The organism is Enterovirga sp. CN4-39, from assembly GCF_049446235.1.
In the GTDB taxonomy this organism is placed as follows: Bacteria; Pseudomonadota; Alphaproteobacteria; order Rhizobiales; family Beijerinckiaceae; genus Enterovirga.
The window spans coordinates 55,023-168,173 of record NZ_JBMSEF010000003.1 but is presented as its reverse complement, the minus strand read 5'-3'; the positions used below and the strand labels follow the sequence as shown (position 1 = coordinate 168,173).

At 67.0% G+C, this 113,151-nt stretch carries 103 protein-coding genes, 1 tRNA gene and 2 pseudogenes (2 of these 106 running past the window's edge); 47 read left to right on the top strand and 59 right to left on the bottom strand.

All coding sequences use genetic code 11. The features are described from left to right. The 14 genes from fusA to ACO2SS_RS07310 form a co-directional block, all read right to left on the bottom strand. A protein-coding gene (gene fusA, locus ACO2SS_RS07375) for an elongation factor G (RefSeq protein ID WP_423276964.1) crosses the window boundary here: on the bottom strand, window positions 1–786 show its 5' portion. The gene continues 1,290 nt to the left of window position 1, outside the view; 786 of the gene's 2,076 nt are visible here — the first part of the coding sequence; the start codon lies at window positions 784–786; its stop codon lies off the left edge, out of view. A gap of 25 nt (window positions 787–811) precedes the next feature. Next, window positions 812–1,282, bottom strand: coding sequence for a 30S ribosomal protein S7 (rpsG, locus tag ACO2SS_RS07370; RefSeq protein WP_423276963.1), 471 nt, complete (start codon window positions 1,280–1,282; stop codon window positions 812–814). A gap of 121 nt (window positions 1,283–1,403) precedes the next feature. Next, window positions 1,404–1,775, bottom strand: a complete 372-nt coding sequence (gene rpsL / locus ACO2SS_RS07365; protein WP_423276962.1) for a 30S ribosomal protein S12 — start codon at window positions 1,773–1,775, stop codon at window positions 1,404–1,406. A 413-nt stretch (window positions 1,776–2,188) separates the two neighbouring features. Beyond that, a complete protein-coding gene (gene rpoC / locus ACO2SS_RS07360) occupies window positions 2,189–6,385 on the bottom strand; it encodes a DNA-directed RNA polymerase subunit beta' (RefSeq protein WP_423276961.1) in 4,197 nt (1,398 codons plus the stop codon). A 182-nt stretch (window positions 6,386–6,567) separates the two neighbouring features. Continuing rightward, entirely contained in the window at window positions 6,568–10,692 is a 4,125-nt protein-coding gene (gene rpoB / locus ACO2SS_RS07355) for a DNA-directed RNA polymerase subunit beta (protein WP_423277174.1), read from the bottom strand. 290 nt (window positions 10,693–10,982) lie between these two features. Beyond that, entirely contained in the window at window positions 10,983–11,363 is a 381-nt protein-coding gene (rplL, locus tag ACO2SS_RS07350; RefSeq protein WP_423276960.1) for a 50S ribosomal protein L7/L12, read from the bottom strand. A gap of 51 nt (window positions 11,364–11,414) precedes the next feature. After that, window positions 11,415–11,933, bottom strand: a complete 519-nt coding sequence (gene rplJ, locus ACO2SS_RS07345) for a 50S ribosomal protein L10 (protein ID WP_423276959.1) — start codon at window positions 11,931–11,933, stop codon at window positions 11,415–11,417. A 496-nt stretch (window positions 11,934–12,429) separates the two neighbouring features. Next, complete coding sequence (rplA, locus tag ACO2SS_RS07340; RefSeq protein WP_423276958.1) at window positions 12,430–13,131, bottom strand: 50S ribosomal protein L1; 702 nt, start codon at window positions 13,129–13,131, stop codon at window positions 12,430–12,432. A 10-nt stretch (window positions 13,132–13,141) separates the two neighbouring features. Continuing rightward, window positions 13,142–13,591, bottom strand: a complete 450-nt coding sequence (rplK, locus tag ACO2SS_RS07335; RefSeq protein WP_423276957.1) for a 50S ribosomal protein L11 — start codon at window positions 13,589–13,591, stop codon at window positions 13,142–13,144. Between the two features lie 280 nt (window positions 13,592–13,871). Continuing rightward, window positions 13,872–14,405: a transcription termination/antitermination protein NusG gene (nusG, locus tag ACO2SS_RS07330; protein WP_423276956.1), complete on the bottom strand. Its 534-nt coding sequence runs from the start codon at window positions 14,403–14,405 to the stop codon at window positions 13,872–13,874. A gap of 11 nt (window positions 14,406–14,416) precedes the next feature. Continuing rightward, entirely contained in the window at window positions 14,417–14,659 is a 243-nt protein-coding gene (gene secE / locus ACO2SS_RS07325) for a preprotein translocase subunit SecE (RefSeq protein WP_423276955.1), read from the bottom strand. A 150-nt stretch (window positions 14,660–14,809) separates the two neighbouring features. After that, a tRNA-Trp gene (locus ACO2SS_RS07320) sits at window positions 14,810–14,886 on the bottom strand. Window positions 14,887–14,964: 78 nt separating this feature from the next. Beyond that, window positions 14,965–15,921, bottom strand: a complete 957-nt coding sequence (locus ACO2SS_RS07315) for an alpha/beta fold hydrolase (RefSeq protein ID WP_423276954.1) — start codon at window positions 15,919–15,921, stop codon at window positions 14,965–14,967. Between the two features lie 420 nt (window positions 15,922–16,341). Further along, the gene (locus tag ACO2SS_RS07310) at window positions 16,342–16,632 is read right to left on the bottom strand and encodes a DUF6894 family protein (protein ID WP_423276953.1); all 291 of its coding nucleotides are present in this window, start codon (window positions 16,630–16,632) and stop codon (window positions 16,342–16,344) included. An 811-nt stretch (window positions 16,633–17,443) separates the two neighbouring features. On the opposite strand from ACO2SS_RS07310, the gene ACO2SS_RS07305 reads away from it, so the two are divergent. The 9 genes and pseudogenes from ACO2SS_RS07305 to ACO2SS_RS07265 all read left to right on the top strand — a co-directional run. Then, complete coding sequence (locus ACO2SS_RS07305) at window positions 17,444–19,072, top strand: amidase (protein WP_423276952.1); 1,629 nt, start codon at window positions 17,444–17,446, stop codon at window positions 19,070–19,072. Further along, window positions 19,065–20,639: an ABC transporter substrate-binding protein gene (locus ACO2SS_RS07300; RefSeq protein WP_423276951.1), complete on the top strand. Its 1,575-nt coding sequence runs from the start codon at window positions 19,065–19,067 to the stop codon at window positions 20,637–20,639. Before ACO2SS_RS07305 ends, ACO2SS_RS07300 begins: the two co-directional genes overlap by 8 nt. Further along, a complete protein-coding gene (locus tag ACO2SS_RS07295; RefSeq protein WP_423276950.1) occupies window positions 20,639–21,580 on the top strand; it encodes an ABC transporter permease in 942 nt (313 codons plus the stop codon). Before ACO2SS_RS07300 ends, ACO2SS_RS07295 begins: the two co-directional genes overlap by 1 nt. Continuing rightward, window positions 21,577–22,488 (top strand): ABC transporter permease, encoded by a 912-nt coding sequence (locus tag ACO2SS_RS07290; protein ID WP_423276949.1) that lies wholly within the window; start codon window positions 21,577–21,579, stop codon window positions 22,486–22,488. The genes ACO2SS_RS07295 and ACO2SS_RS07290 overlap by 4 nt, the downstream gene beginning before the upstream one ends. Further along, complete coding sequence (locus tag ACO2SS_RS07285; protein WP_423276948.1) at window positions 22,485–23,540, top strand: ABC transporter ATP-binding protein; 1,056 nt, start codon at window positions 22,485–22,487, stop codon at window positions 23,538–23,540. The genes ACO2SS_RS07290 and ACO2SS_RS07285 overlap by 4 nt, the downstream gene beginning before the upstream one ends. Next, complete coding sequence (locus tag ACO2SS_RS07280; RefSeq protein ID WP_423276947.1) at window positions 23,537–24,637, top strand: ABC transporter ATP-binding protein; 1,101 nt, start codon at window positions 23,537–23,539, stop codon at window positions 24,635–24,637. Before ACO2SS_RS07285 ends, ACO2SS_RS07280 begins: the two co-directional genes overlap by 4 nt. Before the next feature lie 19 nt (window positions 24,638–24,656). Next, window positions 24,657–25,307, top strand: a complete 651-nt coding sequence (locus ACO2SS_RS07275; protein WP_423276946.1) for an isochorismatase family protein — start codon at window positions 24,657–24,659, stop codon at window positions 25,305–25,307. 22 nt (window positions 25,308–25,329) lie between these two features. Continuing rightward, window positions 25,330–26,106, top strand: coding sequence for a DinB family protein (locus ACO2SS_RS07270; protein WP_423276945.1), 777 nt, complete (start codon window positions 25,330–25,332; stop codon window positions 26,104–26,106). A 169-nt stretch (window positions 26,107–26,275) separates the two neighbouring features. Further along, window positions 26,276–26,593 (top strand): annotated as a pseudogene (locus tag ACO2SS_RS07265) (4-hydroxythreonine-4-phosphate dehydrogenase PdxA); the annotation flags it as partial. Window positions 26,594–26,642: 49 nt separating this feature from the next. Here ACO2SS_RS07265 and ACO2SS_RS07260 read toward each other — a convergent pair. From ACO2SS_RS07260 to ACO2SS_RS07230, 7 genes are all read right to left on the bottom strand, one after another. Beyond that, window positions 26,643–27,305, bottom strand: coding sequence for a hypothetical protein (locus ACO2SS_RS07260; RefSeq protein WP_423276944.1), 663 nt, complete (start codon window positions 27,303–27,305; stop codon window positions 26,643–26,645). Between the two features lie 17 nt (window positions 27,306–27,322). Beyond that, window positions 27,323–27,751 (bottom strand): peptidoglycan-binding domain-containing protein, encoded by a 429-nt coding sequence (locus ACO2SS_RS07255; RefSeq protein ID WP_423276943.1) that lies wholly within the window; start codon window positions 27,749–27,751, stop codon window positions 27,323–27,325. 221 nt (window positions 27,752–27,972) lie between these two features. After that, the gene (locus tag ACO2SS_RS07250; RefSeq protein WP_423276942.1) at window positions 27,973–29,154 is read right to left on the bottom strand and encodes a fumarylacetoacetate hydrolase family protein; all 1,182 of its coding nucleotides are present in this window, start codon (window positions 29,152–29,154) and stop codon (window positions 27,973–27,975) included. Window positions 29,155–29,158: 4 nt separating this feature from the next. Further along, entirely contained in the window at window positions 29,159–29,875 is a 717-nt protein-coding gene (locus ACO2SS_RS07245; RefSeq protein ID WP_423276941.1) for a GntR family transcriptional regulator, read from the bottom strand. 31 nt (window positions 29,876–29,906) lie between these two features. Continuing rightward, entirely contained in the window at window positions 29,907–31,181 is a 1,275-nt protein-coding gene (locus tag ACO2SS_RS07240) for a TRAP transporter large permease (RefSeq protein ID WP_423276940.1), read from the bottom strand. 9 nt (window positions 31,182–31,190) lie between these two features. Then, window positions 31,191–31,796 (bottom strand): TRAP transporter small permease, encoded by a 606-nt coding sequence (locus ACO2SS_RS07235; RefSeq protein ID WP_423276939.1) that lies wholly within the window; start codon window positions 31,794–31,796, stop codon window positions 31,191–31,193. 96 nt (window positions 31,797–31,892) lie between these two features. Beyond that, a complete protein-coding gene (locus ACO2SS_RS07230; RefSeq protein WP_423276938.1) occupies window positions 31,893–32,897 on the bottom strand; it encodes a TRAP transporter substrate-binding protein in 1,005 nt (334 codons plus the stop codon). A 171-nt stretch (window positions 32,898–33,068) separates the two neighbouring features. Between ACO2SS_RS07230 and ACO2SS_RS07225 the strand changes: the two genes are divergently transcribed. Both ACO2SS_RS07225 and ACO2SS_RS07220 read left to right on the top strand, forming a co-directional pair. Then, window positions 33,069–33,971, top strand: a complete 903-nt coding sequence (locus ACO2SS_RS07225) for an amidohydrolase family protein (RefSeq protein ID WP_423276937.1) — start codon at window positions 33,069–33,071, stop codon at window positions 33,969–33,971. 12 nt (window positions 33,972–33,983) lie between these two features. Beyond that, a complete protein-coding gene (locus ACO2SS_RS07220) occupies window positions 33,984–34,850 on the top strand; it encodes an NAD(P)-dependent oxidoreductase (protein WP_423276936.1) in 867 nt (288 codons plus the stop codon). Between the two features lie 21 nt (window positions 34,851–34,871). On the opposite strand, the gene ACO2SS_RS07215 is transcribed toward ACO2SS_RS07220, so the two are convergent. Further along, window positions 34,872–35,624, bottom strand: a complete 753-nt coding sequence (locus ACO2SS_RS07215) for an LssY C-terminal domain-containing protein (protein ID WP_423276935.1) — start codon at window positions 35,622–35,624, stop codon at window positions 34,872–34,874. 251 nt (window positions 35,625–35,875) lie between these two features. On the opposite strand from ACO2SS_RS07215, the gene ACO2SS_RS07210 reads away from it, so the two are divergent. Further along, window positions 35,876–37,153 carry a cystathionine gamma-synthase family protein gene (locus tag ACO2SS_RS07210; protein ID WP_423276934.1) on the top strand — a complete coding sequence of 426 codons (1,278 nt, stop codon included), beginning with the start codon at window positions 35,876–35,878 and terminating at the stop codon, window positions 37,151–37,153. A gap of 81 nt (window positions 37,154–37,234) precedes the next feature. On the opposite strand, the gene ACO2SS_RS07205 is transcribed toward ACO2SS_RS07210, so the two are convergent. Further along, on the bottom strand, window positions 37,235–38,035 hold the full coding sequence (locus ACO2SS_RS07205) for a hypothetical protein (protein WP_423276933.1): 801 nt from the start codon (window positions 38,033–38,035) through the stop codon (window positions 37,235–37,237). A gap of 497 nt (window positions 38,036–38,532) precedes the next feature. Between ACO2SS_RS07205 and ACO2SS_RS07200 the strand changes: the two genes are divergently transcribed. From ACO2SS_RS07200 to ACO2SS_RS07185, 4 genes are read left to right on the top strand one after another with little or no spacing between them, the layout of a single operon-like run. Then, a complete protein-coding gene (locus ACO2SS_RS07200) occupies window positions 38,533–39,900 on the top strand; it encodes a polysaccharide biosynthesis/export family protein (protein WP_423276932.1) in 1,368 nt (455 codons plus the stop codon). Further along, the gene (locus ACO2SS_RS07195; RefSeq protein WP_423276931.1) at window positions 39,897–42,107 is read left to right on the top strand and encodes a glycosyltransferase; all 2,211 of its coding nucleotides are present in this window, start codon (window positions 39,897–39,899) and stop codon (window positions 42,105–42,107) included. Before ACO2SS_RS07200 ends, ACO2SS_RS07195 begins: the two co-directional genes overlap by 4 nt. Beyond that, entirely contained in the window at window positions 42,107–43,399 is a 1,293-nt protein-coding gene (locus ACO2SS_RS07190) for a hypothetical protein (protein ID WP_423276930.1), read from the top strand. Before ACO2SS_RS07195 ends, ACO2SS_RS07190 begins: the two co-directional genes overlap by 1 nt. Next, window positions 43,396–44,544, top strand: a complete 1,149-nt coding sequence (locus ACO2SS_RS07185; protein ID WP_423276929.1) for a glycosyltransferase family 4 protein — start codon at window positions 43,396–43,398, stop codon at window positions 44,542–44,544. The genes ACO2SS_RS07190 and ACO2SS_RS07185 overlap by 4 nt, the downstream gene beginning before the upstream one ends. Before the next feature lie 6 nt (window positions 44,545–44,550). On the opposite strand, the gene ACO2SS_RS07180 is transcribed toward ACO2SS_RS07185, so the two are convergent. Next, entirely contained in the window at window positions 44,551–46,017 is a 1,467-nt protein-coding gene (locus ACO2SS_RS07180) for a hypothetical protein (RefSeq protein ID WP_423276928.1), read from the bottom strand. Between the two features lie 153 nt (window positions 46,018–46,170). Then, window positions 46,171–46,398 carry a hypothetical protein gene (locus ACO2SS_RS07175; RefSeq protein ID WP_423276927.1) on the bottom strand — a complete coding sequence of 76 codons (228 nt, stop codon included), beginning with the start codon at window positions 46,396–46,398 and terminating at the stop codon, window positions 46,171–46,173. A gap of 610 nt (window positions 46,399–47,008) precedes the next feature. Here ACO2SS_RS07175 and ACO2SS_RS07170 point away from each other — a divergent pair. The 8 genes from ACO2SS_RS07170 to ACO2SS_RS07135 all read left to right on the top strand — a co-directional run bounded on the left by ACO2SS_RS07170 (window position 47,009) and on the right by ACO2SS_RS07135 (window position 56,759). After that, entirely contained in the window at window positions 47,009–47,761 is a 753-nt protein-coding gene (locus ACO2SS_RS07170) for a sugar transferase (protein ID WP_423276926.1), read from the top strand. A gap of 29 nt (window positions 47,762–47,790) precedes the next feature. Then, entirely contained in the window at window positions 47,791–50,028 is a 2,238-nt protein-coding gene (locus ACO2SS_RS07165; protein WP_423276925.1) for a GumC family protein, read from the top strand. After that, complete coding sequence (locus ACO2SS_RS07160; protein ID WP_423276924.1) at window positions 50,025–51,206, top strand: glycosyltransferase family 4 protein; 1,182 nt, start codon at window positions 50,025–50,027, stop codon at window positions 51,204–51,206. Before ACO2SS_RS07165 ends, ACO2SS_RS07160 begins: the two co-directional genes overlap by 4 nt. Continuing rightward, complete coding sequence (locus tag ACO2SS_RS07155) at window positions 51,203–52,696, top strand: O-antigen ligase family protein (protein WP_423276923.1); 1,494 nt, start codon at window positions 51,203–51,205, stop codon at window positions 52,694–52,696. The genes ACO2SS_RS07160 and ACO2SS_RS07155 overlap by 4 nt, the downstream gene beginning before the upstream one ends. Window positions 52,697–52,788: 92 nt before the next feature. Further along, window positions 52,789–53,982 carry a glycosyltransferase gene (locus ACO2SS_RS07150; protein WP_423276922.1) on the top strand — a complete coding sequence of 398 codons (1,194 nt, stop codon included), beginning with the start codon at window positions 52,789–52,791 and terminating at the stop codon, window positions 53,980–53,982. A gap of 59 nt (window positions 53,983–54,041) precedes the next feature. After that, on the top strand, window positions 54,042–55,112 hold the full coding sequence (locus ACO2SS_RS07145; RefSeq protein ID WP_423276921.1) for a glycosyltransferase family 4 protein: 1,071 nt from the start codon (window positions 54,042–54,044) through the stop codon (window positions 55,110–55,112). 13 nt (window positions 55,113–55,125) lie between these two features. Further along, window positions 55,126–55,905, top strand: a complete 780-nt coding sequence (locus ACO2SS_RS07140; protein WP_423276920.1) for a class I SAM-dependent methyltransferase — start codon at window positions 55,126–55,128, stop codon at window positions 55,903–55,905. Between the two features lie 44 nt (window positions 55,906–55,949). Next, window positions 55,950–56,759, top strand: a complete 810-nt coding sequence (locus ACO2SS_RS07135) for a TylF/MycF/NovP-related O-methyltransferase (protein ID WP_423276919.1) — start codon at window positions 55,950–55,952, stop codon at window positions 56,757–56,759. Window positions 56,760–56,784: 25 nt separating this feature from the next. Here ACO2SS_RS07135 and ACO2SS_RS07130 read toward each other — a convergent pair whose 3' ends face one another. Both ACO2SS_RS07130 and ACO2SS_RS07125 read right to left on the bottom strand, forming a co-directional pair. Beyond that, on the bottom strand, window positions 56,785–58,026 hold the full coding sequence (locus tag ACO2SS_RS07130; protein ID WP_423276918.1) for an amidohydrolase family protein: 1,242 nt from the start codon (window positions 58,024–58,026) through the stop codon (window positions 56,785–56,787). 8 nt (window positions 58,027–58,034) lie between these two features. After that, window positions 58,035–58,460, bottom strand: coding sequence for a nuclear transport factor 2 family protein (locus tag ACO2SS_RS07125; protein WP_423276917.1), 426 nt, complete (start codon window positions 58,458–58,460; stop codon window positions 58,035–58,037). Between the two features lie 222 nt (window positions 58,461–58,682). Between ACO2SS_RS07125 and ACO2SS_RS07120 the strand changes: the two genes are divergently transcribed. The 4 genes from ACO2SS_RS07120 (at window position 58,683) to ACO2SS_RS07105 (ending at window position 62,853) form a co-directional block, all read left to right on the top strand. Further along, window positions 58,683–59,540: an ABC transporter ATP-binding protein gene (locus ACO2SS_RS07120; RefSeq protein ID WP_423277173.1), complete on the top strand. Its 858-nt coding sequence runs from the start codon at window positions 58,683–58,685 to the stop codon at window positions 59,538–59,540. 9 nt (window positions 59,541–59,549) lie between these two features. Further along, window positions 59,550–60,320 carry an ABC transporter permease gene (locus ACO2SS_RS07115; protein WP_423277172.1) on the top strand — a complete coding sequence of 257 codons (771 nt, stop codon included), beginning with the start codon at window positions 59,550–59,552 and terminating at the stop codon, window positions 60,318–60,320. Window positions 60,321–60,397: 77 nt separating this feature from the next. After that, window positions 60,398–61,420, top strand: coding sequence for an ABC transporter substrate-binding protein (locus ACO2SS_RS07110; RefSeq protein ID WP_423276916.1), 1,023 nt, complete (start codon window positions 60,398–60,400; stop codon window positions 61,418–61,420). After that, the gene (locus tag ACO2SS_RS07105) at window positions 61,417–62,853 is read left to right on the top strand and encodes an amidohydrolase family protein (RefSeq protein ID WP_423276915.1); all 1,437 of its coding nucleotides are present in this window, start codon (window positions 61,417–61,419) and stop codon (window positions 62,851–62,853) included. The genes ACO2SS_RS07110 and ACO2SS_RS07105 overlap by 4 nt, the downstream gene beginning before the upstream one ends. A gap of 7 nt (window positions 62,854–62,860) precedes the next feature. Here the strand turns inward: ACO2SS_RS07105 and ACO2SS_RS07100 are convergent, their stop codons facing one another. The 3 genes from ACO2SS_RS07100 to ACO2SS_RS07090 all read right to left on the bottom strand — a co-directional run bounded on the left by ACO2SS_RS07100 (window position 62,861) and on the right by ACO2SS_RS07090 (window position 65,757). After that, entirely contained in the window at window positions 62,861–63,598 is a 738-nt protein-coding gene (locus ACO2SS_RS07100) for a GntR family transcriptional regulator (protein WP_423276914.1), read from the bottom strand. Between the two features lie 122 nt (window positions 63,599–63,720). Next, on the bottom strand, window positions 63,721–64,434 hold the full coding sequence (locus tag ACO2SS_RS07095; RefSeq protein ID WP_423276913.1) for a GDSL-type esterase/lipase family protein: 714 nt from the start codon (window positions 64,432–64,434) through the stop codon (window positions 63,721–63,723). A gap of 147 nt (window positions 64,435–64,581) precedes the next feature. Then, a complete protein-coding gene (locus ACO2SS_RS07090; protein ID WP_423276912.1) occupies window positions 64,582–65,757 on the bottom strand; it encodes a 4-hydroxybenzoate 3-monooxygenase in 1,176 nt (391 codons plus the stop codon). Window positions 65,758–65,854: 97 nt separating this feature from the next. Between ACO2SS_RS07090 and ACO2SS_RS07085 the strand changes: the two genes are divergently transcribed. Both ACO2SS_RS07085 and ACO2SS_RS07080 read left to right on the top strand, forming a co-directional pair. Continuing rightward, a complete protein-coding gene (locus tag ACO2SS_RS07085; RefSeq protein WP_423276911.1) occupies window positions 65,855–66,373 on the top strand; it encodes a MarR family winged helix-turn-helix transcriptional regulator in 519 nt (172 codons plus the stop codon). Between the two features lie 258 nt (window positions 66,374–66,631). Further along, a complete protein-coding gene (locus tag ACO2SS_RS07080) occupies window positions 66,632–67,420 on the top strand; it encodes an SDR family NAD(P)-dependent oxidoreductase (protein ID WP_423276910.1) in 789 nt (262 codons plus the stop codon). Here ACO2SS_RS07080 and aroB read toward each other — a convergent pair. Together aroB and ACO2SS_RS07070 are read right to left on the bottom strand one after the other, a co-directional pair. Continuing rightward, complete coding sequence (aroB, locus tag ACO2SS_RS07075; RefSeq protein WP_423276909.1) at window positions 67,405–68,556, bottom strand: 3-dehydroquinate synthase; 1,152 nt, start codon at window positions 68,554–68,556, stop codon at window positions 67,405–67,407. The two genes, ACO2SS_RS07080 and aroB, sit on opposite strands and share 16 nt — an antisense overlap. Beyond that, a complete protein-coding gene (locus ACO2SS_RS07070; protein WP_423276908.1) occupies window positions 68,553–69,182 on the bottom strand; it encodes a shikimate kinase in 630 nt (209 codons plus the stop codon). Before ACO2SS_RS07070 ends, aroB begins: the two co-directional genes overlap by 4 nt. A gap of 72 nt (window positions 69,183–69,254) precedes the next feature. On the opposite strand from ACO2SS_RS07070, the gene ACO2SS_RS07065 reads away from it, so the two are divergent. Both ACO2SS_RS07065 and ACO2SS_RS07060 read left to right on the top strand, forming a co-directional pair. Then, window positions 69,255–70,193, top strand: coding sequence for a site-specific tyrosine recombinase XerD (locus ACO2SS_RS07065; RefSeq protein WP_423276907.1), 939 nt, complete (start codon window positions 69,255–69,257; stop codon window positions 70,191–70,193). A 122-nt stretch (window positions 70,194–70,315) separates the two neighbouring features. Next, window positions 70,316–72,058, top strand: a complete 1,743-nt coding sequence (locus tag ACO2SS_RS07060; protein WP_423276906.1) for a pilus assembly protein TadG-related protein — start codon at window positions 70,316–70,318, stop codon at window positions 72,056–72,058. Window positions 72,059–72,111: 53 nt separating this feature from the next. Here the strand turns inward: ACO2SS_RS07060 and metW are convergent, their stop codons facing one another. Next, window positions 72,112–72,783, bottom strand: a complete 672-nt coding sequence (gene metW / locus ACO2SS_RS07055; RefSeq protein WP_423276905.1) for a methionine biosynthesis protein MetW — start codon at window positions 72,781–72,783, stop codon at window positions 72,112–72,114. Then, on the bottom strand, window positions 72,780–73,964 hold the full coding sequence (gene metX, locus ACO2SS_RS07050; RefSeq protein ID WP_423276904.1) for a homoserine O-acetyltransferase MetX: 1,185 nt from the start codon (window positions 73,962–73,964) through the stop codon (window positions 72,780–72,782). Before metX ends, metW begins: the two co-directional genes overlap by 4 nt. A gap of 110 nt (window positions 73,965–74,074) precedes the next feature. On the opposite strand from metX, the gene ACO2SS_RS07045 reads away from it, so the two are divergent. Then, entirely contained in the window at window positions 74,075–74,902 is an 828-nt protein-coding gene (locus tag ACO2SS_RS07045) for a chorismate mutase (RefSeq protein ID WP_423276903.1), read from the top strand. A gap of 1 nt (window position 74,903) precedes the next feature. Here ACO2SS_RS07045 and ACO2SS_RS07040 read toward each other — a convergent pair whose 3' ends face one another. Next, on the bottom strand, window positions 74,904–76,151 hold the full coding sequence (locus ACO2SS_RS07040; RefSeq protein ID WP_423276902.1) for an MFS transporter: 1,248 nt from the start codon (window positions 76,149–76,151) through the stop codon (window positions 74,904–74,906). Between the two features lie 172 nt (window positions 76,152–76,323). Here ACO2SS_RS07040 and hisC point away from each other — a divergent pair, with 172 nt between their 5' ends. Together hisC and ACO2SS_RS07030 are read left to right on the top strand one after the other, a co-directional pair. Next, window positions 76,324–77,445, top strand: a complete 1,122-nt coding sequence (gene hisC, locus ACO2SS_RS07035; protein WP_423276901.1) for a histidinol-phosphate transaminase — start codon at window positions 76,324–76,326, stop codon at window positions 77,443–77,445. Then, a complete protein-coding gene (locus tag ACO2SS_RS07030) occupies window positions 77,438–78,382 on the top strand; it encodes a prephenate/arogenate dehydrogenase family protein (RefSeq protein WP_423276900.1) in 945 nt (314 codons plus the stop codon). Before hisC ends, ACO2SS_RS07030 begins: the two co-directional genes overlap by 8 nt. A gap of 10 nt (window positions 78,383–78,392) precedes the next feature. Here the strand turns inward: ACO2SS_RS07030 and ACO2SS_RS07025 are convergent, their stop codons facing one another. Next, window positions 78,393–79,655 (bottom strand): DUF3422 family protein, encoded by a 1,263-nt coding sequence (locus ACO2SS_RS07025; protein ID WP_423276899.1) that lies wholly within the window; start codon window positions 79,653–79,655, stop codon window positions 78,393–78,395. 2 nt (window positions 79,656–79,657) lie between these two features. Beyond that, on the bottom strand, window positions 79,658–80,716 hold the full coding sequence (locus ACO2SS_RS07020) for a DUF2125 domain-containing protein (RefSeq protein ID WP_423276898.1): 1,059 nt from the start codon (window positions 80,714–80,716) through the stop codon (window positions 79,658–79,660). Between the two features lie 75 nt (window positions 80,717–80,791). On the opposite strand from ACO2SS_RS07020, the gene ACO2SS_RS07015 reads away from it, so the two are divergent. Next, a complete protein-coding gene (locus ACO2SS_RS07015) occupies window positions 80,792–81,382 on the top strand; it encodes a gamma-glutamylcyclotransferase (protein ID WP_423276897.1) in 591 nt (196 codons plus the stop codon). Here ACO2SS_RS07015 and ACO2SS_RS07010 read toward each other — a convergent pair. From ACO2SS_RS07010 to ftsE, 5 genes are all read right to left on the bottom strand, one after another. Beyond that, window positions 81,316–81,702, bottom strand: a complete 387-nt coding sequence (locus ACO2SS_RS07010) for a hypothetical protein (protein ID WP_423276896.1) — start codon at window positions 81,700–81,702, stop codon at window positions 81,316–81,318. The genes ACO2SS_RS07015 and ACO2SS_RS07010 overlap by 67 nt on opposite strands. A gap of 93 nt (window positions 81,703–81,795) precedes the next feature. Further along, window positions 81,796–82,542, bottom strand: a complete 747-nt coding sequence (locus ACO2SS_RS07005) for a lysophospholipid acyltransferase family protein (RefSeq protein ID WP_423276895.1) — start codon at window positions 82,540–82,542, stop codon at window positions 81,796–81,798. 93 nt (window positions 82,543–82,635) lie between these two features. Then, complete coding sequence (locus ACO2SS_RS07000) at window positions 82,636–83,307, bottom strand: YdcF family protein (RefSeq protein WP_423276894.1); 672 nt, start codon at window positions 83,305–83,307, stop codon at window positions 82,636–82,638. 109 nt (window positions 83,308–83,416) lie between these two features. Then, the gene (locus ACO2SS_RS06995; RefSeq protein WP_423276893.1) at window positions 83,417–84,349 is read right to left on the bottom strand and encodes a cell division protein FtsX; all 933 of its coding nucleotides are present in this window, start codon (window positions 84,347–84,349) and stop codon (window positions 83,417–83,419) included. Window positions 84,350–84,364: 15 nt separating this feature from the next. After that, window positions 84,365–85,036 carry a cell division ATP-binding protein FtsE gene (ftsE, locus tag ACO2SS_RS06990; RefSeq protein WP_423276892.1) on the bottom strand — a complete coding sequence of 224 codons (672 nt, stop codon included), beginning with the start codon at window positions 85,034–85,036 and terminating at the stop codon, window positions 84,365–84,367. Window positions 85,037–85,123: 87 nt separating this feature from the next. On the opposite strand from ftsE, the pseudogene ACO2SS_RS06985 reads away from it, so the two are divergent. From ACO2SS_RS06985 to ACO2SS_RS06970, 4 genes and pseudogenes are all read left to right on the top strand, one after another. After that, window positions 85,124–85,222 (top strand): annotated as a pseudogene (locus ACO2SS_RS06985) (zinc finger domain-containing protein); the annotation flags it as partial. A gap of 222 nt (window positions 85,223–85,444) precedes the next feature. After that, entirely contained in the window at window positions 85,445–85,834 is a 390-nt protein-coding gene (locus ACO2SS_RS06980; RefSeq protein ID WP_423277184.1) for a hypothetical protein, read from the top strand. A 22-nt stretch (window positions 85,835–85,856) separates the two neighbouring features. Then, a complete protein-coding gene (hpt, locus tag ACO2SS_RS06975) occupies window positions 85,857–86,423 on the top strand; it encodes a hypoxanthine phosphoribosyltransferase (RefSeq protein ID WP_423276891.1) in 567 nt (188 codons plus the stop codon). Window positions 86,424–86,432: 9 nt separating this feature from the next. Next, window positions 86,433–86,813, top strand: a complete 381-nt coding sequence (locus ACO2SS_RS06970; RefSeq protein ID WP_423276890.1) for a response regulator — start codon at window positions 86,433–86,435, stop codon at window positions 86,811–86,813. A gap of 1 nt (window position 86,814) precedes the next feature. On the opposite strand, the gene ACO2SS_RS06965 is transcribed toward ACO2SS_RS06970, so the two are convergent. Further along, the gene (locus ACO2SS_RS06965; RefSeq protein WP_423276889.1) at window positions 86,815–87,321 is read right to left on the bottom strand and encodes a TspO/MBR family protein; all 507 of its coding nucleotides are present in this window, start codon (window positions 87,319–87,321) and stop codon (window positions 86,815–86,817) included. 59 nt (window positions 87,322–87,380) lie between these two features. Here ACO2SS_RS06965 and ACO2SS_RS06960 point away from each other — a divergent pair, with 59 nt between their 5' ends. Next, window positions 87,381–88,538 carry a trans-sulfuration enzyme family protein gene (locus ACO2SS_RS06960; RefSeq protein WP_423276888.1) on the top strand — a complete coding sequence of 386 codons (1,158 nt, stop codon included), beginning with the start codon at window positions 87,381–87,383 and terminating at the stop codon, window positions 88,536–88,538. Here ACO2SS_RS06960 and ACO2SS_RS06955 read toward each other — a convergent pair whose 3' ends face one another. The 10 genes from ACO2SS_RS06955 to ACO2SS_RS06910 form a co-directional block, all read right to left on the bottom strand. Then, window positions 88,539–89,696 (bottom strand): benzoate/H(+) symporter BenE family transporter, encoded by a 1,158-nt coding sequence (locus ACO2SS_RS06955; RefSeq protein ID WP_423277171.1) that lies wholly within the window; start codon window positions 89,694–89,696, stop codon window positions 88,539–88,541. Between the two features lie 170 nt (window positions 89,697–89,866). Then, the gene (locus tag ACO2SS_RS06950) at window positions 89,867–90,709 is read right to left on the bottom strand and encodes a crotonase/enoyl-CoA hydratase family protein (protein ID WP_423276887.1); all 843 of its coding nucleotides are present in this window, start codon (window positions 90,707–90,709) and stop codon (window positions 89,867–89,869) included. Window positions 90,710–90,943: 234 nt separating this feature from the next. Further along, window positions 90,944–93,298: a putative bifunctional diguanylate cyclase/phosphodiesterase gene (locus ACO2SS_RS06945; protein WP_423276886.1), complete on the bottom strand. Its 2,355-nt coding sequence runs from the start codon at window positions 93,296–93,298 to the stop codon at window positions 90,944–90,946. Between the two features lie 175 nt (window positions 93,299–93,473). Beyond that, complete coding sequence (locus ACO2SS_RS06940) at window positions 93,474–94,277, bottom strand: DUF2243 domain-containing protein (protein ID WP_423276885.1); 804 nt, start codon at window positions 94,275–94,277, stop codon at window positions 93,474–93,476. 14 nt (window positions 94,278–94,291) lie between these two features. Continuing rightward, entirely contained in the window at window positions 94,292–94,474 is a 183-nt protein-coding gene (locus ACO2SS_RS06935) for a hypothetical protein (RefSeq protein ID WP_423276884.1), read from the bottom strand. 80 nt (window positions 94,475–94,554) lie between these two features. Beyond that, a complete protein-coding gene (locus ACO2SS_RS06930; RefSeq protein ID WP_423276883.1) occupies window positions 94,555–96,060 on the bottom strand; it encodes a hypothetical protein in 1,506 nt (501 codons plus the stop codon). 125 nt (window positions 96,061–96,185) lie between these two features. Next, entirely contained in the window at window positions 96,186–96,854 is a 669-nt protein-coding gene (locus ACO2SS_RS06925) for a class I SAM-dependent methyltransferase (protein ID WP_423276882.1), read from the bottom strand. A 144-nt stretch (window positions 96,855–96,998) separates the two neighbouring features. Continuing rightward, window positions 96,999–98,519: a tripartite tricarboxylate transporter permease gene (locus tag ACO2SS_RS06920; protein ID WP_423276881.1), complete on the bottom strand. Its 1,521-nt coding sequence runs from the start codon at window positions 98,517–98,519 to the stop codon at window positions 96,999–97,001. Between the two features lie 53 nt (window positions 98,520–98,572). Beyond that, window positions 98,573–99,076 carry a tripartite tricarboxylate transporter TctB family protein gene (locus ACO2SS_RS06915; RefSeq protein ID WP_423276880.1) on the bottom strand — a complete coding sequence of 168 codons (504 nt, stop codon included), beginning with the start codon at window positions 99,074–99,076 and terminating at the stop codon, window positions 98,573–98,575. A gap of 72 nt (window positions 99,077–99,148) precedes the next feature. Next, the gene (locus tag ACO2SS_RS06910) at window positions 99,149–100,162 is read right to left on the bottom strand and encodes a Bug family tripartite tricarboxylate transporter substrate binding protein (RefSeq protein ID WP_423276879.1); all 1,014 of its coding nucleotides are present in this window, start codon (window positions 100,160–100,162) and stop codon (window positions 99,149–99,151) included. A 331-nt stretch (window positions 100,163–100,493) separates the two neighbouring features. Between ACO2SS_RS06910 and ACO2SS_RS06905 the strand changes: the two genes are divergently transcribed. Together ACO2SS_RS06905 and ACO2SS_RS06900 are read left to right on the top strand one after the other, a co-directional pair. Then, a complete protein-coding gene (locus tag ACO2SS_RS06905; RefSeq protein ID WP_423276878.1) occupies window positions 100,494–100,772 on the top strand; it encodes a DUF1127 domain-containing protein in 279 nt (92 codons plus the stop codon). Continuing rightward, window positions 100,772–101,716: a homocysteine S-methyltransferase family protein gene (locus ACO2SS_RS06900; RefSeq protein ID WP_423276877.1), complete on the top strand. Its 945-nt coding sequence runs from the start codon at window positions 100,772–100,774 to the stop codon at window positions 101,714–101,716. The genes ACO2SS_RS06905 and ACO2SS_RS06900 overlap by 1 nt, the downstream gene beginning before the upstream one ends. Here ACO2SS_RS06900 and ACO2SS_RS06895 read toward each other — a convergent pair. The 3 genes from ACO2SS_RS06895 to ACO2SS_RS06885 are packed head-to-tail and all read right to left on the bottom strand — an operon-like array spanning window position 101,713 to window position 104,764. Next, the gene (locus tag ACO2SS_RS06895) at window positions 101,713–103,554 is read right to left on the bottom strand and encodes a CHASE2 domain-containing protein (protein ID WP_423276876.1); all 1,842 of its coding nucleotides are present in this window, start codon (window positions 103,552–103,554) and stop codon (window positions 101,713–101,715) included. The two genes, ACO2SS_RS06900 and ACO2SS_RS06895, sit on opposite strands and share 4 nt — an antisense overlap. Then, window positions 103,551–104,084, bottom strand: a complete 534-nt coding sequence (locus ACO2SS_RS06890) for a FecR domain-containing protein (protein ID WP_423276875.1) — start codon at window positions 104,082–104,084, stop codon at window positions 103,551–103,553. Before ACO2SS_RS06890 ends, ACO2SS_RS06895 begins: the two co-directional genes overlap by 4 nt. Then, window positions 104,081–104,764 (bottom strand): Crp/Fnr family transcriptional regulator, encoded by a 684-nt coding sequence (locus ACO2SS_RS06885; protein ID WP_423276874.1) that lies wholly within the window; start codon window positions 104,762–104,764, stop codon window positions 104,081–104,083. The genes ACO2SS_RS06890 and ACO2SS_RS06885 overlap by 4 nt, the downstream gene beginning before the upstream one ends. 136 nt (window positions 104,765–104,900) lie before the next feature. Between ACO2SS_RS06885 and ACO2SS_RS06880 the strand changes: the two genes are divergently transcribed. Then, window positions 104,901–105,503, top strand: a complete 603-nt coding sequence (locus ACO2SS_RS06880) for a biliverdin-producing heme oxygenase (RefSeq protein ID WP_423276873.1) — start codon at window positions 104,901–104,903, stop codon at window positions 105,501–105,503. Window positions 105,504–105,544: 41 nt separating this feature from the next. Here ACO2SS_RS06880 and ACO2SS_RS06875 read toward each other — a convergent pair whose 3' ends face one another. Genes ACO2SS_RS06875 through ACO2SS_RS06865 form a run of 3 tightly spaced genes read right to left on the bottom strand, consistent with a single transcriptional unit; the run spans window position 105,545 to window position 109,998 of the window. Next, complete coding sequence (locus tag ACO2SS_RS06875; RefSeq protein ID WP_423276872.1) at window positions 105,545–107,281, bottom strand: response regulator; 1,737 nt, start codon at window positions 107,279–107,281, stop codon at window positions 105,545–105,547. 13 nt (window positions 107,282–107,294) lie between these two features. Next, a complete protein-coding gene (locus ACO2SS_RS06870) occupies window positions 107,295–107,753 on the bottom strand; it encodes a response regulator (protein WP_423276871.1) in 459 nt (152 codons plus the stop codon). Next, window positions 107,746–109,998 carry an ATP-binding protein gene (locus tag ACO2SS_RS06865; protein WP_423276870.1) on the bottom strand — a complete coding sequence of 751 codons (2,253 nt, stop codon included), beginning with the start codon at window positions 109,996–109,998 and terminating at the stop codon, window positions 107,746–107,748. The genes ACO2SS_RS06870 and ACO2SS_RS06865 overlap by 8 nt, the downstream gene beginning before the upstream one ends. 295 nt (window positions 109,999–110,293) lie before the next feature. On the opposite strand from ACO2SS_RS06865, the gene ggt reads away from it, so the two are divergent. The 3 genes in view from ggt to cobS are tightly spaced (at most 3 nt apart) and all read left to right on the top strand, a layout consistent with a single transcriptional unit that may run on beyond the window. Then, window positions 110,294–111,820, top strand: coding sequence for a gamma-glutamyltransferase (gene ggt / locus ACO2SS_RS06860; protein WP_423276869.1), 1,527 nt, complete (start codon window positions 110,294–110,296; stop codon window positions 111,818–111,820). A gap of 3 nt (window positions 111,821–111,823) precedes the next feature. Next, window positions 111,824–112,870: a nicotinate-nucleotide--dimethylbenzimidazole phosphoribosyltransferase gene (gene cobT / locus ACO2SS_RS06855; protein WP_423276868.1), complete on the top strand. Its 1,047-nt coding sequence runs from the start codon at window positions 111,824–111,826 to the stop codon at window positions 112,868–112,870. Then, a protein-coding gene (gene cobS, locus ACO2SS_RS06850; RefSeq protein WP_423276867.1) for an adenosylcobinamide-GDP ribazoletransferase crosses the window boundary here: on the top strand, window positions 112,860–113,151 show its 5' end (the start). 482 nt of this gene lie beyond the right edge of the window; 292 of the gene's 774 nt are visible here — the first part of the coding sequence; the start codon lies at window positions 112,860–112,862; its stop codon lies beyond the right edge, outside the window. The genes cobT and cobS overlap by 11 nt, the downstream gene beginning before the upstream one ends.

Genomic DNA, 113,151 nt, shown 5'->3' with positions numbered 1-113,151 from the left:
GGCGGAGCCGCAGAGCACCGGGTGGAAGGCGCGGCGCTGCACGGCCGTGCGGATGAGCCGACGCATGGTCGCCTCGTCGGGCTCCTGCCCGTCGAGATACGCCACCATGGCATCGTCGTCCATCTCGACCGCTGCCTCGACCAGCTTCGCGCGGTATTCCGCGGCCTGGTCCTGCAGGTCGGCCGGGATCTCGACCTCGTCGAACTTGGCGCCAAGCGCCTCGCCCGACCAGACGATCGCCTTCATCTTGATGAGGTCGATAACGCCCTGGAAGTTCGACTCGGATCCGATCGGCAGCTGCAGGCACACCGGCTTGCCCGCCACGCGGTCGACGATGTCCTTCACGCACTTGAAGAAGTCGGCGCCGGTCTTGTCCATCTTGTTGACGAACACGACGCGCGGCACGTCGTACTTGTCGGCCTGGCGCCAGACGGTCTCCGTCTGCGGCTCGACGCCCTGGTTGCCGTCGAGCACGCACACGGCGCCGTCGAGCACGCGCAGCGAACGCTCGACCTCGATCGTGAAGTCGACGTGCCCGGGGGTGTCGATGATGTTCAGGCGCTTGTCGCGCCAGAAGCAGGTGGTCGCAGCGGACGTGATCGTGATGCCACGCTCCTGCTCCTGCTCCATCCAGTCCATGGTGGCAGCGCCCTCATGGACTTCACCGAGCTTATGCGACTTGCCCGTATAGAAGAGGATCCGCTCGGTCGTCGTCGTCTTTCCGGCATCGATGTGAGCCATGATGCCGAAATTGCGGTAATCCTCGATCGCGTGCGTGCGAGGCATGATCTGCTCCTGGCCTGTCCGGCCGTTACCAGCGGTAATGCGAGAAGGCGCGGTTGGCCTCGGCCATCCGGTGCGTGTCTTCGCGCTTCTTCACCGCGTTGCCGCGATTGTTGGCGGCGTCGATGAGTTCGGCCGACAGGCGGTCGACCATGGTCTTGTCGTTGCGAGCCCGCGCGGCCTGGATCAGCCAGCGGATCGCCAGGGCCTGACGGCGCTCAGGCCGAACCTCGACCGGAACCTGGTAGGTAGCGCCGCCGACGCGGCGGGACCGGACCTCGAGAGCCGGCGCAACGTTGTCGAGCGCGGCGCGGAACACCTCCAGCGGGTGCGCGCGGGTGCGGCTCTCGACGATGTCGAACGCGCCATAGACGATCCGCTCGGCCGTCGACTTCTTTCCCTCGTACATGATCGAGTTCATGAACTTGGTCACGACGATGTCGCCGAACTTCGGGTCCGGGATGATCTCGCGCTTCTCTGCGCTGTGGCGGCGGGACATGTCCTGCTCCGGTCAAATCTTGTTAGCGTCAGCCGGGCCCACCCCGACCGCGTCGCCCCGAAGGGCCTAGAAATTCGAGATCCCCGGGCCAAACCCAGGGATGAGCGCAAAGGCGCTCGACCTACTTCGGGCGCTTGGCGCCGTACAGCGAACGGCGCTGCTTGCGGTTCTTCACGCCCTGCGTGTCGAGCACACCGCGGAGGATGTGGTAGCGAACGCCCGGAAGATCCTTCACGCGGCCGCCGCGGATCATCACGACCGAGTGTTCCTGCAGGTTGTGACCCTCACCCGGGATGTAGCCGATGACCTCATGGCCATTCGTCAGACGCACCTTGGCGACCTTACGGAGAGCCGAGTTCGGCTTCTTCGGGGTCGTCGTATAAACGCGGGTGCAGACACCGCGCTTCTGCGGGCACGCATCGAGCGCCGGAACCTTGTTTCGCGTCTTCGGGGCTGTCCGCGGCTTGCGGATCAGCTGGCTGATCGTCGGCATGTAGCCCTCTTGTCGAAGACCGCCCGTGCGGTCGTCTATGCCGGGGCGCCGACCTGCCGATGGCGCACCCAAACGAGAAAAGCGCCACAGGTTCAGGAGAACCTCTGTCGCTGGAGAACGCAGAGGACCGCCCCAGCTTCCCGGGAAGGTCTTGCACCACCATCCGGCTCGGCGAGCCAGTCAGTACCGATAGGGACAACAGCGTTTAAGTACGATGGGTCGGCCCTGCTGGACCAACTCGCGACACTTACGGCCTGCTGCGGATGGGGGCTACTTAATGCCCGACTCGCCCCCCGTCAACCAAAAACGCGCAGTGCGCGCCTGGGCATCTCGGGCCTGGAGGCATGTCACCTATGACAAAAGGAAAGGGCCGCACAAGGCGGCCCTTCCAAGCTTCCGTTCAGCGCTCTGCCCTACTCGGCGGCGGGCGAGAACTCTTCCAGGGCGCGGGCGGCCTCGGCTGCGCGTGACTGCGCCTCCGCGGTCCGCTGCTCCAGGATCATGTCGTCGCGGCGCTGCGCGATCTGGCGGATCCGTGCGTTCAGGGCACCGGTTCCGGCCGGGATGAGCGAGCCGACGATGACGTTCTCCTTCAGGCCCTCGAGCGTGTCCACCTTTCCGTTGACGGCCGCCTCCGTGAGGACGCGGGTCGTCTCCTGGAACGACGCTGCCGAGATGAAGGACCGCGTCTGCAGCGAGGCCTTCGTGATGCCGAGGAGGACGGGGGTCCCCTCGGCCGGCTTCTTCTTCTCGGCGATCAGCTTCTCGTTGATCTCCTCCAGCTCCAGCCGGTCGATCTGGTCGCCGGCCAGGATGTCGGAATCCCCGCCGTCGGTGATCTCCACCTTCTGCAGCATCTGGCGGACGATCACCTCGATGTGCTTGTCGTTGATGTTCACGCCCTGGAGCCGGTAGACCTCCTGGATCTCGTTGACGAGGTAGGCAGCAAGCTCCTCCACGCCCTTGATCGCCAGGATGTCGTGCGGGGCCGGGTTGCCGTCGACGATGAAGTCTCCGATCTCGACCTGGTCGCCATCCTGCAGGTGGATGTGCTTGCCCTTCGGGATCAGGTACTCGACCGCCTCCGAACCGTCATGCGGCGCAAGCGTCAGGCGACGCTTGTTCTTGTAGTCGCGGCCGAACTGGATCGTGCCGGACTTCTCCGCGATGACGGCCGCGTCTTTCGGACGGCGCGCCTCGAACAGCTCCGCCACGCGCGGCAGACCGCCCGTGATGTCGCGGGTGCGAGCCGAGTCGGTCGAGATACGGGCGAGCACGTCGCCTGCCTTCACCTTCGAGCCCGGATCGTAGCCGATGATCGCCTCGACCGGCAGGAGGTAGCGGGCATCGCCACCGCGCGAGAGCTTCGCCGGCTTGCCGTCCGGCCCGAGCACCACCATCGCAGGCCGCAGATCGGAGGTACGGGAGGACCCGCGCCAATCGATCACGAGACGCTTGGAGATACCCGTGGACTCGTCCGCGGTCTCCGTCATCGACTGGCCGTCGATGAGATCCTCGTAGCCGACCGTGCCATCCACTTCGGTGATGATCGGACGGGTATACGGGTCCCACTCGGCGATGCGCTGGCCGCGCTTCACCTGGTCGCCCTCGTCGACGCGAAGCTTCGCGCCGTAGAGGATCCGGTGCACGGCGCGCTCTGCGCCGTCCGGCCCGACGATCACCACCGAGTTGTTCCGGCCGACCGCGATCAGGTCGCCATCCGTGTTCCGGGCGACTGCCCGGTTGCGGATGTGAACCGTGCCCTCGAAGTTCGACTCGATGAACGACTGGTCCGCGATCTGGGCCGCACCACCGATGTGGAAGGTCCGCATCGTGAGCTGCGTTCCAGGCTCGCCGATCGACTGCGCCGCGATGACGCCGACGGCCTCGCCCATGTTGACGGGCGTGCCACGGGCGAGGTCGCGCCCGTAGCAGGTGGCGCAGACACCGTTCTTGGACTCGCAGACGAGCACCGAACGGATCTTCACCTCCTGGATGCCGGCCGCGACGAGTCGGTCGATGTGCTTCTCCTCGATCATCTCACCGGTCGCGACGATGACCTCACCGTTCTGATCGACGAGGTCCTCGGCCGTGGCACGGCCCAGGATGCGCGAGGCAAGCGAGGCGACGATCTGGCCCGCATCCACGATCGCCCGCATGCGGATGCCCTTCTCGGTGCCGCAATCGGGTTCGCGGATGACCGCGTCCTGCGCCACGTCGACGAGGCGGCGGGTCAGGTAACCCGAGTTCGCCGTCTTCAGCGCGGTGTCGGCCAGACCCTTTCGGGCGCCGTGAGTCGAGTTGAAGTACTCGAGGACGTCGAGGCCTTCCTTGAAGTTCGAGATGATCGGGCTCTCGATGATCTCACCCGACGGCTTGGCCATGAGGCCACGCATCGCCGCGAGCTGCTTCATCTGGGCCGGCGAACCACGGGCGCCGGAGTGGCTCATCATGAAGATGGAGTTCACCGGCTTGTCGCGGCCGGAATCGTCCTTCTGCACGGAGGAGATGCGAGCCATCATCTCGGCCGCGAGACGGTCCGAGCACTTCGCCCAGGCGTCCACGACCTTGTTGTACTTCTCGCCCTGCGTGATCAGGCCGTCCTGGTACTGCTGCTCGTAGTCCTTCGCGAGCGTACGGGTCTCCTCGACGATCGACCACTTGTTCTCCGGCACGACCATGTCGTCCTTGCCGAACGAGATGCCTGCCTTGAACGCGTGGTGGAAGCCGAGCGCCATGATGCGATCGCAGAAGATGACCGTCTCCTTCTGCCCGCAATTGCGGTAGACGGCGTCGATCATCCCGGAGATCTCGCGCTTCGTCATGAGCTTGTTCACGACGTCGAACGGGACCTTCTTGTGCCGCGGCAGGACGCGGGACAGGATCACCCGGCCCGGCGTGGTGTCGTAGATCTTCGTGACCTCCTGGCCGTCCTCGCCGAGGCCGGTCCAGCGATACTTGATCTTCGAGTGGAGGTGGACGACGCCCGCCTCGAGCGCATGCTCCATCTCGCCGAGGTCAGCGAAGGCCTTGCCCTGTCCGGGCGCGCCATCGGCGACGATCGACAGATAGTAGAGGCCGAGAATGATGTCCTGCGACGGCACGATGATCGGGTGACCGTTGGCCGGGTGCAGGATGTTGTTCGTCGACATCATCAGGACGCGCGCCTCGAGCTGGCTCTCGAGCGAGAGCGGCACGTGCACGGCCATCTGGTCGCCGTCGAAGTCGGCGTTGAACGCCGCGCAGACGAGCGGGTGCAGCTGGATCGCCTTGCCCTCGATGAGGACGGGCTCGAAGGCCTGGATGCCGAGACGGTGCAGCGTCGGCGCCCGGTTCAGCATCACCGGGTGCTCGCGGATCACCTCGTCCAGGATATCCCAGACCTCCGGCTTCTCCTTCTCGACGAGCTTCTTCGCCTGCTTCACGGTAGCCGAGAAGCCCTTGGCGTCGAGCCGCGCGTAGATGAACGGCTTGAACAGCTCGAGCGCCATCTTCTTCGGCAGCCCGCACTGATGGAGCTTCAGCTCCGGACCGACGACGATGACCGAACGGCCTGAGTAGTCGACGCGCTTGCCGAGCAGGTTCTGCCGGAAGCGGCCCTGCTTGCCCTTCAGCATGTCGGCGAGCGACTTCAGCGGGCGCTTGTTGGCGCCCGTGATGACGCGGCCGCGCCGGCCATTGTCGAACAGCGCGTCCACGGCCTCCTGCAGCATCCGCTTCTCGTTGCGGATGATGATGTCCGGCGCGCGCAGCTCGATCAGCCGCTTCAGGCGGTTGTTGCGGTTGATGACGCGCCGGTAGAGGTCGTTCAGGTCGGAGGTCGCGAAGCGGCCGCCGTCCAGCGGCACGAGCGGACGAAGGTCAGGCGGGATCACCGGGACGACCGTTAGGATCATCCACTCGGGCTTGTTGCCCGATTCCATGAACGCCTCGATGATCTTGAGGCGCTTCATCAGCTTCTTCGGCTTCAGCTCGGACGTGGTGACCGAGATCTCATGCCGGAGGTCAGCAGCGGTCTTCTCCAGGTCGAGGTCCTGGAGGATCTTGCGGATGGCCTCGGCGCCGATCAGCGCCGTGAAGGAATCCTGGCCGTACTCGTCCTGCGCGCGCAGGTACTCGTCCTCCGAGAGGAGCTGACGGTCCTTCAGCGGCGTGAGGCCGGGTTCGATGACGACGTAGGATTCGAAGTAGAGAATCCGCTCGAGCTCTTTCAGCGGCATGTCGAGCAGCAGCCCGATCCGCGAGGGAAGCGACTTCAGGAACCAGATGTGGGCGACGGGCGCCGCGAGCTCGATATGCCCCATGCGGTCGCGCCGAACGCGCGCCAGGGTCACCTCGACGCCGCACTTCTCGCAGATGACGCCCTTGTACTTCATCCGCTTGTACTTGCCGCACAGGCACTCGTAGTCCTTGATCGGCCCGAAGATGCGGGCGCAGAACAAGCCGTCCCGCTCCGGCTTGAACGTGCGGTAGTTGATCGTCTCGGGCTTCTTGATCTCGCCGTACGACCAGGAGAGGATCTTCTCCGGGGACGAGATCGAAATCTTGATCTGGTCGAAGCTCTGCGGCTGGGCCGCCTGGTTGAACAGATTCATGACTTCTTGGTTCATGATCTTCTCCTCATCACTCCGGTGCGACGGTTAGCCGGCCGGAGAGGACGCCGAAGCGTCTGAAAAACTCTGTGGTGTCATGGCCGGGCTTGTCCCGGCCACCTCGGTCGGACGAGTGCGTGGCTTCCGCTCAGGGCCCCCGGGGACGACCCCGGGGATGACGCATCAGGAACTCGCGCCGGCTATTCCGCCGCCTCCGCAGGCGGCAGCTGCTCGTTGGCGGCACGCTTCGCTGAGGTGAGCTCCACGTTGAGGCCGAGCGACCGCATCTCCTTGACGAGCACGTTGAAGCTCTCCGGAATGCCGGACTCGAAGGCGTCGTCGCCACGCACGATGGCCTCGTAGACCTTCGTACGGCCGGCGACGTCGTCGGACTTCACCGTGAGCATCTCCTGCAGCGTGTGGGCGGCGCCGTAGGCCTCGAGCGCCCAGACCTCCATCTCACCAAAGCGCTGACCGCCGAACTGCGCCTTACCACCCAGCGGCTGCTGGGTGACGAGGGAGTACGGGCCGATCGACCGGGCGTGGATCTTGTCGTCCACGAGGTGGTGCAGCTTCAGCATGTAGATGTAGCCGACGGTCACCTTGCGATCGAACGCCTCGCCGGTGCGGCCGTCATAGAGCGTCACCTGGCCGGACCGGTCGAGACCGGCCTTTTCGAGGAGATGCTCGATGTCCGACTCCTTCGCGCCATCGAAGACCGGGGTCGCGATCGGCACGCCGCGGCGCAGGTTCTGGCTCATCTCCGCCAGCTCCTGGTCCGACAGGGAGTCGAGGTCCGCGCCGTCCTCGTAGATGTCCTTCAGCTTCGCCCGGAGGGTCTGGCCGTCCTGGCTCTTCTGGTAGGCATCCACCGCCTGCGCAACCTGCCGGCCGAGACCGGCTGCCGCCCAGCCGAGATGCGTCTCGAGGATCTGCCCGACATTCATGCGCGAGGGCACGCCGAGCGGGTTCAGCACGATGTCGGCGTGGGTGCCGTCCTCGAGGAAGGGCATGTCTTCGATCGGGACGATCTTCGACACGACACCCTTGTTGCCGTGGCGGCCGGCCATCTTGTCGCCCGGCTGGATCTTCCGCTTAACGGCCACGAAGACCTTGACCATCTTCATGACGCCGGGCGGGAGTTCGTCGCCGCGCTGCAGCTTCTCGACCTTGTCGAGGAAGCGCTGCTCAAGCCGCTTCTTCGACTCCTCGTACTGCTTCTGGATCGCCTCCAGCTCCACCATGACCTTGTCGTCGAGAACGGCAAAGGCCCACCACTGCGAGCGAGGATACTCGTTGAGGACCTCGCGCGTCAGCACGGTGTCGCGCCTGAAGCCCTTCGGGCCCGCAACGCCCGTCTGGCCGGAGAGGATCTCCGCGAGCCGGGCATAGGTGTTGCGGTCGAGGATCGCCTGCTCGTCGTCGCGGTCCTTGGCGAGCCGCTCGATCTCTTCGCGCTCGATCGCCTGGGCGCGCTCGTCCTTGTCGACGCCGTGCCGGTTGAAGACGCGAACCTCGACGACGGTTCCCGTCACGCCAGGCGGCACGCGCAGGGAGGTGTCGCGGACATCGGAGGCCTTCTCGCCGAAGATGGCGCGGAGGAGCTTCTCCTCCGGCGTCATCGGGCTTTCGCCCTTCGGCGTGATCTTGCCGACCAGGATGTCGCCAGCCTGCACCTCGGCGCCGATATAGACGATACCCGCCTCGTCCATGTTCCGCAGCGCCTCTTCCGAGACGTTCGGGATGTCGCGCGTGATCTCTTCAGGGCCGAGCTTCGTGTCGCGCGCCATCACCTCGAATTCCTCGATGTGGATGGACGTGAACACGTCGTCCTTCACGATCCGCTCGGAAAGCAGGATCGAGTCCTCGAAGTTGTAGCCGTTCCACGGCATGAACGCGACGAGCACGTTCCGGCCAAGCGCCAGCTCGCCGAACTCCGTCGACGGGCCATCGGCGATGATGTCGCCCTTGCGGACGACGTCGCCGACGCGGACCAGAGGCTTCTGCGTGATGCAGGTGTTCTGGTTCGAGCGCTGGAACTTCTGCAGCCGGTAGATGTCGACGCCCGGGCGGGTCGGGTCCATCTCGCCGGTGGCGCGGATGACGATACGGGTTGCATCGACCTGGTCGACGATGCCCGCCCGGCGCGCGCCGATGGCGGCTCCGGAATCGCGCGCGACGACCGCCTCCATGCCGGTGCCGACGAAGGGCGCATCCGCCTTCACCAGCGGCACGGCCTGGCGCTGCATGTTCGAGCCCATGAGGGCGCGGTTCGCGTCGTCGTTCTCGAGGAACGGGATGAGCGCGGCCGCGACCGAGACGAGCTGCTTTGGCGAGACCTCCATCAGGTCGACGCGATCCGGCGGCACGACGATGACCTCGCCCGCCTTACGGACGACGACGAGATCCTCCGTGAGGCGACCGTTCCCGTCCACGGCGGCATCCGCCTGGGCGACGTTGTACTTCGCCTCCTCCATGGCCGAGAGGTAGGTCACTTCGGCCGTGACCTCGCCGTCCCGAACCTTGCGGAAGGGGGTCTCGATGAAGCCGTACTTGTTCACCCGCGCGAAGGTCGCAAGCGAGTTGATGAGCCCGATATTCGGCCCTTCCGGAGTTTCGATCGGGCAGATGCGGCCGTAGTGGGTCGGGTGCACGTCGCGCACCTCGAAGCCGGCGCGCTCGCGGGTCAGACCGCCCGGGCCAAGCGCCGAAAGACGACGCTTATGCGTGACTTCCGACAGCGGGTTGGTCTGATCCATGAACTGCGACAGCTGCGACGAGCCGAAGAACTCGCGCACGGCGGCCGCCGCAGGCTTCGCGTTGATCAGGTCCTGCGGCATGACCGTGTCGATATCGACCGAGGACATGCGCTCCTTGATCGCGCGCTCCATGCGCAGGAGACCCAGGCGGTACTGGTTCTCCATGAGCTCGCCGACCGACCGGACCCGGCGGTTGCCGAGGTGGTCGATGTCGTCGATCTCGCCCTTGCCGTCGCGCAGGTCCACCAGGGCCTTCACGACCGCGAGGATGTCCTCACGGCGCAGGGTCCGGACCGTATCCGGGCAATCGAGGTCGAGACGCATGTTCATCTTCACGCGTCCCACGGCCGAGAGGTCGTACCGCTCGGAGTCGAAGAACAGCGAGTGGAACATGTTCTCCGCCGTCTCGAGGGTCGGCGGCTCGCCCGGACGCATCACCCGGTAGATGTCGAACAGCGCGCCCTCGCGAGCCGAGTTCTTGTCCGCCGCGAGCGTGTTGCGGATGTAGGGGCCGATGTTGACGTGGTCGATGTCGAGGAGCTGCAGCTCGTCGAGGCCGAGCTCGGTCAGGCTCGCCAGCAGCTTCTCGGAGATCTCCTCGCCGGCCTCGGCGTAGATTTCGCCGGTGTCCGTGTTGACGAGATCCTCGGCGATATATTGGCCGAGGATGTCGACGTCCGGCACGCGGAGGGCTTTCAGGCCCTTCTCGGCCATCTGCTTGGCCTGACGGACGGTCAGCTTCTTGCCGGCCTCGAGCACGACCTCGCCCGTGTCGGCGTCGATGAGGTCCACGGTTGCCTTGAAGCCGCGCATCTTCTCGGGCTCGAAGGGCGCGCGCCAGCCGTCCTTCCCGCGCGTGTAGACGACGCGCGAGTAGAAGGTGTCGAGGATCTCCTCCGAGTCCAGGCCGAGCGCGAAGAGCAGAGACGTGACGGGGATCTTGCGCTTACGGTCGATGCGCGCATGGACGATGTCCTTGGCGTCGAATTCGACGTCGAGCCAGGAGCCCCGGTAGGGGATGATGCGCGCGGCGAAGAGCAGCTTGCCCGAGGAGTGGGTCTTGCCCTTGTCGTGGTCGAAGAAGACGCCCGGCGAGCGGTGCATCTGCGAGACGATCACGCGCTCGGTGCCGTTGACGATGAAGGTGCCGTTCTCCGTCATGAGCGGCATCTCGCCCATGTAGACGTCCTGCTCCTTGATGTCCTTGACGGACTTGGCGCCCGTGTCAGGATCGACATCGAACACGATCAGGCGCAGCGTCACCTTGAGCGGCGCCGAGAAGGTCATGCCGCGCTGGCGGCACTCGTCGACGTCGTATTTCGGCGGCTCGAAAGTGTACTTCACGAACTCGAGAAGCGCGGTCGAGGCGAAGTCGGAGATCGGGAAGACGGACTTGAAGACCGACTGCAGGCCCTCGTCGGGACGCCCGCCATTCGGCTCGTCGACCATCAGGAACTGATCGTAGGAAGCCTTCTGAACCTCGATGAGGTTCGGCATCTCGACGGCTTCGCCGAGCTTGCCGAAGAACTTACGGAGACGCTTGCGGCCTGCCAGCGTGCTGCCCATCATGGACTTCGCTCCTTATCGCGACTGACCAGGCGCCCTCCCCGGAGGGAGCCTGGTCAGTCGCCGCCGCCTCAATGCGGCGATCACGGGGCCGGACGGGTGTCCGGAAAAAGGTGCCGTCAGAACGGCAGACGGCCCCGGGCGGGGACCCGGGACCGCGACTGGTTTAGAGCCGAGTCGTGGCCGGGCTTACCCCGGCCACGCGGATCGGAAGAGCACGAGCCTCGGATCGAGATCCTGGGATCTCCGCTCCGCGCCGTCCGAGAATCGGGCTCAAGGTCGCCTGCGGCTTACTTAAGCTCGACCTTAGCGCCAGCCTTCTCGAGCTGAGCCTTGAGCTTCTCGGCCTCTTCCTTCGAAGCGCCTTCCTTGACCGGCTTCGGAGCGCCCTCGACCAGGTCCTTGGCCTCCTTGAGGCCGAGGCCGGTGATCGCGCGGACCTCCTTGATGACCTCGATCTTCTTGTCGCCGGCGGCGGCGAGAACGACCGTGAACTCGGTCTGCTCCTCGGCGACCGGAGCGGCTGCGCCGCCACCAGCCGGGCCGGCCGCAACCGCAACCGCGGCCGCAGCGGAAACGCCCCACTTCTCCTCGAGCATCTTCGCCAGCTCAGCCGCCTCGAGGACGGTCAGCGACGAGAGGTCGTCAACGATTTTCGCAAGATCTGCCATGAGATAGGTATCCTTGAAGGGTTCGAACAGGGGTAGTGACGGAAGTCAGCCTCAGGCCGCCTCGTCCTTCTTGGCATAGGCCCCGAACACGCGCGCAAGCTTGGCGGCCGGCGCATTGGCGAGCTGGGCGAGCTTGGTGGCCGGCGCGTTGACCAGGCCGACCAGCTTCGCACGAAGCTCGTCGAGGGAGGGCATCGTCGCGAGCGACTTCACGCCTTCCGCGTTCAGGGAGGTCTTTCCCATCGCTCCGCCGAGGATGACCAGCTTGTCGTTGGTCTTGGCGAAGTCGACGGCGACCTTCGGCGCCGCGACCGGATCGCCGGAATAGGCGATCAGGGTCGGCCCCTTCATCAGGGGCTGGATGGACGCGACGTCCGTGCCTTCGAGAGCGATTTTGGTGAGGCTGTTCTTGGTAACCTTCACGGTCGCGCCGGCCTGCTTCATCTGCGCGCGCAGCTTCTGCATGTCGGCGACGGTGAGGCCTTTGTAGTGGGCCACGACCACGACGGCGGTCTTCGAGAAGACCCCGTTGAGGCTCGTGACGAGCTCGCTCTTGGCTGCTCTATCCACTTGCTCTCTCCAGTCCCCGGGCGTTTCCGCCCGGCGAGGCGGAACCGACAATCGGCTCCACCGGTTACGTTTGCCGCGCCCGGGAAACCCCTGACGCGACGCTCGAGCGCCCTGTCCGCCCCTCCCCGTCCGGCGCTGCCGGTCGGCTCTGGGCGAGATGGTTCGAACCGTCTAAAAGTCCCGCACGGCAGCGGTCTTAATTCGGCTTCCCCGTCTGTGCAGGCGGATATTAAGCCGCCCGGCCCGAAGGCCCGTTGGCACCTGCAGTCTCGGACAGAACATGGCCGGATCGGACGCGAGGGATTACCTCGGCCCGCCGGCCGCCTCCGCCCGGTCGCCCGGACGGAATGCAAACACGATCACCGGCCGAGCGGCCGGCTTTCGCATGAATGTGGAGACATGACTCGTCTCATATCTCGTCCTGGCGCCAAAGCCAAGGGCCGAGATCGCGTTGCGGCGAAAAGTCAAGCGCTTCGCCGCAACGCCTTGGTCAGCCTCAGGCCTGACCCATCACCGTGGCAGGATCGACCTTCACGCCCGGGCCCATCGAGGACGAGATCGCGATGCGCTGGATGTAGGTGCCCTTGGCACCGGTCGGCTTCGCCTTCTGCACGGCGTCCGCGAAGGCGCGGATGTTCTCGACGAGCTTGCCCTCGTCGAAGGACACCTTGCCGATGCCGCCGTGGATGATGCCGGCCTTCTCGACGCGGAACTCGACGGCACCGCCCTTGGCCGCTTTCACGGCACCCGCGACGTCCATCGTCACCGTCCCGACGCGCGGGTTCGGCATGAGGCCACGCGGGCCGAGCACTTTACCCAGGCGACCGACCAGCGGCATGAGGTCGGGGGTCGCGATGCAGCGGTCGAACTCGATCGTGCCGCCCTGGATCGTCTCGAGGAGATCCTCGGCCCCGACGATGTCGGCCCCGGCGGCCTTCGCCTCATCCGCCTTGCCGCCACGCGCAAAGACGGCGACCCGCACCGTCCGGCCGGAGCCGTTCGGCAGGTTGCAGACGCCGCGGACCATCTGGTCGGCGTGGCGGGGATCGACGCCCAGGTTCATGGCGATCTCGACCGTCTCGTCGAACTTCGCCCCTGCACGCGACTTCACCAGCGCGACCGCGTCGGCGAGCGGGTAGAGCTTCACCCGGTCGATGCCCTCGCGGGCGGCCCGGATACGCTTTCCTTCGTGAGCCATGCCCGCCTCCTTATGCCGTGACTTCGAGGCCCATGGCCCGGGCGGAGCCCCGGATCATGGTCATCGCGGCGTCGACCGAATCGCAGTTCATGTCGACCATCTTCTTCTCCGCGATCTCGCGGATCTGGGCCTCGGTCACGGAGCCGACGGAGGCGCCCTTTCCGGGGGTCTTGGAGCCGGAGGCTGGCTTCTTGCCGAGCTTCAGGCCGGCAGCCCGCTTCAGGAAGTAGGTCACCGGCGGCTGCTTCATCTCGAAGGTGAAGGAGCGATCCTGGTAGGCCGTGATCACGACCGGGATCGGGGTGCCCTTCTCCATCTGCGCGGTCCGCGCATTGAAGGCCTTGCAGAATTCCATGATGTTGAGGCCGCGCTGACCGAGCGCGGGGCCGATTGGCGGCGACGGATTGGCCGCACCGGCGGGTACCTGAAGCTTCACGTAGCCCGTGATCTTCTTTGCCATGGGAATGCTCCCGAATGTGCCGCGACCCTGGCAGCCAGCCAAGCCCGAAGCGTTTCAGAAGTCGCGGTGCGATCCCTGTCTGCCGATCGAAGGATCGGACGGGCCCGGCTGGCGGCCGGGCAGGATCTCCCGCGATGCGTGCGACAGCCTTCAGGCTGTCGCTCCGGAACGGCCAAGGGCCGGGCCGGAACCCACGTTCAGACCGAACGGTGGATTGAAGCGGCGGACGACGAGCCCACCCGTAGGTTTCCGGTTCCGCTGCGCGGTCCCGGAATGACAATCAGCCCTTCTCGACCTGGCCGTATTCGAGCTCGACCGGGGTCGCGCGCCCGAAGATGGACACCGCGACCTTGAGGCGCGCCCGGGACTCGTCGACCTCCTCCACGGTGCCGTTGAACGAGGCGAACGGCCCATCGGCCACGCGGACCGTCTCGCCGATCTCGAACGAGATCGATGGCTTGGGGCGTTCGATCCCCTCGGCCACCTGGCCCTTGATCCGCTCGGCTTCCGCATCGGGGATCGGGACCGGCTTGGCCTTGTCTGCCCCGAGGAAGCCCGTGACCTTCGGGGTGTTCTTGATCAGGTGATAGACTTCGTCGGTCAGGTCGCACTTCACGAGCACGTAGCCCGGGAAGAACTTGCGCTCGGCATCGACCTTCCGCCCCCGACGCACCTCGACAACCTTCTCGAGGGGGACAAGGACCTCCTCGAACTTGTCCGTCAGACCGCGCTGAGCGGCCTGGTCCTTGATCGAGGCCGCGACCTTGTTCTCGAAGTTCGAGTAGGCGTGGACGATGTACCAGCGCTTCGCCATGTCCGTGTCTCTTACCCGCCGATCCCGAGAATGAGGCCGACCGCCTTCTGAAGGACGAAGTCGGTGATAAGGAAGAACACGCTCGCCACGACGACCATCACGAAAACCATCGCGCTCGTGATCACAGTCTCCTTGCGCGAGGGCCAGGTGACCTTCTCGCCTTCGGCTCGGACCTGACCGAAGAAATCGAAGACGCTCGTCCTCGGCTTCTTTCTCTCCGTCCCTGAGGGGCGGGCGGCATGCAACTTCGACATTTTGATAAGGCTCTGCCCGGCCAAACCGGAATAGCGCGGATCGCCTTCCGGCTCACCGCGCCTGCCATCCAACTTGGCGTGAGATTGCGCTCGCTTAGCGGAACTTCAAGCGCTTGTCATCTGCCTAGCGCTCGAACGGAGCGGAAACGCTGGCAGGAGTGGAGGGACTCGAACCCCCAACCCCCGGTTTTGGAGACCGGTGCTCTAACCAGTTGAGCTACACTCCTTTGCCACGAGCCTCGCTCGCGACGCGGCGTCCCTAGCACATGACGTGCGGGAATTGCCAGTGCGAAGGCGAGCCCGGATCAGGATTGCGCGAGAGCCCCCGCTGCACGGGCGATTGCCTCGGTCGCCGCGTACTCGATCATATGGCCCGCGCCCGGCACGATCACCAGCGCGCTCGTCGGTATCTCCTTGTGCAGCCTGCCGGATTGGCGCTCGACATCCGCAATCCGGTCCCCTTCCCCCGCGAGGATCACCACGGGCAGTTCGAGATCCCGGTACCGGTCGCTCAGAGCCGCGGCTGCGGGGATCATGTAGGCCGTCTCCTCCGCGCTCGCGCGGATCTGCTCGGGCCGGAGCGAAAGCGCGAGCGGGTACTCGTCCTTGAACCTCGCATCGATCGGCATCGGCTGGAAGATTCGTCGGAGAAGTGCCGGCAGGACCGCCCGGGCGAGAAGCGGCGCGACCGTGTAGGCCATGGCGTCGCCAAGGACTGGGATCGCCGGCCCCGAGAGCAGCGGGACGTCGAGCCTCGCGGTTGGAAAGTAGTAGCCGGAGAGGAGAAGCAACCCCTTGATTCGCCCCGGGGCTGCGAGGGCCGCCGATGTGGCCACGAGCGCTCCCCAGGAATGGCCCACCACGACCGGGCTATCGGCTCCAAGTCGTTCCATGAGTGCGAGCATCAGCTCAGCCTGCGCCTGGGGCGACCAGATTCGTCCGCGCGGGCGCTCGGAGTAGCCGTAGCCCGGCCGATCCGGCACGATCACCCGATGGCTGCGGGCGAGGCGCTCGACGAGTCCGCTCGCCACGAAATCCGCTCCGGTGGCTCCGTTCCCGTGCAGGAGGAGAATGGGCGCTCCGGTACCCTGGTCGCGATAGTGCAACCGGACACCTCCGACCCGGATGAACGTGCCGCTCGGCGGATGATCCCGCTCGGCCCGCTCCGTCGCGGATCTGTTGAACAGCGCCATGGCGCCAAGCGCGGCGGCAGCGCCGGCCGCTCCACCAACAAGCTTCCATGGGACGCGACCGCGTTCCACGCGAGTCGCCCTGCGCCTCGTTGCCATTCGCTCTCCGCGCTGCCTGAATGCGACCGAGAACCAGCGGCGCGCCCGGATGTTCCTGTTCGGGGCATGGCCTCTCCTGCGCGGCGTCCTTCGCGGAGAGGATGTTCGCGGAGAGAATGATGGTCGCGCTTTGCAAACCGCTGCGGGACGCGATCGCCCCGTCGTACTCAACCCGGGGCCCGAGACAGGCGCCGGCCTCCGCCTATCGTTCGGAGGGTCCGACGGCCGTTCACCGAAGCCACACACCGCCTCGTGAATGGGAGGCAGTTAACACGGCCAAGCTTGTATGGTAGAGTGCAAATAGATTGTGGTGGAGGACCGGGCATGTACTCGAAGGAACCGCCCCGATCGACAGTCGAGGCGCATGTGCGCGCCATCCTACTCCGTATCAGTTCAGATCGGGTCCCCGTTATCGCGGGAGGAGTGCCGTACCGGTTGGCGGTGGCGACCGGCCACCGGGTAACTGATCGCGTTCAGCCGGATGGTCGACAGGACCTCCCCCCCTTCCGAGACGATCCGTAAGCTCCAGCCGTTCCAGTCCTCCTGGAGCGAGGCGTCTTCCCGGCGCAACTCCGCGATCGCCTTCAGGGCCTCGGCGCGCGCCTCCTCAACGGAGCCAACCTCGACGCCTTGCTCGTCGAGCAATTCCGTCTCTGGGCCAGCCAGATGGAAGTAGCACCGCATAACGATCACACCTCCGCGCAGATGTTCCTTGTATGCACCGAACCTTCCCGGCAATTATACTTTTAGCTTGAACCAAGCACCGCCCGCTTCCGACGAGGGCGGCGCCCCACCTTCAAATCGAAAACCTGGCCGGCCTCCGCCAATTCCGCCCTGCTCAGCTGCGGCCTCGGCAGCACATATCTAATCTTCTCGCTCCCGGAGTGAACGGCGCCGGGATCCGCGGGAAAGCAGCCGATTGCACCCTTCCAAGCGTGGGTGAATCGAGCCCTCTCCAGCAGCGCGGAAGGTCGACTGGCCGGCGAACTGCGCTCGCCTCCCCTCAGAACCCTGCCCGCCAACTCCTTATGCAATCAGGACATTCGCCGGGTGGCGCTCCCTGCGAAGCCGGCTGCCGTCGGTGGTGTCGCCGTGGTATCACGAGAACCGGGCAAGATCGATGGGCAACCTGCGCGCCACCGCGCGGCAGAGAACTGATCCCGCCATAACAGCAGGGTTGGCTGGCCCATCAGCTCCTTCCGTCTGCTTGGCCCGACCTCCCTCCCGGTTGGCGATGAAACGTCGCTCTCGCGTTTCAGTGCCGCCGATGAAACAGCTATTCTGTCCCTCGGGATAGAGCGGCGTCCGCGGCAAAGGCAGCTAAGTCCTTGTCCGGCCAAGATGGGCTTCCGCGGCGGTTGCATGCCAGACGGCAGGGACCGAGGTGGCACGATCGCTGCAGCCTGTCTCTCCGAACCCGAGCTTCGGTCACCATGCGATCTCTCCATGCGGCAGATCGTGATGTGGCTCCCGGCCACGGGGATAGCGGAACGTAATGTCAAACAGGTCGCCCCTTTGGGCCTGGACAATCGCCCAGGCCTCGCAAGCCCTCCGACGAGGTGAGATCACCCCGCGAGCCCTGGTCGAGGCCCATCTCGAGCGTATCGACCAGGTCGAGTCATCGATCCACGCCTTCATCCATCTGGATCGAGAGGGCGCACTGCAGGCTGCTGACGTCGCGGGCCGAGAGATCGCTGCCGGGAACTGGAAGGGCCCTCTCCACGGCATGCCCTTCGCCGTGAAGGACAATTACGACGTTGCCGGCTTGCCGGCGACGGCGGGGTCGCGGCTGCGGCTCGATCACGTTCCTGACCGCGATGCGACTACCGTGGCCGCGCTGAAGGAGGCAGGCGCGATCTGCCTCGGCAAGCTCTCCACCTGGGAATACGGGACCGGCAACGGCGGCGAGTATTTCGACCTCCCCTTCCCACCTGCCCGCAATCCGTGGGACACCGAGCGCTATACGGGCGGGTCGAGCACCGGTTCGGGCGCCGCAGTCGCGGCCGGGCTGGTGAAGTTCGCCCTCGGCTCCGACACGACGGGCTCCGTCCGCCTCCCTGCCGCCGCGACCGGGGTCCTCGGCGTCATACCCACGGCGGGACGCCTCAGCACGGGCGGCATCCTGCCGAACTGCTACTCGCTGGATGTCCCCGGGGTTTTCGCGTGGACTGCTGAGGACGCGGCCGAAGTGATGGCGGCGCTCGCAGGCGATCCGGAAGTTGCGCCGAAGCCCGGCGCGACTCTCGCCGGACTTCGGGTCGCCGTCGTCCGTGACATCGGGCCAGGGTTTCCCGCGCCTGTCGCCGCGTTGCGGGAGGCGTTCGAGGATGCCGTCTCCGTGCTGGAGACGAATGGCGCCTCCGTGACCGAATGCGTGCTGCCCGTACCGGCGGCGGAATGCTTCGCGATCACGCGGCTGATCGGGCCGGCCGAATCCGCCGCCATCCATGAGCAGGAATTGCGGGAGCGGCCCGGCGACATGGGGTTTGCCCTCCGGGACAAGCTGATGGCCGGCAGCCTGGTCCGGGCCGTGGACTACATCACCGCCCAGCGCCGCCGCAATGACGTGGCGGCCGCGATCACGGCCCTCCTCGAACCGTTCGATATCCTGGTCACCTGGGGGCAGTTGCACCTCCCGCCGCGGCTGGGCGTCGAGCCGGAGATGACGGCCTATACGGTCGAGACGGCGCTCACGCCCTTCAACCTGTCGGGGAACCCGGCCCTCGTCCAATGCACCGGCTTTTCGGCCGACGGCCTCCCGCTCCATTGGCAGATGGTCGGACGGCACGGGCGGGAAGACACGCTCCTGCGGGCGGCCGCTGCCTTCGAGGCGGCGACCTCCTGGCGCGATCGCCGTCCGGAGCCCAGGCCCGCGCCCCCTGCCCCGGAGCCGCACCGGCCGGAGATGCGGCCCGACCGGACGGATGAGCTCGCACCCTTCCTGACGCGGCACGGACTTGCGGCGCTTGCTCCCGAGCACCGCGCCAGGATGGCAGCGCTTATGGATCCGGTTGCCCAGAACGGGGTGGGCGTCCCACGTCCTGCCAGCAAAGACGACGGCCCGGCTTCGGTATTCATGCCGGCGCCGCCCAACACCAACGAGAGGGGAACAGCAGATGCCTGACCAGATGTGGAAGAGCGGTCACCTGACCCGCCGTGGCCTGGCGGCCCTGATGGGTGGTGCCGGGATCCTGGCCCTTGCACCCGGCCGCTTCGGCGGGCCCTCGGCCGCGATGGCCCAGCAGACGGGCGAGTTGCGCATCCGAATCGGCGCCGACATCTCCATCCTGGACCCAGCGAAGATCTTCCAGATCGAGAACCAGTCCGTCGCGGCGAACATCTACAACGGTCTCGTCAAGTACGATCAGGCCACGAACAAGATCGTTCCCGACCTCGCGACCGAATGGACCGTCTCGCCCGACGGCAAGACCTACACGTTCAAGCTCCGCGAGGGCGTGACCTGGCACAGGGACAACGGCCCGTTCACGTCGGACGACGTCAAGTTCAGCTTCGAGCGGATCCTGGATCCCGCGGCGGGAAGCGCCTATCGGGGCCAGTTCGTCGGCGTGAAGGCGGTCGAGGCTCCGGATCCGCAGACCGTCCGGATCGAGCTGGAAGGCCCGAATGCCGGCTTCCTGCACAAGGTCACGGCCTTCAACCAGGGCTGGATCGTGTCACGGAAGGCCGTCACGGCACTCGGCGACAAGTACAATCTGAATCCCGTCGGCACTGGCCCCTTCGTGTTCGAGCGCTGGACCCCGGGCAGCGAGGTGAGGCTGTCCGCCAATCCCAACTACTTCGAGGGCAAGCCGAAGGTTGCTGGCGTCGTGTTCCGGCTCGTGCGTGACGAGACCGCGGCCGCGATCGCGCTCGAGCGCAAGGAAATCGATATCCTGTTCGCGATCCAGCAGGCGGAGATCATCGAGCGGCTTCGCAAGGTCGCCGGCGTGACCCTGCTCGACCGCCCGGCCAGCAACGGCGTGAACCTCGTGCTCAACACCACGATGAAGCCGCTCGACGACGTCCGGGTCCGGCGCGCCATGGCTCATGCCATCAACACCAAGGCCCTGATCGACGGCTTCTTTCGGGGAACCAAGTACCCGGCCGCCAACGTCCTGACCCCCGCCTTCCAGGAGTACACTGACGAGGTTCCAGCCTATCCCTACGATCCCGCCAAGGCGAAGGCGCTCCTGAAGGAGGCCGGGGTCTCGAAGTTCAAGTTCGAGATCACGACCGTCGGGCTGAATCCCTACGACAAGTTCCCGCTCGCAATTGCCGAGGACCTGAACGAGGTCGGGATCGAGGCGACCGTGAAGGTGCTCGAGCGGGCGGCCTATCAGCAGGCGCGCTCGAGCGGGAACATCCAGAGCTGCATCACGGCGGTCGTCGGCCCGCCCGATCCGGGTACTCCGCTGACGACGCTGTATTCGAGCCGCTCCTTCCCGCCGGGCCTGAACACGGCCCGCTACGACAAGGTCGACGACCTTCTCGCGGCAACCGGCGTGGCTGCCGACGAGGCCGCCCGGAAGAAGGCGTTCAAGGCGGTGCTCGAGAAGACGATGACCGACCTTCCGGTCATCCCGCTCTATGCCGACCGGCTGTTCATGGCACACACGGCGGCCGTGGAGGGCCTCGTCCAGAATTCCATGTTCACCATCCAGGCCTATTCGGTCGGGCTCCGGAGCGCGTAATGGCGAAGTACCTTGCCCGGTGCGCCATCCAGTTGGCTGTCACCGGGCTCGGCATCGTGACAGTCGCGTTCTTCCTCGTCCGGGCCATCCCGGGCGATCCGGCGCTGTACATGCTGGGCGATTACGCGACGCCGGAATCGGTGGCGGCTCTGCGCGCTAAGCTCGGTCTCGACCAGACCCTGCTGACGCAATACCTCCTGTTCCTGAAGCATGCCCTCTCGGGCGACCTCGGCACGTCGATCGTGACCGGGCAGGCTGCCCTGACGGAGGTCCTTGCGGCGCTGCCCTGGTCTCTCTCCCTTGCCGTCACCGGGCTCCTCATCGCAGTCGCGCTCGGCATTCCGCTCGGCATCATGTCTGCAGTGCGGCAGGGGACCTGGATCGATCTCGCCGTGACCATCGGCTCGCTGGGTGGCATATCGTTCCCGGTCTTCTGGCTCGGGCTGGTGGCCATCCTGCTCTTCGCGCATTGGATCCCGCTTTTCCCGACCCTGGGCGCGAGTTCGTCCGGCGGGATGCTTAGCGACCTGCACCACCTGGCCCTGCCGGCCATCGTGCTCGGCCTCTCGGTCGCAGCCTACATCTCCCGGCTGACGCGCTCGGCGATGCTCGAGGTGCTCGACCAGGATTACGTGCGGGTGGCACGGGCCATGGGCGTTCCCGAGCGGCGCATCATCTATCGCCTGGCACTTCGCAACGCCCTCGTGCCGATCCTGGCCGTGATCGGCGTCACCTTCGCCTGGTCGCTCGGCAACGCGATCCTGGTCGAGGCGGTGTTCAGCCGGCCCGGCCTCGGCTCGACCCTGCTGAAGGCGATCCTCGCGCGCGACTACCAGCTCGTTCAGGCCGGCGTCCTGGTGCTCGCCGCCGGCATCGTCCTCGTGAACGTCACCCTGGATGTCATCTACGGCATCATCGATCCACGCCTGAGGCTCGCATGAGCGCGATCTCTCCCCTCGCGGAGCAGCCCCTTGCCGAGCCGGTCCCGACCGGCCGGAGGAAGGCTGCCTTCCGCCGCTTCCTCTCCCACCCGAGCCTGGTGATCGGCTGCGGCGTGCTGCTCCTGCTGGCGCTCGTTGCGATCTTCGCGCCCTGGCTCGCACCGAACTCGCCGACCCGGACGAGCCTCCTGAACACCTATGCCCCGCCCTCCGCGCGCTTCCCGCTCGGCACGGACCAGTTCGGGCGCTGCGTGCTGTCGCGTCTGATCTATGGCAGCCGCGTCTCGCTCGAGGTCGCGATGGCGGTCGTCGCGATATCGCTCAGCTGCGGAACCCTTATCGGCGCCATCGCGGGCTATTCGTCCAGTTGGATCCAGCGCGTGATCGTCATGCTGAACGACATCCTGCTGGCCTTCCCGGGCTTCCTGCTCGCCCTCGCGATCGTGGCCGCCCGCGGCTCCTCGCTGGAATCGGTGATCCTGGCGGTGTCGGTCGCCTATATCCCCCGTGTTGCCAGCGTGATGCGGTCGGTGGTGCTCACGATCAAGCCGCGGCCGTTCATCGAGGCGTCGGAGGCGATCGGCATGGGACATACCCGCATCCTCCTGCGGCACGTGATCCCGAACGCCCTGCCGCCCGTCATCGTCGTGTCCACGGTGAGCGCTGCCTCGGCGATCCTCGCCGAGGCCGGGCTCAGCTTCCTCGGGCTCGGCGTCCAGCCCCCGACGCCGACCTGGGGCAACATCATCGCCGACGGGCAGGCCGCGATCACCACGACCCCGCTGATCTCCATCTCGGCAGGTTTGTGCATCGCGGTCACGGTCGTTGCCCTCAACCTCCTGGGAGATGGCCTGCGCGACACGCTCGATCCAAAGATGCGTCGCCAGGCAGGGATGAAGATGCTGTGAGTGCTGCCCTGAGCCTTCGCGAGCCCGAGCCGCTGGCGCTGCAGCGGCCCGAGCCCATCCTGTCCGTCCGCGGATTGCGGTCGATCGTACCCCAGGGCAGCAGCCCGCTTGTCCTGGTCGATGGCGTGTCCCTTCAGGTCGGCCGCGGCGAGACCCTGGCCGTGGTCGGCGAGTCCGGCTCCGGCAAGACGATGACGTTCCTCTCCGCGATCCAGCTCGCCCCGAAGGCGGTGCGGGTCGTCGAGGGCGAGGTGATGCTGAACGGCCAGAACCTCGTCGGTGCCGCCCCGGCGACGCTGAGGCAGCTCCGCGGCACCACGATCTCGATGGTCTTCCAGGATCCTCTCACGGGGCTCAACCCCGTGTTCCCGGTAGGCGAGCAGATCGTCGAGGTGCTCCGGGCGCACCTGCCGCTATCGCGGAAGGAGGCGCATGAACGGGCCGTAGCCCTGCTCGACCGTGTTCGCATCCCGGCGCCGAGCCGCCGCTTCTCCGACTATCCGCACCAGTTCTCCGGCGGCATGCGCCAGCGCGTGCTGATCGCGATGGCAATCGCGCTCGGCCCCAAGGTCCTGATCGCGGACGAGCCGACGACGGCGCTCGACGTCACCGTCCAGGCCCAGGTGCTGGACCTTCTGGCCGAGCTCCAGCACGAATCCGGCATGGCGCTCGTGCTGATCACGCACGATCTCGGCGTGGTGGCGCGGTATGCCGACCACGTTGCCGTCATGTATTCCGGCCGGGTCGTCGAGGAGGGTCCGACGGACCGCGTCTTCGGGGCGGCCTCCCATCCCTACACGGTCTCGCTGTTCCGGAGCATCCCGCATCTGGACGGCGATGCCGACCGGCCGCTCACGCCGATCGAGGGCCAGCCGCCGCAGCCCGGGATGCCACGGCAGGCCTGCGCCTTCGAGCCGCGCTGCTTCCTTTCCCGCGGGCGGCAGGATTGCCGCAGCGTGCCACCGGGCCTCGAGCCGGCGGGCCCCGGGCAGAAGGCAGCCTGTCACCACCGCGACGAACTTGGACGTCCCCTGGCGGAACTCTCGGCATGAGCGCTTCAATCGCGAGCCGGCCTGATGCGCCGCTCCTCTCCCTGCGCGGGCTGAGCAAGACCTTCGGAGGGCATTCCGGGCTGTTCTCCCGCAAGGGGGCCAGCGTCCGCGCCGTCGACGGTATCTCCCTCGACCTCCAACGCGGCGAGACCCTCGGGCTCGTCGGCGAGACGGGCAGCGGGAAGAGCACGCTCGGACGCCTGATCCTGCGGCTCATCGATCCCGATTCCGGGAGCATCCTGTTTGAGGGGCGCGACCTCGCGCAGCTCCCCAAGGCGGCGATGCGCCGCGAGCGCAGCCGGATCCAGATGGTCTTCCAGGACCCCTACGGCTCCCTCGACCCTCGCATGACGGTGCGCCAGCTGCTCGAAGAGCCGATGATCGTCCACGGAATCCCGCGGGCCGAGATCCCGGCGCGGCTTGCAGATACGATGCGCAATGTCGGGCTCAGCCCGGCCGTGATCGAGCGCTACCCGCACGAGTTTTCGGGTGGACAGCGCCAGCGCATCGGCATCGCCCGGGCTCTGGTTCTCGATCCCCAGTTGCTGGTGCTCGACGAGCCCGTATCGGCCCTGGACGTCTCCATCCAGGCGCAGATCCTGAACCTCCTGCGCGACATCCAGCGCCGGACCGGCATAACCTACGTGTTCATCGGCCACGACCTCGCGGTCGTCCGGCACGTGAGCACGCGCGTCGCGGTCATGTATCTCGGCCGCGTGGTCGAGATCGGGCCCCGCGATGCGCTCTACGGGCGCCCGAAGCACCCGTACACGGTGTCCCTCCTGTCCGCGATCCCGATCCCGAACCCGCGTGAGGAGCGCAGCCGCAAGCGCTCGCTGCCGCTCGGCGAGATCGGGTCCGCGACCTCGGTGCCGGCCGGATGCCATTTCCACCCACGCTGTCTTCGCGCACGGGCATTGGTCGCCGCTGGCCAGGCGGGCGAGACGCGCTCGTTCGGGAACGAGCGGCTGCCCGCCCGCTGCATGGGCGAAGTGCCGCGCCTGGCGGAAACGGAACCGGGCCACGCCGCCGCCTGCCACTTCCCCGCCTTCGTCGCCCCTGCGGCATCCGAGACAGCCGCGGCTCCCGCCGCATAACGCCCCGAGAGGAAACTCCATGGCCGATACGAGAGAAAGCAACTACCAGGGCGTCTTCGACGGGACTGTCGGCTTCGGCCAGAAGCCGGCCGTCATCGTGATCGACCTGATCCGCGCCTATACGACGCCCGGCGAAGCCTTCTACGCCGATGGCGTCGTCAGCGCCGTGCGCGAGTCCGTCGAACTCCTGGCGACGTGCCGCGAGGCAGGGGTGCCGATCATCTACACGAAGGTGCTCTACCACCCGAACGGGGCCGATGGCGGGCTCTTCGTGCGCAAGGTGCCGGCCCTTCGCAAGCTCGTCGCCGGCGAGCCGATGGCCGAGATCGACCCATTGATTCCGCCGGCCGCCGACGACCTCGTCATCGCGAAGAACTACCCGAGCTGCTTCTTCGGCACGACCCTCGCCTCGACGCTGTTCAGCCTCGGCGTCGACACCACGATCCTCATCGGCTGCTCCACCAGCGGCTGCGTTCGGGCGACGGCCATCGATGCCATCCAGTACGGTTTCCGCGTGGTGGTGCCGCGTGAATGCGTCGGCGACCGCCACGACGGCCCGCACGACGCGAACCTCTTCGACATCAACGCAAAGTACGGCGACGTGCTGCCCAAGAGCGAAGTGATCGGCCTGGTGCGCAAGCTCGGCACCTCGCCTGCGCTCGCGGCCTGAACAACCCCAGGGAGGAGACATCATGAGCGACGAAATCCGCGTCTACTGGCAGACCGGCTGCACGAGCTGCCTGCGCACGAAGGAATTTCTGACCCGCCACGGCGTGCCCTTCGCCTCGCGGAACGTGCTGGAGGACGAGACCGCCTTCGAGGAGCTGTCCCGCTTCGGACTGCGCCAGGTTCCCATCGTCACGCGGGGAGACAAATGGGCCAACGGTCAGGTCCTGGCCGATGTCGCCCGCCTGGCCGGGATCCAGCTCGGCGAGCAGAAGCTCATCGCGGTCGACGACCTCGCCCGGCGGCTCACCGCGATCCTGGCCGCGGCCGACCGCTACTTCGTGCAGCTGCCGGACGACCAGCTCGCGGCGCAGCTGCCGAACCGGCCGCGCAGCTATGCGGACCTGACCTACCATATCTTCAACATCGCGGACGCCTTCCTGGAGCACGACGAGGGCATTCCGCTCACCTACGAATCCTACAACCGTGTTCCGCCGCCCGGGATGACCACCAAGGCCGACATCCTGGCCTACGGCCGCGACGTCCAGGAACGGCTCGCGGCCTGGTTCGCGGCTAAATCGGCCGCAGCGGCCTGGACGGCGAAAGCCGACGTCTATTACGGCGAGCAGACGCTGCATCAGTTCCTGGAACGGACGACGTGGCATTCCGGCCAGCACACCCGGCAGCTTGCCTGGGTCCTGGAGCGCCTCGGCATCGCGCCCGACGGCGCGCTCGGCAAGGATGTCTTCGAGGGGCTGCCGATGCCCGAGAAGGTCTGGGACGACGAACGCCAGGCCGCCTGAAGGCCCGGCCTTTACCCCACCAGAATCGGCTCGATCGACCTCCACGGTCGATCGAGCGCTGGCTTACGTTCCGCGAAACCTCGGCAACGAAACGCTCCTGTCACTCCGTAGCGACGGCTGAGCGCGCGAGCGGAGCTGCGCTTTCGACGACGAGGTCAGCTTCTCGCTGCGCGCGCTCGGGCTGCCCGGCCCGGCAAGCGAGTTCAACGGGCTCTGGAATGCCCGCACCGACGCCGTGCTGACGATGTACCACGACGAGGGGCAGATCGCGATAAAGCTGCCCGGCTTCGAGCGCGGCGTGACCCTGCTCGGCGGCTTGCCCTTTCCAATCTGCACGCCGGCCCATGGCTCGGCCTACGACATCGCCGGCCAGGGCGTTGCGCATCCCGGCGCCACCCGCAACGCGATCCTGCTCGCCGGCCGCATCGCGGCCTCAAGCCTGGAGGGCGCGCCCGCCGGCCCCGAAGCCGCCCGCGGTTTCGGCTGAAGGGAGGCGTTGTGCAGCGATCATCCTGAAGGGAAATCGGCAGACGAATTCACCAGTTGCCGTTAATCAGGCCCACCACTCGGGGGCTGATCGTCAGGGGCGGTGCGAAGATCCTGGGTGGATTGGAGTTCAGGATCATCCGATCGTCTTTCGCCGTTTTTCCTGCATCCGCCGTGGGGAAAATCGTGAAGCCGTCAGCATTCGGGCCCGTTGCGCTGTGCTCGTCGTTAGACAGGCCCGTCGCGTGGATCAGCTCGTGGAAGGCGATGAAATTCAGGATGTTCGGGCCGGCATCGCGCTGACCGCCGGTTGCGCTCATCTGCGGTTTGTCCGGCACGGTTATGAAGGCGCGCCTTATCAGGTGTGGGCCGCCGAAGGACCTCTTCAGCGTCTGCGTCGATCCGTGCAGGCTGGTCCCCGAAAAGTTCACGACCTGGCCGGCCTTGTCCGTGAGCGTGAACGTCGTTCCGTGTGCCTGGTTGGTTATCGTGCCCCGGCCCATGTTGAATTGTACTTCGACTCCGTCCTCGCCGTCCGGCGGAATGGCCTGCGCGTTGTTCGGAATGGCGAATGTCACATTCAGTTTCAGGTTGTTGAACGCTACGATCGAGGTCTTCAGGGCGTCGAGCCAGCCCTTTGAAAGCTTGGCACTGGGAAACACGTTGAGCACTTTGCCGTTTCGGATGCTGGTTTCCCAGGCGACGACTGCCATGGCGATACTCCAGTATATCAGAATGGCCGCCTGAGCCCGATCCTTCCGCCCCGGACGGAAAGGTTTCTTACCGAGAAATGTCGATCGAGCTGCGGCTCATCCAGCTGACAGAAGCAATGATCGACCTCGATCTGAGTCTTGCTTTCGGATGCGAACATCTCGGCATCGAGCGCCGCCATGGTCATTTTGCCGACGATGTTGTCGGCCTGTGTCTGGTAGCTTCTGTTGACGATGTCGCGCTTCTGCTTGAATTTCAGAACTGCCGCAGCAGTCCGACCCCCGAACTGGCCGTCGGCAGATAGCTGAGCGTCATCGAGCTGGTTTAGGGCGAGCTGGATCTTCTTGACATGATCCCCCGAGGCCCCCTGCATGATGTGATCGGGGTCGGAGACCGCTGCCGCCTCGAGCTTTGTATCGCCCGCGAGCAATTTGGAACGCAGTGCCATCGGCTCGCCCTCCACCACATCGCGTCTAGGAGGCTAGCCCATCGAAGTCGTTTGTCCAGTGCTCCAGTTTGGATCAGTCAAAATAGTCTAATCTCACCAGTGGTCGGCGCAAGAGCCGAAGACGCGGCGTGCGTCATGGGGGAACCCCGACTAGACGAGTTGTGGTGTCGACCCGGCATCCTGGGCGTCCCGCCAATCGCGCGCGCCGCCTCTGCTTCTTTTCAGCGGATAAGACCTCTCTTCGCGAGGTTCGACATCAGGGCTGAGATCCCGAAGGTCCACGGCTCGCAATCGTGCGTGTGGCGCATCCGGTTCACGAGGCGCCCGAGCCCGGGCGCGGCGATCTCGACGACATCGCCGGGGTGATGGGTGAAGCCGAGTCCCGGCTCGCCGCGATCCTGGGTCGGAGCGAACATCGTCCCGAGAAACAGCACGAAACCATCCGGGTATTGGTGGTTCGGCCCGATCGTCTGCCGGACGAGGTCCTCCGGATCGCGGCTGATCTGCAAAATGGAGGATGTGCCCTCCATCAGGAAGCCGTCCTCGCCGCGGACGGTCAGCGACACCGTCGTGCCGCGCACGTCGTCCAGGCTGAACGTCCTATCGAAGAAGCGCAGGAAGGGGCCGATCGCGCAGGACGCCGTGTTGTCCTTCGCCTTGGAGAGCAGCAGCGCCGAGCGCCCCTCGACGTCGCGGAGGTTGACGTCGTTCCCGAGGGTCGCCCCGGTGATCCGCCCGTCTGGCGCGACCACGAGCACGACCTCCGGCTCGGGATTGTTCCAGGTCGATTTCGGGTCGAGCCCGGCATCCGTCAGAGTCCCGGTCGAGGCCAGCACGGGAACCTTCGTGAAGACCTCGGCATCAGGTCCGATCCCGACCTCGAGATACTGGCTCCAGGCGCCCTGATCGACGAGGACCTGCTTCAGCGACATCGCGGCCGGGGAGCCGGGCTGGAGCTTCGACAGGTCGTCGCCGATGATGCGCCGCACCTCTTCCCGGATCGTGGCGGCAGCATCGGGGTTGCCGCGGGCACGCTCCTCGATCACGCGCTCCAGCATCGAGGTGGCGAAGGTGACGCCCGCCGCCTTGACGACCTGGAGATCAATCGGCGCGAGGAGATGCGGCTTCCCGGGATCGCGCGTCTCCGGAGGGGTGTTCCGGAGCGCATCCTCCAGGCTGCAGGCGCGCTCGCCGGTCGCAGCACGAAGCGCGGCCGCCGGATCGGACTCGGCCGCCAGCGCTGCCATCGTCGGGTATGCCGCCGAGATGTCGCGCAGCCCGTCCTCCCGGACCGCTACGACGGAGGGCCCGATAGCAGGTCGCCAGAGCCGCGCGGCGAGCGCTCCCCGGTAGCCGTCATCCGGCAGCGCCAGCTTCGGTTCGGCCCAGTTTCTCAGTTCCATCGGATCACCTCGTTCCCTCGGCGTGCCTGGAAGCGGCCTTGAGCACGGCGAGGCCGTTCGCGAAATGCGGACGGATCAGCGATGCCAACCGCTCTCCGTCTCGCGCTCTCAGGGCCGCAAGCATTTCCTCGTGCTCCCGCACGGCCTCCGGCCAGCGGGTCCGCCCGAGCACGTTCGGCAGGTATTTCGCACGCCGGACCTGATGGTTGAGGCGGGTCCAGGTGTCGATCAGGACGGGGTTGTCGGAGGCCTGGACCACGGCCTCGTGGATCTGCTGGTTGATCTCGAAATAGGCCGCGAGGTCGGAACGCGCGTGATGGGCCACCATGGCTTCGTGCAGGGCCCCGACGCGCCCGACCTCCTGATCCGAGATCCGCGGGCAAGCCAGCCGCGCGGCCAGCTCTTCCAGCACGATCACGACCTCGTAGAGGGCCTCGCAGCCGGCAAGATCGAGTTCCGCGACCACCGCGCTCCGATTGGGCAGAAGCCCAACGAGGCCTTCCGACGCCAGGACCTTGACGGCCTCGCGGAGCGGGGTCCTCGAGACCCCGAGCACGGCGCAGAGCTCCACCTCCTTCAGCCGAGTGCCGGGCGCGAGCTGGCCCGACACGATCATCTCCCGCAAGGCCGCGACCGCATTGCCGTGCCGCTCGCCCTTGCGTGGCGTGCGCGCCCGCAGCTGCGCGCCGGCCCAGTCGAGGGCCTCTGACCGCGCGTTCACGGGGTTGCCCAATTGGCGGATGACGGCCCTGTCATCGCAGCATCTTCGGGAGCCAGAGCGTCAGCTCCGGGAAATACGTGATGATCGCAAGGGACACGAAGAGGGGCACGTAGAAGGGTATCAGGGCCTTCAGGATCGCGGGCATCGGCGCCTTGGCGATATCCGCGATCAGGAACAGCGCGAGCCCCATCGGCGGCGTCAGGATGCCGATCATCAGGTTGAAGATGACGACGATCCCGAGATGGACGGGATCGACGCCCGCCATCGTCAGCGGCGTCGCGATCAGCGGCACGACCAGTAGCGTGGCGGTGGTCGAATCAATGAACATGCCGACGACCAGCAGCATGAGGTTCACGATGAGCAGCAACATCATCGGGTCGGTCGAGATCGACAGGATGGTGCGCGTGAAGGTCTGCGGCAGCTGCTCGATGGTCAGGATCCAGCCGAACAGGGCAGCGGCGGACACGATGATGAGGATGGCGGCCGTGCTCTTGACCGTATCGAAGAGCGCGAAGCGGAGGCGCGGCCAGCTCAAGCCGCCGTAGAAGACCATCGCGATCAGGACGACATAGGCGACCGTGATCGAGGCGGCCTCGGTCGGCGTGAAGAAGCCCAGCAGCATTCCCCCGACCAGAAGGACCGGCGCGAACAGGGCCGGCGCGGCTGGCACGAAGGTCCGCCAGACCTCGCCGAGGGTCGGCCACCGCGCCGAGCGCGGATGGCCGTACTTCCTGGCGAGCACCGCGACCGTCACCATCAGCAGCCCGACGTAGAGAAGCGCCGGCACGATGCCGCCGATCAGAAGCTGGACGATCGAGACCGACGTAACGGAGCCGTAGATGATGATCGGGATCGAGGGCGGGAAAATCGGCCCGACGACCGCGGACGCGCAGGTGATCGCTCCCGCGTAAGCCCGCGTGAAGCCGGCCCGCACCATCGCGCGGACCTCGATCCGGCCGAGCCCGCCGATATCGGCGAGGGCTGCCCCCGACACGCCCGAGAATATCAGCGAACCGATCACGTTCACCTGGGCGAGGCCGCCTGGCACCCGACCGGCAAGCGTGTGAGCGAAGCGGTAGATGTCGCTCGTGATGCCCGACTGATTCATCAGGCTGCCGACGAAGATGAAGACCGGGACGGCCACGAGCGGGAAGCTGTCCAGCGCGTAGGTCATGCGCTGCGCGACGAGTTCCAGCGGAATGTCGGCGATCAGCACGTAGAGGATCGCCGGGACGGCGATCGCGACGACGACCGGGAAGCCGAAGACGAACAGGACCGCGAAGGCCAGGATGACGGTGAGGGCCATCGTGTCGGCTCAGTGACGGAGCTCGGCCGGGAGGTCGAGTTCCTCCTCCGGCTCATGCTCTCCCGGGAACGTGACGTAGAGCGGCTGTCCCCGAACCGCCTTCAGGAACTGCAATGCGCATTCCAGCGTCGTCATCGTCAGACCCGCGAAGGCGGCCCCGAGGAAGATCCAGTAGGGAATGCCGAGGGTCGGCGTCGCGTTGTCCAGATTGGCCCGGATGGCGACGAGGCTGGAGAAGGCCGCGATCCCGAAGGCGATCACGGCCGTCGCCGCAATGGCGAGCTTCACGGCTCGGACGAAGCCCGCCGGCAGGAAGCCCAGGAACTCCTCCATGCGGATGTTGGCGCCCGCTGACACCACGTATGGGAGCGCAACGAACACCGTGCAGATGAGCATGAACCGCGCGAGTTCCTCCGCGCCTACGATCGGACTCGAGAACACCTCGCGCGCGACCACCTGGATGAAGGGCAGCGCCACCATGGCGACGAGCATCGCGAGGCTGCCCCACCGGAACACCCAGCGCAGCGGCTCGAGCGCCCTGTCGATCGAGAAGTGACGGCTGTCGACCGCCGCCATGGCCGGCAACGCGTCGATGCTTGAGACGTGAGTTGTCACCGGGCGATCACCATTTCGCTGAACTCTCCCGGCCGGATCCGGGCCGGGAGCGGGCTCGCTTCGCGCGGCTCTGCCGAGCAGGCTCTGGCGTCGCTCTCAGCTTCCCGCCTTCACGGCCGAGATGCGCTCGATGTAAGGGCCCCAGCTCGGGAAGTCGGTCTTGATCTGCGCGCTCACGGCCTTGCGGAAATCCTCGATCTTGAGCCCATCCTTCTCGGTGACGAAGGTCATGCCCTTCTTCTTCAGCTCGTCGATGAGCTGCGTCTCGGCCGCTTCGCCGAGCTTCAGCGTCTCGGCCCCGACATCGGCCGCGACCTTCTCGATCACCGCCCGGTCCGCAGCCGGGATGGATTGCCAGGTGCGCTCGTTGATGAAGACCGGCAGCACGTTCTGCATGTGGCTCGTCAGCATGACGTGTGTCTGCACTTCGTAGAGCTTGTTGGCGTTGATCATGGTGAGCGGGTTTTCCTGCCCGATCACCATCCCGGTCATGAGCGCCGTCGGCAGTTCGCCTACCTCCACGGGCGTCGGGATCGCGCCCATGCCCTTGATCATCGAGGTCCAGAGCTGCAGCGGCACGCCGCGGAAGCGCTTGTCCTTCAAGTCGGCTGGCGAATACACGGCCATCTTGGCCGTCATCTGCCGAGCGCCCCTGTAGAGCCGGCCGATGATCCGGATATTGGCGGATGCCACGAGCTTCCCCGAGATTTCCTTCATCACCTCCGAGCTTTGCGGGTCCGTGGCCGCCATCGCGTGCCGGCCGTCCCGGTAGTTGAATGGCGCGGCGAACACCGCGACCTCCGGCACGAGCCGGGCCAGGGAGGCGAATTCGTGATGTGCGAGCGGGATCGCGCCCGACCGCACGCCGTCGATCGTCTCCTGCACGCCGCCGAGCTGGGAATTCGGGAAGACCTGGACGACGACGCGGCCCTGCGTCTCCGCATTGACGCGCTTGGCGAACTCGTCCGCGTACCAATGCTGGATGTCGCCCTCCGAGCCGACATGGGCATAGCGGATGCGAACCTGAGCCTCGGACGGGGCCGCAAAGCCGATAAGGGCCGCGAGCGCCAGGGCGGCGCTCACGAACTGGCGTCGTGACATGGCGTTCCTCCAGCTCGCATTTTTTTGCTCGACCAGTACTGGCCGGCGGCGCGAGACGGACATAGGCTTGCATGCAAGACGGCGGTTGTGAAGGGCCTCGACGCCCGCGCCGACCAGGGAGGAAAGGATGCGGCGCGGCTATCGTCGTGAAGCAACGGACGTGGTCGCGCGATGATCGAGGTGCGCCAGATCGTCGATCCGCACCACCATTTCTGGGATCTCGGCCGCAACTACCATCCGTGGCTGAGCGACCCGGAACAGATCCCGTTCCGCTATGGCGACTACTCGGCGCTTCGCCGGGACTACCTCCCGGCGGAGTACCGGCGTGATACGGCCGGCTTCCGCGTCCTCTCCACCGTGCATTGCGAGGCAGAGTGGAACCCCGCCGACCCGTTGGGCGAGACGCGCTGGCTCGAGTCGGTGAAGGCGGAGTACGGTCTCCCATCCGCCTGCATCGCCCAGGCCTGGCTGGATCGCCCGGATGCCGAGGAGGTCCTGGCTGCCCAGGCCGCCTCGACGCTCGTGCGGGGCATCCGGCACAAGCCCAAATCGGCAGCCTCCCCGGACGCCGCGAGGCGGGGGGGGCCGGGATCGATGGATGATCCCGGCTGGCGGAAGGGCTACGCCCTGCTCGAGCAACTCGGCCTGTCCTTCGACCTCCAGACGCCCTGGTGGCATCTCGACGCCGCCGCCGACCTCGCCCGCGACTTTCCGGACACCCAGATCGTCATCAACCACACGGGACTTCCGGCCGATCGATCCCCTCAAGGTCTAGCGGGCTGGCGGCATGGGCTGGAGCGCGTCGCCGACGCCCCCAATGTCGCCCTCAAGATCTCCGGCCTCGGACGCCCGGGACTTCCCTGGACGCTCGAAGCGAACGGCCCGGTCATCCGCGATGCGATCGCGATCTTCGGCGTGCCGCGCTGCATGTTCGCCAGCAACTTCCCGGTCGACAGCCTGTGCGGTTCCTTCGCGGACATATTCAGCGGCTTCGCGGCAGCGGTTTCCGACCGGCCCGAGGGGGAGCAGGCAGCGCTGTTCCGCGACAACGCACTTCGCATCTACCGGCTCTGAAAGGACGGCCTCATGGCGGATATCGGCTTCATCGGACTCGGCCTCATGGGCGCGGGCTTCACGAAGCGCCTCGTCTCCTGCGGGCACCGCGTCATCGGCTATGATGCCGAGCCGGCCCGGATCAGCGAGGCGCAGCGGTGGGGCGTCGTGCCGGCCGGCTCTGCCTCCGAGGCAGCATCAGCGGCAAGCCTCGTTTTCGTCTGCGTCACCACCTCGGCGGCGGTCCGCGAGGTGGTCCTCGGGCTTGCCGCGAACGGCGCTCTCGCGGGCAAGACGGTTATAGACGTTTCGACCACCGAGATGGGCATCACGCACGAGATCGCCGCAGCCGTGGCCGCCGCAGGCGGGGCCTTCATCGATGCTCCTGTCTCGGGAGGCCCGCCCGCTGCCGAGGCCGGCACGCTTGCCATCATGGCAGGAGGCGAAGCAGGAGCGGTCGAAAGCGCGCGCCCGGTGCTCGAGCAGCTCGGCCTTGCCACCAATATGGGTCCGACGGGCGCCGGCCAGGCGACGAAGCTCGTGAACCAGGCCCTCTGCCTCACCAATTACGTCATCTGCGCCGAGGGCCTCCGCCTCGCCGAAGCCTATGGCGTCGACGCATCCCGCATCCCGGCTGCGCTTGCGCCGGGGCTCGGCAACTCGGCCGTGCTGCAGGCGATCTTTCCCCGCATGGTCACGCAGGATTACGCGCCCCGCGGCTACGCGAGGCAGATCCTGAAGGATCTCGAGCTCGTGCACGAGGCGAGCCGCGCCCAACATCTCGCGATGCCGATGCTGTCCCAGGCGCTGACCATGTTCAGGCTCCTAGTTGCGCAGGGAAAGAGCGAGCTCGACGGGGCGGCGATCGCCACTCTCCTGCCAGAACCCGGCGCGCATTGAGCACGGCCGAGGTCTGGCGCCTCAAGGCCGCGGCAACGCGCTCCGCAGCCTCGCGAACGCCTTGTTCTTGACGCCGACGAGGGTGGGTGGAGGGAGGCGGTCGGCGGCTTCGGACCGTGGCTCGCCGTCCGGGGTCAGAACACTGACCAGGATCTCGCCGTCAGTGTAGTAGCGGTCACCCTCGCCGTTTCGCCCGAACAGGGTCGGTCCAACGCCGGAGATGGTGTAGCGCCTCTCGACCATCCCGGTCGCCTCGAGGTTGGCCGCCAGGAGTTCGCGCTCGGCATCGATGTCGGGCGCGATATGGTGCGTGACCGCCCCGGTAAGGTGGGACAGCCCCACACTCCGGTCGAAGGTCGCCGAGCCGAGCCAAACCGGGCGCCCCTCCTGCCCGGTTTCCAGCACCTTCCAGAACCGAACGTGGTTCCGTCGGTCCGGGCTCGTCGCCGCGGGCTTCTCGAACGCCAGATCCTCCCGCCGCCCGTCATAGAAGAGCGGGCTGACCGGAGCGTCCCGGTAGGGCCTGTCGAGCAGCACGCTGCCGACGATCTCGATGCTGGTCCGCCAGGTGATCGGGTCGGCCGCAAACCAGCCGGCAGCCGTCATGGCGCGGACGACCTCCTCGCGGGATCCGACCAGCCCGACATTCAGCGGATCTCCCGGGATGCCCTGGGCCGTTGCGGTGACCATCGGCAGGCGCGCGAGGCCGCGCTGATGCTCGTAATGCGTCCAGGCCCAAGGCAACAGCAGGTAGGCCGTCGCGCCGTAGACCATCAGCAGGGAGACGGACCCGATCGCGAGGCGCCGCGAACGCCGGCGCCGGTGCGCCGCGCGGCCTGCGGATATGGCGGAACGGGGACGAATAATGCTGCCCTCTTCGCGCGTTGTTCCCCCGCAGCGCCGCACGGGCGGCGCAATGCGAACCGGCGGCTGTGGGACAGCATATCGGATCGCCCGCGATAAGCGATCTCCGGTATCCTGGCCTGCCGGCCGGCGATGCTGGGCCGGACCGAGGAGAAGGCGCGATGGCAGACGGCTACCACAAAGACAGGCTCGGGGACCGTCTCCTCCAGCCCGAAACCCTGATGGTCGGATACGGCTATGACCCGAAGCTCTCGGAGGGCGCCGTCAAGCCGCCTGTCTTCCTGACCTCGACCTTCGTGTTCAACTCGGCCGAGCACGGCAAGGAGTTCTTCGACTACGTGGCCGGACGGCGCGAACCGGAGCAGGGACGGGCAGCCGGGCTGGTCTATTCGCGCTTCAACCACCCCAATGCGGAGATCGTCGAAGACAGATTGGCCGCCTACGAGCGGGCGGAGGCAGGCCTCCTGTTCTCCTCGGGAATGTCCGCGATCGCCACGACCATCCTGGCCTTCGCCAAGCCCGGCGATGTGATCCTGCACTCGCAGCCTCTCTACGGTGGCACCGAGACGCTGATCGCCAAGACGCTCGCCGGCTTCGGAATGCACGCCGTCGGCTTTCATGACGGCACGGACGAGGGCGCCGTCAGGGAAGCCGCGGAGGCTGCCCTGCGCCTCGGCCCGGTCGCGGTCGTGATGATCGAGACGCCCTCGAACCCCCTGAATACGCTGGTGGACATCCGCATGGTCCGGCGCGTTGCCGATGAGATCGAGCGGCGCCAGGGCGGGCGTCGGCCCATGGTCCTGTGCGACAACACGCTTCTCGGCCCGGCCTTCCAGCGGCCGCTGGATCACGGAGCGGACGTCTCGCTCTATTCGCTGACCAAATATGTAGGCGGGCATTCCGACCTCATCGCCGGTGCGGCGCTCGGCTCGAAGGAGACGCTCCGCCCCATCCGCCTGCTGCGCTCGGCAATCGGCACGCAGCTCGATCCGCATTCGTGCTGGATGCTGGGACGCTCGCTGGAGACCCTCGCACTCCGGATGGAGAAGGCGAACCGCAATGCCGAGCTGGTCGCCGCAATGCTGGCGTCTCACCCCGCGGTCGGCCGCGTCCACCACCTCAGCCACGTTTCCGGGGAACGGGTTCGCGAAGTCTACGAGGCTCAATGCACCGCAGCCGGATCGACCTTCTCGTTCGACGTGAAGGGGAGCGAGGCCGAGGCATTTCGCGTCCTGAATGCCCTCCAGCTCTTCAAGCTCGCCGTGAGCCTCGGAGGCACCGAGTCGCTGGCCAGCCACCCCGCCTCAACGACGCATTCGGGCGTGCCGAAGAGCGTGCGCGACCGGTTGGGCGTGACCGACGCGACGATTCGCGTCTCGATCGGGATCGAGCACCCGGACGACCTCATCGCCGACCTGACGCAGGCTCTCGCGAGCTGAGTGCGGGGTTCGGGCTCTGCGCCCTACGCGGGCCCGGGTCACGCCTCCAGCGCCGAAGCCAAGCGCAACGGCGTTGAGCGCTCACACCGTGACGCGATTCCGGGGGATCAGCCGGGAGCGGAGCGGGAGGTCCTGTCGCCAAAGCACTGACTTCCGCTTCGCCTCGGGCAGCGGCTTGGCCAACGCCTCCAGCTGCGCGCGCGAATAGGCGGACCGCTCGCAGAAATACGGGTAGCGCGGATTGCGCGAGAAATAGCTGTAGAAGATCGCGCAGCGGTCACGGGCGGTCGGCGGACGGCCGCGATGGTAATGCAGCGCGGTGTCCGAAAAGATGACCGTGCCGGCCTTGCCGGTGCAGCGACTCGCGAAGCTGGCCTCCTGACCCGCCCCGAGGACCGAGAGAATCCGTTCGTCCGTCATGTTCTCGTAGTGAGATCCGTCGATCAGCCTGCCGTATTGGGGCTTGAGGACCTCGTAAGGTCCGGAAGCGTCGTCCACGTCGGTGAAGTAGACGGCCACCTTGACCATGCGAAGATCCTCGCGGTCCTTGTGCCAGAGACGAGGCCCGGCCTGCCGGCCGTCGCTGCGGCTGTAATAGGCGGAGAACCCGTCATACGCCGGTGGCTGGCCGAGATAATCCGATACGATCGACAGGACGCGGTCGTTGAGGCCCCAGTAGAAGATCGCCTCCGCACCCACCAGATCCTCGCGGGTGGCCGTGACGGTATGAACGCCGGCGTGGGCCGGGGCATAAGCGCGCTTCCTGAGCCGCTCGAACAGGTTCTCGCCCGCAATCTGCATCGCGGACGTGCCATCCACGTCGAGCGTATCGAGATCGGTAAGGAAGTATCCCGCCTCCCGCAATCCGGCCGTCGCCTGCATGCTCAGGGGATCTCCGCTATCCGGCGGCCGGGCCTGGAGCGCCATGATAGCATCGCGGGATGGCTTTGAACTGGACCGGAAGGCGAACTCTGAGGGAAGACTGACTGCTTTCTGGAAGATCTTGCGAGCAAATCTCATACTGTTCATCGATGGATCACCCTCGCTCTACCACACCATTCCCGAAGATTGCTTGGAGCTGAAGCACAAGCAACCGGTTCCGAACCAGATCCCGCAGGATCGACTTCATGAACGTCGACAAGTGCTCATCAGTTGCCGGCCGGGCCGGCCAGAGCCCCTGCCCGGCTGCATGCTCGCAAGGTCCTTGCCGCGCATCGCGGAGGGACCCCGATGAGGATGGGGCACGCGCGGCAAGCCGTCTCGGGAACCCCGACGCCCGGTGGCAATTGCAACCACTCGTCGAGTCAGCGCCCCAGTGAGGTCCCAAAATTGCAACAATCGGCGGCGAAGCGCTGGGCCACTCTTTGCAGGAGGCGCCGATGCCGCCCGAAAGTTCTGAAAGAGGGGAAGGCCGGGCGTCGGGGCGTGCGGCCTCGGGCCATCACGCCCGGGCGCCCCTCGTCGCGACCCTCGCAGCGGTCTGCGGTGTTCTTATCCCGCAGCCCGGGCGGGCGGAGTACCTGCTCCGGCCTGGTGACGTGCTCGAGATTTCGATCGTTGGGATGCCGGAGGCGCGTGCGCGCTCCCCGATCAGCCTGGACGGAACCTCCTCGGTCCCCCTGGCAGGCAACATCAAAGCGGAGGGCATGACCGTCGATGCGTTCCGGGCGGCCGTGCAGCAGCTGCTCTCGTCGAAGCGGATCAGGCGTTACACGGCCAACGGCCAGGAGGTGGTCTCCGTCATTGATCCGGATGAAATCGGCGTCAGCATTGCGTCCTATCGGCCCGTCTACCTGTCGGGCGACATATCCAAGCCGGGGCAGCAGGAATTCCGTCCCGGGATGTCGGTCAAGCAGGCGATCTCGCTCGCCGGCGGCTACGACATCATGCGCATCCGCATGGACAATCCCTTCCTGTCCGCAATCGATCAGAAGGCGGAGTACGAGGCATCGCGTGCCGCGTATATCCGCCAGCTGATCGAGGCCGCCCGGCTCGAGGCGGAACTTGCGAACGCTTCCTCCTTCAGCGGCGAAGGCCTCGAGATCGACCGCGAATCCGCCTTCGTACAGAATCTCCTCTCCCTGGAGCGGGAGCGTTTCGAGACGCGCCGAGAGGAGAAACGCAAGGAACTCCAGTCCCTTCGCCGCCGCCTCGACCTCGGCCGCGATCAGCTCGCCGAGCTTCGGGAGCAGGTCGCGAAGGAGAAGGAGGGCGTGCAGCTGGACACCGCCGAGCTGACCCGCGTCTCCGATCTCCTCAGCAAGGGATCGACGGTCGCGCCGCGGGTGACGGACGCCCGTCGGTCGCTGCTGCTCTCGTCCACGCGCGTTCTTCAGACCACCGCCCAGATCGCCGCCACCCAGCGGGAGTTCGAGGATGTCAGCCGCAAGCTCGACCGCATCGAGGACGACCGGCGGCTCGAGGTGGCCGAGAAGCTCCAGACGGCACGGCTCGAGGTGGAGAGCCTGAAAAGCAAGCTCTCGGGGCTCGGCGACAAGCTCGTCTATACCGGCATGGTCAAGTCGCAGCTCGTTCGCGACAACGTGGCCCGGCCCGAGATCGAAGTGACGCGAATGGGCCTCAAAGGGCCCGAACGCATGAAGGCCAGCGAGGATACGGTGCTCGATCCCGGCGACATCATCGAGGTCTCCCTGCAGGCGTCGTATTTCCGCGACCCGCCCGCGATCGAGCGGGCGTCGCCTGCCCGAGCGGCCGCGCCCGAGGCAGCCACGCGGAGGAGCCAATGACGGCGCCCCGCCACGCACGCCCGAAGATCCTGCAGGTCGGCCTCGACTGGTTCGACGAGAAGCCGGGCGGGCTGTCCCGCTATTACCTCGAAGCCCTGCGGGCGACCGACGGGCGGTTCGACAATCGCGGTCTGGTCGTGGGCTCGGAGGATGTCGCACGCATGTCGCAAGGCGTGGTGCGGGCCTTCGCCTCCCCCACCGACAGCTTCGTCCGCCGCCTGACGGCCTCCCGGGCCGCAATCCGCGCAGAGCTGAAGTCCTTCTGCCCGGACGTCGTGGTGTCCCACTTCGCGCCTCATGTCGTCTCCTCGCTCGACCTCCTTCGAGGCCGGCCGTTGGTGACGCATTTCCACGGTCCCTGGGCCGAGGAGAGCCGTGCCGAGGGAGCGACGACGGGCGCCGCCCGCCTCAAATTCACGATCGAGCGCGCGGTCTACTCGCGATCGAGCTCCATCATTGTCCTGTCGGAAAGCTTCAAGCAGCTCCTCGCGTCGAGATACGGGGTGCCGCGCGAACGCATTCACGTCGTGCCTGGCGGCGTGAACGCTGCGGAATTCCGTGTCGAGCAGAGCCGTGAGGAGGCCAAGGACCGGCTCGGCCTGCGGCCCGATCGGGACTACGTGTTCTGCATCCGCCGCCTGGTCAGGCGGATGGGCGTCGAGAACCTGATCGACGCGATGGCGCAGCTGAAACAGGCGCATCCGGAGGTCGTTCTCCTGGTCGGCGGGCGCGGGCCTCTCGCGGACGAACTGCGAACGCGAGCCGAGGGGCTGGGGGACAGCATCAGGTTCCTGGGCGGCGTTCCGCAGGACGAGCTTCCTCTCTACTATCGGGCCTCCCTCTTCTCCGTCGTGCCCTCCGTCGCCCTCGAAGGCTTCGGCCTGACTACGCTGGAATCCCTCGCGGCCGGCACGCCGGTCGTGACCACGCCGGTCGGTGGTCTCCAGGAGATCATGGCGCGCTTCCGCCCCGGCCTCGTGGCGGACGGGATCGGGACCGAGCATCTTGCCGCGCTGCTCGACCGCGTCCTCAGGAACCGCGAGGAGCTTCCCGCGCAGCAGGAATGCGAGTCCTTCGCGGCCGAGAACGACTGGAAGGTCATCGGAGCTCGCCTGGGCGACCTCTACGAGCAGGCTGCGGCAGAGTCCCTGGATGAGCGCAGCCCTGCCCTGGTCTCGTCCCCGATCGCCCTGCCTCCCGGCCAGCGCAGCGACGCCCGCAGGATGCCGAGCCTTTCCGTCGTCATCGTCTCGTACAGACGGGCCGCGGATCTCGAGCGATGCGTGGAGGCGCTAGCCCGCCAGAACGACCCGCCGGACGACATCAACGTCATCTACCGGGAGGAGGATGAGGACACCGTCCGGCTCATCGAGCGCTTCAGGGGCCGCCCGGAGATCCCGCTTCGGGCCCACGCCGTCGATCGGCCGGGCGTGGTGGCTGCCCGGAACCGCGGCCTGGACACGACTACGGCCGACGTCGTGGCCATGATCGACGACGACACCGAGCCGCCGCCCCAATGGGCCGGGGCTCTCCGACGTCACTACGCCGACAACCCGCGCCTGGGGGCACTCGGCGGCCGGGACGTCGTCTGGGTCGACGGGACGTCGATCGACGGGCGACGCGACACGGTCGGGAAGCTGCAATGGTTCGGCCGCGTGGTCGGCAATCACCACCTCGGCTATGGCGAGCCGCGCCCGGTGGACGTCCTGAAGGGGGCGAACATGTCCTTCAGGATGGCGGCCGTGCAGCAGCGCAGGTTTAACGAGCTCCTTCGCGGTGATGGTGCCCAGCCCTGGGAGGATGCCGAGTTCTCGCTGGCCATCAAGCGATCCGGCTGGCCGGTCCTGTACGATCCGAACCTGGTGGTCCGTCACAACCAATCCGCGCGCCGCGAGGCACGGCACTACGCCACCTTCGCGGCTCTCGCCGGGCGCGAGCGCTACAACTACCGCTGCTTCTGCTTCAACGAGGTGATCGCGGTCTGGCCATCCCTCAGCCCCGGCGGAAAGGTCGCATACTTCGTCTTCTCGGGGGTCGTCGGCACCGGTGTGGCGCCTGGTCTCGTCCAGATCGTCAGGAATGCGAGAAGTCTCGGCTTCTCTGCGGTCGACCGCTTCCTACTCTGCCAGGCTGGGAAGTTTCAGGCCTTCATGGCGCTCGCATCGAGTTCGGTCGCATCGACCGGGTCCGGGAAGACACACGGTTGATGACAAAGGTCGAAGGCTTGTCCGGACATTTCGCCCGGCACAAGCTCCGCATCTTCCGCGTTTCCACGACGCTGATCGTGAACGTCGCCGTCCTGGCCGCCAATATGGCGAGCGGGATCATCACGGCGCGCGGGCTGGATCCCGTCGGCCGCGGCGAACTCCTCGCGATCTCCATGTGGCCCCAGATCATCGCGAGCGCCTTCACGTTCGGGATGCCGGCGGCCCTGGTCTACGAAGTTCACCAGAAAGCCGTGACGCCCGGCGCCGTCTATGCCGGCGCGACCTTGATGATCACCGCAACCGCGACCGCAGCCGCTGCGGCCGCAGCCTTCGTTCTGCCGTTCCTCATGGGCGGGAAGTCGGCGCATCTCATCCACTTCGCCCAGGCATTCCTGATCCTGACGCCCGTCATCTCGGTCGGGCTCGTGTCCATCTCGCTGTTCCAGGCGCTGGAGGATTTCCGGACCTATAACGGGCTCAGGATGCTGTCGCCCTTCAGCGTCATCCTGTTCCTCCTCGCCGTCCATATGACGGTCGGGCTCAACCCCGAGACGGCCGCATATTCGTACGCCGCCTCCGGCATCGTGCTGACGATCACGGGGGTGTCGCTCGCCGTCTCGCGCCTCGGCGGCCTTGCTGCGGCGGCCACGCGCCTGAGGGAAGCCGTCCGCCGGCTCGCCATCTACGGCCGCAGCCATGCCTGGGCGGACTTCATGGGCGCTATCGAGGCGAACCTCGACAAGATCCTGCTGGCGGCCCTGCTGCCTGCCGTCGACCTCGGCCTCTATGCGGTCGCCTATGGCAGTTCACGCGCCATGCTGGCGGCAGCCTCGGCGATTTCGGCAGTGGACTTTCCGCGGGCCGCCGGGCTCGCGCGGCCGGACGCCCTCAGGGCGATGGGACGCGGAGCGGTGCTGACCGCGCTTGTGGCCCTGCCGCCGCTGCTGATAGGCGTTCTGTTCGCCGGGCCGTTGCTCCACCTCGTGTACGGGGCGAGCTTCGTGGCGGCGGAGACGCTCCTGCGCCTCCTGCTTCTCGAGGCGTATATCCTCGGGATCGTCTTCGTGCTGACCCACGCCTTCCTGGCCGCCGGGCTTCCGGCGATCACGTCGCGCGTCCAGGCCTTCAGCACGGTCGCCTCCGCTCTCGCGGTGCTCCTCGGGGTCTCTGTCGGTGGTGCGACGGGAGCCGCCATCGGCTTGGCCAGCGTTGCGGCCATGAAGCTCGGCCTGCTCTCGGCCGCCTTCCTCGGCCAGCGCTCCCGCCTGCGGGCAGCCGTCACAGCCGCATGAAGTCCGTAGCCATCCTGCTGAGCGCCGACAGCTTCGAGAAATTCTTCGGCGGCTTCTTCGGGATCACGGCCGAGGACTATGTCGAGCGCTACCGGAACGACTTCGCCTGGTACTACGCGGCGGCTCTGTCCAAGCGCGGCCACCGCGTCTCTATCTACGTGCTGTCGCGGGAGCGTGAGTTCGCCCGCCCGACCCCGGATGGGCTCGCCGTGCGGTTCCTCAGGCTGCCCCGCTGGTGGCTTCTTCTCGATCCCCTGCTTTATCGGCTGGCCCGGCGCGGCCTGCTGGCCCGTTTGCGCGCCAGGATCGAGGCGGCCGCCTTCGGGCCGGCGCTCAGGGCCGGCCTGGAGGCAGACCGCATCGATGTCCTGTACGTGCAGGAGATCTGGCCCGACCGCATCGACTTCCTGCGTCCGCCCAAGGGCGTCGAGCTGATCGGAGCCGATCACGGCGCACCGGCCCGCACCCCTGGCCCCGCCAAGCGTCGCGCGCTGCGGCGCCTCAAGAAGATCACCGTCCAGGAACGCGGCCAGCAGCAGCAGATCGAGGCGGCAGGCGCGCGTGCCATCCTGATTCCGAACGGCGTCGAAACGGCGTTCTTCACCCCGCCACCGAGCGCGGACGCGCGAGCGAAGTCGGTCCTCGCCATAGGCCGGCTGGATGACCGTCAGAAGCGCCTGTCGGACCTGATCTCGGCCATGGTGGAGCTGCCCGACTTCCGGCTCGACATCGTCGGCGCCGGGCCAGACCAGGATCGCCTGATGGAGCAGGCAGGGCAGCTTCGGTTGGACGGTCGCGTCACCTTTCATGGGTTCGTCTCGGATCGCGAGCGCCTGCGTGAGCTCTACAGGGCGTGCGGCGTGTTCTGCTGCCCCTCGGCCTGGGAGGCCACGCTCCTGGTTCTGCTCGAGGCGATGTCGTGTGGCGCGGCTTGCGTGAGCTCGGACATACCGACCTTGCGCGAGGTGCTGGCGGACGGATCGGGCCTGATCGTCCCGGTGGGCAACCCGTCCCGGCTCAGCGCAGCCATCGATGAGGCGTATCGCCGTCGCGCCGAACTGGGTTCGGCCGCGAGGCAGCGCGCCGTAACCCAGTTCGATCAACAGGCCTGCATGCAGCGGCTGTCGGACTACATCGAATCCTAGGCGACCTCAGGCCGAGACCACCTGCACGGCGGGCTGAACCAGCCTCTTCGATGATTGGGTCGTGACGAGGCCGCGCGTCACGATCGGGACTGCTCCGCCCGCCCTCCCCTCGACCGCAGCAACGCCGAGCGGAGCCGACCCCGTATCCCGCGCACCCAGGCCGTCGGCATGCAGGAGCGCGCCAGCCTTGACCGGCGTGCCGACCGTCCGAAGTTCTCCTTCGAACTGCTCGCCTTCGCGAAGGATATTGAAAATGCACGCCTGGGAGGCACGGAGGAAAGGCTTGTCCGCCGAGCTGTTCACCACCGCCTCGAAGTATCCACCAACGAACGCGTTACCCTGAAACACACGGGTGTCGAAATAGGCATCCGTCACCTGATCATAATAGCGGCCGAAGATCGTATGCGGACCGACGATGCGGCTGTTCCAGACGGAATTGACCCGACAGAACGCCACCGGAGCGCCCGGGATGACGTGCTCGGCGCTGCGCAGAAACTGGATATCCTCGAAACAGCACTTGTCGATCAGGTCGAGCCGATCGTCGAAATTCTCGCCCCAGGCCCAGGCGTTCCCGACGCTCTCGGCCTGTGTCTTGATGATCCTGGTATTCGTGATGAAGGCCCGGGTCGGCTTGCCGCGCTCGCGATAGAATACGTACGGGCTCCAGCCCATGTGGCAGTCGACGAAGAGGCAATGTTCGACCTGGTTCGTCGGCGATACCGCCACACAGGCTTTCAGCGTTCCACCGATGTTGCAATGGAAGAACAGGTGGTCGCCGAAATCGATCGATCCTTCATCGAAGTACAGGCCATAGAACGATCCGCGTCCATATTCGCAGTCGATATGGACGGTGTGATCATCCCAGATGCCCACATCCGCGTAGAAGTGATCGACGTTGACGCGCTCGAGCCGCCATCCCGACGAGCAGGCGACCCCGGAAAGACGGCAAGGCGGGCGGCCCCGTACCGACGAGGCTGCAGGGCCCTTGAGATGAAGGTCGCGCAGGACCACGCGGGAATAGCTGTGCCGCTTGCCGAGCCGAACCGCCCAGGCGCGGGATTCGGTGTCCGCGCTCCAGCGCAGCACCGTGTTGCGGGCTCCGTCGCCTGCCAGCACGACTGCGTCGTCGGCATCCTCGCCCTGGGGGGTGTCCGGCATCAGAAGCGTGCGCGAGCCCATCACATAGGTGCCCGCGGGGACGTAAACCTGGCCGCCGCCGGCAGCCTTCGCTTCATTCACGGCTCCCTGGATTGCGCACCAGTCGAGCGTATCGGCCAGAGTTTCCGCGTGTGGAAAGATCCGCCGCGCATCGACCAGGGAACCGAAGCGGCTGGAGAGCGGATGCGGCTGCCCATCCCCGATCGCGCCGAACAGCCGGACGTCGAAGCGCTTCGATAGACGCTCGATCGTATTCGAGGTCGAGACGGTCACCAGCGCCGAAATATGGTCGATGGACGCGCGATCGTTGCTCAAACAAGCCTCCGTTCAGCATCGAAACGCGCCCGATGACGCGTCCGGAACAGGGCTGCTGACAGAAGAAGATGTCGGTGCGACGGCGATGCAGCAAGAAAGCGGGCCGGTCTACCGGGTCTACCGGCTTCAAAGATCATGCCGGCCGGGCTCGACTCAACGCTCCAGGGTACGATTCCCTTGAGAGAGCAGCGACACGTCTTCGGATTGTTCGATCTGGCGGCGCTGGCGCGACCGAACCGCCCCGATATAGAGCGCGCACCCAAAGGCCGCAGCACTGCCGCCGCCGACCACGCCCAAGAGGCGCAAGGCCACTCCATAATCCCATAGCAGGGCAGCAGCGGCCCCGGCGCCGATGATGGCGCTAACGCTCAATGCGAGCATCGTCTCTACTAAGCGGCTGACCAGGAGGCTCGCGCCTGCGCCCGACCCTGTCGCCCGGCGTAGGTTCAAGCTCGGTCTCTGAGCGGGATTCGAGGGTAGCGAAGCCCCACCCGAAGTCAAGAATCTGCGGACTTGGTGGCGCGTTCGCGCCGACCGGGAACCAAACGGCGGATTGGGAATTGCCTCACCCGATGACCGCCGGCATGATGCACCGCAGCGCAACGCGCTTCGCGGTTCGTTGCGTTGCGCGGATCCTAGACACAGGTGATGTATAAACAATCACACTGCCCACAAACTGGCATGTAGATTGCGCTAAAATAGGGTTCTACACCGAACGTATAGGCGGCCATTTACTGGCGCATAGTACAATTTTGTCCGAAAATTCGTGCCATAATCAGGACATTTTTTTAGATAGTCTTTAGACAGAGCCGGCGCGTTGGGGACCGGCCGGCTGCGCGATTTGGCTCGCGTAGCGACATTGCGGCGCCGGAAGGCATCCGAAGCCGCTCGATGCATGCGCCGAGCGCGGATGCCGAAACAAAAACAATCCACGTCTGTCGATTTGCCGAGCTCCGGTTTTGCCGGGTGGTTCACTCTGTTCGGAGGCCCGATGAAGGATCAGCAAGTACTCAAGCTGGGAATCATCCGCGAACGCGTCGAATCCTATCTGGCCGACCGATCAAGCTTTCGCGCACAAAGTGCAGGAACAAACTCCCTGAGATTTCCCGAGGCGGGCCCGGCCGCCGCTCTTGGCGCCATGAGCGCCTACATCCACTCTCCCGGCAAGCGCCTGTTCGACATCATATTCGCCACCTGCGCCTTGACCGCACTGGCTCCGCTCCTGCTCCTCACCGCGGCTGCCGTGGCCTTGACCAGTGACGGACCCGTGCTGTTCCGACAGCGGCGTAGCGGCCTCGGGGGCGAGCCTTTCGAGATCCTGAAATTCCGCTCGATGTTCACCGATGGCGGTAATGAGGATGCCGTCGTTCAGGCGACCGAGAGCGACCCGCGCATCACTCCGCTCGGGAAATTTCTGCGCAGGACGAGCCTCGACGAGCTGCCCCAGCTCATCAACGTGCTTCGCGGTGACATGTCGATCGTCGGCCCGCGGCCCCATGCGATCGACCACGATGAACTCTTCGCGCGGCGCGCACCGAATTACGACGTACGGTTTGTGACGAGGCCGGGCATCACCGGTCTTGCCCAGGTTTGCGGCGCCCGCGGCCCGACACCCGACAAGTCGTCCGTTGTCCTGCGGACAAATTTCGACATCGAATACGTTTGCCACGCTTCTTTTGCCCTCGACATGAAGATCATCTTTCTGACCGTCGGCGAGATATTCGAATCGAAGACTGCGTTTTGATTTCCTCTTCACAGCAGGGTGCCGCCGGCATGGAATCCAGCGTCCAACTCGGCGCGGCGAGCGTCGGCGAAATCGTGCGCACCATCTGGCGGCACAAGGTGGTGTTCGTCGTCGTTGCGGCAGCGAGCTTTCTCGCAATCGCAGCATTCATCCTGACGCTCTCGCCTCGCTACCGCGCCGACGGCCTCGTGCTCCTGCCGCAGATGCCGCTCGGAAGCCTGGGTGAGGGCTCGCAGCGCGTTCTGGTGGCGATCGATCCTGTGGCCGTGCGAAGCGAGGTGGACATCCTCAACAGCAACGGCATCGCCAAGCGCGTGATCGATGATCTCGGGCTCGAGAACGATCCCGAATTCGCCGCCCATCCGCCGGGCCCGATCTCGGCCACCCTGAAGGGCATCATTGCGCTTGCGAAATCCGCCCTGGGTGCCGGCACCGATCCCGGAGCTCCGCTCTGGTCGCAGGAAGCTGCCCGGGCGGACGCCCTGATGTCGGCCTACAAGCAGCGCCTGTCCGTGTTCAATGACGGCCGCTCGCTGACGGTCCAGGTCGCGTTCACGGCCGCAAGGCCGGAGCTGGCCGCCAAGGTCGTGAACGGACACATCAAGGCGTATCTCGAGGCCCAGGTCGAGCGCCGAGCCGGCGGGCAGCAACTCGCGCTCGAATGGCTTCGGACGGAGCTGGACGACAGGCTGAAGGAACTTCGCCAGGCCGAGGAAGCGGCCCAGACCTACCGGGCAACCCATAACCTCATTCCCGTCGAGCGAGCCGGACAGCAGCGGGAGAGCCTGGTCGACCAGGAACTCCGGCAGGTCCACGACCAGCTCGTCGGCGCGTGGAACGACACGACCCGCCTTCGCTCGCGGCTCGCGCAACTGACCGCGGCGGGTCAGTCGGGAACCGCTCTGCCCAGCGCGGAAGCTGCCAACGATGCAGTTCTTCTGAAGCTCAGGCAGCGCGAGGCCGACGCGACGGCGAACCTCGCTCGCTTCAAGGGAGCGAACATGAACGGCGTCGTGGTGGAGAGCGCCGAGGCGGAGCTGAACAGCATCCGCCAGGCTTTCCAGGGCGAGCTCGCGCGCCTTCGCGCCGGAACGGAGGCGAGCCTGCGCGAGGCGGAAGGCCGCGCCGGAATGTTCGAGCGCCGCATGCAGGAGACGACCCAGAAGCGGATCGAGCTCGATCAGGCGAGCGTCGAGCTGAAGGGCCTGGAATCCTATGCGGGCGCCAAACGGTCGATCTACGAGATCGTTCTCGGGCGCTACAACACGCTTCTGTCCGAGCGCGGCTTCAATGCCGCAGACGCGAAGATCATCTCCTCCGCCACCACGCCGACACGGGCATCCTTCCCGAATACCGGGCTGTTCCTCGCGATGGCCGCGCTGTTCTCCATGACCATCGGGGCCGGCTCGAGCTTCGCCGTCGAGCACCTCGGCGGAGGCGTGCGGAGCCTGCGGGCACATTGCCGCGCTCTCGGCGTCGAGGTCCTCGGGGTGGTCCCGTTCGTGGGGCGGCGGATGCCCGGGCTCGCCGCGGGCAACCAGTCCCTCCTCTATCACCAGTTCTGGGAGCGGATCCGAGGGATCCGCAACCGGATCGTCGATCTGCGGACGCGCGAAGGTCAGGTCATCCTGATCACCTCCGCCTTCCCCCAGGAAGGGAAATCGGTCTTCGCCGTAGCCTTCGCCCGCGCGATCGCGTCAACCGGCATCGAGACGATCCTGATCGACGGCGACATGCGCCGCCCGAGCGTCGCCTCCCGTGTCGGCGTCGATGACGTGTCCCAAGGGATCGGCGAGGTCCTGGCCTCGCAGATCAAGCTCCAGGACGCGATCGTCCCGACGGATCGGGGGAACCTGGCCTTGCTGCCGGCCATGCCGGGCCAGGGGGAGCACGCCGACGCCCTCGCGACCGAGAACATGATGCTCCTCCTGCGGCAGCTGAAGCGCGACTACCGGCTGATCATCATGGATTCGCCGCCTCTCGCGGCTGCCTCCGATGCGCTGAGCCTCGCCGCACTCGCCGACCAGACGATCGTCGTCGCCCGCGTCGGGCGCGTGTCGAACTCGTCCGTCTCGGAAGTGGTGCAGATGCTGCGCACGCACCATGCGAAACTCGCGGGGCTGGTGCTCGTCGGCGAAGACAAGGACGAGGTCTCCGTCGGGAGCAGGCTGGGCCACTATTACTCGGACGTCCAGAGCCCCGCCGCCGGACCGAAGCGCCGGCACCGCCTCTGGAGCTTCGCCCGCCAGGCTGGTGGCCGGGCGTGAGCGCAGCCCTCGCCAGGGCGCGGCCGTCGCGGCCCACCCGCGTCCTGCATGTGAGCCGGGTAGGTTTCCTCGGCGGTGCGGAGCGCGTGATGCTGACGCTCGCCGACGGCCTCGACCGCCACGGCTTTGAGGCGGTCATAGCGTGCCCTGGCGGCGGGACGCTGGAGCAGGCGGCCCAGGCCAAGGGCATCGCGGTCGTGCCGGTTCCCCTCGACAGGATGCGGCTGACGCTGAACCCGGCGGCCCTCGCGCAATACCTGAGGGCCTGGTCGGAAGGATCGGCGACGCTCGAGCGGATCGCGGTCGAGCAGGGGATCGAGCTCATCCACACCCATCATCCTGTGGGTGCCCTCTACGCGCGGAAGGCCGCGCGCAGGCTCGGGATACCGCTGGTCCTGCACGTCCATGACGGGCCACCGGCTAGCCTGCCCTACCGCAATCTCCTTCGGCGCGCCGCCAGCGACGCCTCCCTGGTCGTATGCGTGTCGGAAGCTGCCCGATCGGTGCTCGCGGCCTCCCGCGGCGACCTCGGCAAGGCGCGGATCGTCGCCAACCCCGTCGATCCCATCTTCCTCGAGGGCGAGGTGAGGCCGTCAGCCGAAGTCGCCGGCCCCGGCCCGAACATCGGGATCTTCGGGGTCGTCGAGCCGCGAAAGGGCCAGGATGTGTTCGTGGAGGCCGCGGCCTTGCTGGCCAGGTCCCATCCCGAGGCACGGTTCTGGATCGTGGGCGGCGCGCCGCACGACGACAAGCGCGATTTTCTCCGGCGCGTCGAGGCGCTCGTTGGGGCGAGAGGCCTCGGCACCCGGGTGACCGTCACGGGCCATCGCGACGACGTGCCCGCGCTGATGAAGGCGATGGATGTCGTCGTATCCGCATCCGTTTCGCACGAATCCTTCGGGATGGTGCTCGCCGAAGCCATGGCGCTCGGCCGCCCCGTCGTCACGACGGCGGTCGGCGGCACCGTGGAGGTGGTCACGGACGGGGTCACGGGCCGGGTGGTCCCGATCCGCGATCCCGGCGCGCTGGCAGCCGCCATCGAGGCCAGCCTGAACGGCGCGACGGGCGGGACGGCGGAAGCGGCCCGGGCCGAGGCGCGTGCCCGCTTTGCGCCTGCGGTCCTGCAGGAGCGGGTCGTGGCGCTCTACGAAGGCGCCCTGGGGAGGCCAGGCGGATGAGCCGGGCACTCGCGCCCGAGACGGCAGCGGCCTTCGCCTATGCGCCGGCTGCCGAGGGTCCGGGCTGGACCTATCGGCCGACGGTGATGACCCTCGGCCTCGTGGGGCTCATGACGATCGCCGCCATGGTCGGCCCCGCCGGAGCGATGCGGCTCGGGTTTCCGGCCCTCGCGGCCGTGATCGCGGGGCTCCTCCTGCTCAAGGGCCGCCTGTCGCAGTTCATCTGCTTCTGCGTTGCCCTCTTTGTCTTCACGCCCTTCGTGCGTCGCCTCGTCGATATCCGGGCCGGCTGGGAGACGCTGAACCTCCTCCTTCTGGCGCCCTATGCGGCTGCCGTCTATGCGCTCGGAACCTTTGCCCATGCGCTCGCGCGGGGCGACGACATCCCGGGTCGCGCCTCCTTCATCGTGGTGATTGCGACGACGACGTTCGGCCTCGGCAGCGCCATCATCCAGGGCAAGCTCCTCGCCGGCGGGTACGACTATCTGCGCTGGGTCGTTCCGCCCGCCCTCGCCCTGCTGATCATCTGCAACCGCGATCACCTCCGGGTCGTCGGCGACGAGCTGACGCGGCTGACACTCGTCGTCGTGCCGATCGTCGGCATGTACGGCGTCTACCAGTTCCTCCGCCTGCCGGCCTGGGATGCGTTCTGGATGCAGAATGCCGGCCTGGTCTCGATCGGGCCGCCCATCCCGATGCAGTTTCGCGTGTTCGGGACGATGAACTCGCCCGGGTCGTTCTCCGGCTACCTGATGATCGCGCTCGCGATCCTGCTGGTGGCGCGGTCACCCCTGCGCTGGGTCGGGCTTGCCGTCGGCAGCCTCGCCCTCGCCCTCACGCTGTCGCGTACGGCCTGGCTCGGCTTCGTGGTCGCGACGGCCATCCTCGTCCTCGCAGGACCCGTGCGGACCAAGATGTCGGTCGCGACGCTCGTCGGAGGAGCGATCCTGGCCTTGCCGATGCTGCTGGTGGTTCCCGAGATCTACAACGCGATCGCGACGCGGCTCGACAGCTTCAACTACCTGTCCGGCGACACGAGCTTCAACGAGCGCTCGACGGACTTCCTCATCTTCCAGGAACAGGCCTCGACCTTGTTGATCGGGCAGGGTCTCGCCGTGAACGGCGCCTATACGAGCTACGCCGGCAACGGCCCGGTCCGCTACATCGATGGCGGCCCGATCGAGACCGTCACGGCGCTCGGGCTCGTCGCGGGCCTCATGTATTACGGCGCCGTCGCGTTCCTGTCCGTGCGCGCCCTTAAGGTCCGGCCGGGACCTTCAGGCGATGCCGCCCTGTGCGCCGCCTGCAAGGCGATCGTCGTCACGGGCTGGGTGCTGCAGATCGGAGGCAGCACGACGATCGGGGAAGTGGGCGTCTTCTTCTGGATCGCCCTCGGCATCCTGCTCGCCCACATCGAACCATCCAGGCGCGAGGACGTCCAGCCGAACCACGGCCGGGCATTCGGGCGACCTGTCGAGATGCCGTCATGACCTGGGTACCGCGCGAGCCTAACGGCCGGATCGCCTTCGGGCGTCCGACGCGCTCCCCTGGCCCTGTGGGCTAGCCCGCGGAGGAATCCAAGATGCGAGTAGCAATCGTCTCCGACACCATGTCCGCCTATGGCGGCGCCGAACGCGTCATCGAACAGATGATGCAGGTGTTCCCGCAATCGGACCTCTTCACGGTCCTGGACGCCGTGCCGAAGGGCGAGCGGTCGTTCCTGGAGAACAGGACGATCACATCGAGCTTCCTCCAGAAGCTGCCCTATGTGGACCGGTACTATCGCAAGCTCCTCCACCTCTGGAGCCTCGCGATCGAGCAGTTCGACCTCACGGATTACGACGTCGTGATCTCGAGCCACCACAGCGTGGCGAACGGCGTCATCACCCGGCCGTTCCAGTGCCACGTCTCCTACGTGCATTCCCCAATGCGCTATGCCTGGGACCTGCAGCACGAATACCTGCGGGAGAGCAATCTTGTCCGCGGGCCGCTGTCCTGGTACGCGCGGCGGGTCCTCCATCAGGCGCGGCTCTGGGATTTCGCGGCAGCGCAGCGCCCGGATGCGCTGGCGGCGAATTCCCACTTCGTGGCCGAGCGCATCCGCAAATTCTACGGCCGCCCGGCGACCGTCCTTCACCCACCGGTCGACCTGCAGGCCTTCCCTCTCAATCGGGAGCGGCGCGGCGGGTATTATGTGACGGCCTCGCGGCTCGTCCCCTACAAGCGAGTGTCGCTGATCGCCCAGGCCTTCGCCCGGATGCCCGACCGCCGGCTGAAGATCATCGGCGCGGGACCCGACCTCGCCCAGGTTCGAAGCATCGCCACGCCGAACATCGAGGTTCTCGGCTGGCAGCCTGCCGAAGCCCTGGTGGACCTCGTCAGCAACGCCGAGGGGTTCATCTTCGGCGGTGTCGAAGATTTCGGGATCTCGCTGGTGGAGGCGCAAGCCGCCGGCACGCCCGTCATCGCCTATGCGGAAGGCGGGGCGCTCGAGACGGTCAACGATCTCGGAACGTCCATGCCCACCGGCCTGCTGTTCGAGGAGCAGAGCCCCGATGCGATCTGCGCGGCGATCGACCTCTTCGAGGAGCAGCGGGGCGCGTTCCAGCCGGCCTTCTGCCGGCAGAACGCCGAGCGCTTCGCCCAGCAGGTCTTCCGCGACCGCTTCCGGGGCTTCGTCCAGCAGGCCTACGAAGAGCGCCGCGGACGGGCGGCGAGATCCGGCGATCTCGGCTTTGGGCGCCCGCGGATCGTGAGTTCCGGAGCCGCAATCTGAGCGGTGATCAGAGGCTGCGGCAGGTCCGCCGCCCGCCTCGTCGTGTGCCACGGTGAGTGATGCGAATACTTCATGTCCTCAATGATGTTGAGGCTTTCGGCAACGGCATCGTCCATGTCGCTGTCGACACGTCCTGCCTGCAGGCGGAGGACGGTCACGACGTCTCGGTCGCGAGCGCCGGCGGCGCCTATGTCGACCTGCTGCAAAGCCATGGCGTACGGCACTACGAATGCGTGGCGACCCCGCGGTCGAGAACCCCGCGCGCCCTCTTCGAGCTTGCCCGCTGCGTGACCGATTTCAGGCCCGAGGTCGTCCACTGCCACATGGTCACGAGCCTCCTCATCAGCCAGCCAGCCCGCCTGCGGCGCCCCCGCGTCAGGCTCGTTTCGACGGTGCACAATTCATTCTCACGCTCGGCCGTACTCATGGGCCTCGCCGACCGTGTCATCGCGGTCAGCCAAGCCGTCGCGAGCGACATGGCTTCGCGCGGCATCGACGAGCGGAAGATCGACGTGATCGCGAACGGGCCGCTCGCCTCTCCCCGCAAGATCGCGCCGCCCCCCCGCCAGCAGCGCTCCCAAAGCCGGGTCATCGTCACAACCGTCGCCGGAATGTACGAACGCAAGGGCATCTCGGACCTGCTCACCGCCTTCGACATGGTGAGCGGACGTTTTCCCGAGGCGGTGCTGACGGTCGTCGGCGAAGGGCCGGACCGGAGCCGGTTCCAGAGCATGGCCGACACGCTCTCCAGCCGCGATCGGATCAAGTTCGTGGGGTTCGTGGCCGATCCGACGCCCTACCTTTCCGAGGCGGACGTCTTCGTCCTTGCGTCGCGCGCCGATCCCTCTCCGCTGGTGATACCGGAGGCGCGGAGCGCCTCCTGCGCGGTTATCGGGACGCGCGTCGATGGCATCCCGGAGGCCCTCGACCAGGGCGAGGCAGGCCTCCTTGTCGAGCCATCGCAGCCCGCCGCGCTCGCAGCGTCGCTCGAGCGGCTGTTGTCCGACCGAAGGCTGCTGGCCGAGATGCAGCGGCGCGCGGCCAGCAACCTCGACCGGTTCAAGGCCGAGCGCGTCGCGCGTGAGACCGTCAGCGTCTATGAGGCCGCGCTCGGCGGCGCTCGACACTAGGGAGAGCAAGGACATGGCGCTCTCGGTTCACCGGGACCTGCCCGCCTCGGCAGATCAGTCGCCCTCGTCCATCGTGGCGCCCCCCCGGCCAGACGCGGGGGCCGGGCGCAACATCTATGCCGATGGCTCCTACGAGCAGTCGAACCCGACTTGGCATGAGGAGGATGCTCCCTGGAAGGCGGCCCGCATCGCGTCCATCCTGTCCGACAACAAAGTCAGATTCGACAGCGTCGCCGAGGTCGGGTGCGGGACCGGGGAGATCTGCTCCAGGCTGTCCGAAGCGTTTCCGCAGGCTCAATTCGCTGGATACGAGGTCTCGCCCCAGGCCTATGCGCGGGCATGCCAGCGGGCGCGACCCGGCCTCGATTTCCATCTCAAGGATATCCGGACGGAGGACCGCTCGTTCGACGTCCTGCTCGTGATCGACGTGATCGAGCATGTGGACGACTATCTAGGCTTCACGCGGAGCCTGCGCGACTGCGCAGCGTACAAGGTCTTCCACATCCCCCTGGATCTGTCGGTGCAGTCGCTCCTGAGGCTGTGGCCGATCATGCATCTGCGCCGCGAGGTCGGGCACCTGCATTACTTCTGCAAGGACACCGCGCTCGCCTCGCTCAGGGACTGTGGATACGAGATCCTGGACTGGCGCTACACCGCGAGCCGGCTCGAACTTCCCAATCAGGCGTTTTCGAGCCGGATGGCCGCGCTTCCGCGCCGGATCGCCCACAGGATCAGCCCTGACGCAGCCGTCCGCCTGCTGGGCGGCTACTCCCTCCTCGTGCTCGCACGATGAGCCTCGAGGCACACGAAAGAATTCTCAGCGACGAAAGGGAACGAATGATGGGCACCGCCGCGAGCCGCCTTGCCATCAAGAAGGTGGCGTCCTCCTTCGGGCTGGAGATCATGACCCGGGAGGGTCGACGAAACATCGACCGCGAATACCAGGGCGTGATCGGCGAGTACCTGGGTCTTCTCTGCGACAAGCGGGGGATCACGCTGGCGCCGAACGCGCAACGCGTCGCCATGATGTCGAACCTCGTCGGCACGAAGGTCGGGGAGGCATCCCACATCCTGGCCTGCCTCGCGGCGACGCGGGACGTTGCGGGTGACGTCTGCGAGTGCGGCGTCGGCAGCGGCGCGACCTCCGCGCTTCTCGCCAACGAGCTTCGCGACACCGGCAAGCGCCTCTGGCTCTACGACACCTTCAGCGGTCTGCCAGCGCCGAGCAAAGAGGATCTCCTCATCGACGATATCGACAACCTCGGTTCGATGGCGGCGTATCAGGGCCGGATGAGCCACCCGCGGACCGAGGTCGAGTCCCGCCTCGCGGCCATCGGCATCCCCTCCTCGGCCATCCGGATCGTGCCCGGCCTGTTCGAAGACTCGGTCGCCGCGGGTGCCCTGCCGGAGCGGGTCAGCTTCGCCTATGTCGATTTCGACTTCTATGCGCCGATCAAGCTCGCGCTCGAGGTGCTGTCCGACAGGCTCTCGCCCGGCGGCTACATCATCGTCGACGATTACGGATTCTTCTCCGAAGGGGCCCAGACGGCTGTCGACAACTACCTGGCCGAGCATCCCGGCCGCTTCGACCTCGAGGTCCCGGCCTATTGCCGCGACCGCTTCGCGATCCTGAAGCGGAAGGGCTGAGCCGCCGGCCTTCGGCGGCTTCTTCTCAGGCGGCTGGCCCGCCATCCGGATACAGGTGCGGGCGCGGCCGCTCGAAGGTCATGCGCCCGTTCTTCAGGCCGAAGAGCGGCTGCGCGATCGCGGCGATCGCCTCACCCGCCGTGCCCGCATCCAGCACGACCATGTCCGCGGGATTGCGTGGCGTGATCCCGTACCCCTCGAGCCGCATGATGCGGGCCGAGGAGGTCGAGACGAGATCAAGGCAAAGTGCCAGATCCGGCTCGGCCGCGACCTGCGCCACGTTCGCATAGAGATTGGCCATGCGCACCAGCGAGCAATCGCCGAAGGGCGTGAACGGGTTCAGGACGTTGTTGGTCGAGATCGAGCAGGTCACGCCGAGCTCGGCCAACCTGTGAGCATGCGTGACGCCGCGCGGGATGTTCCGGTCGCGGTCGCGCCCCATCAGGAAGAGGTCCGTCGCCGGCAGCACCGTGACGGCAACCCCGGCTTCCGCAAGACGCCGCCCCGCCTCCTCGAACGCCTCCGGGGACATCGCGGAGAGCTTCGTCACGTGCCCGATGGCGACGCGCCCGCCCCAGCCGGCCTCCTCCGTCCTGCGGCAGACCTCGAAGAGAGTCGCCCAGCTCGGGTCGAGGTCGAAGTCGAGGTGGAAGTCGATGTCGATGTCGTAACGCCGGGCGAGTTCGAAAATGCGCGCGACCTGGGCGTTCGCATCCCGGTCGACATAAGGCACGCCGCCGACGAGATCCGCACCCTCCTCCAGGGCCGCGGCGAGCACCTCCTCGCAGCCCGGATCGTCGAGCAGGCCCTCCTGGGGGAAAGCGCAGAGCTGGAGATCCACTGCCCAGGCGTAATCCGCCTTGAGGCGCTTCAAGGCGCGGAAGCTCGTCAGCCCGATCCGGGGATCGACTTCCACGTGGGTGCGGATGCGGTTCGTCCCGAAGCCGATTGCCTTCTCCAGGGCCTGGGCGGCGCGGGCATAGACATCCTCCTCGGTGAAATCGCGCTTGGCGCGGGAGACGGCCGCGATCGCCTCCTTCACGCCGCCGCTGCCGCAATCGCAGCGGCCAAGCAGGCAGGCCTTGTCGAGATGAAGATGCGTCTCCACGAGTCCCGGCACGACCAGCCTGCCGCCGAGATCCTCGGCCGGGCAGTCTCCATCGAGGCCGGCCTCGACGGCCGCAAAGCGGCCGGACACGATGCCGATATCGACGAGGTCGTCCCGCCCGGGCAGGCGCGCGTTCCTGAACAGGCGGTCGAAGCTCATCGGGCGGATCAGCGCCCCGCCTGCCGCGTGAGGATCCGCTCCGCCGAGTCGTTCCAGACATCCTGGGAGACGATCAATCCGTCCCGGACCACGAAACGGTCGACATAGCGGTTTTCCTCGAAGGGCGTGCCGTCCGGCCATTCGCCGTAGAGCGTGCCCAGATTGTAGACGATCGTCTCCGTTTCGCCGGGCACCACGTCGTTGCGCAGGATGCGCTTCTTCACCCAGCGATAGCGCGCGGCGTTGAAGGCGGTCGCCTCGCGCGGATGCGAGAAGACGCGCCCGCCCGTGAAGGTGATGCGGACATCGGGGGCCATGAAGGTCGCCGCCGCTTCCGGGTCAGGGCGCATCGAGGCCTCCAGAAAGGCATCGACGATGCGGGCGGCCTCGGCGGGGTCGCAGGACGGCTTGGCGAGCGGCAGGGCGGCGGACATGGCGGTTCCGTTCCGTTGCGGGTGACGGGATCGTAACCGGCCTCCGCAGGATCGTATACGATCACTGTTGTGCACGCTGCCGAGTTTCTGGGCAGCATCACCTCGCTCAAGCGAACGGCGGGCGAAGACGGCGGCGCTAAAAGGCTGCGCGCACAACGCCGCTAGGTCCGGGTGCATCGTATACGTTGGCACGGAACGTGCTGCGGCCTGGCCATGAGCGCGATGGTCCAGATGGCCCCGATGCGGGCCGACCCGATGCCGGCCGAGCCGCTACGTCCCAAGGCCATCGAGCTCGAGGCGGCCGCCGTGACTTTCGGCCGGGGCGACAAGGCCGTGCGCGCCCTGTCCCCGACGACCATCGACATCCGGGAAGGCGAGTTCGTGGCGCTGGTCGGCCCGTCGGGCTGTGGCAAGTCCACGATCCTGAAGCTGGTGAGCGGGCTCGTGACGCCGGCTTCCGGCGCCGTGATCGTCGGCGGGCGCGAAGCCTCCGCCAAGGCGCTCCGCATCGGCATGGCGTTCCAGAACCCGACCATGCTGCCCTGGCTGACCGTCGAGCGGAACATCATGCTCCCGCTGAAGATCGTGGAGCCGTTCCGGTCCGAGTTCAGGAAGAAGCGGAAGACCGCCTTTCGCGACCGTGTCCACGACCTCCTGGACCAGGTCGGCCTCAAGGGCTTCGCGAACAGCTACCCGTGGCAGCTCTCGGGCGGGATGCTGCAGCGGGCCAACCTCTGCCGCGCGCTCGTGCACGAGCCGCGCCTCCTGCTCCTGGACGAACCGTTCGGGGCCCTCGACCAGTTCACCCGCGAGGAGCTCTGGGCGACGCTCCAGAGCCTCTGGATCACGCACCGGCCGACGGTGCTCCTCGTCACCCACGACCTGCGGGAGGCCGGATACCTCGCCAGCCGCATCTGCGTGATGAGCGCGCGGCCCGGCCGCATCCTGGACGACAGCGCCGTCGAGTTCCCCCGCCCGCGCACCGTCCCGATGACCTACGAACCCGCCTTCGCGGCCCTGAACCAGCGCCTGCGCGACCTCATCGTCGGCGCGGGCGCGCCTGCGCCGGGAGCAGCCTGAGCCATGGAGATGCCCGCCCGGATCCGGCAGCGCTTCCTCGCCGGCGCACTCATCCTCGGCTTCTTCCTCGTCTGGGAGCTGGCCTGCATCGTCTTCCACGTCTCGGACCTCGTGCTGCCGCGGCCGAGCCAGATCTTCGAGACGCTCTGGCGCCGCGCCCCGATCCTCTGGCCGCACATGCTCCAGACGCTGGCCACCACGATGACCGGCTTCGCGCTCGGCGTCGTGACGGGCGTCGTGATCGGCTCGGTGATCGGCGTCTCCCGGCTCGCCTACGACACCGCCTACCCGCTTCTCATCGGCTTCTCGTCGATCCCGAAGGTCGCGGTCGTGCCGATCTTCGTCCTGTGGTTCGGGTCCGGCACGGTGCCGGCCGTGCTCACCTCGCTGGTGATCTGCTTCTTCCCGATCGTCGTGAACATCGCGACCGGCCTCGCGACCACGGAGCCGGAGCTCGAGGACGTCCTGAAGGCGCTCGGCGCCTCCAAGTTCGACATCCTCTGGAATGTCGGGCTGCCCCGGACGATGCCGTTCTTCTTCGCGTCCCTGAAGGTCGCCGTCACCTACGCCTTCGTGGGCACGGTCCTGTCGGAGACGGTCGCCTCGAACCGCGGCATCGGCAACGTGATGATGACCGCCTCCTCCAACTTCAACGTGCCCCTCGCCTTCGCGGGGCTCTTCATCCTCGCCGCCCTCGGGGTCGCCCTCTACGCCATCTTCTCCCTCGTCGAAGGGCAGGTGACGGGCTGGGCGACGCGGAAGCGCGAGATCGCTGTTTGAGCTCCCCGCCCTGCCACCCTCCCCGGCCGCACGCCGGGATGCGGTGTTCCGCACCTGCCCTTTGAAGGAGAAGCCCCATGCTCAGACGGTCAGTCATCACCCTGGCGCTCTGCCTCGCGGCAGGCGCCGCAAGCGCACAGGAAACCACCATCAAGCTGACGCTGGGCTGGAAGACGCAGGGGTCGGACGCCGCCTTCTTCGTCGCCAAGGACAAGGGCTATTTCAAGCAGGAGGGCCTGAACGTCGTCATCGACCAGGGCGAGGGCTCGGGCGCGACCGTGACGCGCATCATGGGCGGCGCCTATGATGCCGGCTTCGGCGACATGAACGCCATCATCCAGAACGCCTCGACCCGCCCGGCGGACGCGCCCGTGATGGTCTACATGCTCTGGAACCAGCCACCCTTCGCGATCGTGTCGAAGACATCCGCGGGCATCACGACGCCCAAGGATTTCGAAGGCAAGACGCTCGGCGGTGCCCAGGGCACCCCCACCACCCGCATGCTTCCGGTCTTCGCCAAGGCGAACAATCTCGACCTCGGCAAGATCAAGCTCTCCAACATGGCTCCGAACCTGCAGGAGCCGATGCTGATCCAGGGCCAGATCGACGCGGCGCTCGTGTTCAACATCACGAGCTATTTCAACCTCGTGCTCAACCGCCAGGACCCGGACAAGGATTTCTCCTTCATCTCGTTCGGCGATTACGGCCTCGATCTTTATTCCAACGGCCTGATGGTCTCGCAGAAGCTCATAAAGGAGAACCCGAAGGCGGTAGCCGGGCTCGTACGGGCGCTGAACAAGGCCGTGATCGAGGTCGGCAAGGACCAGGACCTCGGCATGAAGGCCGCCGTGAACTACGACAACCTGATCGACGAGAAGGTCGAGAAGCGCCGCCTGCAATATTCCTACGAGAAGCTCATCGTCTCGCCCGAGATGAAGGAGGTGGGCGTCGGCGACCTGAAGGACGACCGGCTGAAGCGCACGATCGGCATGGTCGCGGCCGGTTACGAACTGACCCGCCTGCCCGAGCCCTCGGAGGTGTTCAACCGCTCCTTCCTGCCGTCGAAGGAGGAGCGCGTGCTGGAATACGTGAAGAAGTGATCCTCCCCGCCAGCGACGCCCTCCTCGGTCCGGATCTCCGGCACGGCGAAGGCGTCGCGCTGCACCTTTCGAACGGCCGGATCGACAGGGTCGAGACCGGCCGGCCTGCCTCGGGCGGTCCGCGGCGCCTCCTCATGCCGGCGCTGGCCAACGCGCACGACCATGCGCGACCGCTGTCTCTGACCTCGTTCGGGGCGGCCTTCATGCCGCTCGAGACCTGGCTGCCGCGCTCGGCGCTCGCCACGCCGCCGGACCCGTATCTCGCGGCCGCAGCCCCCCTCGCCCGCGCGGCCCGGAGCGGCTGCGCGGCCGTGATGGTCCACTACACCCGGCCGAGCGGAACGATGCCGCTCCTCGACGAGGCGAAGGAGGTCGCGCGCGCCGCGAAGGACGTCGGCATCCGAATGACCTTCGCGCTGGCAATCCGCGACCAGAACCCGCTCGTCTACGGTTCTTCGGAGCAGGTGCTGGACGGGCTGCCGGACGACATCCGGCGAGAGATCGAGGCAGCCTTCGTCCGGCCCGGCATGGCGCCGCACGACTATATCGAACTGACCGAGGCGATCGCGTCCGCGATCGAAAGCCCGACCATCCAGGTCCAGTTCGGGCCTGCCGGGGTGCAGTGGTGCAGCCGCCCGCTCCTGGAGGCCATCGCGGAGCGTTCCGCCGCGACCGGCCGGCGCGTGCACATGCATCTCCTCGAGACCAGGTACCAGCTCGACTGGGCCCGCGAGACCTTTCCGCAGGGGATCGTGCCCTACCTGAAGGAGATCGGGCTGCTGTCGCCGCGCCTGACGCTCGCCCACTGCATCTATACGAGCGAAGCGGATCGGGAGCTGATCGCGGAATCCGGTGCGACGGTGGTCACCAATTTCGGCTCCAACATGGGCATCCGGTCCGGGGTGGCGCCCATCCGGCAGGCGCGGGCGGCGGGCTGCCGCGTCTGCGTCGGCATGGACGGCCTCGCCTTCGACGAGGACGACGACATGCTGCGGGAGATCCGGCTCGTTCAGGCGCTCAACGGCCCGTGGGGATTCGAGGAGCCCGACGACCGCCGGCGTTTCCTCCTCTCCGCGATCGCGGAGGGCCGGCGCTCGCTCGGCGTTTCAGGGTCGGGCGCCATCGCGGAAGGCGAGCCTGCCGACCTGCTCGTCCTCGATCTCGACACGCTCGATCGCGACAGGATCCTGCCGGTGGCGCCGCTGGATCTCGTCTTTGCCCGGGCCACCGCCTCTCATGTTCGGGACCTAGTGGTCGCGGGCCGGCAGGTGGTCGCCGAGGGTCGCGTGCTCGGGATCGACCTTGCAGCCGTCGAGGAAGAGCTCAGGGCAAGGTACCGCTCCGCGCTCGCGAACTCCTCCTTCCTGCGCGCCCTCCCCCGCTACGAGACGGCCCTCCGCCGCTGGTACACGGAGCGTGCGGGCTGCTGCTGAGGCAGCTTCACTCCTCCGTGTAGCGCCGCAGGATCTCGGAGAGGTCGGCCGTGTTCCCCGGTGGCCCGATCAGCGCGCGCGAAATCACGCCGCGCAGATGCGTCTCCATTACCTCTACGGCTCGGGCCGGATCCGCGGCTTCGAGCGCCGCGATGATCTCGAGGTGCTCATGCACGCCGCATTCGGAGGAATGCGGACGGCTGTAGAGCGTGAGCGTCAGGCCGCAGCGCCAGGCCACCTCACCCACGTAGCGGGCGAGCGTCTCGCTCCCGGTCATCTCGGCGAGGAGGACGTGGAACTCGGTCGCGAGCCGCACCGATTGCGGTTCACGCCCGCCGCTCGCGACCTCCTCGCGCGCAGCATGTTCCTTCAGGCGCCGGATCTGCTCCGCCGTGAGGCGGCCCGCGAGACGCTCCACGACGAGTTTTTCGAGCGCGAGCCTGACGTCGAAAATGTCCCGCGCCTCGTCCCAGCTCGGCCGAGCCACGCTCGCGCCGCGGTTCTTCTGGATCTCGACGAGGCCGGCATCCGCGAGCTGCCGCAACGCGTCCCGCACGATGGTACGGCTGACGCCGAAATTCGCCCCGATCGTGTCCTCCGGCAGCTTGGTCCCGGGCTGCAGAGCCTGCTCCACGATCGCCCGGCGCAAGGCCGTGAAGATCTCGGACTTCTTGTCCGCACCCGGGGCGCGTCGTCGGGCCGGCCGGAGCCGCACGACTTTTGCAGGGGTGGCAGGATTCGACATCGGCTTTGCTGACGGATTGGCCGCCTGAGTGATGAGGCATCACGGGCAACAATCAAGCCACCCGATCGCTCCGCCGCAGAGGAGGAGCGGCAGATGGGGACTTGGGCGTCCAGTGGAGCCGGTCAGGATTCCGCGTCGAGGCTCTTCCGGATCTCGTCGGCCCAGAGGCGGTAGGCCGCCCCGGTGAGATGGACGCCGTCGGTGGTGAGATGAGGCAGCAGGCGGTCCCCCGGCGCCAACGCCGGATTGAGGTCGATATAGCGAAGATTCATCTCTCTCGCGGTGGCCCGGAGACGGTCGTTGAGGGTGCCTGTCCGGGTATTGCGGGAGGACCAGCTCGTGAGCGGCACGCTCTGGACGATCGGCTCCGCGCCGGCGGCGCGAAGGGCCCTAGCCATCTCGGCAACGGCCGCCGCCACCCTGTCGTCCGGCACTTCGGCGCCCACGTCGTTCGTCCCGCACAGGATGAACACGCGCTTCGGCCGCCGGGAGATCACCTCGTCGAGGCGCTTCAATAGGCCCTCGCAGGTGTCCCCGCTGATGCCCCGGTTGATGATGTTCGCACCCGGTATCAGTTCATCCCAGTTTGCTGCCTCGGTGAGCGAGTCTCCGAGCATCACGTTGGGTGCCGTCCCGGGAAGCGAGCGGTAGTAGGCGGCACGCTGGGAATAGTGCCGCTCGGCCCAGCTTTGCGGCCTGAACGTCGGACTCAGCATCCGGAGGCCGGCTTCAAGATCTGCGGCGGGCGGCCATCCGAGACGCCCCATGCCGAAGCCGTAGGTTGCACTTGCCAGGACAGCGGCCAGCGCCAGGCCCGTGAATGCGATCCGCCTCATTTCTCCATATTGCCATGAAGATGAGGCCTGGAGCGGGAGCATGCGCGCGGCGTAACTGACTATTTGGTCGATCTTCTGCTTCCGACTGCCGGTTGCCGCTACCGATTGCTTCTCCTGCCTCTCGAGGAACTGGGCGGCTGCCAGCCTCTACCCGAGCGGCAACCCGACATAGTTCTCGGCGATCGTCCGGGCGGCGGATTCCGAGCTCGTCACGAGTTCGAGCTCGGCGAGTTGGCGGCGCCTATCGAACTCCGTCGCGTCCTCGAACCGATGCAGCATCGAGGTCATCCACCAGGAGAAATGCTGTGCGCGCCAGATGCGCTTGAGCGCCGTCGCCGAATAGGCCTGCAGTCCCTCGTCGCTGCCCGCCTTGAAGAAGCGCTCGAGCGCCCGGGACAGGACGAAGACGTCTGCGACCGCGAGGTTCAGGCCCTTCGCGCCGGTCGGCGGGACCGTGTGGGCGGCATCGCCGGCGATGAAGAGGCGGCCATATTGCATCGGCTCGCAGACGAAGCTCCGCATGGGTACGATGTTCTTCTGGAAGATCCTGCCTTCCTTCAGCCGGAAGCCCTCGCCCTCCGTCCGGGTCTGCAACTCCTCCCAGATGCGGTCTTCCGACCAGTTCTCCACGCTGTCCGCGGGATCGCACTGGAAATACATGCGCTGCACATCCGCCGAGCGCGTCGAGATGAGCGCGAACCCGCGATCGTGCCGGGCATAGATGAGCTCGTGCGAGGAGGGCGGCGCCTCGGCGAGGATGCCAAACCAGCCGAAGGGATAGATGCGCAGGAAATCGCGGCGCATCTCGGCAGGAATGGCCGGGCGCGACACACCGTAGGACCCATCGCAGCCGGCGATGATCTCACAGGCAAGCTCGCCTGCCTTCCCGTCGGCATCCGTGAACGTGATGCGGGGGGATGACGCCACGTCATGGAGGACGACGTCGCCGACACCGAAGCGGATATCCGCGCCGGCATCGAGCCGTGCCTGGATAAGATCCTTCAGCACCTCGTGCTGCGCATAGACCGTGATCGCCCGGCCATTCGTCAGAGCCGAGAGGTCGATGCGGTGGCTATGGCCTTCGAAGCGGAAATCGAAGCCGTGGTGGACGAAGCCCTCGCGTTTCAGGCGCTCCCCGACACCCGTCTCGACCATCAGATCGACGGTGTTCTGCTCCAGCACGCCCGCCCGGATGGTCTCCTCGATGGCCTTGCGGGGCCGGCTCTCCAGGATGACGGAGTCGATCCCCGCGAGATGGAGCAGGTGCGACAGCATCAGCCCTGCCGGACCCGCCCCGATGATCCCCACTTGCGTGCGCGTCATCGCTTTTCCCTCACGTCACGGACAAGGCGGGTCGAAGGTCGACGGAGCTGTGCGGTTCCGTCATATGCTGCGTGCGGCGGGGGAGAGCGACAAGGCCATGGCGAAGGCGCAAGCCCAGAAGGCACCGGCTGCTCCGGTTGAGGCCGGAGGCGAGACCGTTCTCGACCTGCGCCGCTACGTGCCGGGGCTCCTCACCTTCCTGGCGAACAAGCTGTCGCGGAGCGCGTCCGCGCTCTACCAGCGCGAGTTCGGCGTCAACATCACCGAATGGCGCATCATGTCCCAGCTCGCGATCGAGCCGGGGATTCCCGCCTCCCGGATCTGCCAGGTCATCGGCTTCGACAAGGGGCCTGTGAGCCGCAGCCTTGCCGCGATGGAGAAGAAGGGGATCGTCACCATCGCGGTCGACGCCGTCGATGCGCGCCGGCGCGTGATCACGCTGACGCCCGCGGGCCTCGCGCTCCATGACCGCGTGATCAGGGTCGCGCTCGAACGCGAACGCCGCCTCCTCGCATGCCTGCCGGCCGAGGAGCGCGAGCGCCTCATCACGTCTCTCAACGCCATGCACGAGAACCTCGGGGCCGTGAACCGTCCGGCCAGGGTCGTTCCGGACTAGCGCGCCGACCCGGGACGAGCCGGGCTGGAGGGCGGCCTGGACACCGGCGAGGGAGACGACCCAGCGCGCGTTCGATCCGCTCGGTGCCCGAGATGGGCTGCGCATCGGGGTTTCCTCTCCGGGCGATCGACCGCCTCTGTGCAATTCAGGATTGCCTGAACCAGTTGCCTTGGCAAGCAATTCGCCCCGCCGGACCGGACCGCGATTTGCGGTCGCTCCAGCAAACCGTCGCGCTATAGAGGGCCAGGGAGGAACGACATGGCGGGCGACACGAGCGAATTCGACCTTTCCGGCAAGGTCGCGCTGATCACGGGCGGGAATGGCGGAATCGGCCTCGGCATGGCCGAGGGCCTGGCGCGCGCCGGGGCGGCCGTCGCGATCTGGGGCTCGAATCCCGAGAAGAACCGGTCGGCCGAGGAGCGGCTCGCCGCGCACGGCGACCGCATCCGCGTGATGACATGCAATGTCGCCGACGAAGCCGAGGTCGAGCGATGCATGGACGAGGTCATATCCACCTACGGCAAGCTCGACGGATGCTTCGCCAATGCGGGCCGTGGGCTAGGTCGCACCCCGTTCCACGAGCTCTCGATAGAGGATTGGCGCGCAGTGATGTCCGTCAACCTCGAGGGCGTCTTCTTCACCCTGCGGGCCGCGTCGCGCCACATGGTGGGCCGCGCCAAGGCAGGCAATCCGGGCGGCCGCCTCGTCGTGACCTCGTCGACCTCCACGGTGCACGGTCCTGCGGGCGCGGTGCCCTATGGGGCGAGTAAGGGCGCCCTGAACGTGATGGTGAGGGGGCTCGCGGTCGAATACGCCCGCTACGGCATCACCGTGAACGGCCTGCTTCCGGGCTGGATCGAGACCGAGATGACGGCAGGATTCTTCGGCGAGGAGCGCTTCGCCGCGAACGTGAAGCCGCGCATCCCCATGCGCCGCTGGGGCGCGCCGGACGACTTCTCAGGCATCGCCGTCTATCTGATGAGCGATGCGAGCCGCTACCACACGGGCGACAGCATCGTGATCGACGGGGCCTACACGCTCTTCTGAGCCAGTTCCTCGTTCAGGAAGGCCAGGACGTCTGCCCGGTCGATCCCGCGGGCGACGAAGCTCTTCCCGATACCGCGCGCCAGGATGAAGGTGAGCTGTCCGGCCTTCACCTTCTTGTCCTGCCCCATGACGGAAAGGAGCTCCTCGGCCGAGAAGCTCGCGCCGGGCACATCCGAGATGCGTGTCGACAGGCCTACGGCTGCAAGGTGCGTTGCCACCCGGTCAGCGTCCTCGCGCGGGCACAGCCCGAGCCGGGCCGAGAACCGGAAGGCCAAAGCCATGCCGATCGCGACCGCCTCGCCATGGACGAGGCGCGAGCCGTCATAGGCGACGCCGCGCTCGAGCGCGTGGCCAAAGGTGTGGCCGAGATTGAGGAGCGCGCGATCGCCCTCCTCCCGCTCGTCGCGGACGACGACGGCGGCCTTCGCCCGGCAGCTCTGCGCTACCGCCCGGTCGCGCTCCGGCCCGCCCAAGAAAACCTCGCGCCAATGCCCCTCGCACCAGCGGAAGAACGAAGCGTCGTCGATGAGCCCGTACTTGGCCACCTCGGCATAGCCGGCCCTCATCTCGCGTTCGGACAGCGTATCGAGAAGCGCCGTGTCGGCGAGGACGAGGGACGGCTGGTGGAAGGCGCCGACGAGGTTCTTTCCCCGCGGGGTGTTGATCCCCGTCTTGCCGCCGACGGAGGAATCCACTTGCGAGAGCAGGGTCGTCGGGACCTGGACCAGCCGGACGCCCCGCAGGATGATGGCGGCAGCAAAGCCCGCGAGATCCCCGACCACGCCGCCACCGAGCGCCAGCACGACGTCGCCTCGCTCCAGGCGCGCACCGAGCAGCGTATCGCAGATCGCCTCGAGTTGGGCGAAGCTCTTCGAGCCCTCCCCGGGCGGCACGATCGCCTGGACGACGTGGAGGCCCTTCGCCTCGAGATCCGCGACCACCCTCCCAGCATGAAGGCCGGCCACCGTCTCGTCCGTCACCAACCCGACGGTGCGGGCACCGAGTGCCGCCAGCCGCTCCCCTGCTTCTCCGATGACGTCCCGCCCGACGACGATGTCGTACGCGCGCTCGCCCAACGGAACGCGGATGATCTGCTGCCGCGATGGCCCGATCTGTTCGCCCAAGGCGAGTCTCATCCCTCTCCCTCCTGCGTCTCGAACCATGTCTCGAGCGCAGCTACGACCGCGGCGACCACCTGATCATGCGGCATGTCGTAGGATTCCACCGTGACGTCGGCCTCGGCGTAGACCGGATACCGCTCCTCGATGAGCCGGCGCATCGTCCCCTCGGGATCCGCATTGGCCAGGAGCGGCCGGTGCGAGCGCCGGCGCACGCGCCGCATCAGGGTCTCGTGATCGGCCTTCAGCCAGACCGACACGCCCTCGCCCGCGATCCGGGCCCGGGTCTCCGCATTCATGTAGGCCCCGCCGCCCGTCGCCAGGATCAGGGGCCCCTCGCCCAGGAGCCGCGCGATGACCCGCCGCTCGCCATCCCGGAAGGCAGGCTCGCCGTAGATGGCGAAGATGTCGGAGATCGGCATGCCGGCCGCAGCCTCGATCTCGTGGTCGGCATCCCGGAACGGGAGGTTGAGGCGGCTGGCAAGGCGGCGTCCCACCGTGGTCTTGCCCGCCCCCATCAGGCCGACGAGCACGATGGCGCGGTTGCCCAGCCGTTCGCGGACAGCGCGCGCGACGTCGCGGCCCGAGGACCGGGGCCGGTCCTCGCCTGCGTCCCCCTGCCCGCTCGGGATCTGCCTGTCCATGGCGGAGGTTCTAACACGGCGCCACGTCTTCGCCACACTCCGTCTTAACCGGCCGGGTCGAAGGATGGTCGCATGAGCCTGCCAGCCTCCCGCCTCGCCTCGCTCTTCCTGGACATGCTCGCAGCGGAAAGGGGAGCCGCGGCCAACACGATCGCTGCCTATCAACGCGACCTCGAAGACTACCTCGAGTACCTGGCCGAGCTGGGCTCGTCTCCGGGGGATGCGCAGCCGGCCACGATCTCCGGCTTCCTGGCCAGCATCGAGGAGCGTGGCCTGAAGGCGTCCTCGGCGGCACGGCGCCTCTCGGCCGTGCGCCAGTTCCACAAGTTCCTTTATGCCGAGGGTTATGCCTCGTCGGACCCGACCGCGGCCGCCGTTGGCCCGAAGCGTGGGCGAGCGCTGCCGAAGGTGCTGTCGGTGGACGATGTCGAGCGGCTCCTTCGCCGCGCCAGGGAGGCCGTGGACGAGGCGGAGCCCAATTCGGCCGCCCGGACTCGCGCCGCGCGCATGCGCTGCCTGCTGGAACTTCTCTACGCCTCCGGGCTGCGCGTCTCGGAACTCGTATCCCTCCCAGCGGGCGCTGCCCGCACCCGCGACCGATTTCTCATCGTGAAGGGCAAGGGCGGGAAGGAGCGCCTGGTGCCGCTCACGGAAACCGCCCGGCAGGCGGCCCGCGACTACGTCGCGCTCTGCGACGCGCAAGGCCTGATCGGACCGTGGCTATTCCCGGCCGACGGCGAGGCCGGCCACCTCACCCGGCAAGCCTTCGCAAGGGACCTCAAGGTGCTGGCAGGAGCGGCGGGCCTGCGCGCGGACAGGATCAGCCCACACGTCCTCCGGCACGCCTTCGCGAGCCACCTCCTCCAGAACGGCGCCGATCTCCGCGTCGTCCAGGAGTTGCTCGGACACGCCGACATCGCGACCACGCAGATCTACACGCACATCCTCGACGATCGCCTCAAGGCGATGGTGCGCGATCTGCATCCCATGGCCGACCAGCCCGTGGCCTGACATTCAGCGGTTCCCAAGGCTCCGGCACACCGAGGAGCATCCTCGGGAACCGATCGAACCATCGACGAACTATCTTGCGTTGCGTTCTTCTAACCTCCCGGGGGTATCTGACCCGATTAACCATGGGTCCAGACGGCACGGGATCAGTCGAAACGACCTCACAGGCGCTGCGTAAGACTGTGGCGGTCCAGGGTTATGGCACGATGTATCCGGTTTTCAGGCGTTTCCGACACAGCAAGCGGGGTAATGTTGCCGTCCTGTTCGCCCTGACGGCGCTGCCCCTCATCACGGTGGTCGGAGCGGCGGTCGATTATTCCGGGGCGGCGAACCTGCAGTCCCACCTTCAGGCCGACACGGATGCCGCTGCCCTCGTCGCGTGCAAGTCGCCCCTCACGGCAGAAGCAGACCTGAAGGCGCTCGCCCAGAAGGCCCTGAATGGATACATGCCCGGGCAGACGGTGACGATCACCAAATTCAAGGCGACCAACAATCCGCGCAGCGTGGAATTGACGACAAGGGTGACCTACCCGACGCGTTTTATGAGGATCGCCAATGTCTCGAGCCTCAATGTCTCGATCACCTCGGGATGCGCTGCCGGCGAGAACTTCTATGAGATCGCGCTTGTGCTCGACACGACGGGCTCGATGAGCCAGTCAGCCGGCACGGGAACCAAGATCCAGGCATTGCGCACGGCGGCCACGAACTTCGTGAACACGATGTTCACGAATTTCGACCCGACTCATCTCAAGATGTCAATCGTACCCTTCGCGGCCTCTGTGAAGGTGAACCCTGATACCTACGCCCCAAACAACGTTCCGAATGTCGCGTGGCTCGATTCTAGCGGAACCTCAAGCATCCACTGGTCCAACTTTACTAACCCCGCGGGCTCCAGCTTCGGCAGCAGATTCGATATCTACAAGAAACTGAAGGCAGCACGCGCCAGCTGGACGTGGGCAGGATGCCTTGAATCCCTTCTCTATCCATACAACACGCAGGACGCCACGCCTTCCACCGGAACCCCGAACACCCGGTACGTTCCACTTCTCGCCCCGGATGAGCTCGGCACAGACACGACCTGCACGATCAACTTCTTTGGCAAGCCGATCACATATCCGTGCCATGACCCGAGTAGCGACAACAGCTACATGGACGACGGTACGGCAACTAGCGGCAGCTGCAATAGCCTCGACGGCAACAACACGAAGCGCCTTGGGCAAGCATGCAAGTACGTGACGCCAACGAATATCCGCACCGGCGAGGCTGGGCCAAACAATCAGTGCACCTCCCGGCCGATCACGACCCTCACGAATTCCCAATCGGCGCTCACGACCGAGATCGGCAACCTGCAAGCATCTGGGCAGACCAATATCGCCGAGGGCCTACACTGGGGATGGCGCACGATTGCGCGAACGGGTGTCTTCAACGAGCCCGCAGCTTACGGAACGCAGAACACAACCAAGATCGTCGTGCTCATGACAGACGGCGTCAACACCTGGAGTGCAGCGAGCTCTCCAGTGGCGAGATCGCAATATTCAGCCTACGGCTTCTTCGCCAACGCTGATTTGACCACCACTACAAACCGGCTGCCCCCCGGCTACGGAAACCTGTCGAGCAGCACCGACGCAAGAAACGCGATAGACCAACTGACCCGCGAAACCTGCACGAACATGAAGGCGAAGGGAGTCGTGATCTACTCGGTCGCCTTCTCGACCCCGGGCGATGCCATCGACGCGAGCGGCCAGCAGTTGATCAAGGACTGCGCGTCCGGCGCAGACAAGTACTTCCTGGCGAGCGACGCCGCGTCGCTGAACTCCACCTTTGCGGCCATCGCGCAGGGGATTGGCGCGCTCCGGATCACGAAATAGGCGGGTTCCCGCGACCGGGGCGCCTCAGCGCGGATATTGAGGAGGCGGAGAGCCTATCCGCCTCTCCTCAGCAGGAACACGCCCTGCTCGCCGAACAGGTTCCAGAACCACCACGGCATGTGGAATCGCACCGGTTCGCCGCCGGAATCCAGCGCATGCGCCTCCTCCATGCTGGCCCCGGCTTCGCGGCAGAGATGCACGAAGTCGCGGATGGTGCAGAAATGGATGTTGGGCGTGTCGTACCAGGAATGGGGAAGATTGTCGGTCACCGGCATCCGCCCGCGCACGCCGAGCTCCCACCGCACCCGCCAGTGGCCGAAATTCGGGAAGGAAACGATCGCATGCCGCCCGATGCGCAGCATGTGCTCGAGCACGGCGCGGGGCTGGCGCGTCGCCTGCAGCGTCTGCGAGAGGATGACGTAGTCGAACGCGTCGTCGGGATAGTTCGCCAGATCGGTATCGGCGTCGCCCTGAATGACGGGAAGCCCTTTGGCGAGACACTCGCTCACGCCCTCGCGCGACAGCTCGATCCCGCGGCCATCGGCGCCGCGTCGGTCACGTAGAAGCGCCAGTAGCGAACCGTCCCCGCAGCCGACGTCGAGCACGCGCGAATTCGGCTCGACCATGCGGGCCACCAGGAGATGGTCGCGGCGCGGCTCGGGGAGCGCAACCGTCTGGTTCGGCGCGACGCCTGCCCCGGCGGCAGCCCTCAGCGCCGCGCTCACCGGATCCCCCGCGCGATGGCTGCGGCGTCGATGAAGCCGCGCGCCGCGGCGAACATCTCCGGCTCCTGCAGCAGGAAGGCGTCGTGGCCCTTGTCGCTCTCGATCTCGACGAAGCCGACCTGCGCGCCACCCGCGTTCAGGGCATGAACGACGGCTCTCGACTCGACCGTCGGGAATAGCCAGTCGGACGTGAAGGACATCACGCAGAAGCGCGTCGACGAGCCCTTGAAAGCCTTGGCCAGCACGCCGTCGTAATCGGCTGCGAGGTCAAAATAGTCCATGGCGCGCGTGACATACAGGTAAGAATTCGCGTCGAATCTCTCGACGAAGGACATGCCCTGGTAGCGGAGGTAGCTCTCGATCTGGAAATCGGCATCGAAGGAGAAGGTCGGCGCGGCCCGATCCTGGTACGAGCGGCCGAATTTCCGATGCAGCGCCCCTTCGGACAGGTAGGTGATGTGCGCGCCCATCCGGGCGACCGCGAGTCCCTTCCTGGGCCGGGCACCCTCCTCGATATATCGCCCGCGCCGCCAGTCGGGATCAGCCATAACAGCTTGTCGCCCGACCTCGTGGAAGGCGATGTTCTGAGCGGAATGGCGGGCCGAGGTCGCGATCGGCATCGCGGCGAACACGCGGTTGGGATAGCTCGCAGCCCATTGCAGGACCTGCATGCCGCCCATTGAACCGCCAATGACGGCGAACAGGCTCTCGATGCCGAGGCGGTCGAGAAGCATGGCCTGAGCCCGCACCATGTCGCGTATCGTGACGAGCGGAAAGTCCAGGGCGTAGGGCTTGCCGGTCGCCGGGTTCGTCGAAGCGGGTCCCGTCGTGCCCATGCAGCCGCCGATCACATTGGCGCAGACCACGAAGAAGCGGTCGGTATCGACCGGGCGGCCCGGGCCGACGAGCGTCTCCCACCAACCAGGCTTGCCGGTCACCGGGTTTTGGCTGGCGACGTGCTGGTCGCCGGTCAGGGCGTGGCAAACGAGAACCGCGTTCGAGCGCTCGGCATTGAGCTCGCCATAGCTCTGGTAGGCGATCTGCCAGGGCGCGAGATTCAGGCCCGCATCGAGCCGGAGGGGCTCATCGGCCCCGAACTCGGCGACGGGGCTCGACGGGCGGTCTGCTTCCGCAAGGGGCGCGACACCCGAGTCCTCCGCCCTGAGGACATGCTCGTTCATCGATCGTTCTTTATTCCGAACGCAGCGGTTGTCAATCAGGCCCGGATAGCGCCCAGCTTGGCAGCATGCCCGCCGAGACCTATGGGCATCCTGTCTCCCGCAGGATGACCATGACAGAGCCAGCCCCTACCCTCGCGGATCTCCGGCGCGAGATCGACCGGATCGACGAAGCCATGCACCGGCTCTTGATGGAGCGCGGCGAGATCATCGACAGGCTGATCGCCACGAAAGGCACTGCGCGATCGGGCGCGGCGTTCCGTCCCGACAGGGAGGCGTCGATGATGCGGGCCCTCGCGGCCCGGCACCGCGGTCTCCTTCCGCTCGACACGGCCGAGGGCATCTGGCGCGTCATCATCGCCACCTTCACCTATGTGCAGGCTCCCTTCTCGGTGCATGCCGACATCTCGGGCGGCGACGCGCCGATGCGCGATTCGGCTCGGTTCCATTTCGGGTTCACGGTTCCGTACCGGCAGCACGACGCGGCCCCATCGGTCATCGCGGCCGTCGCCGCATCCCGCGGCGATCTGGGCCTCGTCCGTCTCGACCAGGGCGCGAGCGCGGGGGCCTGGTGGCGCCGCCTCGAGGGCCAGGACGCCCCGAAGATCATCGCGCGCCTGCCCTTCATCGAACGGCCGGATCATCCTGCCGGCACGCCCGTCCTGGTGGTATCCAGGCCGCTAGAGAACCCTGGGCCTCGCGAGGTGGTGCTCTATTCGGCGAGGCTCGAGCGATGGAGCGACGCCGCCGCGCAAGCTCTCGGCCGTCTGGGCGGAGAGTTCATCGCGACAGCCGGGGAGGAGCAGGGTCTGTCCGTGCTGGCGGTAGCCCCCGGCGCGATTTCGACCGGCGCGTTGCAGGCCGCGCTTGCGCCGGCCGGCCCCGCCTCGGGTCTGGTCGAGGTCGGATCGCACGCGACCCGCTTCAAGGTAGACGACTAAATCAGCGAGTGGGCTTCACGGCTCGCCGCTCCGCCGCCATCACCCGGCGGTGGAGCAGCACGATGCTGACCAGGCACAGCAGCGCCAGCCCGAGAGAAATCTCGATCAGCAGCCGCGCGCCCCAGGTGCCGCTGATGACGGCAAAGCCGAACGGCGTGATCGCGAACGCGATGTTCTGCGGCATGTTGAGCCGGCCGAGCATCCGGGCATAGGCGGCCACGCCGAAGAGCCGCAGCGGAGCCACCGCTCGGACGATCGAGATGAAACCAGCCGAGAGGCCGTAGACGACCGCGAAGGCGATCGCCCCACCCGGAGATTCGCCCCAGGCCAGCAGGGCCGCGAGGGCCAGCGGCATCAGCAGGGCCGCCATGACGCCGGTCGTTAGGATGTCGAAGCGGCTGCCCCCGACCATCTCGAAACCCCGCGAGATCATCTGGCCTGGGCCGAAAAGGCTGCCGATCGCCACGGCGGTCTTCTCCTCGTGGCCGAACCCCGTGAGAATTCCCACCATGTGGAGCGGCAGCCCCCAGGTCAGCATTCCGGCAAGTGCAAAGGAGATCGCGGCCAGCGGATAGGCTCCCCGCACCGGCTCGGGTGGCGGCGCCAGGCTCTCCGGCAAGGGCTCCGGGTCGCGGCGCTCCTGGCGCGCCTGCGTCGGGCCGGGCAGGCTCCATGCGTGGAGCGGCATGCAGACCAAGACATTCAGGCCCGCGAAGACGATGAGCGCTCCGCGCCAGCCGAAGGCTTCCGCGAGCCAGATCAACATCGGCCAGGCGATGACCGAGGACACCCCCGTGACCAGGAGCAGGATGGCGATTGCATTCCGCGCTCGCGCCGGCGCGATCTGGACGATGGCGGTCGAGGCCGCCTGGTTCAGGGCTATCGGCATCGCCGCGCCGAAGACGACCCAGGAGAGCAGGAAGAGGATCGGGCCCTGCGCAGCCGCGAGCATGCATAGGGCAAGGGTCGTCAAGGCCGAGCCCGTCACCATCCAACGGCGCGAACCGTCCCGCTCCAGCACGCGCCCCACCGGGGCGGACAGGAGCGCCGCGATGACGAGCATCACGGTCAGCCCGCCGAACACGAATTCGCGCGAGATGCCGATCCCCTCGGACATGTGGGCATAGAGCACCGCGGGCGCGTGGAAGACGGAGCCCCAGCCGACCATCTGCGTGACGATGAGGGAGAGGACGGCGCGCCGTAGCGCCTCGCGAGCGCGAGCGCTTGCTCTGTCCGCCGCCCCGCTCAAGCGTGTCGCTCCCCGCTCCAGCCGCTCATGGCGGCCCGTCTGCCATGCGGCGTCGCATGATCCAGAGGGGAGAACAATGCTCCGCCTCTCGACTCAGCCATGCGCAGCTTTGCACGTGCCATTGCGGCCCGCTTCAGCTAAGCGGACGCTTCAACAACGTCCAGCCTCGGTCATGACCGCCTCTGCTCCCGCCCTCCCCCAGCCGCGTCCCGGCGTGCTCGACATTTCCGCCTATGTTCCCGGGCGCGACCACGTCGAGGGGGTGGAGAAGGTCCACAAGCTGTCATCGAACGAGAACCCGCTCGGCCCCTCGCCGCAGGCGATCGAGGCCTTCCGGGCGGCCGCGTCCTCGCTCGAGATCTACCCGGATGGCGGGGCGACCGTTCTGCGGGAGGCGATCGGACAGAAATACGGGATCGACCCCGCCCGGATCGTCTGCGGAACGGGATCGGACGAGCTCCTGTCGCTGCTCACGCATGCCTATATCGGCCCGGGCGACGAGGGCCTGTTCACCCAGCACGGCTTTCTCGTCTATCGCATCAACATCCTGGCGAACGGGGGCACGCCCGTCGTCGCCGAGGAGACGGACCTAACGGCCTCCGTCGATGCGATCCTGGCCAAGGTGACCGATCGGACCCGGATCGTGTTCCTTGCCAACCCGAACAACCCGACCGGCACGTACCTGCCCTTCGACGAGGTGAAGCGGCTGCACGCGGCCCTGCCCACGAACGTGCTCCTGGTGCTCGACGCCGCTTATGCCGAGTATGTGCGGCGCAACGACTACGCCTCCGGGCTCGAGCTGGCGCTAACGGCGCCGAACGTCGTCATGTGCCGCACCTTCTCGAAGATCTACGGCCTTGCGGCGCTGCGGATAGGCTGGCTCGTCGGGCCGGCCCATGTCGTGGACGCGCTGAACCGCATCCGCGGCCCCTTCAACCTGAACGCACCGGCGATCGCAGCCGGCGCGGCAGCCATTCGGGACGACGCGCATATCGCGGCGGCGCTCGCCCATAACGATGAATGGCTGGCCCGCCTCACGCGCGAGATCGAGGCGCTCGGGCTGAAGGTCACGCCGAGCGTCGGCAACTTCATCCTGATCCATTTCCCGACCACTCCGGGCCGCACGGCGAAGGAGGCCGACGCGTTCCTCGGGCGGCGCGGCCTCCTCCTGCGAGCAGTCGCGGCCTATGGCCTGCCGAACGCTCTGCGCATGACGATCGGCTCGGCGGAGGCGAACGAACTCGTCGTCGCGGCCTTGAAGGATTTCATGAGCGCGGGCCAGGGCAATGCCTGACCGTATCGGGCCACCGCTCGAGACGCCGCTCCTCTCGCGCGTCGCGATCGTCGGCCTTGGCCTGATCGGATCCTCGATAGCCAGGGCCGCGAAGGCGCGCCGACTGGCCGGGACGATCATCGCAGTGGACCGGGACCCGGCGGTGGTGCGCCGCGTCGAGGAACTCGCCATTGCGGACGAGGCGACGTCGGACATCCAGGCGGGCGTGCGGGACGCGGACCTGGTTGTCCTCTGCATTCCCGTCGGGGCTTTTGCCTCCGTCGCCGCGGCCATCGCGCCCGCCCTGAAGGCGGGCGCCATCCTGTCCGATACGGGATCGGTGAAGAAGTCCGTGATCGACCAGGTCGCGCCGCACCTTCCCGGAGGCGTGCACCTCGTCCCGGCGCACCCGGTGGCCGGCACCGAGCATTCCGGCCCCGATGCCGGCTTCGCCACCCTGTTCCGGGACCGCTGGTGCATTTTGACTCCGCCCGAGGGGACGGATCCCCAGGCGGTCGGGACCGTGACTGCGTTCTGGACGGCGCTCGGCGCCAATGTCGAGGTGATGACGGCCGAGCACCACGACCTCGTGCTGGCGATCACGAGCCACGTGCCGCATCTGATCGCCTACAACATCGTGGGCACCGCAGCAGACCTCGAAGAGGTCACGCAAGGCGAGGTCATCAAGTTCTCGGCCGGCGGCTTCCGCGACTTCACCCGCATCGCGGCTTCGGACCCGACGATGTGGCGGGACATCTTCCTCCACAACAAGGGGGCGGTGCTCGAGATGCTGGGCCGGCTGAACGAGGACATCGCGATCCTGGCCCGTGCGATCCGGTGGGGCGACGGGGACGCGCTGTTCGACCTTTTCACCCGCACGCGCGCCATTCGGCGCGGCATCATCTCGCAAGGGCAGGAGACGCCGGAGCCCGACTTCGGCCGCCGCCGCGAGGAGTAGGCGGGGGCGTTCACTCGGCGTGCCGGCGGCGGATCCTGCGGACGAGCAGGGCGATCGCGAGCACCACGACGGGAACGCTGAGCGCGGTCGCCACGCCGGGATCGAGCGGAACTCCGAGATCCTTCAGACCCTTGAAGAGATAGGACGCAAGCGACACCACGTAGTAGCTGATCGCTGCGATCGAGAGCCCCTCGACCGTCTGCTGGAGCCGGAGTTGCAGGCCGGCGCGCGTGTTCATGGCGCGCAGGACGTCCCGGTTCTGGTGTTCGATCTCGACCTCGACCCGGGTTCGCAGGAGTTGGGCCGCCCGCGCCAGCCGCGCCGAGAGGCCTGAGAGCCGCTCCTCCATCATCTCGCAGGTGCGCATGGCCGGTGCCAGGCGGCGCGACAGGAAGGCCGCGATGGTCGGATATCCCCCGACGGGGGCCTCACCGATGGCTTCGAGCCGCTGGCGGACGATCTCTGCATAGGCCCGGCTTGCCCGCAGCCGATAGCCCGCCACGTTGGCGTCCGCCTCGAGGGCCGCCGCGAGCCGCGTGAGTTCGTCCAGGAGGCTCCGGTTCAGGGCGAGATCGCGGCTTTCGGCCATCGTCCGGGCGATGCGGGTCAGCCCGTCCTCGATGTTCCGCACGTTCGGGGCGAGCCCCTGCGCTTCCGGCAGACCGAGGAGCGCGAAGGTGCGGTAGGTCTCGATCTCGAGCAGCCGCTGCGCGAGCGCGCCGGCCTGACCGGGCGTCAGGCCGTGATCCAGGGCGACCCAGCGCACGAAGCCCTCGCTACCGAGGCGGAAGTCTGTGGCGACGAGCGCCTTGCCCTCGCTGACGAGCGAAGCAGCCAGGGAGGAGGCGTCGAATGCCTGCGCGAGATCGAACTCCTCGTCGCCGGGACGGAATTGCAGGTCGATCGCAACGAGGAGCGGCCCCGGAGGCTCGATAGCCAGGATCATCGGGAAGAATGAGCCGACGCTCCGCTCGAACGTGGCCCGCCCGCCATCGGCGATCTCCCACGTATAGGTCGTGAACTCGGTATGCTGCTCCCAACGCACCCGCGCGTCGCCCAGCAGAACGTCGTGGTGCTTCGCGTCCTGCTGCGGAGCCGGCCGGGCCCGCTCCTCGCAGAAGGCAACCAACCGCTCCCGATCGGCCGCCGCCTCGTCTGGATTCGTGACGAAGCCGAGATGAAGAAGACGCCTCGGGCTCTCCACGGGTACAAAGGGCCGCGCATGGAGTTCTCCCAGCACGGTCCCCCTCAGCGGGTGGGAAGCGGCGAACATGCTCAATAGAGGGCGGGGATGCGCATATTCGGCAATTGGAGCGGACCGACGAAGAGCCGTCCATTGTCGATCCTCACAGGAGGCAGCGGTTTCAGTCGCGGTGCCTTGGGATCCGCCGGCTGCGCGATCTGCGCCCCCCTCTGTGATTGGCCGAGCAGGGCTCCCAGCAGATTTCCGGCAATCCCGGCCTTGTCGCCGATGAATTGCCCGAGGAGGCCTTCAATCCCCGCTACCTGAGCGTCGAGTCGACCCTGCGGTCTCCGCAGATCATCGATGGACGCATTGCCCGTCGCCTCGACGCGGCGCGGCCCCTTGACGATACGCAGACGGTCTATCTCGACTTGGCCGCCTGCAAGGCGCCAGCGCTCCACGACGCGAGGCCCTCCCCCCGCTGCGAGTTGGGTCGCGCGGCTCAGGCGCAGCACGAGGTCGAGGTCCGACGGCTCCGTCCCGCCGACGAGAGCATCCAGTCCAGGCAGAACTGCCCCCTCGGCCGAGAAGGCAAGATCGACCATGTCGGAATCCTTCGGGTCCGGACGGGCATGGACCTCGAATTCCTTGGCCGTGACTTCGATGGATCCCGTGTCCGGCGAGACCGCCCGTACGACCGGCGCATCGGCCACGAGCGCAAGCCGCTCGAACTCGCGGCCGGACAGGATGACGCTCGCCTGCAGCAGGCGCCACGTCGATTCCACCGTCGTGTTCGCGCCGGTGGCCCGCAGCGGGCCTGCCGCCTCGATGATGATGTGGCCGGGCTTGTAGATCTGGGTGATGGCGACCACACGCCCGAGCGTAGCCGTGAGGTCGGAACGCTCGAAGGCCAGGGACTTGCAAGAAAGCTCGATCCGGAACGGATAGCCGCCGATGGTCCGGTCCGCGCAGGTCCAGTTTCGGCCCTGGGCAGCCTCGGCGGCGAGCCATTTGTCCATTCCCTCGGTGGTCCGGGAGCGGATGTAGAACCAGGCCGCCGACCAGCCGACGACGAGCAGCCCGAGAAGTATGAAAGGGAGATAGAGCCGGAACCGGCTCGGCCGGCGGGAAGTGGGAATGGCGGCCGGCAAAACGGCTCTCCTGTTGAACGCGCGGAGCGCAGCTGGTAGCCGCGGCGCTCTGATCTGGCGAGGCGCGGGAGCCGGATGGCGGCTGAAAGCGGCGATCTTTGGGTGTTCGGCTATGGGTCGCTCATGTGGCGGCCCGGCTTTCCCTTTCGTGAGCGACATCTCGCGACGCTTACGGGCTACCACCGGTCGCTCTGCATCTTCTCGCACGTGCATCGCGGCACGCCGGAGATGCCCGGGCTCGTGCTCGGGCTCGATCGCGGCGGAAAGTGCCGCGGGCTTGCTTTCGGGGTCGAAGCAACGGACGCCGAGGCCACCCTCGCCTATTTGCGGGAGCGCGAGCAGGTAACGGCCGTCTATCTGGAACGCCGCGTGACCGTGCGGCTGGAAGACGGGCGCGCCGTCAGGGCCGTCACCTACGTGGCCGACAGGCGCCATCCGCAATATGCCGGGCGCCTGCCAACCGAGGATCTCCTGCGGCTCATCAACCAGGGGGTCGGGATTTCAGGCGCCAATCCGGATTACGTCCGGGCCACCCACCGGCAGCTGATCGAGATGGGCGTGAGCGACTCGATCCTCGCCGGAATCGCAGAAAGGCTATCTCAGGGAGACGCCGCCAAATCGGCCACGACTGCCCGCCGCTCGGCCTCGCTCTCTGCCAAGCGGTGAATGTGGAGCTCGGTCGCGCCGCGCGACCGCATGCTGGCGAGCCAGCGCAGGCGCTGCCGACGCGAGGTCAGCGTGCCCGGTGCGGAAACGTCCAGCATCTCGGCCTCTCCGTCGCCGCCTCGATGCACCGCGATCAGGACCGCATCCGTCAGGTCGGCAATATCCGGCTCGTTCGCGGCATGGATCCCGACGACGTAGCGCCGTCCCGACCTGCCGCGCCAAGACGTCAGCGCCGGCGGCTCCCGAAGGCCTGCAGTTGCCCTGAGGCGCTCCTCGCCCACGAGAGCGCGCGTGATCCGGTCGTGCCGTAGGTCGCGCATTGAAGTCAGCCAGGACAATCTGCGTCTGTTCGACATTTGTTCTCATATAGGAAGCAAAGCCTCCCCGTCAAGGTTGCTCCCTGCCTAAGACGCTCAGATCCCCTCCGGGCCGGCATACCCGACCGGCTGCATTGCCTCGGCGAGCAACCTGTTCGAAGCCTCTTCGATGCGGTCCTTCAACGTGGTCATGAACTCGTCCCGCCCGAGGCCTGGAGGAATCGCCTCGAGGAACTCGACGATGATCGTCCCGGGCTGCATCACCATCCGCCGCCGGGGCCAGTACAGGCCGGAATTCAAGGCTACCGGCACGCACGGGACGCCGAGGGTCCGGTACAGATGGGCGACTCCCTGCTTATAGGCGGGCTCGGCTCCGGGCGCGCGCCGAGTTCCTTCCGGGTAGATGAGAATCTGGCGTCCCCGGGCGACCTCGTCCCGCGCCCGCCGGTTCATATCGGCGATCGCCGAAGCGCCCCGGCTCCGATCGACCGGGATCATTCCTCCCTTGATGGTGAACCAGCCGAAGAGCGGAATCCAGGTGAGTTCACGTTTCAGTATGAAGGTGGGATCGCGGAGCTTCGGGAGAAGGGCGTGGATATCGGCAAAGGACTGGTGCTTGGAAGCCACCAGGAGCCCGCCCTTCGGCAAGTGCTCCAGGCCGCGATACTCCACCTTGGTGCCGACGATCACCCGAAGGAAGAACAGGCTGACTCTCGCCCAGGCCTGCGCGACGCGCAGAATGGCCGTCCTCGGCATCAGGAAGGTCGGGATCGCGGCGATCAGCATGACGACCGTGTTGAGGTAGAACACGATGCTGAAGAGGACGGATCTGAGAACGATCATCGACTCGTAGGGCGGGAGCGCCGCCGGGGCGGGCCGGGCAATGGGGAGAATGCCTCTTAGTCCGGAACCGGCCTGCGATGAAATCGTCGCGGCTCAGCGACGTGCCAGTCCGTCCACAGGCCGCGGGCGCTCCTGCGGCGCTGTTTCGGCGTCGGCGGCGCCCCTCAGGCGGGTTTTGACGGCGACCAGGACGAACTTGGCGTATTCGCTGGCGAGAAGACGTGTCGCCGACAGGCTCCCCCACCACCCGGAAGGACCGCCAGCGCCCGTCACCACCGGATGCGCCACCTTCACGACATGGGGGAGCGCGTGATCGAGTTCCGCCATCGTACGGGGCATGTGGTAGTTCGACGTCACGACGATCAGCGATCGGAAGCCGTTCTCGCGAACCCACCGCCGCGTCTCTTCCGCGTTGCCCGCGGTGTTGCGGGCCCGGTAATCGAGATCGACGCAGCATTCGACGAGCTGACGCTGGCCTGGAGACAAGCGCGCGATCTCCTCGCGACTCGTGCGTTCATTCACGCCGGTGATCAGCAGCCGGGAGCCGAAGCCGCGCGCCAGGAGCTCGATCGCATCCGCGATCCGCTGTGCGCCACCCGTGAGCGCCACGATGGCATCGGCCGAGCCCGGCGGGTCGCGCTCCACCCGGTCCAGCATGGCGACGAAGACCAGGAACCCGGCTCCTCCGGCGAGCGCCAGGAACACGCTCGCGACGACCAGCCCGAGCGCCCAGCGCCGCGGCCCCGGTTTAGTCCCTTCCCTCACGAGAGCTGTCTCATCCGGATCCCCATGGACCAGCCCGCCTGCGCCGCCCCGGATGCTCGACCGGCGGCAGCATAGCGCCGATTACGACGCCACCAGGGCAAGGACCCGTTCACCTTGCCCGGAGTTCCCGAAGGAATCGTTTCGCCGTAGCGATCGAGACAAGACCTGCGATGCCGGCGACCGTCGCGGCCACGAGCGCGATCAGACCATAGCCACGCCAGCCGATCGCGGCGGCGCCGAGGAGCGCCGCGTCGGTGGCTTGGCTCGCACCACCAGGCACGAGAGCCGGGGCGAGACCGAGGAGGGGAACGGCGAGAGCCGCCGTCCCGGCGCCGCAGAGCGCCGCAACGGCAGCCAGCCTCACAAAGCGCCGCGCAAACTGGCGCGCGATGAAGCGGTCCTCGGCGCCGACGAGCTGGAGCACATCCACGGCTTCGCGGCTGCCTGCCATGGCGCCGCGGGTCGCGAACGCCACGGCCAGGCCGGACGCCGCGACCACGAGCAGGACGAGCCCCATCGCAACACCGAGGATCGTGGTCGCGACCGCCGACAGGCGCGCCCGCCAGGCACCATGATCGTCGAGGCTGGCGCCGGGTATTTCGGCCGCGATCCTGCGCCCGAGCTGCCGCACGTCCGGCCGGGCCTCCGGGTCGAGCCGCAGCAGCACAAGGCGCGGCACCGGCAGCGAGCTCAGGTCCAGCCCACGGCCGAGCCAGGGTTCGAGGAGGGACTCGGCGTCGCTCTTCGACATGACGCGCGCCTCCGAAATCCCCCGTTCCGCCTGCGCCAGGGCAGCAACGCGGCTCAAGTCGCTCTCGATGTCCCGCCCTACCTGCGGGCGCAGTTGAATCGTCGCCTCGCGGGCGATGGCGGCCCGCCATTCGCGGGAGCTCGCGGCGACGACCTCGGCCCCCGCGGCGGCCAGCCCGGCCAGAAAGGTGAGGATCGCCACGATGGCAACGAGCGAGCGCGTTGCGGCCGGATCCGACAGGACGAGTTCCGCGCCGCGGGCGCCCCGCGAAGGCAGACTGGGCCGCTTCAAGCCGCTTGGCCCCACTCACGCGTAGGCATGGAGTTCGCCATCGCCAAGCACTAGGCGCCGCGCCTCGACCTGCTCCATCAGGGCGACGTCGTGCGTCGCGATCAGGACCGAGGTCCCGAACCGGTTGAGCTCGAGAAACAAGCGGAGCAGTCGCCGCGCCAGCGCCGGATCCACGTTCCCGGTGGGCTCGTCCGCCAGGAGCAGTTCCGGCCGGGAGATCAGGGCGCGCGCGATGGCTGCACGCTGCTTCTCGCCGCCCGAGAGCACCGCCGGCATGGCGTGGGCGCGATCACCCAACCCTACCCACTGGAGCAATTCCAGAACCTCTGCACGATAGCTCGCCTCCTCCCGCTCCTGCACACGCAATGGAAGGGCGACATTCTCGTAGGTGGTGAGATGGTCGAGAAGGCGGAAATCCTGGAACACGACCCCCATGCGGCGCCGGACGGAGGTCAGTTCCGCTCCCGCGATACCGGTGGCTTCTTGGCCGAACAGCCGCAGCAACCCGCGGCTCGGCTTCAGGGCGAGCAGGATCAACCGCAGCAGCGTCGTCTTGCCGGAGCCGGAAGGGCCCGTGAGAAACTGGAACGAGCCGTGCTCGATCGTGAAGGTCACGTCCCGCAGGATCTCGGGTCCCTGCCCATAACGCAGGCCGATATTATCGAACGCGACGACGGGTTGTTCCAAGCCGGATCGGCTCCGATTGAGGCTCTGTTAACCGCTCACGACCGAGGGTCGCAGCCGAGCGAGCGGTCGCCGCTCGGCTGATTCGCCATGCTCATTGTCTGCCCGTCCTGCGCAAGCGAATACGCAATCGACCCCGCCCGGATCGGGGATGGCGGACGCAAGGTGCGGTGCGCAATATGCCGGACAACCTGGTTCGTTCGTACCCCCTCCCCGCCCCAGCCCGAAAGCCCCGGTGCCACGGGGGCGGATGCCGAGCGCAGCCGAGCGCCTACCATCGAGGCCCTTCCCGGGCCGCCCGAGCCTCCAAACCGTGGCAAGGTCCGCGGCAGGACGGCCAAGCCTAGCCGCCAACGTCCACATCTCGCGATCGCCGCGATCGCACTCGTTCTGGTTGCGCCCCCCGCGCTCGTGGCTTTCAGGCAGGAGGTCGTACAGTTCTTCCCGCAGAGCGGGCCCCTCTTTGCCGCGATGGGCCTGGGCGTGAACCTCGTTGGCCTGGATCTCGCGGGCGTCACGGCGAACTTCGTCGTGGATGATGGGACGGCTGTCCTCGTCATAGAGGGCGAGATTCGCTCCGCTTCGGAGCAGACCATCGCCGTGCCACGGCTCGAATTCGCCATAGGCAACAAGGATGGCGAAGACCTGTACCGGTGGTCGGCGAAGCCGCCGGTCGTCGAGATCGCGCCCAGCGAGAACGCCCGTTTCACCCTGCGGCTCCCCTCCCCGCCGCCGGACGGCGTGCGGTTGATCGCGTCGTTCCAGCGAGCGGGCGGCGATCGGTCCGTTGCGTTGCGCTGAGCTTCCCGCCAGTGTCTGGGGCATGACTACTTCCTCCCGCGTACGCGTCCTGTTCGACGAAGCCAGCATCGCCCAGCGCAACCAGGAGATGGCTGCCGAGATCGCGGCAACCGCCTCGCCGGACCTCCTCGTCATCGCGGTCCTGAAAGGGAGTTTCATGTTCGCGGCGGACCTGATCCGCGCGCTGCACCGCTCGGGGATGGCGCCGCAGGTCGAGTTCATCCACCTGTCGAGCTATCGCTCCGGCACGGTGTCCTCGGGGAATGTCAGCATCTTGAGAGACGTCGAGAGCGCCGTGCGTGGCCGCGACGTGCTGCTGGTGGACGACGTCCTCGAATCCGGCCGCACGCTGGTCTTCGCCAAGGACCTCCTGATGGCCCGTGGCGCCGGCCGTGTCCTCGTCTCGGTCCTCCTGGAGAAGCCCGGCAAGCGCGCGGTCACGATCCAGCCCGATTTCGTCGGCTTCACGTGCCCGGACGTGTTCGTGGTGGGGTATGGGATGGATGTCGCCCACCACTACCGCCAGCTTCCCTTCGTCGGCGTGGTGGCCCATGGGGACACGGAACCCGACCTTTTCGGCGGAACTTGAACGAACGTTATGGCTAAGATCCTACTGGTCGACGACGAGGAGCCGGTCCGCGGCTTCCTGAAACGGGGCCTCGAGCTCGACGGCCATCAGGTCTCGACGGCGATCGACGGCGCGGATGCTCTGGAGCGCCTGACCGAGGAAGCCGGCGCCTTCGACCTGATGCTCACGGACATCAGGATGCCCATGATGGACGGGATCGCGCTCGCGCTCGCGGCGAAGCGCGACTTTCCCGATCTCCCGATCCTCCTGATGACGGGATATGCGGACCAACGAGAGCGCGCCAAGAACCTCGAGGTCATCATCGAGGACGTGCTGACGAAGCCGTTCTCGCTCGGCGAAGCCCGCTCCGCCGTCCTTCGCGTGCTCGAGGCGCGGCGGAACGCCGCCTGACTCACCCGTTCAGCAGCCACACGCCGGCATTGAGATAGGTCGCGAAGACGATCCAGCAGAAATACGGGACCAGGCACCAGGCCGCGAGCCGGTCGATGCGCGCAAACATGACGATCGTGGCCAGAACGGCCGCATCCAGCACCAGGATGTTCACCAGCCCGGCCGCGGGGCTGCGCGCGGCGAAGAACGAGAACGACCAAAGGCAGTTCAGCCCAAGCTGGATGAAGAAGAGCGCTATGGCGCTCCCCCGGCCCGGAATGGCCGGGTTCGCCGAGAGGACGCGCCAGATCGCGAAGGCCATGAGCGCGTAGAGGATCGTCCAGACTGGGCCGAAGACACCGTTCGGCGGGATCAGCGGAGGCTTTGCCAATCCCTCGTACCAGGCGGGTATGTTCGGCAGCGTCGCCCAGGAGCCAAGGATCGAAACGGCTGCGACGGGCAGGATGGAAAGGGCAAGTCTCGGCACCCATCCGTTTCGGTGGCCCTGGCTGGCACGCAGGGTGTTCATCCTCGACCTCATCCGATACGGCACCGCTTCGAAACACGGGTTCGGGATCGAGGTTCCAAATGGCAGAGCTTCCCATCTGGTCGAAGGCCAGCCTGACCGCACAGGCGCTCGGGAAGACCGATCCGCTCACCCGCGCGGTGGTGCCGCCGATCCACCTCTCGTCCACCTACATCCGTGACCCGGACAACGCCTACTCCTCGGGCTTTATCTATGGGCGGCCGGATAATGCGACGGTACGCGAAACCGAAGCCGTAATCGCAATGCTCGAGGATGCCGAGGGTGGGGCTCTCCTTTTCTCGTCCGGGATGGCGGCCGCAACCGCCTGCTTCATGGCCCTCGAGCCCGGCGATCATGTGGTCGCCTCCGCGGTGATGTACTGGGCGCTGCGGAACTGGCTCGTGACCGAGGCCGCCCGCTGGGGGCTCGAAGTCGAACTCGTCGAGACCGACGATCTGGGCAAGCTCCAGGCAGCGATGCGGCCGGGGCGCACCAAGCTCGTCTGGATCGAGACGCCTTCCAACCCGCTCTGGACCATCACCGACATCGCGGCGGCCGCCGAGATCGCCCGCGAAGCCGGAGCGCGTCTCGCCGTCGACTCGACATGCGCATCGCCGTTCCACACGCGCCCGCTCCAACTCGGAGCGGACATCGTCATGCACGCCGCGACCAAGATCCTGAATGGCCACTCGGACGTGATCGCGGGCGCGCTCTGCGCGCGCGAGCGCGACCCCTACTGGGAGCGCATCGGGCGGATCCGCTCGGGCAGCGGCGCGATCCTCGGGCCCTTCGAGGCATACCTCCTGAACCGCGGCCTCAAGACGTTCTTCGTCCGTGCCGCGGCACAGGCCCGGAGTGCCGCCACCCTTGCGGAGCGGCTCTCCGCCCATCCGCTCGTTTCCCGGGTGCTCTATCCCGGATTGCCGCAGCATCCGGGCCACGACGTCGCTTTGTGCCAGATGGAGAACGGCTTCGGGTTCATGCTTTCCGTCCAGGTGAAGGGCGGGGAAACGGCAGCAATCGGGACCGCCGCGAACGTCCGGCTCTGGAAGCGCGCGACCTCGCTTGGAGGCGTCGAGAGCCTGATCGAGCACCGCGCGTCCATCGAGGGAGCGGGCACGCCATGCCCGCCGGACCTCCTCCGCCTTTCCACCGGGATCGAGGATCCAGGCGATCTCTTCGACGATCTCGACGCGGCGCTCGCGGCCGCCCATCGCTGATCAGTTGCGGCGGCTCCGTGCCAGGACGAGCATGGCGCCGCCGGCCAGCAGACCCCAAAAGGCTGCGCCGATCCCATAAGGCGAGATGCCGGAAGCGGCCGTCACAAAGGTGACGATGGCCGGCACGCGCTCATCCTCACGCACCAATGCAGTCTGGATCGCTGCTCCGAAGCTGCCGAGCAGCGCCAGTCCTGCGACCGCCTGGATGAGAAGAGGCGGCGAGGCCGCCACGAATGCGGCCGCGAAGGTCGCCGTCATGCCCAAGGCGATGTAGGCAGCGCCGGCGGTCGCGGCCGCGATCCATCGTCGCGACGGATCGGGATGTGCGTCCGGGCCGGCGCAGAGGGCAGCCGTGATGGCCGCCAGGTTCACGAGATGTCCGCCGAAGAAGGAGATCACCGCGCTCGCCAACCCGGTCGCAACGAAGATCGGCCCGACCGGCGGATGGTAGCCGTTGGAATTCAGGACGGCGAGGCCGGGAATGTTCTGCGACGCCATCGTGACGATGAAGAGCGGGAGGGCGATCCCGACCAGAGCCGACCAGGTGAAGGCCGGCATGACGAAGACCGCATGCGGGCGGATATCCGCGAGCGCACCCTCTGGAAGCGGTGTCGCCAGCACCACGATAACGGCGGTCACGAGCACCGCGATCGGGATGGCGTAGGCCCGCGCGAAGCGCCAGGCGAGCGCCCAGGCAACGACGACCGGCAGGGCCAAGGTCGGCATCGCACCGGCAGCCCGCACGGGAGCGAGGCAAAGGTCGAGGAGCACGCCGGCGAGCATGGCGCTGGCGAGCGATACGGGAATCGCCCGGACGGCACGGCCGAATGGCCGCCAGAGCCCAGCGGCTACCACGAGCCCAGAGGCGACCAGGAAGGCGCCCACCGCCACGGGAAACCCGCCGACCGGCATCCCCGTTGCGATGAGCAGGGCCGTCCCGGGTGTCGACCAGGCGAGGCTGATCGGCATCCTCGAGCGCAGGCTGAGGAAGATCGCGACTGCACCCTTGACGACAAGGAGCGCGAGAAGCCCGGATGCTGCCTGGGCCCGCGTCGCGCCGACGGCCGCCAGCGCCTGAAGCACGACCGCGAAGGTCGACGCGAAGCCAACTAGGGCAGCCAGCAGCCCCGCCGCGAGCGGCTGGACCTCTAACCCCACCCACCCGGCCTGCGGTTCGTCCTTCGACGATCTCGCCTCGTCACGCCGAAAGCTGCTCGACAACTCCGCCTCGCGAAAGCCGCCCGAAAGCCGGGCGGGCGTTCTTGAAGCCCTTGCGGATCGCGATCAACGGGCTTGCCGCAGAGCAGGACCGCCGCGAGGAGGCTTGCTCAGGCGCTCGTCGACTCCGTCTCGCTTCGCAGCATACGGCTGAGCATCCGCTCCTGCGCGGCAGCGATGCGCTGGAGCTTGGCGATTTCGATCGGCTTGAGCCGCAGGATGTGGTCTGTCCAGGCCTCCGCATAGCCGGACATCGCGCCCAACCTTTCTCCCGCTTGTTGGTTGAACGCGGCGATCACGGAGACGCGCGCACTGTGCGAGGTCAGGCTTCGCGCCGCGTAGCGGCGGATCCAGTCATCGCCCGCTCCTGCCGGCACGACCTCGTCGACCGCGCCCTTCTGCTGAAATTCCGCAGCCGAATATTCCGCAGCAGAGAGGAGGATCTTTTCGGCCTCGATCGGTCCCGTATGGCGCGACAGCACAGGCACGGCCGAGATCGGGAAGTGATTGAAGTTGATTTCCGGGTAGGAGAACGTCGCGCCCTCCTCTGCGATCATCACGTTGCAGGCGCGAGCGGGATCGATGCCGCCCCCGATGGCCTTCCCGCGGACATTCGTGAGCGTGATGACGGCGCCGTCGAGCCCCGTCCGGTTGAGCCGGATGACGTTCGTCGCCTGGTCCGCATAGCGGCGGAGGCCGGCCCGGTCGTTGGCCCGAAGGCAGTCCAGGTAGTAATCGAGGTCGCCGCCAAGCGAGAAAATGGCTCCGGACGAACGGTAGGCCAGATAGCGGACCGGCCGGTCCTCCTCCAGGCCCCACAACTTCATAACGGCGTCCTGCACGCGACCGACGCTCTCGATCAGCGGCAAGGTGAAGACCGGCTTCGGCTCGGGGCGAAGCGTGATCCAAAGCGTCTGGATATCGGGTTCGTAGTCGAGACTGAGTTGGGGCAAGGGCCCGCAACTTCTGGTTATTCGGCCGAGCACATCCTCGGCAGGAGCGGCCACCCTTGATGACGCGAAACGCAACCCGGTAGCAGACATCATGTACCCCACCGTGCCTCCTAGATGAGATGCAAGGTTAACGGAGTACTAACAGATTTGATCTGATTTTACTAGACCGAAGGGATGCGCTGAGCGCGGAACTTTTATCACTAAATGGTTAATTTCTGACCGAGAACTCGCTCTTTATGCGGCGTTCTGGTGAGAAAGTAGCTGATCCACCGGGAGCGGGCGGCCGAACAGGTAGCCCTGCGCCTGATCGGCGCCGAGAGCCTCGACCTCTCGCCTCTGCAGATCCGTCTCGATGCCTTCGACGACGACGCGCATGGAAAGCTTGGCGGCCAGATTGCAGACGACCTCGATGATCGATCGGGACGGGCCTTCTGTCGTGACGTGCTGTGCGAAGGTCCGGTCGATCTTCACTTTCGAGAACGGGTACCGCGCGAGATAGGCGAGCGACGAGTATCCGATGCCGAAATCGTCGAGCGAGAACCGCACGCCGACACGATGGAGAGCCTGGATCGCCTCAAGCGAGGCCTCCTGATCCTCGATCAGAAGAGACTCCGTGACCTCGAGCTCGAGCCGGCTCGGCGGGAGGTTGCTGATGAGGAGCGCATCCTTCACGGCGCTGATCAGCCCCGCGGTGTTCTTGAACTGGAAGGCGGAGACGTTCACGGCGACGGACACGTCGGCGGGCCAGTTGCGCGCATCCATGCAGGCCCGGCGGATCGCCCATTCACCCATCTCGACGATAAGGCCCGTCTGCTCGGCTATGGGGATGAAGTCCGACGGCGGCACCATCCCGCGTGTTGGGTGCTGCCAGCGCATCAGAGCCTCGTAGGCGACCGGGCGCCGCGAACGCAGGTTCACGATGGGCTGGTAGTGCAGGAACAGATTTCCTGTCCGGCAGGCCTCGCGCAGGTCCTGCTCGAGCTCGCGCCGCGTGTTCAGGTCCTTTGCGATCTGCGGATCGAACATCACGACGGTGTTGCGGCCGGCAGCCTTCGCTGCGTAGAGCGCCATGTCGGCGGCGCGCAGCACGTCGCTCGGATCTTTTCCATGTTCGGGAATGAGCGCGATCCCGACGCTGGTCGTCACATAGAGCGTGCGCCCGGAGAGCTGGAACGGCGCGGCCATCGCGTCGAGAACCTTCCGGCCTATCCCGATGGCATCGTCCGCACTCCTGGGACGGGACAGGAGCAGGAACTCGTCGCCCCCGAACCGCGCCACCAATTCCCCCCGAGACAGCACGGTCTGTAGCCGCTCGGCGACCTGGACGAGGAGTTGATCGCCGCATTCGTGGCCGAGCGAGTCGTTGATCCCCTTGAAGTTGTCGAGATCGATATAGAGGACCGCGAAGGTCTTCTCCTGGCCCGCGACGGCCTCGGCGCAGACCCTCCGAAGCACCTGGTTGAAACGGAACCGGTTCGGAAGATTGGTCAGGTTGTCGCTGTGGGCCATCCGCTCGATCTGGGCGGCGGCGGCCTTCCGCTCCGTGGCATCCTCGGTGACCATGAGAAGGCCGCCGTCGCTCGTGAGCTCGGCATGGACCACAAAGATCTGGCCCCGCTCGGTGAGGATCTCGATGTCGGTCGTCTGGCCCGATCGAAGCGCGCGGCGCGCGACCTCGCCGAGGTCCCGCGCGGCCGTCGGCGCCAGCACCTGAGCCGCTATTAGGCGGTCGAGCATGGTCGTGAAGAGGGTCCCCGGCGCGAGATCGGCAGCACTCAGTCGGTACATCTCGGCGAAGCGCGAATTTGCGAGTTCGAGCTCGAGGTCCGCGCTGAACATGACCAGGCCGTGGATCATCGAATTGAGCGCGGAATCGAGCGTCAGATTCTTGCTGCGCAACGATGAGGCCAGCGTCTCCGACCGCTTTCGGGCGGCCGCGAGTTCGAGAAGGTTGCGGTTCAGCGAGAAGGCGATCGCAACGTTCGTGATGATGAAGAACGCGATGAAGGCCGCGACAACCGGATAGAAGGAGTGCTCGTTCTGGTACAGTCCGACACACATCGGCACGCAGAACGCGAGAAGCTGTACGATCACGAAGATCGGCCGACCGGCATTCCGCGCCACGTATCCGGCCGAGAAGGCGATTGCCGCAACGATCGTGATGATGTGGGACGGGATGTCGTCCGTCCAGGCGAGCGCGATATAGCACATCACGCCGAGCACCGCCGAGAAGGCGGTCGCCCCGACGAAAAACTCCCGATCCCACTGCTTGATTTCCGGGTCGGTCAACTCCCTCCGCCGGATCGCCGCATGGTAGCGCGCGACCGTGACGATCCGAAGCGCGACGATGGCCGCTGTCACGAGGAAGAGGGGAACGAAGACGGGGTTGCCTGACGACTTCCAGCAGAAGAGTGAAATCGCCGCCCCGACGACGTTCGACAGGATGATCGAGGTCGGGGACGAGAACAGGGAGTGCACGAGGACGCGGTAATGCCTCGGGTCGCGGGACTCGCGCGCGTGGGGCCCATAGGCCATCAGCCAGAGGCGCGCGCCGAGCCGGCCCAGTGGAGACGCCCCAACCCCGTCCATCACCGCATCCAATCTCACGTTGGCTCGGCCAAACGCGGAACTCTCCCCCGTGGCGGATCAGTCCGATATATCCGCTCAACCATGTGAATTTATCGCCGAGTGTCTTAACGGCGGGTTCAACAAGCTGCCCAAGACTAACGGCGGTTCTACGAAGCAGACGAAGGGTTCGCTGGCGCTAGATCCGCGACCAGGCGAGGCAGCCGGCGATCGGTGTTGCCGTGCTCACCAGGAGAGCGCCTCGTCCATACAGGCTCCAGCCGCGGCCGTTCGGGCCTAGATCGACCGCCAGGAACTCACCGGACGCATCGCTCCAGACCACGCGGCCATCCGCCTCGGCAACGGCGGCAAACGCCGCGGCGGCACCCACGCCGGGCCGAAAGAGCACGAGGGCGCTCGACGTGCCTGGAGGTGGCAAGGCAGCGACCAAGCCGGAGATCATGATGAAGCCGGCCATGCAGGCGGCTATAGCCGGGCCGCGTCGGGTGGAGGTCGGAGCACCAGGACCGCTCCCGGCACGGCCGCGCAGCCACAGCCCGAGGGCGAGCGTCGGCACGCCGAATACGGCCAGCCATCCGAGATCGTAGGAGAGCGGGTTCGGGACCCCGACCCGGATCCGGTGGATCTGGAGGATCCAGTGGAAGAAGACGACATCCACGAATTGCCACGCGCTGAACCCGAGAAGACACGCGGCGAGCACCCGCGTGTCGAGGCCGGGGTTCTGGAACCCGCGCCGCCCCCGCCAGAGCAGCCATAGCCCGACGGCCGCGATCGCATACATGAGAATATGGAAGAGCCCGTCGGCGAGGATCTGCACGCGGATGTCGCGCACCGCCTCGGCATCGACCAGGCTGAGAAGGTGGTGCCACTGGAGCACCTGATGGAGCAGGATACCGTCGAAGAAGCCGGCGAATGCGAAGCCGAGAAGAAAGCCCGCCCGCGTCAGATTTCGCTCGCTGTCCGGACCTGATCGAGCCTCCAAATCCTCTCTCCTCCCTACCAGGCTCCGAACACGATCACCCCGATCACGAGGAGGATGCTGAGGCTGATCCCCTGAAGGACCTTGGTGACGATCCACGCACGACACGTCTCGATCAGCCTGACCTCTTCCTCGCCCGCCAGCCTTCCAGTTGCGCGGCCCGCCGGTGGTTCCCTCTCGTTGAAGAAGAACGCCGCCATCGTGACCTCGCGCGAAGTCGCCTTCGAGCGAGAACAAGGGCACGGCAGTGGAGTTTCTGTCCTGAACCGGACAGAGTGGCTCAGGCGCGCCTGATGGCGAGGGCCTGGTCGGCGGAGAACGGCAGGGTTTCCAGCGTCAGGCCGTCCTGCCCCGCTATGACCGGGAAGCTGCCGACGATCTCGCCTCGGCTCGTATCGAAGGCCGTCACGAGATAGCGGCCGGCCGGCATGCCGGCGATCCACAGGGTGGTCCGGATCGGCGGCGCGTCGGGGCGGAGCATCCCGTTCCGCCCGATGATATCCGTGCGAAGCAGCCACACGATCGCCTGCGCCTCGTCGGCGCAGCCGAACGCGACGAGCTCGCCCGAGCTCGTCTTGATCTCGTCGCTGACATTGCGGCGTCGAAAGCTCGGCCAGTCGATCAGCGGGAGGAAGGCGGAAAGGGCACGCTGCGCCTCGCGCATCCCGGGGGTGAGAGTATGCGGGGTCCGGTTCGGCCAGCGCATGCCTCCTCCGGCACCGCCCGAAGCGAGGTGGGCCCACTGCATGTGGCGGAAATACTCGTCGTCGAAGGGCTCCGGCAGGGTCCGCTTCTTGTCCTTGAAGCTGTGGATCGGCCCATGCTCCGTGTCGAGGAAAGGGCGCCCATCCCGGATCTCCGCCAGCGCGTCCCGCACGATCTCGCCCATGCTGATGGCCGGATCGACCGTATTCTGCGGATCGTCGATCGTCCCCTCGCGGTAGACGTGGATGGAGGCGAAATCCAAATCCGGATGCCGGAAGATCGGCTCCTTCAGGGCCATGTGCGGCCGCCACCAGAGCTCCGGTCCGAAGAGCGAGACCGTCTGGGGGTGAGTGCGGCCATGGAGCCGGTTCTCGAGCTGCCGGACGTGCGTGCTCAGGTCATGGATGAATTCGCCGAAGCAATCGGCCGAATCGCCGGCCTGGGCAGGGTGGATCTCGTTCCAGAGGTCCCACCCGAACAGCACGCCGCTGCCACCCCAGCGCTCGATGACGAACGAGAAACGCGCCTTGATGGCGTCGCGGGTTGGGCCACAGAGCAGGAACTCGGATGGGTGCCTGAGGGGGCCGCCATTGCGGATGTTGTACGGATGCCAATCCCAGCGCAGCCACATCCAGAACGTGTCGAACGGCGTGAGCAGGATCCGCATCCCGACCTTCTCGCAGAGCGCGAAGAGGTCGTCCCACAGCGTCACCATGGCGGGCACGAAGCGTCCCGCCGGCCGCTCGAGATAGCGGTGCTTCACCTGCGCGTACTCGGCCATGAGGCGCAGGCAGTTCACGCCATTCGCCCGCAGCCTTCTGAGGTGCGCTTCCACGGCAGGGAGGTCGCGCCGGCGGAACAGACCGTGGAACTCGATCCAGCTGATCGCATCGTTCTGACCGACCGGCGTCCAGGGGCTGCCATCCTCCGCGACGAAATAGGGCGCGTCTCGAGCGACCTGGATCCAGGGCAGCGGGCCGCTGGAGGGCGCGTCGGCGAGGGTGGCCGCGATCTCGGCAGGGACATCCCCGCGGAGTCGCGCGAGATCCTGAAGGCGATCTTTGCGAAGAAGAAAGGTCACCTGAAACGCGGCCTTCGAGAGACGGACCAGGGCGGCGCCCCGGCGGCCGGATCAGCCGCCCGGGCAGCGATCCGGAGTAGCTGAACGTCCGATCACGGGCCAGGTTTCAGAGTTGCTGACCTCGGTCAGGTCCCGGCCGAAGCGATCTCGGCCACCGCCCTGTAACCGGCCGCGGCCCGCGGCCGGGCGCTTCCGCGCGACAGGTATCCGACCGGGCGCGGCACTCCCTGCAGGTAGTATTCCTCGACCGTCTCGATTGCGAAGCCGGCCTCCTGCAGCAGCGACACGACAGGCCTGATAAGATTGCAGCCCACCGCGAGCGGACGCCAGAGCGGATTGAGCCGGTGCTGCCAGCGGGCGACCGCCGGATCCGACGACAAGCCGTGCTCCAGGAAGAGCACCTTGCCGTCCGGCTTCAGGACGCGTCGGATCTCCTGCAAGCTCTGAAGCGGGTCGTCGACCGAGCAGAGCGTATAGGTGACAAGGGCGGTGTCGATCGTGCCCGCCCGGAGCGGCAGATCCTCGGCCGGAGCCCGGACGACCTCCAGCGGAAAGCGCGCCTGCTTGCGGGCCGCCTCGCCGAGTTTCAGGAACGAGGCGTTCGGGTCGACGCCGATCACCCGCTCGACCAACGTCTCGTCATAGAATGGCAGGTTCAGCGCCGGGCCGAAGCCGATCTCCAGCACCGTTCCTCGCGCGAGTGGAACGACCTTCGCGCGCTCGGTCGCGATGTCCTCGGCCGAGCAGAGGCAACGGACCAGGCGCGGCCCGAGATAGCGTCCATAGATGCCCATCGCAGTTCCTCCCGCTCGTCGCGTCCGCGTCGATCTCGAAGGATGATGGCGATCGAAAAGATCTTCCGTGATGCAGGTCACAAAAGAAAGGCGGCCCCCGAGGGGGCCGCCCGATGTCCGCTAGAGGACCCTTGGTCGAGGTCGCTACTGCCCCGGGACCATGTGCGCCCGGCGGCTCCCACCGAACCTGGCGGACAGGTAGGAGAAGAGCGGCCAGAAGAGCATCAGCAGGGCGAGGGTGATCAGCCCGCCCACCAGCGGATTGGCCCAGAAGATCGAGAGGCTGCCGCGGGACAGCAGCATCGCCTGCCGGAACGAGCTCTCCGCCATGTCTCCCAGGACCAGCGCAAGCACGAGGGGGGCCAGCGGGTAGCCCAGCTTCTTGAAGATGTAGCCGAGCACGCCGAAGATCAGCATCACCGAGATATCCAGCAAGGCGTTGTGGACCGTGTAGGCACCGACCGCGCAGATCACCAGGATGATCGGGGCGATGATGCTGAACGGGATCCTGAGGATGGCCGCGAAGAGCGGCACGGTCGTCAGCACCACGATCAGACCCGCGACGTTGCCGAGATAGATCGAGGCGATCAGACCCCACACGAAGTCCTTCTGCTCCACGAAGAGCAGCGGCCCCGGCTGCAGACCCCAGATCAGGAGACCGCCGAGGAGCACCGCCGCGGTGGGCGAGCCCGGGATGCCGAGCGTCAGCATCGGCAGAAGGGCGCTCGTCCCCGCAGCATGCGCTGCTGTCTCCGGAGCCAGCACGCCTTCCATCTCTCCCGTGCCGAACTTCTTGCCGTTGCGGGAGAAGCGCTTGGCCAAGCCGTAGCTCATGAAGGAGGCGGGCGTGGCGCCGCCCGGCGTGATGCCCATCCAGCAGCCGACGATCGAGCCGCGGATCGCCGTCAGCCAGAACTTCGGCAGTTCCTTCCACGTCTGGAACACGACGCGCGGGTTGATCTTGGCGCTCTTGCCCTTGAAGGCCAGCCCCTCCTCCATCGTGAGGAGGATCTCGCCGACACCGAAGAGACCGATGACCGCCACCAGGAAGTCGAAGCCGCGCAGAAGCTCGGTCGAACCGAACGTCATCCGGAGCTCGCCGGTCACCGTGTCGAGCCCGACGGCCGCGAGCGCGAAGCCCAGCATCATCGCGGAGATGACCTTGAACGGCGACTCCTTCCCCATCCCCACGAAGCTGCAGAACGTGAGTAGGTAGACGGCAAAGAATTCGGCCGGTCCGAAATTGAGCGCGAAGCGTGCGATGAGCGGCGCCAGGAAGGTGAGGAGCAGCGTCGCCACGAAGGCGCCAAAGAAGGAGCCCGTGAAGGCTGTCGCTAACGCCTCACCCGCCTTGCCCTTCTGGGCCATCGGGTAGCCGTCGAAGGTCGTCGCGACCGACCACGGTTCGCCCGGTATGTTGAAGAGGACCGAAGTGATCGCACCCCCGAACAAGGCTCCCCAATAGATGGAAGAGAGCATGATGATCGCGGAGACCGGCGACATCGAGAAGGTGAGCGGGAGAAGGATCGCGACACCGTTCGCGCCCCCGAGGCCCGGCAGGACGCCGATGAGAACCCCGAGGAAGATACCCACGAACATGTAGAGGATGTTCATGGGATCAGCGAGAACGCCGAAGCCGTGGATCAGCGACGTTAAGGCTTCCATTGCGCCCTGCCTATTGAATTACATGATTTCGAGAAGACGTTTCACTTGCTTGCTCAATATCCGAGCGCTGCCTCGATCGGCCCTTTGGGCAACGGCACGAGGAACCACAGCTCGAACATCACGAAGAGGAACAGCGGCACCGCGATCGCGATCGGAACCGCCTTGTAGGCGGGATATTTTCCGAGCCACATCATGAAGAACGTGATGAAGACGAAGCCGGCGATGTAGATCCCAAGCAGCCCGATGAGCACCACGAAGGCGATCGTCGGCACGAGGACCATCAACACCTGCTTGAGTTGGGTCCGCTCGACGAAGCTCGTGTGGTCGGCACCAGCCAGGATGTTGACCGTGAACGTCGTCGCGCTGGCGATGAACATGATCAGGCCGATGTAGAACGGGAAGTATCCCGCCTGCGGTCCGTCATCCAGCCAGCGCGCTCCGATGCGCCAGTTGTCGTACATCACCAGTATCGCCGCCAGGATGAACCCTCCCGACACGATGAGCTCCATCGTGCGATTGGATACCGTGTGCTCGCGCGCTTCCGTCGGCCCAGCCATGCCTGCTCGGTCCCTTCTCGAGATGATGAGGAGGGCACCGCCGGGGCGGCGCCGCTCCGGGGTCTTTGACGATCAGGACTTCGCCATGAAGCCGGCTTTTTCCATCAGCGCGCGATGGGTATCCGCCGCCTTCTTCAGCCATTCCTTGAAGTCGTTTCCGGTCATGAAGGTCGTGTTGAACGCGCCCTTCTCCATGAACTCCTTCCAGTCGGGCGTCTCGCGGACCTTCTTGAACAGATCGACATAGAAATTGACCTGGTCCGGGGTCGCGCCCGGCGTGGTGAAGAAGCCGCGCAGCATCAGGTACTCGACGTCCAGCCCCTGCTCCTTGCAGGTCGGGATGTCGGCCCAGCTCATGTCGGTCGTAACCTTCCCGGTCAGATCGATCCGCTTGGTGTCGAAGACGCAGAGCGGCCGAAGTTCGCCCGCGCGCCACTGCGCCACGGCCTCGATCGGGTTGTTGACGCTCGAATCGACATGGCCGCCCACGAGCTGCGCAGCAACGTCACCGCCCCCCTTGTAGGGGATGTAGGTCATCTTCACGCCGGTGGCCTGCTCGATGGCCGCGGTGATGATCTGGTCTTCCTGCTTGGAGCCGGTGCCGCCCATCTTGAACTGGTGGGGCTGCCCGGCCTTGATGGCGTCCACGTATTCCTTTGCCGTCTTGTACGGCGACTTGGCGTTCACCCAGAGGACGAACTCGTCCAGGGCGAGCATCGCGACGGGGTTCATGTCTTCCCACTTGAAAGGGACGCCCGTCGCGAGCGGCGTCGTAAACAGGTTCGACAGGGTGATGATGATCTTGTGAGGGTTCCGGGTGGAGCCCTTCACGTCCAGGAAGCCCTCGGCTCCGGCGCCACCGGCCTTGTTGATGACGATCAACGGCTGGGACATCAGGCTGTGTTTCTGGATGATGCCCTGGATCACGCGGGCCATCTGGTCAGCGCCGCCGCCGGTTCCGGCTGGCACGATGATCTCGACGGGCCGGGTCGGCTGCCATGCGGCCTGCGCGGACCCGGCGGCTAGCCCCCCGGCAATCGCGGCCGCAGCGGCCAAAATGCGAGCCGAAACTGTCTTTCGCTTCATCTGGCGTTCCTCCGTGCCAGCCGATCTCAAGCCCTGCGAAGAGCCAGGTCAGCCGTGCGAGTAGACACAGTACACAATATACCAGGGCCCGCAATCGCCTTTAGAACGGCTTTGATCGACTTTTGGATAGGTCAGCATCACTGCATTATTTGCACTGCACCCATCCATGCTGCGGGCGCGAAGAATAGGCAGGAGCGTTGCCAGCCTCCTCCCTCTTTGTCCCAAAGTCCAGTCGAGTGAGGTCGATCACAGAACCTCGTGGCGGAGAGTGACAGGCTCCTCCTGAGACGAGCACCCTCCGGGCACTCGTCGCCAAGGCGGGAGCAGCACGATGGACGCTCGGCAGCACGGACGGACGATCATGGTCGCGAGCGACCTTGCTCCCCTGGGCGGCCTTTGGTGCGAGGCGTTCGAGCCCACCGATCGCCGCCTGGCCTCCTGGTTTCGGCGGCTGGCGGGTCTGGGCCGGGCCATGCGCGGATCTCTTGCCCGGCGACGCGCGGAGCGATGTCTCCTGGAGCTGGATGACCGGCTGCTGAGGGATCTTGGGCTTTCCCGGTCGGAATTGCTCGGCTTGGAGCTGAACTCGCGCAGGGAGAGGAGCCGGTGATGCCCGGTATCCAACCGCCCCTGCCGCAGAGCGGAAGTCGGCCCTTCGTCACCGATGGCGGGCTGGAGACCTGGCTCGTCTTCCAGCAGGGGATCGACCTTCCCTGCTTTGCGGCCGTTCCGCTCGTCTCCGCAACGGAGGGCCGCGCGGTGCTCGAAAAGTACTACCGGCCCTATTTCGAGCTCGCGCGACGGTACAGGACCGGGATCGTCCTCGACGCGCCGACCTGGCGCGCGAATCGGGATTGGGGCGAAAAGCTGGGCTACGCGCCGCGTGAGCTGTTCGAGCTCAATCGCGCCGCGCTCGCCTTCGTGGCTCGGCTCGGGCGCGAGGAAGGCGGGTCATCGGGGATACCGGTCGCGCTGAATGGCGTCGTCGGCCCACGCGGGGATGGTTATCGGGTCGAGAGCCTGATGAGCGCGGCCGAGGCGCAGGACTATCACGGTCTTCAGGTCGCGGCCTTCGCGGATGGCGGGGCCGACATGGTGAGTGCCGTCACCATGACCCATGTCGACGAGGCTGTCGGCATCGCGCTCGCCGCAAAGGCGTTCGGCCTTCCGGCGGTGATCTCGTTCACGGTCGAGACCGATGGACGCCTCCCCTCGGGAGACGATCTCGGAGCGGCCGTGGCGGAGGTCGATCGGAGGACCGACGCGTATCCGGCCTATTACATGGTGAACTGCGCCCACCCCTCGCATTTCGAGCATGTCCTCGAGGCGGGTGCGGCCTGGCTCGACCGGATCGGCGGGTTGCGGGCGAACGCCTCGGCCAAGAGCCACGCCGAGCTTGACGCCGCGACCGAGTTGGATGCCGGCGATCCGCAGGCGCTCGCCCGGGACTACGCCCTCCTCCGCTCGAGGCTGAAGCACCTCTGTGTTGTCGGCGGCTGCTGCGGGACCGACCACCGCCACGTCGCGGCGATCTGCGATGCCTGCCTCGTCTAGGCGCTGCCCTTAGTCCAGCGATAGGCGATCTCGAGCGCCGCCCTGCGTCCGCGAAGAACGACACGCCGCCGGCCCTCGATCGCCGCGAGGAAGGCCGGGGGATTACCCGCGGCCCGGATCAGATCGTCGCTGACGACCAGGGCCGCCCCGAGTTGCTTTGCGACCTCCAGCAGACGGCTCGCGACATTCACGCTGTCGCCTGTCGCCGTGATCTGCTCGTGCGCGGCCGAGCCGAGGCGCGAGATGACGACCGGGCCATGGTGGGCCCCGAGCCGGACGCCGATCCGCGAACCCAGCCCGTCCTGGCGGTCGGCGAGCCAGCCGCGCACCGCCTCCACGATGTGCTCTGCCGCCAGAAGCGCGCGCGCCGCATCGTCCTCGGCCGGATCCGGCAGCCCGAACAGCACCATGGCGCCGTCGCCCATGAAATTCATCACCACGCCCCCGTGCCGCTGCGCCGCGTCCGAGAGCACCGCGTGGAATTCCTTCAGCATCTCGCGGGTGCGCTCCAGGCCGAGCCTCTCGCTCGCGCCCGTAAATCCGTTCAGGTCGAGGAAGATCACGGATGCATGCTGCGCGACCGGAACCGCCAGATAGGAGGGATCGGCGGCAAGGCGCGCCGCGAGCGCGGGATCCTGGAAGCGGCGGAGCGCTTCCTCGGATTGGACGACCTGGCGCGTCCATATGCGGTCGAGGGCCTGCCGGCCGGCGAGGCCGAAGGCGACGCCCGGCGCCATGGCGGCAAGCGGCAGGATTGCGCTCAGCCAGAACCCGGCGCCGAACGCCGCCACCGTTACGCCGAGCCATGCAGCTGCCGCAAGGGCTGCGAGGAGGAATCCGGCGGTCGCCGGCAGAAGCGCGAGCCCTAGCGCCGTCAGGCCAGCGAGCACGACCGCCGCGGCGGCATCGAGGCGACGGACCCGCGTATCGCGGACGAGCCCATCGCCATGAAGAAGATGGGCTGTGGCGGTCGCGAGCACTTCCACCCCGGGCAGGACCGGGTCGAAGGGCGTTGCGAACGTATCCCCGGTGCCGATCGCCGTCGCGCCGACGAGGACGGTCCGGCCCTGGATCTCTGAGCGCGGCGAAGACCCGCGGAGCAGCGTCGCGGCACTGATGGACGGGATCGTGCCGCGTGGGCCGTAGAAGCGCAGCGGCAGGGCCCAGCCGAGATCGGTTGCCTGGGTGACGGCTCCGAGCCGAACCGCGTCCCGCACGAGATCGGGCCCGATGCCCACGGCGCGTGTCGCAAGCTGCAGGGAGAAGGAGGGCAGGATGCCGTCCGGTCCCTCTACGATGAGCGGGGCGTGGCGCGGAGTGCCACCCTGGTCGGTCGCGATATTCACCCCGCCCAGAGCGGCAGCCTGCCGGAACCGCTCGTTCGGCCAAAGTATCGCCTCGGCATCGGGAACACGGTTCGTCCCCTCGCGGGAGAAGGTGGCCGCCGCCGCGATCACGGCTCGTCCCTCCTGGAGCGCGCGGGCGAGCGCCGCGTCCCCCGTCTCCTCGCCCCGATCGACGAACAGGATGTCGACCCCAATCGCGCGGGCCCCGAGGTCGTGCAGCCCGCTCACGATCCGGGCAATCGCGGCGCGCGGCAGGGGAAAGGAGCCGGCCTCCCGCACGGCCTCGTCGTCGAGGGCCACGATGAGAACGTCCGAAGGCGGCGGACGCGGCCCGCTCAGAACGAAGCGCAGATCGAGGAGGGGAGCCTCGATGCGGTCGAGGACGCCGCCTCGGCCCTCGAGATGCCTCGCCGCTAGCAGGCCGGACCAGGCAAGAGCGAGCGCAACCGCAAGGACCGCATGCCCGGCCCGAAGGGTCCGGAGCCGGATCAACGCCCGAAGCGGGCCAGAAACGTCGCGGCGCGCTCCCGGCCCCAGCGTTTCACCTCGAGCGGCGCCGCATCGGGAGCGACATCGACCCCGTCGCCGGCCCGCAGGGTCACGGCAGGGCCGCCCGGCCGGTTCACGGCGACCACTCCGGTCTGGACGAAGACGGAGCTGCGCGCCGGCGTGACGTCGACGGCCCAGGTCGTCCCGCGGACCGACGCGATCGCGTGCGGCGTCTGGACCTGGAAGCCTCCGCGCCGGCCGGCCGGAACATCCACCAGGACCCCTCGCGAGGTGAGTTCGACGACATCGGGGCGGCCATCGCGATTGCGGTCGCGCAGCGCGTAGACGCTGCCCTCTTCTGCCGTGATCCTCAGGCCGTCCGGGCAGCTCAGCGTCTCCCGTGGCGGGTCGGTGTACGTCGTCACGCTGCAGCCGCGCGGCTGGGCCGAGAGAGGCCCGGCGGCGAGAATACATGCAGCCAACCCTACTCCGACCCACCCGGCTCGTTTCCTGACAGTCACCACGAAACTCATGCGAGTTCTCCCTGCGAGACGAGCGTTTCGAATCGGCGCGTGTCGCGCAGCCGGATCCGGCTACGGCCCAGTTCCACGAGGCCCATCCTTTTCCAGACCTGGAGCTGGCGGTTCACGGTTTCCCGCGTCGCCCCCACGAAGACGGCGAGGTCCTCCTGCGAGACCGCAAGTTCCGCGCCGTAGTCCCGGGCGAGAGCGAGAAGCCGCTTGGCCAGCCGGTCGCCGACCGGGAGCAGCACGGCTTCCTCCATGCGCTCGCTCATCCAGCGGATCCGCTCGCACAGGAACTCGATGATGCGCACGGCGACGATCGGCCGTTGCTCGAGCAGATCGAGGAAGTCACGCCGCCGGACGACGAAGAGCTCCGTGGGCTCGGCCGCGATGGCATCCGCAGTGCGCGGCCGGCCGTCGAGGAGAGCAACCTCGCCGAAGACGTCGCCCGGCCCGAGAAGATTGAGGGTGAGACGACGTCCAGCCTCGGTTCCGGTCGCGATGCGGATCTGGCCGCGGCGGATCGCGTAGAGGGCATCGGCCGGCTCGCCCTTCCCGAACAGGACCTCGTCGGTGTCGAGCGTCCGCGAGACGCATAGCCGTGCGATGTCGTCGATCGCCTCGGCCCCGAGGCCGGCGAAGAAGGCGTTGGCTCCCAAGAGACGGGCAAGGTGCGCAGGCTCTGTCACGGGCAATCCCTTTCCGGAGCCCGCATACAGGCGAGCCGTGACGCCGGTATGTGCTGTGCCTCACAGACCGGTTTCGTTGCACTGATAGGAATGCTAGCGGGGGAGCTTCATTTTTGCCGGCGCCGGATCGGTTCGGATGAGAGGCACGGCCCGCGTGCGGCAGAAAACAACACCCGTGCATCGCGCTCTTCGCGACGGCACAGCGGATCTGCATGCGAGTATCGAGGAGCGGATGCGGCTGCCGGATCGCGTCCGTACGATCTCGACCTACCGATCGCTCCTGGAGCGGTATCTTCGCGCCCTGGAGCCGCTCGAGAGGGACCTGGGGCGGTTCTCCTGGCCTTCTCGCCTCCGCTTCGAGGAGCGGCGGAAGAGTCCCCTCATCCAAGCGGACCTCGCGAGCCTCGGCGCGCCGGATGGCGCGATGCGCGGCTCGTCCCAATCCCAGGATCCCTTGATCCACGGATCGCGCGCGGAAGCCTTCGGCTGCCTCTATGTGCTCGAGGGGGCGACGCTCGGTGGCCGGCTGATCTTGCGGGACGTCCAGACGCAGCTCGGGCTCGCCCCGTCGACCGGCGCGCGCTTCTTCGCCGGATACGGTGCCGAAACGGGCGCGATGTGGTCCTCTTTCCTGGCCATTCTTGCGGAGGCCGTCACCTCTCCGGACGAGGTGGACGAGGCGCTCTCCGGGGCACGGAAGACCTTCCGCCTGCTCGATTCCTGGATCAACGCGGCGTGAGCGGCGCCGCCGGGACGCTCCTCGACCGACACCAGCAGCCGCTATGGCGCTGAAGCCGAGGGCTGAAGAGCCTGATTGGAACGCCGGAGAACGGCGCGCACCTTCTTCTCCAATTCCTCCCGGCGGAACGGCTTCTGGACGACGGCTTCCTCGACGGCGTCGCTCGCCGCCAGTAGCCCCGCCATGTCGGCGAACCCGGTCACGAACAGAATAGGCAGGTCGGGACGCCGCCGCTTTGCCTCCCGGGCCGCCTCAGCGCCGTTCATGCCCGGCATCGCGAAGTCGAGGACGAGAAGCTCGATCGAGCGGCCGTGATCGTCATCGAGCGCCGCGAGCGCGGCGCGCCCGGATCCGGCTTCGACCACCTGGCAGCCCAGGCCGGACAGAAGTCCGGCCGTGATCTCGCGGACATCACGGTCATCGTCCACCACGAGCACGCGTGGCCGGCCGTCGACGCAATCGCCTAGCACCGAGGCCGAAGCCCCACCGAGCGGCCTGGCTCCCGCGACCGCCTGGACGGCCTTCGGCAGGAAGATCTGGACCGAGGTCCCCTCCCCGACCCGTGTGTCTATCCGGACCCCGCCGCCGGACTGGCTGGCAAACCCGTAAACCTGGGCGAGACCCAGGCCCGAACCCTTCCCGATATCCTTGGTGGTGAAGAACGGCTCGAAGGCGCGGGCGAGCACCTCCTCGCTCATGCCGGTCCCCGTGTCGGTCACGGCGATCATGACGTAATCGCCTGGCGGCGGCTCCTCGGAGGTCCGGGGAGATCCGAGTTGGACGTTCGCCGTCTCGACGGACAGCGTCCCTCCGACCTCCATGGCATCGCGCGCATTGATGGCGAGGTTCAGGATGACGAGCTCGATCTGGGTCGGGTCGACGAGGGCCGGCCACAAACCCTCCTGCAGCGCCGTATGGATGCGGATGGAGCCGCCCATGGAACTCTGCAGCAGGTCGCGCATGGACGCGACCGTCTCGTTCAGATCGATGGGCTTCGGCTCGAGCTTCTGACGGCGGGAGAAGGCGAGGAGCTGCGCGGTGAGCGTGGCGCCGCGCTCGGCCGCACTGCGCATGAGGCCGAGCCGCCGCTGCACGGCGGGATCGCTCGCGTTCCGCTCCAGGAAGGCGATGTTGCCGAGAATCACCGTGAGCAGGTTGTTGAAGTCGTGGGCCACGCCCGAGGTGAGCTGGCCGATGGCTTCGAGGCGCTGAGATTTCCGCAGGACGAGTTCCACCCGCTCCCGCTCCTCGATCTGGCGCTGAAGCTCGGCATTGGCGGCACCGAGCTCCCGCGTGCGTTCGGCGACCCGCTCCTCGAGCGTCTCGTTGAGGTCGCGCAGGGCCTGCTCGACCCGGCGACGCTCCGCCACCGTCCGCGCCTCCGCGAGCGCGCGCAGAATGACTGCGGGCAGCCGGTCCAGGCGTTGCTTGGTGACGTAGTCCGTCGCGCCGCCCTTGAGGGCCTCGACCGCGATGTCCTCCCCCAGCATCCCCGAGAGGAAGACGAAAGGGATTTCCGGGCAGAGTTCTCGGGCGAGTTCCAGCGCCCGCAATCCGTCGAAGGTCGGCAACCGGAAGTCGGCCAGGATGAGGTCATGGCACCCCGCCCGCGCGGCGACCTCGAAATCCGCCTGCGTCATCACGCGCTCGATCTCGTAGCGAAAGCCGGCGCGCCGGAGATGCGCCTCCGCGAGTTCGGCGTCGAGATCGCTATCCTCCAGAAGGAGGATGCGGACGAACTGGGCGTCCTCGACACCCTCGGGCAAGCGTTCCGTCAACAGCTTCGTTCCGTCACACGTTCGACGGCCAGCCCCGGTGAGGTGGCGGCTCGTTCAGCACGGCCCAGAAGACACCCAGATCCTGGATGGCCTCGAAGAACTCCTTGAACCCGACTGGCTTCACGACAAAGGCATTCACCCCCAGCTGGTAGGAGCGAACCAGATCGCTTTCCTCGCGGGAGGAAGTCAGCATGACCACGGGCATGGACCGCAGCGCCGGGTCTCCCTTGACCTTCGCCAAGACCTCAAGTCCATCGACTTTCGGGAGCTTCAGGTCCAGGAGGACCACCGCGGGATCCTCCCCCGGCCGTCCTTCGTAGGCGCCGCGCTGATAAAGATAGTCGAGCGCCTCGGCTCCATCCCGGCAGATCACGATTTCGTTCGCGAGCTGGCTCTTGGCGAGGGCAGCGAGGGTCAGCTCGATGTCTTTCGGGCTGTCCTCGACGAGGAGGATGGGTTTCAGATCAGGCATGGGGCTCCGCGGGCTGCTCCGGCGGGACAGTGAAAAAGAAGGTCGCTCCGCGGCCCGGCTCCCCTTCGGCCCAGGTCCGCCCGCCATGGCGTTCGATGATCCGTCGGACATTCGCAAGCCCGATCCCGGTACCCTCGAACTCCTCCACGCGGTGCAGGCGCTGGAACACGCCGAACAGCTTGCCGACATAGGCCATGTCGAACCCGACGCCGTTGTCGCGCACGAAGTAGGCCGCCTCCCCGACCGCATCCACGCTGCGACCGATCTCGATCAGCGCCTCGTGCCGCCCCCGGGTGTATTTCAGGGCGTTGGACAGCAGATTCTGCACGACGAGCCGGAGCATGACCGGGTCGGCATGAACGCGGCCAAGCTGGCCGACATCCCACCGGACCATCCGGCCTGCCCCTTCATCCCGCATGAGCTGCCGGCGCACGTCCTCTACAAGAAGCTTCAGGTCGACATTCACTCGCTTCAGAGACGCGCGACCCATCTGGGAGAAGGACAACAGATTGTCCACGAGCGTTCCGGCCGAGAAAGCTGACTCGATGATTACGTCGATATAGCGGCGGCCGTTGCTGCTCAGGCGCTCGCCTTCCTCTGCCTTCAGGAGCTCCGAATAGCCCACGATGTGCCGGAAGGGCGCGCGCAGGTCGTGGCTCACGGAATACGAGAAGGCCTCCAGCTCCTTGTTGGCCTTCTGCAACTCCTCGGAGACGGAGGCGAGTTCCTCGGCCTGCCGAAGCACGATGCCGATGATGGCGTTTCGCAATTCCCTGGCCGTCTCGAGTTCGGCTGCGCTCCAGGGAGCCGAGCGCCCGCGGACCGTCTCCTTCCAGACCTCGAATGACTGGCGAGGGTGAATCCGCCCCGTTTCGATCGCCGCCGCCGGCTTCCGCGGGTCGCCACCCCACCGAACCGCCTCGACGAGCTCCGGCCGGAACCAGAGAACATAGGCGGGCTGCCGCTTGGCGACGCTGATGGCGAGGAGCCCGCTCGCTTCACGGGCATAGCTCTTGGCCTCTGGGAGCACGCTGGACAGAACGTCCGTCGAGAACACGTCCTCTCGATGCTCTCGCGACAGCCACTCGAAGAGGTCCTTCACGGCGGCCTCGGGCGGTGTCGAGCCGACCAGCCAGCAAGCCTCGGCGGACACGATCGCGGCTCCGCTCGCCCCTGCGAGTTCCAGAAACTCTTCCGGATGTCTGATCAGGCCATCCAGGAACCGCTCCCCCTCGGCCATGTAGCCCAGAAGGCGCGACTGAATGCCGGCAAGTCTCGCTCGCTGGGTCGTCGCAACCGTCCGCTCCCGGGCATCGAGGTGCACGGCCAGCATCTGTGTGAGCAGGTCGCAGAGGTCCCGAGCCGCGAGGGAGACCCGCCGCGGCGCCCGGTTGTGGCACGAGACCAGGCCCCACAGGCGACCCTCGATGACGATCGAGACGGACATGGAGGCGCCTGTCCCCATGTTCCGCATGTACTCGACGTGAACAGGAGAGACGCTGCGCAGGACCGAGTAGCTGAGATCGAGTGGAACGCCGGCTTCGGGATCGAGCAGAGGTTCGATCGGCACCGGCTGATAGCCGGCATCCGGGATGATCCGAAGCCGGTTGCGCCTGTAGAGTTCCCTGGCCTGGGCAGGGATATCGGAACCCGGGAAGCGGAGGTCGAGGTAGGAAGGCAGGCTGTCGTTCCGATCCTCGGCGAGGACGGTGCCATGCCAATCCTCGTCGAACCGATAGACAAGCGCGCGGTCGAAACCGGTGAGCGCGCGGATCTGCTGGGCGAACACGGTGCAGAGCTCCTGCAGCGAACTCGCGCCCTGAAAACTGGTCGCCAGCGCACGCAGCCGCGCAAACCCGTCCTCCGAACCGTTCGGTTCGAGCCTTTCCTCGAGCTCGACGATGATGCGGCGGCCCGCACGGTGCGCGGCGATGTCGAAGGACCGGATCCCCGCAGGCGTCGGAAGCTCGACGCTCTTGAGATAGCCCGCCGCACCTTCCGCAACCCGGCCCGGCCAATCCGAGCCGAGCTTCTCCGCGACGGCCGGGAGCGCGTCCGGCAGGGAGGTACCCCGGACCGGGATGCCGAGCATGTCGGGCGCGTTGCTGCTCGCCTGGAGGATGCGGAGATCGTCCTCGCGAAGGGAGAGCAGCACGCCATGCGGCTGGATGCTGCCGAGCAGGTGGATCGGTTCGCGATCGCACGCGGACAGATCCAGCTCGACCGTGGCTGGTTCAGAACTCAACGCGACAGGGCCTCCTCCGATCTCGCGCCTACCATGAACTCGCTACCCCTCCCCAGCCTTCGCCAGCCGAAATAATGCACGGAGGGCGGCTGCGCCGCCCCGTCGGGCCTCGGGTAAGGTCACAGGCTCGTGATCCGAGGAGGCGAAGCGCGAAAGGCCCGGCCGGTTCCCTTGGGTGCAAGTTCGGCCTTGCGGCGGCCCTTCGCATCGGCGCATTACGGCTGAAATAAAGCTGAGGATTGCCGTGCGCGATTTCTTCTCCCCGGGCCGCTCCCTTGCCGTCGGAAGCGGAGGCATGGCAGCGACCTCGCACCCGCTCTCGACCCTGGCCGCCGTGGAGGTCCTGAAATCCGGCGGCAATGCCATGGATGCCGCAATCGCGGCGGTTGCCGTCCAGTGCGTCGTCGAGCCCGCGATGACGGGCATCGGCGGGGATTGCTTCGTGCTCTATTCGAAGAAGGGCGGCGTTCCGGTCGCGCTGAACGGATCCGGCCGCGCCCCGAACGGTGCGCGGGCGGAATGGTTCTCCGACCAGGGCCTGATGGAGATCGACGCGACTTCGCCGCATTCCGTCACCGTCCCTGGTGCGGTCGACGCCTGGTGTACCCTGAATGCGGAACACGGGACGAAGGGCCTCGACGAGCTCTTCGCGCCGGCAATCCGTTATGCCGAAGAGGGCTACCGGGTCGCGCCGAGGGTCGCGTTCGACTGGGAACGCAATGTCGCCAAGCTCTCGCACGATCCGGACGCCAAGGCGGCCTTCCTGCCCGGCGGCAAGGCTCCGCAGATTGGGGACCTGATGCGGCTGCCGGCTCTCGCCAATACGCTTCGCCGCATCGCCCAGAATGGCCGTTCCGCCTTCTACGAAGGCGAGGTCGCGGCCGAGATCGTAGCGAAGCTCCGGCATCTCGGCGGGCATCACGCGGAAGGCGACTTCGCTGCCCAGCGCTCGAACTGGGTCGAGCCGATCCGGACCCGCTTCCGCGACCTCGACGTGTACGAGTGCCCGCCGAACGGCCAGGGGCTCATCGCGCTGATGATGCTGAACCTTGCCGACCACGTGGACCTGAAGGGCGGCTCTGTCGCCGACCGCACCCACGTCCTGGCCGAGATCACGAAGGCCGCCTACCACGCCCGCGACTCGCATCTGTGCGATCCGGATCATGGCGAACTGCCTATCGAGCACTTCCTTTCCCAGGAATGGGTCCGTCGCATCCTGCCGCATATCGACGGGAAGCGCGCCAAGACCCTGCCGACCTGGGACGAGGTCACGCACAAGGACACGGTCTACCTCACCGTCGTCGATCGCGACCTCAACGCGGTCTCCTTCATCAACTCGCTCTTCGGGGCCTTCGGGTCCGGCATCCTGGCGCCGAAATCCGGCGTGCTGCTGCACCACCGCGGCAGCGCCTTCCGGACCATCCCGGGCCACCCGAATGCGATCGGGCCGGGCAAGCGCCCGCTCCACACCATCATCCCCGGCATGGTGATGAAGGACGGCCGCGCGCTCATGCCCTTCGGCGTCATGGGCGGGCAGTACCAGGCGACCGGCCATGTCGACTTCCTGTCGAAGGTGTTCGGCCTCGGCCTCGACATCCAGTCCGCCTCCGACGCACCGCGCAGCTTCGCGACCGAGGGCCGGCTGCAGCTCGAGCCGACCTTCGCGCCTGACGTTGTCGAAGACCTGCGCCGCCGCGGCCACGAGATCGAGATCGTGGATTCGCCCATCGGCGGCTGCCAGGCGATCATGATCGACCATGAGCGCGGCGCGCTCCTCGGTGCGTCCGATCACCGCAAGGACGGTTTCGCGCTCGGGATCTGATTCATGACCACCACCGTGTCAGCGCTGCCCGCGGTTCCGGCGATCGACGAGGCGCTCCGGGCGGCGCTCCGGGCGAAGGTCGACGGCAAGGCGAAGCCGCCCGGCGCGCTCGGCCGCATCGAGGACCTCGCGGTCCGGCTCGGCCTCATCCAGGGCACGACCGAGCCGCGCGCAGAGAACGCGACCCTCCTGATTTTCGCGGGCGATCACGGGCTGACCGAGGAGGGCGTCTCCGCCTATCCGCAGGCCGTGACGGCCTCGATGGTGCGGACCTTCCTGGCCGGCCGCGGCACGGCCAACGCCTTCGCGCGTGCTGTTCGTGCGGAGGTGCGGGTCGTCGATGCCGGCGTCGTCGCGAACCTCGCGCCGCATCCCGATCTCATCGACCGAAAGATCCGCCGCGGCACCCGCAACGCGGCGCGCGAGCCCGCCATGACCTCGCACGAGGTCGATACGGCGCTCGCCACCGGGGCGGAACTCGCGGCCGAGGCGGCCGATGCCGGCGCGGACGTGATCGTGCTCGGCGAGATGGGGATCGGCAACACGGCCTCGGCCTCCCTTCTCATGCACCGGCTCCTGCCGGCTCCCCTCGCGACCTGCATCGGCGTGGGCGCGGGGCATGATCCGGCCGGCCTCGCCCGCAAGCGCGAAACGCTCGCCCGCACCGCCGCCCGCAGCGATGCCTCCCTGCCGCGCGAGGTCCTGGCCGAGTTCGGCGGGCTCGAGGTTGCCATGATGGCCGGCGCGGTCATCGGGGCGGCTTCTCGTCGGCGGGCCGTGCTGGTCGACGGGTTCATCGTCTCGGCCGCGGCGCTCGCCGCGATCCGGCTCGAACCGGCCGTCCGCGACTACTGCATCTTCGCCCATTCGTCGGCCGAGCGCGGCCACGCTGCCCTGCTGGACGGGATCGCGGCCGACCCACTCCTCGACCTTGGCCTGCGGCTCGGCGAGGGAACAGGCGGGCTCCTCGCCCTGCCGCTGCTGCGGGCGGCCTGCGGGCTGATGAACGAGGTCGCGAGCCTCGACGAGGTCCTCTCGGGTGCGATTTGACCCGGCGCGCGAGGCGCAGCTTCTCCTCTCCGCCGCCCAGTTCCTGACGCGTCTCCCCCTCCGGCCCCGAAGCTACGATCCCGAGTGGCTCCCGCGGGGGGCCAAGTACTTTCCGCTCGTCGGGCTTCTCGTCGGCCTGATCGGCGCGGCCGCCCTGCTCCTCGCGGCCCGGTTCTGGCCGGCTCCCCTACCCCAGATCCTGGCGATCGGGGCGACGATCCTGGCAACGGGCGCCTTCCACGAAGACGGGCTCGCGGATTCCGCCGACAGCCTCGGTGGGT

Coding starts and splice junctions, on each gene's coding strand:
- ACO2SS_RS07310 (WP_423276953.1), bottom strand. CDS start 16,632: ATGCGGTGCTACTTCCATCTGGCTGGCCCAGAGACGGAATTGCTCGAC.
- rpoC (WP_423276961.1), bottom strand. CDS start 6,385: ATGAACCAAGAAGTCATGAATCTGTTCAACCAGGCGGCCCAGCCGCAG.
- ACO2SS_RS07270 (WP_423276945.1), top strand. CDS start 25,330: ATGAGCGACGAAATCCGCGTCTACTGGCAGACCGGCTGCACGAGCTGC.
- ACO2SS_RS07045 (WP_423276903.1), top strand. CDS start 74,075: ATGACAGAGCCAGCCCCTACCCTCGCGGATCTCCGGCGCGAGATCGAC.
- rplK (WP_423276957.1), bottom strand. CDS start 13,591: ATGGCAAAGAAGATCACGGGCTACGTGAAGCTTCAGGTACCCGCCGGT.
- ACO2SS_RS07115 (WP_423277172.1), top strand. CDS start 59,550: ATGCCCGCCCGGATCCGGCAGCGCTTCCTCGCCGGCGCACTCATCCTC.
- ACO2SS_RS07090 (WP_423276912.1), bottom strand. CDS start 65,757: ATGACGCGCACGCAAGTGGGGATCATCGGGGCGGGTCCGGCAGGGCTG.
- ACO2SS_RS07110 (WP_423276916.1), top strand. CDS start 60,398: ATGCTCAGACGGTCAGTCATCACCCTGGCGCTCTGCCTCGCGGCAGGC.
- ACO2SS_RS07005 (WP_423276895.1), bottom strand. CDS start 82,542: ATGATCGTTCTCAGATCCGTCCTCTTCAGCATCGTGTTCTACCTCAAC.
- ACO2SS_RS07215 (WP_423276935.1), bottom strand. CDS start 35,624: ATGGTCTACGGCGCGACGGCCTACCTGCTGTTGCCTTGGGCCTGGACG.
- ACO2SS_RS07175 (WP_423276927.1), bottom strand. CDS start 46,398: ATGCTCGCATTGAGCGTTAGCGCCATCATCGGCGCCGGGGCCGCTGCT.
- ACO2SS_RS07295 (WP_423276950.1), top strand. CDS start 20,639: ATGGCGAAGTACCTTGCCCGGTGCGCCATCCAGTTGGCTGTCACCGGG.
- ACO2SS_RS07120 (WP_423277173.1), top strand. CDS start 58,683: ATGGTCCAGATGGCCCCGATGCGGGCCGACCCGATGCCGGCCGAGCCG.
- ACO2SS_RS07195 (WP_423276931.1), top strand. CDS start 39,897: ATGACGGCGCCCCGCCACGCACGCCCGAAGATCCTGCAGGTCGGCCTC.
- ACO2SS_RS07200 (WP_423276932.1), top strand. CDS start 38,533: ATGCCGCCCGAAAGTTCTGAAAGAGGGGAAGGCCGGGCGTCGGGGCGT.
- ACO2SS_RS07205 (WP_423276933.1), bottom strand. CDS start 38,035: ATGCAGGCGACGGCCGGATTGCGGGAGGCGGGATACTTCCTTACCGAT.
- ACO2SS_RS06915 (WP_423276880.1), bottom strand. CDS start 99,076: ATGGCTGGGCCGACGGAAGCGCGCGAGCACACGGTATCCAATCGCACG.
- ACO2SS_RS07185 (WP_423276929.1), top strand. CDS start 43,396: ATGAAGTCCGTAGCCATCCTGCTGAGCGCCGACAGCTTCGAGAAATTC.
- secE (WP_423276955.1), bottom strand. CDS start 14,659: ATGTCGAAGTTGCATGCCGCCCGCCCCTCAGGGACGGAGAGAAAGAAG.
- ACO2SS_RS07290 (WP_423276949.1), top strand. CDS start 21,577: ATGAGCGCGATCTCTCCCCTCGCGGAGCAGCCCCTTGCCGAGCCGGTC.
- ACO2SS_RS07305 (WP_423276952.1), top strand. CDS start 17,444: ATGTCAAACAGGTCGCCCCTTTGGGCCTGGACAATCGCCCAGGCCTCG.
- ACO2SS_RS07130 (WP_423276918.1), bottom strand. CDS start 58,026: ATGAGCTTCGACCGCCTGTTCAGGAACGCGCGCCTGCCCGGGCGGGAC.
- aroB (WP_423276909.1), bottom strand. CDS start 68,556: ATGAGACTCGCCTTGGGCGAACAGATCGGGCCATCGCGGCAGCAGATC.
- nusG (WP_423276956.1), bottom strand. CDS start 14,405: ATGGCGAAGCGCTGGTACATCGTCCACGCCTACTCGAACTTCGAGAAC.
- ACO2SS_RS07065 (WP_423276907.1), top strand. CDS start 69,255: ATGAGCCTGCCAGCCTCCCGCCTCGCCTCGCTCTTCCTGGACATGCTC.
- ACO2SS_RS06970 (WP_423276890.1), top strand. CDS start 86,433: ATGGCTAAGATCCTACTGGTCGACGACGAGGAGCCGGTCCGCGGCTTC.
- ACO2SS_RS07015 (WP_423276897.1), top strand. CDS start 80,792: ATGGCGGCTGAAAGCGGCGATCTTTGGGTGTTCGGCTATGGGTCGCTC.
- rpsG (WP_423276963.1), bottom strand. CDS start 1,282: ATGTCCCGCCGCCACAGCGCAGAGAAGCGCGAGATCATCCCGGACCCG.
- ACO2SS_RS07080 (WP_423276910.1), top strand. CDS start 66,632: ATGGCGGGCGACACGAGCGAATTCGACCTTTCCGGCAAGGTCGCGCTG.
- ACO2SS_RS06890 (WP_423276875.1), bottom strand. CDS start 104,084: ATGAGTTTCGTGGTGACTGTCAGGAAACGAGCCGGGTGGGTCGGAGTA.
- ACO2SS_RS07190 (WP_423276930.1), top strand. CDS start 42,107: ATGACAAAGGTCGAAGGCTTGTCCGGACATTTCGCCCGGCACAAGCTC.
- metX (WP_423276904.1), bottom strand. CDS start 73,964: ATGAACGAGCATGTCCTCAGGGCGGAGGACTCGGGTGTCGCGCCCCTT.
- ACO2SS_RS07125 (WP_423276917.1), bottom strand. CDS start 58,460: ATGTCCGCCGCCCTGCCGCTCGCCAAGCCGTCCTGCGACCCCGCCGAG.
- ACO2SS_RS07170 (WP_423276926.1), top strand. CDS start 47,009: ATGAAGGATCAGCAAGTACTCAAGCTGGGAATCATCCGCGAACGCGTC.
- rplL (WP_423276960.1), bottom strand. CDS start 11,363: ATGGCAGATCTTGCGAAAATCGTTGACGACCTCTCGTCGCTGACCGTC.
- ACO2SS_RS06965 (WP_423276889.1), bottom strand. CDS start 87,321: ATGAACACCCTGCGTGCCAGCCAGGGCCACCGAAACGGATGGGTGCCG.
- ACO2SS_RS06900 (WP_423276877.1), top strand. CDS start 100,772: ATGCCCGGTATCCAACCGCCCCTGCCGCAGAGCGGAAGTCGGCCCTTC.
- ggt (WP_423276869.1), top strand. CDS start 110,294: ATGGCAGCGACCTCGCACCCGCTCTCGACCCTGGCCGCCGTGGAGGTC.
- ACO2SS_RS07100 (WP_423276914.1), bottom strand. CDS start 63,598: ATGTCGAATCCTGCCACCCCTGCAAAAGTCGTGCGGCTCCGGCCGGCC.
- ACO2SS_RS06920 (WP_423276881.1), bottom strand. CDS start 98,519: ATGGAAGCCTTAACGTCGCTGATCCACGGCTTCGGCGTTCTCGCTGAT.
- ACO2SS_RS07255 (WP_423276943.1), bottom strand. CDS start 27,751: ATGGCACTGCGTTCCAAATTGCTCGCGGGCGATACAAAGCTCGAGGCG.
- ACO2SS_RS07060 (WP_423276906.1), top strand. CDS start 70,316: ATGGGTCCAGACGGCACGGGATCAGTCGAAACGACCTCACAGGCGCTG.
- ACO2SS_RS07135 (WP_423276919.1), top strand. CDS start 55,950: ATGATGGGCACCGCCGCGAGCCGCCTTGCCATCAAGAAGGTGGCGTCC.
- ACO2SS_RS06925 (WP_423276882.1), bottom strand. CDS start 96,854: ATGGGCATCTATGGACGCTATCTCGGGCCGCGCCTGGTCCGTTGCCTC.
- ACO2SS_RS06880 (WP_423276873.1), top strand. CDS start 104,901: ATGAGAGGCACGGCCCGCGTGCGGCAGAAAACAACACCCGTGCATCGC.
- ACO2SS_RS06960 (WP_423276888.1), top strand. CDS start 87,381: ATGGCAGAGCTTCCCATCTGGTCGAAGGCCAGCCTGACCGCACAGGCG.
- rpoB (WP_423277174.1), bottom strand. CDS start 10,692: ATGGGCAGCACGCTGGCAGGCCGCAAGCGTCTCCGTAAGTTCTTCGGC.
- ACO2SS_RS07280 (WP_423276947.1), top strand. CDS start 23,537: ATGAGCGCTTCAATCGCGAGCCGGCCTGATGCGCCGCTCCTCTCCCTG.
- ACO2SS_RS07095 (WP_423276913.1), bottom strand. CDS start 64,434: ATGAGGCGGATCGCATTCACGGGCCTGGCGCTGGCCGCTGTCCTGGCA.
- ACO2SS_RS07030 (WP_423276900.1), top strand. CDS start 77,438: ATGCCTGACCGTATCGGGCCACCGCTCGAGACGCCGCTCCTCTCGCGC.
- ACO2SS_RS07150 (WP_423276922.1), top strand. CDS start 52,789: ATGCGAGTAGCAATCGTCTCCGACACCATGTCCGCCTATGGCGGCGCC.
- ACO2SS_RS07240 (WP_423276940.1), bottom strand. CDS start 31,181: ATGGCCCTCACCGTCATCCTGGCCTTCGCGGTCCTGTTCGTCTTCGGC.
- ACO2SS_RS07300 (WP_423276951.1), top strand. CDS start 19,065: ATGCCTGACCAGATGTGGAAGAGCGGTCACCTGACCCGCCGTGGCCTG.
- ACO2SS_RS07210 (WP_423276934.1), top strand. CDS start 35,876: ATGGCAGACGGCTACCACAAAGACAGGCTCGGGGACCGTCTCCTCCAG.
- ACO2SS_RS07140 (WP_423276920.1), top strand. CDS start 55,126: ATGGCGCTCTCGGTTCACCGGGACCTGCCCGCCTCGGCAGATCAGTCG.
- ACO2SS_RS06905 (WP_423276878.1), top strand. CDS start 100,494: ATGGACGCTCGGCAGCACGGACGGACGATCATGGTCGCGAGCGACCTT.
- hpt (WP_423276891.1), top strand. CDS start 85,857: ATGACTACTTCCTCCCGCGTACGCGTCCTGTTCGACGAAGCCAGCATC.
- ACO2SS_RS07085 (WP_423276911.1), top strand. CDS start 65,855: ATGGCGAAGGCGCAAGCCCAGAAGGCACCGGCTGCTCCGGTTGAGGCC.
- ACO2SS_RS07225 (WP_423276937.1), top strand. CDS start 33,069: ATGATCGAGGTGCGCCAGATCGTCGATCCGCACCACCATTTCTGGGAT.
- hisC (WP_423276901.1), top strand. CDS start 76,324: ATGACCGCCTCTGCTCCCGCCCTCCCCCAGCCGCGTCCCGGCGTGCTC.
- ACO2SS_RS07220 (WP_423276936.1), top strand. CDS start 33,984: ATGGCGGATATCGGCTTCATCGGACTCGGCCTCATGGGCGCGGGCTTC.
- ACO2SS_RS07145 (WP_423276921.1), top strand. CDS start 54,042: ATGCGAATACTTCATGTCCTCAATGATGTTGAGGCTTTCGGCAACGGC.
- cobT (WP_423276868.1), top strand. CDS start 111,824: ATGACCACCACCGTGTCAGCGCTGCCCGCGGTTCCGGCGATCGACGAG.
- ACO2SS_RS07250 (WP_423276942.1), bottom strand. CDS start 29,154: ATGGAACTGAGAAACTGGGCCGAACCGAAGCTGGCGCTGCCGGATGAC.
- rpsL (WP_423276962.1), bottom strand. CDS start 1,775: ATGCCGACGATCAGCCAGCTGATCCGCAAGCCGCGGACAGCCCCGAAG.
- rplA (WP_423276958.1), bottom strand. CDS start 13,131: ATGGCTCACGAAGGAAAGCGTATCCGGGCCGCCCGCGAGGGCATCGAC.
- ACO2SS_RS07070 (WP_423276908.1), bottom strand. CDS start 69,182: ATGGACAGGCAGATCCCGAGCGGGCAGGGGGACGCAGGCGAGGACCGG.
- ACO2SS_RS07275 (WP_423276946.1), top strand. CDS start 24,657: ATGGCCGATACGAGAGAAAGCAACTACCAGGGCGTCTTCGACGGGACT.
- ACO2SS_RS06945 (WP_423276886.1), bottom strand. CDS start 93,298: ATGGACGGGGTTGGGGCGTCTCCACTGGGCCGGCTCGGCGCGCGCCTC.
- ACO2SS_RS06870 (WP_423276871.1), bottom strand. CDS start 107,753: ATGCCTGATCTGAAACCCATCCTCCTCGTCGAGGACAGCCCGAAAGAC.
- ACO2SS_RS07025 (WP_423276899.1), bottom strand. CDS start 79,655: ATGTTCGCCGCTTCCCACCCGCTGAGGGGGACCGTGCTGGGAGAACTC.
- ACO2SS_RS07010 (WP_423276896.1), bottom strand. CDS start 81,702: ATGCGCGACCTACGGCACGACCGGATCACGCGCGCTCTCGTGGGCGAG.
- ACO2SS_RS06935 (WP_423276884.1), bottom strand. CDS start 94,474: ATGGCGGCGTTCTTCTTCAACGAGAGGGAACCACCGGCGGGCCGCGCA.
- ACO2SS_RS06910 (WP_423276879.1), bottom strand. CDS start 100,162: ATGAAGCGAAAGACAGTTTCGGCTCGCATTTTGGCCGCTGCGGCCGCG.
- ACO2SS_RS07165 (WP_423276925.1), top strand. CDS start 47,791: ATGGAATCCAGCGTCCAACTCGGCGCGGCGAGCGTCGGCGAAATCGTG.
- ACO2SS_RS07230 (WP_423276938.1), bottom strand. CDS start 32,897: ATGTCACGACGCCAGTTCGTGAGCGCCGCCCTGGCGCTCGCGGCCCTT.
- ACO2SS_RS07260 (WP_423276944.1), bottom strand. CDS start 27,305: ATGGCAGTCGTCGCCTGGGAAACCAGCATCCGAAACGGCAAAGTGCTC.
- ACO2SS_RS07155 (WP_423276923.1), top strand. CDS start 51,203: ATGAGCCGGGCACTCGCGCCCGAGACGGCAGCGGCCTTCGCCTATGCG.